General features: G+C 44.4%; 73 protein-coding genes, 2 tRNA genes and 2 pseudogenes (2 of these 77 running past the window's edge). 58 read left to right on the top strand and 19 right to left on the bottom strand.

What is annotated here, in order from left to right:
• The 5 genes from VYM24_RS02005 to VYM24_RS01985 all read left to right on the top strand — a co-directional run.
• A protein-coding gene (locus tag VYM24_RS02005) for a TolC family protein (protein WP_007211956.1) crosses the window boundary here: on the top strand, window positions 1-941 show its 3' portion. The gene continues 388 nt to the left of window position 1, outside the view; only the last 941 of its 1,329 coding nucleotides appear in the window; its start codon lies beyond the left edge, outside the window; it ends in the stop codon at window positions 939-941.
• A gap of 33 nt (window positions 942-974) precedes the next feature.
• A complete protein-coding gene (locus VYM24_RS02000) occupies window positions 975-1,919 on the top strand; it encodes a glycosyltransferase family 2 protein (protein WP_330941334.1) in 945 nt (314 codons plus the stop codon).
• On the top strand, window positions 1,916-3,013 hold the full coding sequence (locus VYM24_RS01995; RefSeq protein ID WP_330941333.1) for a glycosyltransferase family protein: 1,098 nt from the start codon (window positions 1,916-1,918) through the stop codon (window positions 3,011-3,013). The genes VYM24_RS02000 and VYM24_RS01995 overlap by 4 nt, the downstream gene beginning before the upstream one ends.
• Before the next feature lie 290 nt (window positions 3,014-3,303).
• Window positions 3,304-4,863: a glycoside hydrolase family 43 protein gene (locus VYM24_RS01990; RefSeq protein WP_330941332.1), complete on the top strand. Its 1,560-nt coding sequence runs from the start codon at window positions 3,304-3,306 to the stop codon at window positions 4,861-4,863.
• A gap of 37 nt (window positions 4,864-4,900) precedes the next feature.
• Window positions 4,901-7,660 carry an endo-1,4-beta-xylanase gene (locus VYM24_RS01985; protein ID WP_330941331.1) on the top strand — a complete coding sequence of 920 codons (2,760 nt, stop codon included), beginning with the start codon at window positions 4,901-4,903 and terminating at the stop codon, window positions 7,658-7,660.
• Here VYM24_RS01985 and VYM24_RS01980 read toward each other — a convergent pair.
• Together VYM24_RS01980 and VYM24_RS01975 are read right to left on the bottom strand one after the other, a co-directional pair.
• On the bottom strand, window positions 7,657-8,799 hold the full coding sequence (locus VYM24_RS01980) for a DegT/DnrJ/EryC1/StrS family aminotransferase (protein ID WP_330941330.1): 1,143 nt from the start codon (window positions 8,797-8,799) through the stop codon (window positions 7,657-7,659). The genes VYM24_RS01985 and VYM24_RS01980 overlap by 4 nt on opposite strands.
• A complete protein-coding gene (locus VYM24_RS01975; protein WP_330941329.1) occupies window positions 8,796-9,761 on the bottom strand; it encodes a GNAT family N-acetyltransferase in 966 nt (321 codons plus the stop codon). Before VYM24_RS01975 ends, VYM24_RS01980 begins: the two co-directional genes overlap by 4 nt.
• Before the next feature lie 640 nt (window positions 9,762-10,401).
• Here VYM24_RS01975 and VYM24_RS01970 point away from each other — a divergent pair.
• The 4 genes from VYM24_RS01970 to VYM24_RS01955 all read left to right on the top strand — a co-directional run bounded on the left by VYM24_RS01970 (window position 10,402) and on the right by VYM24_RS01955 (window position 18,442).
• Entirely contained in the window at window positions 10,402-11,175 is a 774-nt protein-coding gene (locus tag VYM24_RS01970; protein WP_299095065.1) for a 5'-nucleotidase C-terminal domain-containing protein, read from the top strand.
• 45 nt (window positions 11,176-11,220) lie between these two features.
• The gene (locus VYM24_RS01965) at window positions 11,221-12,141 is read left to right on the top strand and encodes a bifunctional metallophosphatase/5'-nucleotidase (RefSeq protein WP_299095062.1); all 921 of its coding nucleotides are present in this window, start codon (window positions 11,221-11,223) and stop codon (window positions 12,139-12,141) included.
• A gap of 27 nt (window positions 12,142-12,168) precedes the next feature.
• A complete protein-coding gene (locus tag VYM24_RS01960; RefSeq protein ID WP_330941328.1) occupies window positions 12,169-15,171 on the top strand; it encodes a serine hydrolase domain-containing protein in 3,003 nt (1,000 codons plus the stop codon).
• Window positions 15,172-15,301: 130 nt separating this feature from the next.
• Entirely contained in the window at window positions 15,302-18,442 is a 3,141-nt protein-coding gene (locus tag VYM24_RS01955; protein WP_330941327.1) for a serine hydrolase domain-containing protein, read from the top strand.
• A gap of 133 nt (window positions 18,443-18,575) precedes the next feature.
• Here the strand turns inward: VYM24_RS01955 and VYM24_RS01950 are convergent, their stop codons facing one another.
• From VYM24_RS01950 to VYM24_RS01940, 3 genes are all read right to left on the bottom strand, one after another.
• A complete protein-coding gene (locus VYM24_RS01950; RefSeq protein ID WP_044267466.1) occupies window positions 18,576-19,205 on the bottom strand; it encodes a porin family protein in 630 nt (209 codons plus the stop codon).
• Between the two features lie 120 nt (window positions 19,206-19,325).
• Entirely contained in the window at window positions 19,326-19,958 is a 633-nt protein-coding gene (locus tag VYM24_RS01945) for a DUF4136 domain-containing protein (RefSeq protein WP_044267463.1), read from the bottom strand.
• Window positions 19,959-20,239: 281 nt separating this feature from the next.
• Window positions 20,240-21,247 (bottom strand): aldo/keto reductase, encoded by a 1,008-nt coding sequence (locus VYM24_RS01940; RefSeq protein WP_330941326.1) that lies wholly within the window; start codon window positions 21,245-21,247, stop codon window positions 20,240-20,242.
• Between the two features lie 356 nt (window positions 21,248-21,603).
• Between VYM24_RS01940 and VYM24_RS01935 the strand changes: the two genes are divergently transcribed.
• The 16 genes and pseudogenes from VYM24_RS01935 to VYM24_RS01860 all read left to right on the top strand — a co-directional run bounded on the left by VYM24_RS01935 (window position 21,604) and on the right by VYM24_RS01860 (window position 45,781).
• Window positions 21,604-23,904: a glycoside hydrolase family 3 N-terminal domain-containing protein gene (locus tag VYM24_RS01935; RefSeq protein WP_330941325.1), complete on the top strand. Its 2,301-nt coding sequence runs from the start codon at window positions 21,604-21,606 to the stop codon at window positions 23,902-23,904.
• A gap of 167 nt (window positions 23,905-24,071) precedes the next feature.
• Window positions 24,072-24,959, top strand: a complete 888-nt coding sequence (locus VYM24_RS01930) for a helix-turn-helix domain-containing protein (protein ID WP_007211754.1) — start codon at window positions 24,072-24,074, stop codon at window positions 24,957-24,959.
• Window positions 24,960-25,030: 71 nt separating this feature from the next.
• A pseudogene (locus VYM24_RS01925) lies at window positions 25,031-26,305 on the top strand (acetylxylan esterase); the annotation flags it as partial.
• Window positions 26,297-27,559: a glycoside hydrolase 5 family protein gene (locus VYM24_RS01920; RefSeq protein WP_291552798.1), complete on the top strand. Its 1,263-nt coding sequence runs from the start codon at window positions 26,297-26,299 to the stop codon at window positions 27,557-27,559. The pseudogene VYM24_RS01925 and the gene VYM24_RS01920, both read left to right, overlap by 9 nt.
• A 1-nt stretch (window position 27,560) precedes the next feature.
• Window positions 27,561-28,544, top strand: a complete 984-nt coding sequence (locus VYM24_RS01915) for a glycoside hydrolase family 5 protein (RefSeq protein WP_330941324.1) — start codon at window positions 27,561-27,563, stop codon at window positions 28,542-28,544.
• Between the two features lie 163 nt (window positions 28,545-28,707).
• Window positions 28,708-31,911, top strand: a pseudogene (locus VYM24_RS01910) (SusC/RagA family TonB-linked outer membrane protein).
• Between the two features lie 20 nt (window positions 31,912-31,931).
• Window positions 31,932-33,662: a RagB/SusD family nutrient uptake outer membrane protein gene (locus tag VYM24_RS01905; protein ID WP_291552740.1), complete on the top strand. Its 1,731-nt coding sequence runs from the start codon at window positions 31,932-31,934 to the stop codon at window positions 33,660-33,662.
• Window positions 33,663-33,682: 20 nt separating this feature from the next.
• On the top strand, window positions 33,683-35,026 hold the full coding sequence (locus VYM24_RS01900) for a glycan-binding surface protein (RefSeq protein WP_291552738.1): 1,344 nt from the start codon (window positions 33,683-33,685) through the stop codon (window positions 35,024-35,026).
• A gap of 20 nt (window positions 35,027-35,046) precedes the next feature.
• A complete protein-coding gene (locus VYM24_RS01895) occupies window positions 35,047-37,362 on the top strand; it encodes an IPT/TIG domain-containing protein (protein ID WP_330941323.1) in 2,316 nt (771 codons plus the stop codon).
• A 77-nt stretch (window positions 37,363-37,439) separates the two neighbouring features.
• Entirely contained in the window at window positions 37,440-39,146 is a 1,707-nt protein-coding gene (locus VYM24_RS01890) for a glycosyl hydrolase (protein WP_425286649.1), read from the top strand.
• Window positions 39,147-39,245: 99 nt separating this feature from the next.
• Complete coding sequence (locus VYM24_RS01885; protein ID WP_291552729.1) at window positions 39,246-39,698, top strand: hypothetical protein; 453 nt, start codon at window positions 39,246-39,248, stop codon at window positions 39,696-39,698.
• 146 nt (window positions 39,699-39,844) lie between these two features.
• The gene (locus VYM24_RS01880; RefSeq protein ID WP_330941322.1) at window positions 39,845-40,960 is read left to right on the top strand and encodes a glycoside hydrolase family 26 protein; all 1,116 of its coding nucleotides are present in this window, start codon (window positions 39,845-39,847) and stop codon (window positions 40,958-40,960) included.
• A 14-nt stretch (window positions 40,961-40,974) separates the two neighbouring features.
• A complete protein-coding gene (locus VYM24_RS01875) occupies window positions 40,975-42,150 on the top strand; it encodes a glycoside hydrolase family 130 protein (RefSeq protein WP_291552724.1) in 1,176 nt (391 codons plus the stop codon).
• 178 nt (window positions 42,151-42,328) lie between these two features.
• Window positions 42,329-43,714 (top strand): MFS transporter, encoded by a 1,386-nt coding sequence (locus VYM24_RS01870; protein ID WP_291552722.1) that lies wholly within the window; start codon window positions 42,329-42,331, stop codon window positions 43,712-43,714.
• Window positions 43,715-43,761: 47 nt separating this feature from the next.
• Entirely contained in the window at window positions 43,762-44,949 is a 1,188-nt protein-coding gene (locus VYM24_RS01865; protein ID WP_291552719.1) for an AGE family epimerase/isomerase, read from the top strand.
• A gap of 40 nt (window positions 44,950-44,989) precedes the next feature.
• Window positions 44,990-45,781, top strand: a complete 792-nt coding sequence (locus tag VYM24_RS01860; protein WP_291552716.1) for an SGNH/GDSL hydrolase family protein — start codon at window positions 44,990-44,992, stop codon at window positions 45,779-45,781.
• 27 nt (window positions 45,782-45,808) lie between these two features.
• On the opposite strand, the gene VYM24_RS01855 is transcribed toward VYM24_RS01860, so the two are convergent.
• Window positions 45,809-47,146 carry an amino acid kinase family protein gene (locus VYM24_RS01855; protein ID WP_330941321.1) on the bottom strand — a complete coding sequence of 446 codons (1,338 nt, stop codon included), beginning with the start codon at window positions 47,144-47,146 and terminating at the stop codon, window positions 45,809-45,811.
• Window positions 47,147-47,435: 289 nt separating this feature from the next.
• Here VYM24_RS01855 and VYM24_RS01850 point away from each other — a divergent pair, with 289 nt between their 5' ends.
• The 8 genes from VYM24_RS01850 (at window position 47,436) to VYM24_RS01815 (ending at window position 57,356) form a co-directional block, all read left to right on the top strand.
• Window positions 47,436-48,779: a sigma-54-dependent transcriptional regulator gene (locus VYM24_RS01850; RefSeq protein WP_299095017.1), complete on the top strand. Its 1,344-nt coding sequence runs from the start codon at window positions 47,436-47,438 to the stop codon at window positions 48,777-48,779.
• 379 nt (window positions 48,780-49,158) lie between these two features.
• The gene (locus tag VYM24_RS01845; protein WP_081593070.1) at window positions 49,159-49,239 is read left to right on the top strand and encodes a potassium-transporting ATPase subunit F; all 81 of its coding nucleotides are present in this window, start codon (window positions 49,159-49,161) and stop codon (window positions 49,237-49,239) included.
• A 73-nt stretch (window positions 49,240-49,312) separates the two neighbouring features.
• Window positions 49,313-51,019 (top strand): potassium-transporting ATPase subunit KdpA, encoded by a 1,707-nt coding sequence (gene kdpA / locus VYM24_RS01840; protein ID WP_291552707.1) that lies wholly within the window; start codon window positions 49,313-49,315, stop codon window positions 51,017-51,019.
• Between the two features lie 30 nt (window positions 51,020-51,049).
• Window positions 51,050-53,098 carry a potassium-transporting ATPase subunit KdpB gene (gene kdpB, locus VYM24_RS01835; protein WP_330941320.1) on the top strand — a complete coding sequence of 683 codons (2,049 nt, stop codon included), beginning with the start codon at window positions 51,050-51,052 and terminating at the stop codon, window positions 53,096-53,098.
• 20 nt (window positions 53,099-53,118) lie between these two features.
• Entirely contained in the window at window positions 53,119-53,691 is a 573-nt protein-coding gene (locus VYM24_RS01830; RefSeq protein WP_291552702.1) for a K(+)-transporting ATPase subunit C, read from the top strand.
• Window positions 53,692-53,818: 127 nt separating this feature from the next.
• A complete protein-coding gene (locus VYM24_RS01825) occupies window positions 53,819-54,568 on the top strand; it encodes a hypothetical protein (RefSeq protein WP_291553894.1) in 750 nt (249 codons plus the stop codon).
• Between the two features lie 202 nt (window positions 54,569-54,770).
• A complete protein-coding gene (locus VYM24_RS01820) occupies window positions 54,771-55,895 on the top strand; it encodes a sensor protein KdpD (RefSeq protein ID WP_291553891.1) in 1,125 nt (374 codons plus the stop codon).
• A gap of 21 nt (window positions 55,896-55,916) precedes the next feature.
• Entirely contained in the window at window positions 55,917-57,356 is a 1,440-nt protein-coding gene (locus VYM24_RS01815; protein WP_291553888.1) for a sensor histidine kinase, read from the top strand.
• 61 nt (window positions 57,357-57,417) lie between these two features.
• On the opposite strand, the gene VYM24_RS01810 is transcribed toward VYM24_RS01815, so the two are convergent.
• The 5 genes from VYM24_RS01810 to VYM24_RS01790 all read right to left on the bottom strand — a co-directional run bounded on the left by VYM24_RS01810 (window position 57,418) and on the right by VYM24_RS01790 (window position 68,027).
• Window positions 57,418-59,664 (bottom strand): S9 family peptidase, encoded by a 2,247-nt coding sequence (locus VYM24_RS01810; RefSeq protein ID WP_330941319.1) that lies wholly within the window; start codon window positions 59,662-59,664, stop codon window positions 57,418-57,420.
• A gap of 11 nt (window positions 59,665-59,675) precedes the next feature.
• Entirely contained in the window at window positions 59,676-62,081 is a 2,406-nt protein-coding gene (locus VYM24_RS01805) for a glycoside hydrolase family 127 protein (protein WP_330941318.1), read from the bottom strand.
• A 22-nt stretch (window positions 62,082-62,103) separates the two neighbouring features.
• The gene (locus VYM24_RS01800; RefSeq protein WP_330941317.1) at window positions 62,104-64,506 is read right to left on the bottom strand and encodes a family 43 glycosylhydrolase; all 2,403 of its coding nucleotides are present in this window, start codon (window positions 64,504-64,506) and stop codon (window positions 62,104-62,106) included.
• Between the two features lie 261 nt (window positions 64,507-64,767).
• The gene (locus tag VYM24_RS01795) at window positions 64,768-67,500 is read right to left on the bottom strand and encodes a retaining alpha-galactosidase (protein ID WP_330941316.1); all 2,733 of its coding nucleotides are present in this window, start codon (window positions 67,498-67,500) and stop codon (window positions 64,768-64,770) included.
• Window positions 67,501-67,718: 218 nt separating this feature from the next.
• Entirely contained in the window at window positions 67,719-68,027 is a 309-nt protein-coding gene (locus VYM24_RS01790) for a type II toxin-antitoxin system HicB family antitoxin (RefSeq protein ID WP_291553877.1), read from the bottom strand.
• 386 nt (window positions 68,028-68,413) lie between these two features.
• Here VYM24_RS01790 and VYM24_RS01785 point away from each other — a divergent pair, with 386 nt between their 5' ends.
• From VYM24_RS01785 to VYM24_RS01745, 9 genes are all read left to right on the top strand, one after another.
• Complete coding sequence (locus tag VYM24_RS01785) at window positions 68,414-70,849, top strand: glycoside hydrolase family 127 protein (RefSeq protein ID WP_291553874.1); 2,436 nt, start codon at window positions 68,414-68,416, stop codon at window positions 70,847-70,849.
• 67 nt (window positions 70,850-70,916) lie between these two features.
• Window positions 70,917-74,045, top strand: coding sequence for a SusC/RagA family TonB-linked outer membrane protein (locus tag VYM24_RS01780; protein WP_291553871.1), 3,129 nt, complete (start codon window positions 70,917-70,919; stop codon window positions 74,043-74,045).
• Window positions 74,046-74,071: 26 nt separating this feature from the next.
• Window positions 74,072-75,850: a RagB/SusD family nutrient uptake outer membrane protein gene (locus VYM24_RS01775; RefSeq protein WP_291553869.1), complete on the top strand. Its 1,779-nt coding sequence runs from the start codon at window positions 74,072-74,074 to the stop codon at window positions 75,848-75,850.
• 74 nt (window positions 75,851-75,924) lie between these two features.
• The gene (locus tag VYM24_RS01770; protein WP_291553866.1) at window positions 75,925-77,244 is read left to right on the top strand and encodes a DUF6055 domain-containing protein; all 1,320 of its coding nucleotides are present in this window, start codon (window positions 75,925-75,927) and stop codon (window positions 77,242-77,244) included.
• A gap of 46 nt (window positions 77,245-77,290) precedes the next feature.
• Window positions 77,291-78,175: a DMT family transporter gene (locus tag VYM24_RS01765; protein ID WP_291553863.1), complete on the top strand. Its 885-nt coding sequence runs from the start codon at window positions 77,291-77,293 to the stop codon at window positions 78,173-78,175.
• Window positions 78,172-82,158 (top strand): hybrid sensor histidine kinase/response regulator transcription factor, encoded by a 3,987-nt coding sequence (locus VYM24_RS01760; protein ID WP_291553860.1) that lies wholly within the window; start codon window positions 78,172-78,174, stop codon window positions 82,156-82,158. The genes VYM24_RS01765 and VYM24_RS01760 overlap by 4 nt, the downstream gene beginning before the upstream one ends.
• A gap of 46 nt (window positions 82,159-82,204) precedes the next feature.
• Window positions 82,205-85,447, top strand: coding sequence for a S41 family peptidase (locus VYM24_RS01755; RefSeq protein ID WP_291553857.1), 3,243 nt, complete (start codon window positions 82,205-82,207; stop codon window positions 85,445-85,447).
• A gap of 124 nt (window positions 85,448-85,571) precedes the next feature.
• Window positions 85,572-86,390: an MBL fold metallo-hydrolase gene (locus VYM24_RS01750; protein WP_330941315.1), complete on the top strand. Its 819-nt coding sequence runs from the start codon at window positions 85,572-85,574 to the stop codon at window positions 86,388-86,390.
• An 86-nt stretch (window positions 86,391-86,476) separates the two neighbouring features.
• Complete coding sequence (locus VYM24_RS01745; protein WP_330941314.1) at window positions 86,477-87,229, top strand: NigD1/NigD2 family lipoprotein; 753 nt, start codon at window positions 86,477-86,479, stop codon at window positions 87,227-87,229.
• Between the two features lie 947 nt (window positions 87,230-88,176).
• Here VYM24_RS01745 and VYM24_RS01740 read toward each other — a convergent pair.
• A tRNA-Pro gene (locus VYM24_RS01740) sits at window positions 88,177-88,273 on the bottom strand.
• Window positions 88,274-88,406: 133 nt separating this feature from the next.
• On the opposite strand from VYM24_RS01740, the gene VYM24_RS01735 reads away from it, so the two are divergent.
• From VYM24_RS01735 to VYM24_RS01700, 8 genes are all read left to right on the top strand, one after another.
• Window positions 88,407-89,432, top strand: a complete 1,026-nt coding sequence (locus VYM24_RS01735) for a site-specific integrase (protein ID WP_330941313.1) — start codon at window positions 88,407-88,409, stop codon at window positions 89,430-89,432.
• Between the two features lie 67 nt (window positions 89,433-89,499).
• Complete coding sequence (locus VYM24_RS01730) at window positions 89,500-90,498, top strand: hypothetical protein (RefSeq protein WP_330941312.1); 999 nt, start codon at window positions 89,500-89,502, stop codon at window positions 90,496-90,498.
• A 257-nt stretch (window positions 90,499-90,755) separates the two neighbouring features.
• Window positions 90,756-91,733 (top strand): hypothetical protein, encoded by a 978-nt coding sequence (locus VYM24_RS01725; protein WP_330941311.1) that lies wholly within the window; start codon window positions 90,756-90,758, stop codon window positions 91,731-91,733.
• A 127-nt stretch (window positions 91,734-91,860) separates the two neighbouring features.
• Entirely contained in the window at window positions 91,861-93,693 is a 1,833-nt protein-coding gene (locus VYM24_RS01720) for a hypothetical protein (RefSeq protein ID WP_330941310.1), read from the top strand.
• Window positions 93,694-94,089: 396 nt separating this feature from the next.
• Window positions 94,090-94,359 carry a hypothetical protein gene (locus VYM24_RS01715; protein ID WP_330941309.1) on the top strand — a complete coding sequence of 90 codons (270 nt, stop codon included), beginning with the start codon at window positions 94,090-94,092 and terminating at the stop codon, window positions 94,357-94,359.
• Between the two features lie 428 nt (window positions 94,360-94,787).
• A complete protein-coding gene (locus VYM24_RS01710; RefSeq protein WP_330941308.1) occupies window positions 94,788-95,810 on the top strand; it encodes a DUF3871 family protein in 1,023 nt (340 codons plus the stop codon).
• A gap of 280 nt (window positions 95,811-96,090) precedes the next feature.
• Window positions 96,091-96,729, top strand: coding sequence for a recombinase family protein (locus tag VYM24_RS01705; RefSeq protein ID WP_330941307.1), 639 nt, complete (start codon window positions 96,091-96,093; stop codon window positions 96,727-96,729).
• A 605-nt stretch (window positions 96,730-97,334) separates the two neighbouring features.
• The gene (locus VYM24_RS01700; protein ID WP_330941306.1) at window positions 97,335-97,796 is read left to right on the top strand and encodes a lipocalin-like domain-containing protein; all 462 of its coding nucleotides are present in this window, start codon (window positions 97,335-97,337) and stop codon (window positions 97,794-97,796) included.
• Window positions 97,797-98,036: 240 nt separating this feature from the next.
• Here VYM24_RS01700 and VYM24_RS01695 read toward each other — a convergent pair.
• Window positions 98,037-98,110: transfer RNA gene (locus tag VYM24_RS01695), tRNA-Met, on the bottom strand.
• A gap of 256 nt (window positions 98,111-98,366) precedes the next feature.
• Between VYM24_RS01695 and VYM24_RS01690 the strand changes: the two genes are divergently transcribed.
• From VYM24_RS01690 to VYM24_RS01675, 4 genes are all read left to right on the top strand, one after another.
• Window positions 98,367-98,753 (top strand): START-like domain-containing protein, encoded by a 387-nt coding sequence (locus VYM24_RS01690; protein ID WP_217713706.1) that lies wholly within the window; start codon window positions 98,367-98,369, stop codon window positions 98,751-98,753.
• 76 nt (window positions 98,754-98,829) lie between these two features.
• Window positions 98,830-100,728, top strand: coding sequence for an LptF/LptG family permease (locus VYM24_RS01685; RefSeq protein WP_291553850.1), 1,899 nt, complete (start codon window positions 98,830-98,832; stop codon window positions 100,726-100,728).
• A gap of 26 nt (window positions 100,729-100,754) precedes the next feature.
• Window positions 100,755-101,969 carry a bifunctional 3,4-dihydroxy-2-butanone-4-phosphate synthase/GTP cyclohydrolase II gene (locus VYM24_RS01680; RefSeq protein WP_217713704.1) on the top strand — a complete coding sequence of 405 codons (1,215 nt, stop codon included), beginning with the start codon at window positions 100,755-100,757 and terminating at the stop codon, window positions 101,967-101,969.
• Between the two features lie 83 nt (window positions 101,970-102,052).
• Window positions 102,053-103,246, top strand: coding sequence for a pyridoxal phosphate-dependent aminotransferase (locus VYM24_RS01675; protein ID WP_044267353.1), 1,194 nt, complete (start codon window positions 102,053-102,055; stop codon window positions 103,244-103,246).
• Between the two features lie 73 nt (window positions 103,247-103,319).
• Here VYM24_RS01675 and VYM24_RS01670 read toward each other — a convergent pair whose 3' ends face one another.
• Window positions 103,320-103,490 (bottom strand): DUF362 domain-containing protein, encoded by a 171-nt coding sequence (locus tag VYM24_RS01670; protein WP_291553848.1) that lies wholly within the window; start codon window positions 103,488-103,490, stop codon window positions 103,320-103,322.
• 173 nt (window positions 103,491-103,663) lie between these two features.
• On the opposite strand from VYM24_RS01670, the gene porT reads away from it, so the two are divergent.
• Window positions 103,664-104,365: a type IX secretion/gliding motility protein PorT/SprT gene (gene porT / locus VYM24_RS01665; RefSeq protein ID WP_330941305.1), complete on the top strand. Its 702-nt coding sequence runs from the start codon at window positions 103,664-103,666 to the stop codon at window positions 104,363-104,365.
• Window positions 104,366-104,367: 2 nt separating this feature from the next.
• On the opposite strand, the gene VYM24_RS01660 is transcribed toward porT, so the two are convergent.
• From VYM24_RS01660 to VYM24_RS01650, 3 genes are all read right to left on the bottom strand, one after another.
• Window positions 104,368-106,320 (bottom strand): ATP-binding protein, encoded by a 1,953-nt coding sequence (locus tag VYM24_RS01660; RefSeq protein ID WP_330941304.1) that lies wholly within the window; start codon window positions 106,318-106,320, stop codon window positions 104,368-104,370.
• Window positions 106,317-108,194: a tetratricopeptide repeat-containing sensor histidine kinase gene (locus VYM24_RS01655; RefSeq protein ID WP_330941303.1), complete on the bottom strand. Its 1,878-nt coding sequence runs from the start codon at window positions 108,192-108,194 to the stop codon at window positions 106,317-106,319. The genes VYM24_RS01660 and VYM24_RS01655 overlap by 4 nt, the downstream gene beginning before the upstream one ends.
• 100 nt (window positions 108,195-108,294) lie before the next feature.
• A complete protein-coding gene (locus VYM24_RS01650) occupies window positions 108,295-110,142 on the bottom strand; it encodes a DNA polymerase III subunit gamma/tau (RefSeq protein ID WP_291553840.1) in 1,848 nt (615 codons plus the stop codon).
• A 147-nt stretch (window positions 110,143-110,289) separates the two neighbouring features.
• On the opposite strand from VYM24_RS01650, the gene VYM24_RS01645 reads away from it, so the two are divergent.
• Together VYM24_RS01645 and VYM24_RS01640 are read left to right on the top strand one after the other, a co-directional pair.
• The gene (locus tag VYM24_RS01645) at window positions 110,290-110,598 is read left to right on the top strand and encodes an FtsB family cell division protein (RefSeq protein ID WP_007211125.1); all 309 of its coding nucleotides are present in this window, start codon (window positions 110,290-110,292) and stop codon (window positions 110,596-110,598) included.
• A complete protein-coding gene (locus VYM24_RS01640; RefSeq protein WP_291553839.1) occupies window positions 110,595-110,930 on the top strand; it encodes a hypothetical protein in 336 nt (111 codons plus the stop codon). The genes VYM24_RS01645 and VYM24_RS01640 overlap by 4 nt, the downstream gene beginning before the upstream one ends.
• Before the next feature lie 2 nt (window positions 110,931-110,932).
• Here VYM24_RS01640 and VYM24_RS01635 read toward each other — a convergent pair whose 3' ends face one another.
• Both VYM24_RS01635 and VYM24_RS01630 read right to left on the bottom strand, forming a co-directional pair.
• Window positions 110,933-112,969: a patatin-like phospholipase family protein gene (locus VYM24_RS01635; protein WP_330941302.1), complete on the bottom strand. Its 2,037-nt coding sequence runs from the start codon at window positions 112,967-112,969 to the stop codon at window positions 110,933-110,935.
• A gap of 645 nt (window positions 112,970-113,614) precedes the next feature.
• The gene (locus VYM24_RS01630; RefSeq protein ID WP_291555389.1) at window positions 113,615-114,526 is read right to left on the bottom strand and encodes an AraC family transcriptional regulator; all 912 of its coding nucleotides are present in this window, start codon (window positions 114,524-114,526) and stop codon (window positions 113,615-113,617) included.
• A gap of 222 nt (window positions 114,527-114,748) precedes the next feature.
• Here VYM24_RS01630 and VYM24_RS01625 point away from each other — a divergent pair, with 222 nt between their 5' ends.
• Window positions 114,749-115,343 carry the 5' portion of an efflux RND transporter periplasmic adaptor subunit gene (locus VYM24_RS01625; protein WP_060407582.1) on the top strand. 509 nt of this gene lie beyond the right edge of the window, so 595 of the gene's 1,104 nt are visible here — the first part of the coding sequence; the start codon lies at window positions 114,749-114,751; its stop codon lies off the right edge, out of view.

Genomic DNA, 115,343 nt, shown 5'->3' with positions numbered 1-115,343 from the left:
CGGCTATGGCCGACTTGGAGAAGGCGAAAGAAGATATTTCCATTAATATAGCTTCTGCTTATTTACAGGTGCTGTTTAATCAGGAGTTGCATACGGTTGCTCTTGGGCAAGTGAAACTGAGTAAAGAGCAGTTTGCTCGCATTTCCCGCCTTGCAGAGTTGGGCAAAGCGTCTCCTGCGGAAGTTGCTGAGGCCAAGGCCCGTGTGGCTCAGGATGAGATGAGTGCTGTGCAGGCTGATAACAACTACCAACTTGCTCTATTGGATCTTAGTCAGCTCATAGAACTGGAAACTCCGGAAGGATTTACATTATCAGCTCCGGCTGTAACGCTGGATTTGATTCCTCTGACTCCTCCGGATGAGGTTTATCAAACGGCTTTAACGAATAAGGCTTCTGTAAAGGCAGCGCAATATCGTTTGGCGGGTGCCAAGCATAGCATTCGTATTGCCCAGAGTGATTTTTATCCCCAATTGAGTCTTGGTGGTAGTCTTGGAACAAGATATTATTCTACTATTGACCGTAATTTCAGTCAGCAGTTGCGGGATAATTTCAGTAAGTATGTAGGGTTTAGTCTGAGTGTTCCTCTCTTTAATCGCTTCGCTACCCGTAACCGTGTACGTACGGCACGATTACAGCAAGAGAACTACTCCTTGCAATTGGACAACACCAAGAAAGTGCTTTATAAGGAAATTCAGCAAGCCTGGTACACTGCACTGGCTTCCGAAAGCAAGTATACCAGTAGTAGTACGGCAGCCAATGCCAGTATGGAATCTTTCAAGCTGATGAGTGAGAAGTATGATAATGGCAAAGCTAATGCCGTAGAGTATAACGAAGCGAAACAGAATTTGATGAAAGCCCAGTCTGATGAGCTGCAGGCCAAATATGAATATCTGTTCCGTACAAAGATATTGGACTTCTATAAAGGAATACCGATTGAATAACTTTTTTAGTGTCTTTCTCTTGAAAATCCTTCTTTGGCTGCGAGGCTGGGGGAGGATTTTCTGTATATTTGCCACATGACTCCTTTTATCAGTATAATTATTCCTTTTTATGGTACGGCAGACCCGGTATTGCTGCAACGCTGTATTACTTCTATCCGTGAACAGGGGATGGAAGAGGGGAGTTATGAAATCATTGTGGCGGACGATGGGAGTCAGACTACGGGGGGAGCACGTAATAGTGGAATGCAACAAGCGCATGGTGAATATCTTTTTTTTGTAGATGCTGATGATATTTTAGTACCGAATACACTTCTTTCTTGTTTATCTTTGTTGAAACTATACTCTCCTGATATTCTGAGGTTTGGTTTTAAGGAGTTTACTTGTACCTCTTCGTTGGAGAAGCAGAATCCGACCAATCAACTGCCGTCTTATGTAGAATACTCATCCGGTGCCCACTTCATGGCATTAAATAATTTTACGGGAGTTGTTTGGGCGCATTTCTTCCGTCGAAGTTTATTGGAGACGTCTTCTCTTTATTTCAGTAAGACGAGCCTTTTTGAAGATGAAGAGTTTGTTGCCAAAGCTTACTTCTTCGCCCGAAAAATGTTGGTGACTTCTTATAAAGTGTATGGTTATTACTGTTCATCTTCTTCTTTAACGAGAATGATTGCTGAAGATGAATGTCGGAGGAGGGTATTTGATTTTAAAGAAATGCTTTTTCGGTTGAAAGCGTTTAGGCTGGCCTGTCAGTCTGACGCCTCTGTCGAGCGTTTGGAGGCATTGAATAGACGAATCCATTTTCTTGTTATCGACTATATCCGTCAGATGTGGCGGAATAAATGTAGTATAAATGAGATGAACCGGCAATTAGCTATCTTGAAACGAGAGGGATTAGTACCTTTGCCCTATAAAAAGTATTCTTGGAAGTATCGTTTGGTTTGTCCTGTCATTAATGTTTATATTCGTTTTGTTATATGAAGATATTGTTACTTGGAGAGTTTAGCGGGCTGCATTGGAATCTTGCGGAAGGGCTTCGGGCATTGGGGCACGATGTCTGTGTTGCTTCCGATGGTTGTGGTTGGAGGAACTATCCGCGTGATATAGCTCTTGACCGGCCGACGGATAGTTTGCGTGATGGTATCTGTTGCCTTTTCCGTATATTGCGTCATTTGCCGGGTTTTCGGGGATATGATGTTGTGCAGATTATCAGTCCTTATTTTTTGCGTTTACGCAGTGAACGTACTTTGCCTGTTTACCGTTATTTGCAACGGCACAATGGCAAGGTCTTTTTGGGAGCTTTCGGGACCGACTATTATTATATTCGTACTTGTATGGAAACAAGTACTTTTCACTATTCGGATTTTAAGATCGGAGACCGGTATCGTGATACGGCTTTTAATCAGATTACTCTTCAGGATTGGTATTATGGTGGGGCAGCTCGTGCTACTCGGGCTATAGCCGAAACTTGTAATGGCATTATTGCCTGTTTGTGGGAGTATTACGCTTCCTATCAACCTTGCTTCTCAGATAAGACAACTTTCATTCCTTTACCTATCGATTTGCGTGAGGTAACGTCCCGTGTTCGCGGTGTACCGGAGAAACTGAATTTCTTCATCGGCATTCAGTCTGCCCGCAGTAATTTGAAGGGGACTGATGTTATGCTGCCCGTTCTGCAAGAAGTGCGGCGCAAGTATCCTGAGCTTTGCCGCATCACTGAAGTGCATGATGTGCCTTATGCCCGCTATCAACAGTTGATGGATGATGCTGATGTCCAGTTAGATCAGTTGTATTCGTATACTCCTTCCATGAATTCACTATTGGCTATGGCAAAAGGAGTAACGGTAGTGGGAGGCGGTGAGCCGGAGAACTATGAGATATTGAATGAAACAGAACTTCGTCCCATTATCAATGTTCTGCCCGACGAGCAAGATATTTATCAAAAATTGGAAGATATAGTCCTTCATAAAGAGCGTATTCCGGAATTATCGAAGCAAAGCATTGAATATGTAGCCAAGTATCACGATCATGTGAAGGTGGCTCGCCAATATCTGGACTTCTGGGAAAAACATTAATCATTTCTTCTTGTATTTTGCCCTTGCAATAACTAAGTATTGTAAGGGCAAAATTTTATTAGGCAAAGTAATCGTTCTCCTTTGTCAAAGTAACTCATATTATGCCTTCTAAGTACTTATAGATGCCCGATGTAACGTGAGTGAAAGATTATGAAACATACATCGGTAAAGATGTAATATCAGCGAAAGAATGTGTAAAATGATTATAGGTATCTCTTGGACTCGATACTGTATATTTGCTGTCGGTAAATTTTCTCTTTTCAAAAACAATAATAAAAAAGGATATAACTATGCGAAAACATTTTTGTCTTTTTCTGCTGGCATCTATTTTCTACAGTTATGCGACTCTTGCGCAAAACGCTTCTGCTAAAAATCCGGTGATTCATGCCGATGTACCCGATATGTCAATGATCCGGGTGGGAGATACTTATTACATGAGTAGTACTACCATGCACATGGCTCCGGGAGTGCCCATTATGAAATCTAAGGATCTTGTGAACTGGGAGTTGGTGAGTTATTGTTACGATATACTGGCCGATGTGGATGCACTGAACTTGAATAATGGTAAGAATGCTTATGGCAGTGGTACGTGGGCAAGCTGCATTCGTTATCATAATAATATGTTTTATGTGTCGACGTTCTCCAGTACTACCGGGAAGACCTATATATATACTACGAAAGATATAGAGAAAGGTTCTTGGAAAGCTATTTCTTTTAATCCTTCCTATCATGATCATACTGTTTTCTTTGACGATGATGGTCGTATTTATATCATCTGGGGAGGTGGCAAACTGCATATAGCGGAACTGAAATCCGATTTATCCGGGATCAAAGAAGGTACCGAACGTATCTTTATAGAGAATGCCAGTGCTCCGTCAGGAGATAATGTCGGATTACCTGCCGAGGGTTCACAGTTATTTAAAGTAAATGGGAAGTATTATTTATTTAATATTACTTGGCCGAAAGGAGGAATGCGTACAGTGGTTATTCACCGCGCTGATAATATAAATGGCCCTTGGGAAGGTAGAGTAGCTTTGCAGGATAAAGGTGTTGCCCAAGGCGGCTTGATAGATACGCCTGATGGCAGATGGTTTGCTTATCTTTTCCGTGATAATGGTTCTGTAGGCCGTATCCCTTACCTTGTTCCGGTGAAATGGGAAGATGGCTGGCCGGTTCTCGGAATAAATGGAAAGGTTCCGGAAACATTAGATCTGCCGGCAAGTAAGGGCCTGATACCGGGTATTGTTGCCTCGGATGAGTTTACACGGAAGAAGAAAGATGAGGCTTTGCCGCTGGTTTGGCAGTGGAATCACAATCCGGATAATTCTCTCTGGTCAGTTAGTGAACGGAAGGGATATCTGCGACTCAAAACCGGACGGATAGATACTGATTTCCTGTCAGCAAGAAACACGTTGACACAGCGGACGATTGGTCCGGTATGTTCAGGAACTACTTCTATAGATGTGTCTGATATGAAAGAAGGTGATTTTGCAGGGCTTGCACTTCTTCAGAAGAAATATGGATTGGTAGGTGTGAAATATGAAAACGGGGTAAAGAAGATTGTAATGGTAAGTGCGCAGACTGACAAACCGGAAGAGGTGGAAAGTCTGCCACTGAACCAGAATACAGTATTCCTGAAAGCCGAATGTGACTTCACGGATAGGAAAGATATAGCGGATTTCTACTATAGCCTGGATGGCAAGAAGTGGACAAAAATAGGAAGCCGGCTCAAGATGGCTTATACTCTCCCGCATTTTATGGGATACCGTTTCGGACTATTCAATTATGCTACCAAGACTCCCGGAGGGTATGTGGACTTTGATTATTTCCGTATAAGTGACAGTAAATGAGATAGCGAGTAATTATAAATCAAAATTGATATTAGACATGAAAAAGGTGAAATCGACGCTTTCCGTGGGTAAGCGCGTCATTTTGTTGTCACTTTGTATGACAATGTTTTCAGTGGCAGGTTTTAGCCAAGGGGCTAAAGGTAAAAAGGTGAAGGGTGCTCCGGTATTTTTGCAGGCGGTTTATCAGGGGAATGATCAGGTGTACAACGAGAATCCGTTGCAGGCCGGTGAGTTTTATAATCCCATTTTGCAAGGTTGTTACCCCGATCCGTCCATAACCCGCAAAGGGGATGACTATTTCCTGGTGTGTTCATCATTCGCCATGTTCCCCGGTGTGCCTATCTTCCATTCAAAGGATTTAGTGAACTGGACGCAGATAGGCCATGTGCTGGACCGTACTTCACAGCTGAAAGTACATGATACGGGTATCAGTGCCGGTGTGTATGCTCCCGCCATCAAGTATAACCCCAATAATGATACTTTCTATATGATCACCACTCAGTTTGCAGGGGGATTCGGGAATATCGTTGTAAAGTCAAAAGATCCTTTCAAAGGATGGAGTGATCCTATCAAGTTGAATTTTGACGGTATCGACCCCTCTATCTTTTTTGATGATAATGGCAAGGCGTATGTGGTTCATAACGATGGACCGAAGCGTGGTGAAGAACTCTATAACGGACACCGTGTGATTAAAATCTGGGAGTATGATGTGGAAAACGATCAGGTGATTCCCGGTTCGGATCAGGTAATTGTGAATGGTGGTGTGGATTTATCCAAGAAACCTATCTGGATTGAAGCTCCGCATATCTATAAGAAGAACGGACGTTACTATCTGATGTGTGCCGAAGGCGGTACCGGCGACTGGCATAGTGAAGTAATCTTTGTGAGCGACAGCCCGAAAGGACCCTTTATTCCTGCTCCCAATAATCCTATCCTGAGCCAGAGATACTTGAATCAGAAGCGGAAGAATATGGTGGACTGGGCCGGACATGCCGATTTAGTGGAAGGTCCTGACGGCAAATATTATGGTGTATTCCTGGCTATTCGTCCGAATGAGAAGGGCAGAGTGAACATTGGCCGTGAAACGTTTATCCTGCCGGTTGACTGGTCGGGAGAATTCCCTGTCTTTGAAAACGGATTGATCCCGATGGAGCCGAAGTTGAAAACACCTAAAGGAGTGGAGAATAAAACCGGAAAAGACGGTTACTTCCCCAATGGCAATTTTACGTTCACTGAAAACTTCACATCTCCGCAACTGGATTACCGCTGGATTGGTCTGAGAGGTCCTCGTGAAGAGTTCATCTCAGTACTGAAAGACGGAGGATTGCAGATTATTCCTTTCCCGGTGAACATAAAAGAGGTGAAGCCTACTTCAACCCTCTTCTACAGACAGCAACATAATAACTTCTCGTTTACTACCACATTGCAGTATGCTCCGAAGACAGAGAAAGATCTGGCAGGCATCACTTGCGTGCAGAGTGAGAAATTCAATTATGTCTTTGGCTTGACAAAGAAGGATAAAGATTTCTATATGGTGCTGGAGAGAACGGCAAGAGGTAAATCCGGACTTGTTGCAAGTGCAAAAGTAGATGTGAAGAATCCCATTCAACTGCGGGTAAAGGGTGAAGGAGATGGCTATGGCTTTTATTATTCAACGGATGGAACCAACTTCGTACAGCTGGGAAATACCGTGCCCGGTGATATTCTTTCAACGAACGTGGCAGGCGGTTTCACCGGCTGTCTGATAGGTTTGTATGCTACTTCTGCGAACGATATTGTGGTGAACAACCTGAAAGATGCGTATGCTGATTATTTCACTGTGGGCTGTGCCATAAATATGGCAAATCTGAATTCACCTCAACAGGTGGCACTGATAACTTCCAACTTTAACAGTATCACTGCCGAGAACGATATGAAACCTCAGCCTACAGAGCCTGTAGAAGGACAGTGGAACTGGGAGAACGCTGATAAGATAGCCAACTTTGCCCGTGCCAATAAAATAGGGCTTCGCGGTCATTGCCTTGTCTGGCATGCCCAGACTCCGGACTGGATGTTCCATGATGAAAAGGGAAATTTGGTTTCTAAAGAGGTACTGTTTGAGAGAATGAGGAAGCATATTCATACGATTGTAAATAGATATAAGGATGTTGTCTATGCTTGGGACGTAGTGAACGAAGCAATGACGGATGATCCGAAAGCGGAAGTGCCTTATCGTCAGTCTCTTTATTATAAGATTGCAGGGGATGAGTTCATAAAGAAGGCTTTTGAATATGCTCATGAGGCAGATCCCAAAGCATTGCTTTTCTACAATGATTATAATGAGACCAACCCGGCGAAGCGTGACCGCATTTATAATATGGTTAAAAGCATGAAGGCTGAGGGAATACCCATCTCCGGAATCGGAATGCAGGGACATTATAATACCCTTTCTCCTACGGAGGATGAGTTCAGAAAGGCTATCGAGCTTTATTCGCAGGTGGTTGATAATATCCATATCACTGAACTGGACGTTCGTATAAATACGAGAGAGCAGGGAGGACAGTTGAGTGTGAATCAGGATAACAGGACGTTGGAATTGACTCCTGAAGCAGATGCGGCACAGGTAGCCCAGTATGATATGCTGTTCCGGGTGCTGCGCGAATATAAGAATGTGGTTAGCAATGTTACTTTCTGGAATGTATATGATGGTGATTCATGGCTGGATCGCCGTCGTGGTAACCGTCAGCGTAACTATCCGCTTCTGTTTGACGAAAACTTACTGCCGAAATCTTCGTATTATAAAGTGATGAGTTTCTAAATAAAGGTGTTTGCACAGTCAATGATCCGCTCTATATCTTCATTCGTCAGTAATGGAGATATAGGGAGGCTTAACTCCTCATTATGGATGCGTTCCGTAATGGGGAGTTGTTGCATTCCATATTCTTTTTTCAACGCTTCCTGGCGATGGGGAGGGATGGGGTAATGAATTTGAGTACAAATGCCATGACTGTTGAGATAACGTTGCCATTCATCCCTGCGGGGAGAAAAGACGGGGAAGATATGAAAAACATTGGCTTCATTGATATCATTCGTATGGACAGTACTCTGTAATTCCAGACGCTGCCAGTCAATCCCTTCTTTATATAATTGCGCTATTTCCCTTCTACGGGCATTATCCTGATCCAAACGAGGGAGCTTCACGGAAAGGACTGCCGCCTGCAACTCGTCCAGACGGCTGTTTATTCCTTGATACCGATGGACATATTTCTCCGTGGAGCCATAATTGGCAATGGAACGCACTGTGGCGGCAAGTCTTGCATCGTGAGTGGTTATAGCGCCGCCATCCCCTAATGCCCCTAAATTCTTGGCAGGATAAAAACTGAAAGCAGCGGCATCTCCCAGATTACCGGCACGCAGAGGCTGATTTTCTTTCCCCGGTAAACCTTTGTTCCAGACAGCTCCATGTGCTTGTGCAGCGTCTTCTATGACTTTCAGTCCGTAGCGGTTGGCTAACTTACATATCTCTTTCATGTTAGCTAAACGTCCATACAGGTGGACGGGCAGTATGGCACACGTGCGGGGAGTAATCAGTGTTTCGGCATAGTCGGCATCTATATTGCATGTTTCGAAAGAAGGTTCACAAAGCATTGGTTTCAGATCGGCACGAAGAATGGAAAGCAGGGTGGCAATGTATGTATTGGCAGGAACAATAACTTCATCTCCTGCATTCATCACTCCCAATTCCCGGTAAGCCAGAAATATCAAAGTAAGAGCATCCAGACCATTTCCAGTGCCAACACAATACGCTGTGCCGCAATAAGCTGCAAACTCCTCTTCAAAACGGGCTGTAGCTTCCCCGTGCAGATACCATCCGGAATGGGAAACACGCAACAGAGCATCCGACAGTCCGGGTTCGAAGGAGGCATTGATCTTTTGCAGGTCTAAATACTTTATCATAAGCGTAATTCGTAAACGTCATACATAATTGCTCTTGCACCGAAACCTTCTTTTTGGAAGAGTAATCCCTCGTTCAACATTTGTCCGCCGTGTTCGGTAGATATGCCAAAGTCGAAGTATCGCTTCCGCGCATAACGGTCGTATATTAATTGGTGGAAAAGCAGGTCGAGCGCACCGCATTTCTTTCCGCGTGGGGAAGCTGCGATGTATTGCACGTGGGCTACCTCGTCAGTCTCATACACAATGCATCCACCCAACGTTTCGGCTCCGTCGCATACACGGAAGAGGGAGATCTGGCGGGGGAAGTTGCTGTGCAGGCGGGTAATCTCCTCCAGCGAATGTACGGGAGAGACACCGTATCGTTCGTGCAGGTTTTCTTCCAGTATCGGCCAGAAAGAAGCAAAGTCTTCATCTTCTGCAATCGTCAGTGAGGATGCCAGAGCTTTCTTCAGTTGGCGACGGCGGAGAGTACGGAAAGGTAGGCGGTCGTCCAGTGGAATGACGGATGAGATGCTCCGTGCCACAAGGGTTGCACCCAGCCGGGTGAGGGCGTAAAGGTCTTCTTCTGCAGGATAACGGTGATAGATATGTGGGATAGCACGATAGACTATCGACTGTACACGGCATTCCGTATGCAGATAGTCGAGTGCGGCACGGAATACGTTTTCCACTTGTTGCAGGGTGATGGAAGGAGAAAGGAGCATTCCGCCATACGTCAGTCCCTGATGAGAATAGAAACAACTGCCGGAAAGATTACCGGGAAGCAAGGCTGTTAACTTCCGGTTACAGAAGATCAGCAGGGAACAGTCCCGGAAACGGTCGGCATGATAATCCATATAGTCACGCTGCATGAGGAACGTACCGTTTTTGGAACGGCGTACAAAGCGGTCCCAGCGCTCTTTATCTCCTGCCGAATAGCGGATTATATGCCATTCCTGATCAGTTGCCACACTTGTTTCCATGTATCTGCCTGTCTTTTATATTACTTTCGGAATTCAAATATAGGTATATTTTTAAAGTTTCGCATATAGGTTAGCCTGAAAGGCTATATGCAGAACTTACATATATTTAAATAACGTGAGTTTAGGCGGTTTATTATTTATGCGAATCATCAGGAGTTGAATTGGAATCATAACAGTACAGTAAGGAAACTATGCTTCTCAATGTCAGTAGCATAGGGACATGACACTTGGAACTTATTACCTTGAGAACCGGAACTCCCTTTGCTTTGCTGCTCAAGATGCCATCTTGTGTTGTTCAAGATGGTATGTTGTGCTGCATAAGATGGCATCTTGAGCAGTAAAGGTAGTTATGCTTCAGCAGATATGCAAGCTTTTTATGGGGGAAAGGTAATAGTGATGTACGTGCATTTTTATTGGATTGTATCGAAACAGTATTATCTCTGTGATTATAACTGTGCAGAGAGGAGTTAAAAGCTGATACTACGCTTTGTACCTTCCTTGGGGCTATGAGTAGCAGCACTATCATCCCGGAACTTAAAAATGTGCCTGAAAACGAAGAAGTTCATCTTTTTTCTTTCCGTCAGGACGGAATAAGAAAGACAATTCGTTATATTTGTAGCAATTTAAAAACCCGAACAAAATGAAAAGAATAACTTTGAAATTTATTTCCGGAGTGCTTTTGGCGGTTGTATTTCTGCTAAGCTCTTGTAACTCTGTATATAAGGTGACGAGGTCAGGAGGGACAATGGTAGCGATTGATTCTACTTGGGATGTGAACCCGGATGCTGAAGCAGTGGCACTGCTTGCTCCTTATAAGGCAAAAGTTGACAGTATCATGTATCGCGTGGTAGGTACTGCCGAAATGAGTATGGATAAAGGCGCTCCGGAGAGCTTGCTTTCCAATCTGGTAGCGGATGTATTGCGTGATGCTGCCGCACAAGTGCTGGGCAAGTCTGCCGATATGGGGCTGATAAATATGGGTGGTTTGCGGAATGTGCTGACAGAAGGCCCTATCACTACCGAAAATATCTATGAGATATTACCTTTCGAAAATTCCCTTTGTGTATTGACTATGAAGGGAGTCTATCTGAAAGAACTGTTTAATAATATTGCCGTGCGTCATGGCGAAGGTGTCAGTGGAGTACAACTTCTGATTACAAAAGACGGGAAACTGTTGCAGGGTACGGTTGGCGGGCGTCCGATAGAAGACGATCAACTTTATACAATTGCTACAATCGACTATCTGGCTGACGGAAACGACGGGATGACTGCCTTGCCCCAGGCTGAGAAACGGGAATGTCCGGACGGAGCTACTTTGCGCGGCCTGTTCATGGACTATGTGGAACGTCAAACTGCTGCCGGAAAGAAGATCACTTCGCGTCTGGAAGGTAGAGTAACTGTGAAAGATGAGTAATCCTGCTCATCGAGAAAATAAATCATAATTCATAAATCAGAAATCATGAAACGATATATTCTTTTAATGTTGGCAGTCTGCTGCCTTCTTCCGGCATCAGCACAACAACCTACCCGGAAAATCTCCGAGGAACCTCTTTGTCTGCTGGCTCCTGACTCTGCACAGAAAACCAAACAATTGGTGATTCTGCAAACAAGTGATACACATAGCCGTATTGAGCCTATTGCTGTAAATGCTGCTGACCGCTATGCCGGTATGGGCGGAACCGTGCGCCGGGCTACCTTTATTAAAGAGGCACGCAAGGTGAACCCTGATCTGTTGTTATTTGACTGTGGAGATATCTCCCAGGGAACTCCTTACTATAATCTGTTCCAGGGGGAAGTAGAAGTCAAGATGATGAACCTTATGGGCTACGATGCCATGACGATTGGTAATCATGAGTTTGATTTCGGTCTGGAGAATATGGCACGTCTGTTCCGTATGGCAAACTTCCCGGTGGTATGTGCCAACTATGATGTAACAGGTACGGTACTGGAAGGACTGGTGAAACCTTATACTACTTTCAGCCGCAACGGATTGAAGATCGGTGTCTTCGGTCTTGCTCCGAAGATGGAAGGATTGGTGCAGGCAGATAAATGTGAAGGTGTGGTTTATAATGATCCGATAGAAGCGGCACAGAAGACGACAGATCTGCTGAAGAACCAGGAAGGTTGCGATGTCGTTATTTGCTTGTCGCATCTGGGTTATCAGCTTAAAGGTGCTCCTTGCGACGGAGAACTGGCGCAGAAAACAAATAATATTGATGCCATATTGGGCGGGCATACCCATACTTTCATGAAAGAGCCTGCTATTTATTTGAATAAAGACGGTAAGAATGTACCTGTGATGCACACAGGAAGAAGTGGAATTTATGTGGGAATGTTGAAACTGACACTTACAGAAGAAGAATCCCAACCATCATTATAGATAATACCGCCAACGAACTACAAAGAAATGAAAAGAATAATTCTTTTGTTGTTAGCTATCCTTTTATGGGGTGGCACATCCTTGCTTCATGCCCAGGCGGAAGCCCCTTTTCTACCTTCAGCGGCAGATGCACGTTGCAAGCAGTGGGTAGATTCCGTATTTTCCGGTTTGAACCTGCAAGAGAAAGTCGGGCAGTTGATTGTCACCACCTTCCCGGCTAAGGCGGATAAGCAGAAAAAAAAGCAGATACGTGATCTTGTGAAGAAGTATAAGATCGGAGGTCTGCTCTTTGCCGAAGGTACGCCGGAAGAACAGGCAATACTGACGAATATTGCGCAGAAGAACTCCAAAGTTCCCGTTATGATCACTTTTGACGGTGAGTGGGGGCTCTCCATGCGTCTGGAAGGTACACCTTATTTCCCAAAGAATGCGGCTCTGGGCTGCATTGAAGACAATCAGCTGATTTATGAATACGGACGTGAGGTGGCACGGGAATTTCGTGAATTGGGTGTGCACGTCAATTTTGCACCTGATGCGGATGTGAATACCAATCCTTTGAATCCGGTGATTCATGTACGTTCGTTCGGTGAAGATCCGAAGAAAGTAGCGGAAAAGGTGCTGGCTTACAGTCGTGGATTGGAAAGCGGTGGTGTGCTATCCGTAAGCAAACACTTTCCCGGTCATGGAGATACGGACGTGGACTCGCATAAGGGCCTGCCGGTGCTCTACTATAATCGTGAACGTTTGGATAGTGTCGAGCTGTATCCGTTCCGCGAAATGGTGCGTGCCGGATTGGGCGGTGTGATGGTAGGCCATTTGCAGGTGCCGGCTTTGGAACCGGACGCCAAAACGGCATCTTCACTTTCCAGAAATGTAGTAACGGGGTTACTGAAAGATGAGATGGGCTTTCAGGGCTTGGTATTTACGGATGCGCTGGATATGAGAGGTGTTTCGTCTGTGCCCCAGCTTACTACAAAAGCCTTACTTGCCGGAAATGATATGCTACTGGTGCAGTACAACACCGAAAACGCTGTACGGGAAGTGCTGAGTGCTGTGAAGGAAGGTATTCTTTCTGAAAAAGAAGTGGAAGCGAAATGCCGTAAGATACTTACTTATAAATACCTGTTGGGCTTGCGCCAACCGCGCCCGCAGTTGCAAGTTAGCGGAAAGAGCTATCGTATCCATACGGATGAAGCGAAGGCGCTAGTAACCAGATTGCGCCAGGCTGCTGTTACGGTGCTTGGCAATCATTTCGGGATATTGCCTTTGACACCAGTCGGTGGGGCTCCTATTGCTCTTCTGAGTATAGGCGAAGGTAAGGATAGTGTTTTTGTGGATGAGATGAAGAAATTGTCTCCTGTCCCGATGGAGTGTTTCCGTTTGACAAGAGAAACACCGGAAGATGGCCGCCGTGAACTGGCGCGTAAGTTGGCGGACTATCGGCGTATAGTGGTCAGCGTATCGGGAAAAGATGCCGATGTGGTTGCTTATGCCGATTTCCTGGCGGGATTGGACTTGTCCGTGCCGCTGGTATATGCTTTCTTTACGTCTTATCGTGGAATGCAACCGCTAGAGCCTGCTTTGAACCAAGCCAGTGCCGTAGTGTTGGGACATTCTTCCGAAGCGGATATCCAACAGTATGTGGCAGGTGTCATCTTTGCTAAAGTGCCTGCCCAAGGCAAACTTTCCATGAGTATCGGAAGTCTTTATCAGGCCGGTGAGGGAAGTGTGATCACTCCGGGGATGAAGCCGGGAAGCATTATTCCCGAGGATTTTGGGATGAAGTCCAATGAGTTGCATCGCATTGATGCTATCGTTCGGGCGGGATTGGTTGCCGGAGCTTATCCCGGTTGCCAGGTGCTGGTGCTGAAAGACGGTCAGACGGTGTATGATAAATGCTTCGGCATACATTCCGATAAGGATACCACTGCTGTACGTCCTACGGATCTGTTCGACCTGGCTTCCCTGACAAAGACTACCGCGACGCTGCTTGCCGTGACGAAACTTTATGACGGCGGTAAGTTGAAACTGACAGATAAGGCTTCCCAATACTTACCTTTCCTGCGAAGTACGAATAAGAAGAATATTACGATTAAGGACTTGCTTCTTCACGAGTCCGGACTGCCGCCTTATATTCGTTTCTATCTGGAGGCTATCGACCCGAACTCCGTGCATGGACCGTATGCCCAAAGTTGGGTGGATGAATGGCATCGCACTCGGGTAAGCGAACATAGCTATTATTGTTCGGACTTCAAGTTCAAGAAAGGACTGGTGTCGGAGAAGGAATCATCGGTTTACAACTTGCATGTAGCTGATAAGATGTGGCTGAATAAGAGCTTTAAGAATACCATCCTGCAAAAGATTGCCCGTTGCGAAATGGACAGTAAGCGGTATGTATACAGTGATCTCGGCTTTATCCTGCTGCAACAGGTGGTAGAGTCAATAGTCAAGTTGCCGATGGACCTCTATCTGGCTAAGGAGTTCTATGCGCCTATGGGCTTGCAGCGTACCATGTACCTGCCTTTGCAGAAATACTCCAAAGAAGAGATAATGCCTACGGCTGCAAACGACTTCCTGCGTCGTCAGGATTTGTGTGGCTATGTGCATGATGAGGCTGCTGCCTGTATGGGTGGCATATCCGGTAATGCCGGTCTCTTCTCCACCGCCTCCGAAGTGGCTAAAATCTATCAGATGATATTGAACGGTGGCGAATGGAACGGTAAACGCTATCTGAGCGAAGCGACCTGCCGCCTGTTCACTACGGAAACTTCCGCTATCAGCCGCCGGGGATTGGGCTTCGACAAACCTAATCTGAAGGATTTGAAGAACAGTCCTTGTGCTGCCTCTGCTACCGCTACCGTTTATGGGCATACCGGTTTCACGGGGACTTGCGCCTGGGTGGATCCAGAACACGGGACGGTGTATGTCTTCCTCAGTAACCGCCTGTGTCCCAATGTGTGGAATACGAAACTGGGTGAAATGAATATTCGCACGGATATACAGGAGGTGATTTATAAAAGTCTGAAATAGCCGGAACATAGAAATACGGGAGACACGGGAAATACAGCGTTTTTTACTAATTAGTCGAAAAAACTCTGTGTTTTCCGTGTCTTTGTGTTTGAAATACTATAACTTTGGTAGCCTTAATGTATAGATAATAATGAAGAAACTATTCCTATTCCTCTTGATATTATTTAGTTGTTGCGCCCGTTTTGATGCTCAGACACATCGCTTGCCGGCACCGCAATCTCCTGTTGCGCCTGTTGAACCTATCCTGATACGTCCCTTTACCAATGATGCCCGCTGCCGGCAGTGGGTGGACTCAGTGCTCAACAAGATGAGTCTGAAAGAACGTATCGGACAGCTATTCATTTATACCATTGCCCCCCAACAGAATAAAGCGAACCGCGACCTGTTGCGCAAAGTAGTGGACGACTACAAAGTGGGTGGCCTGCTTTTTTCCGGTGGTTTAATGGAAAACCAGGTGGCACTGACTAATGAAGCGCAGAAAATGGCAGATATTCCGTTGATGATTACCTTTGACGGTGAGTGGGGACTTTCCATGCGTTTGCGGGGTACACCGGTGTTTCCGCGAAATATGGTTCTGGGCTGTATACAAAACGACAGCCTGCTCTATGAGTACGGGCGCGAGATGGCCCGGCAGTGCCGTGAGCTTGGCGTGCAAGTCAACTTTGCTCCCGTGGCAGATGTGAATATCAATCCGAAGAATCCCGTTATCAATACCCGCTCTTTTGGAGAAAGTCCGGTAAATGTGGCGGATAAAGTGATAGCTTATGCACGTGGACTGGAAGATGGCGGTGTACTTTCCGTAAGCAAGCATTTTCCCGGTCATGGAGATACGGATGTGGATTCGCATCATTCATTGCCGAAGCTGTCGTTTTCGCGTGCACGTCTGGACAGCGTGGAGCTTTATCCATTCAGAAAGGCGATTCAGGCCGGACTGTCCGGTATGATGGTGGGACATTTGGAAGTGCCGGTGCTTGAGCCGAAACGGGGAGTGCCTTCTTCGCTTTCGCGCAAAGTGGTGCATGATTTGTTGACGCAGGAGATGAAGTTCAAAGGGTTGGTGTTTACGGATGCACTTGCCATGAAGGGAGTATCTGCCAATAACGCGAGTATTTGCTTGCAGGCGTTGCAGGCGGGGCACGACCTGCTGCTTGTTCCCCGGCGGATAAAGGAGGAGGTGGAAGCTATACTGGATGCCGTGAAGAGCGGTGAGTTGACAGAAGCGGAAATCGAAGCGAAGTGCCGGAAAGTACTTACCTATAAATATGCTCTCGGATTGTCGAAGAAACCTTTTGTCCGTCTTTCCGGTTTGGGAAACCGTATCAATACGGCACATACGCGTGATCTGATACGGCGTCTGAATCAGGAGGCGATCACTGTGCTGAGAAATAAAAACAATGTGCTTCCATTGGATGCGGATACCCGTGAAGTGGCGGTGCTCAATGTGGGGGATGCGAAAGAGGTACAGCCGTTCCTGAAAGAACTCTCCGGATATATAAATTCCACCGGGACGGAAGGAAGTCCCACCGTCTTTCAACTGAAGAAAGACTTGCAGCCTGCTGCACGCAAGCTGTTGCGTGATTCATTGTCACAATATAAACGTATTCTTGTCTGCGTCACGGAACATCGCCTGGCACCCTACCAACCCTTCTTTGCCGAGTTTACTCACGATGTGCCGGTGGTTTATCTGCTTTTTATTCCCGGTAAACAGATGTTGCAGATACGCCGGGCAGTGTCGGCTGCGGACGCCGTAGTATTGGCACATTCTTCGATAGATGATGTGCAGTGCCGGACAGCCAAAATACTTTATGGAGATGCAACAGCCGACGGACGCCTTTCGGCAAGTATCAGCAATTTGTTTGCCACAGGTACGGGGCAGGTTATTACTCCGAAGACACCGCTCCACTTTGTGCCCGATGAGTATGGAGTGAACTCTCGTCTGCTGTCCCGTATCGATGAGATTGCGAAAGAAGGGATTAAGGAAGGTGCCTATCCCGGTTGCCAGATCGTGATATTGAAAGATGGAAAGGAAATGTATAATAAGGCATTCGGAATACATACCTGGCCGGGTGCTTCTGCCAATGGACTTTCTGCATCCGTTATTCCGGGTGCTACCTTGCCGGTATCCCCGACGGATGTTTATGATCTTGCTTCGCTGACAAAGACTACGGCAACGTTGCTTGCCGTCATGAAGCTGTACGATAAAGGGCGTCTGAATCTTACTGACCGTGTGTCGGACTATCTGCCTTGGCTTCAGGATACGGATAAAAAGGATATTACTGTCCGGCAATTACTGTTGCATGAGTCCGGATTGCCTTCCACGTTGTTGTTCTATCTGGAAGCTATCGATAAGGAAAGTTATGAAGGAACTCTTTTCAAGGCAAAGCCCGATGCCGCACATTCCGCACAGATTGGTGTACGTACCTGGGCAAACCCGAAGTTCAAGTTCCAGAAGGGGCTGATGTCTAAGGTACGGACGGCAGAGCACACATTGCAGGTCTCTGATAGCTTGTGGCTGAATCGCTCCTTCAAGGAGGCATATCGGCAGAAGATTATAGAAACTCCGTTGCGTGACCGCCGCTATAGGTATAGTTGTGTCGGCTTCATCCTGTTGCAGCAGTTGGTGGAAGCGCGTACGGGAATGTCGATGGATGCTTTTCTGGAGCAGGAGTTCTATGCTCCGATGGGACTGAAACGTACCGGATACCTGCCGCTGCGAGGTGCAGCTACTGCGGGAACGGTTTATGCCGGCATTGTGTCCGGTAGCCATGCTCCTCTGTCGAAAGCCGAAATCATACCTTCTTCCTTTGATCCATTCTTGCGGAAGACTGTTCTTCAAGGCTTTGTACATGATGAGTCGGCAGCCTTCCAGGGTGGTGTATCGGGTAATGCCGGACTATTCTCTAATGCAACGGAAGTAGCGCGAATTTATCAGATGTTGCTGAATGGTGGTGAACTGGATGGCAAGCGTTATCTGAGTCCGGAAACTTGCCGTGTATTTACTACTACGGTTTCGCGCATCAGCCGCCGTGGTCTGGGATTTGATAAGCCCGACCGTCAGAATCCGGCAAAGAGCCCATGCGCTGCCGCTACCCCTTCTACTGTTTATGGTCATACCGGCTTTACGGGTACTTGTGCCTGGGTAGATCCGACGAACGGCCTTGTTTACGTCTTCCTGTGTAATCGCATTTATCCCAATGTATGGAATACGAAACTGATGAAGATGGATATTCGTACACGAATACAGGAGGTGATGTATCAGGCGGTGAAATAGTTACGAGCTACACGAGTTACAAGCTACAAAAGGGAATAGCCCCCCGCTCACGCGGCCGGTTATTCCCTTTTTTCACGTCTTGAAACAATCAATTAATACCAGTCAAACTTATTGTGTTGCAATGCAAATTATGTTAGAATGCAATACCCAGGCGTAGACCGAAGTTGCTCAAACCATCTACACTGTATGTGAACAGGTCACCCTTGTTTGTGCCGTAGCTATAGTAAGCGGCAACGTGCAGACCCGGACCATAAGCCCATGGGTAGATGTTGATACCAATTTCCGGTGATACGTAGAAGCCCCAGGTGCTCTTGTTAGCTTCGTACACATTGAAAGTAGATTTGATTTCGGCATATTGAGGACCTACTTTCACACCAACGTAAGGTTGGAAAGCGCTACCGCGGTCGAAAGTATAGCGTCCGGCAAGGCCGAAAGGCAATTGGAACAATGTGTGCTGTTGGTCAGTATTGATGCTACCGCCTTCGCCTACGGGAAGTGTCTGGCGACCGAAGTATTCATGGTTGCTGTGGTAGGCCAGGAAGGCACCAAGAGCAATATTCGGAGTCACATAGTAACCGCCTTCAAAGCTCATACCCCATCCGCTGGCTTTATCAGCGAAGTGGTTGCTCAAGGGGAAGTTGAATTGCCAATCGATGTTGGCATAACCGTTATCGGTTAGTTGTGCCTTTGCCGGCATGGCGAAGACGAGAGCCAGGGCAGTGATTGCCAGTACTCTCATAGAAAGATATTTTATTGTTTTCATACTTGTTATTGTTTTTAGTTATGAGATACTTCAGGCTGTACCTCTCTACTTAACTATTTACTACTAATATAAATCAGGAGTGAAAGGTTGATAGTTTATTATGGTATCTCCTGTTTCTCATTACTTATTAGTAAGATAGGAAGATTGAGCGTAGGCTTGGTTCACACCTTCAACGGCCAGTTTGGTGTTTACAGCTGTAGAACCGCTAAGCAATCCACTCATATAGCTTGTCCAGAGTATGGGCAATTTTTCCTTTTCGCCTTGAGTGGCTTCCAGGTTGAGGAGCTCGGTGATGAACGAACCGGTGCTATATGTATAAGTCACGGCATACGGGTAGTACCATCCGCCCCAGTTACCCCAGTAAGGTGCATCCCAGTAGCCCGGATAGTTCCACCACCATTCGGGACGTCCGTAATCATTAAAGTAGTAAGTGCTCTTGATGTAGCTGACCTGCAAACCGAGGTTGGCTTCTTCGCGATCGTCTACACGGACATAGCCGCGATTGTTCATATTGGTAGCGTAGGCTTGCAATATTTCCTGGGCGCTCTCATCTTTCCAGTATTCAGCTTCTTTCTTATCACCGATGATAAGGATGCTGTCCGGCATGTAGTACGTTTGGAAAGCTTTGAAATCAGCTTTCGTGTCATAGTTAGTATAAACCAGATACTTGTTGTCCAGCTTATCCGTGTCAGGGTCTTTTTCGCAGGCTGCGAAAGTCAAGACCACCAATAATAGGGGAATTAATTTCTTCATACTTTTATAATGTTTAGGTTAAATATAAAAATCCTGCCCTGGTACCTCAGGCTTTTGGTACATGAACAAGATAAAAAATAAAAGGTTCAGAAGGGGGTATGTTAAAATTGTATTCTTGGTGAAAAAAGTCTTAAGAAAGGGAATGCTTGTTGTACTAAATCCCGCATACATATAGCTAAACTTTAGCTAAAACGTATGCGGGATTTAGTACAACGCTCGTTACTCTTAAAAGGAACCGATTTACCTGTCTGCAGATGATAAAACAAGTCCTTGTTATCAGTTTATTTCAGACTATCTATCTGATTGATCTTTTCTAATTCTTCCGCCGTGAATTTCGTATTTTTGATACTTTGCAGATTGTCATTTAACTGTGCTACAGAGCTTGCTCCGATAATGACTGAAGTAATCATATCATCTTTCAGTAACCATGCCAGGGCCATCTCAGCAAGAGTTTGTCCGCGTTGTGTGGCAATTTCGTTTAGGGCTTTTATCTTCTTCAATGTCTCGTCAGTCAATGCTTCTTTTTTCAGGAAACCGCCTTTGGCGATGCGTGAGTCTTCGGGAATACCTTTCAGATAACGGTTCGTCAGCAGTCCTTGTGCCAACGGTGAGAAGGCGATGAAACCTGTTCCGTTCTCTTTGGCCTGTTGCAGAATACCTTCTTCCTCCGGTTCCCGGTTGAACATATTATATCTTCCTTGATAAAGCAAGCAATGCACATCTCTCTCTTCCAGATAGCGGTAAGCAAATTCGGCAGCTTCTTTCGGATATTTGGAGATACCCACGTATAAGGCTTTGCCTTGTCGGACAATGTCAACAAGAGCTTGCAGTGTTTCTTCCAATGGAGTTACCGGATCATAGCGGTGCGAGTAGAAGATGTCTACATAGTCCAGATTCATCCGTTTCAGACTTTGGTTGAGGCTGTTCATCAGATACTTTCTGGACCCCCATTCACCGTATGGGCCGGGCCACATGTCATGACCGGCTTTGGTTGAAATGAACAGTTCGTCCCGGTAGGGCATGAACGATTTCTTCATAATCATTCCGAAGGTTTCTTCGGCAGAACCGTAGGATGGGCCGTAGTTGTTGGCAAGGTCGAAATGAGTGATACCTTGGGCGAAAGCGTAATGTGCCATCGCCTGGGAATTGGCCAGCGTGTTTACGTCGCCGAAGTTGTGCCATAAGCCTAAGGATATTTCGGGCAGCAGGATGCCGCTTCGTCCGCACCGGCGGTACTTCATACCATTGTCATACCGGTTGCTGTCGGGAGAGTAAATGGGGTTTATCATGTTATTGGGTTTAAGAGATTGTTCGGATACAAAAGTATACATTTCTTCCGGAAAAGACTTGTTTTGTTCATCAAAAGTATGAGGAATACAACTGATACCTCGATTTGAAACAAATTGTACTACATTTGGATAAGAAACTGTTGCCGGAAATTCATGGAGAGCACTATCTTTGCGGTGTAACAGAAAAGAAATGAGGTAAATGATTTTAGCCTATGTATTCAATCTCTTAGACGCAGATGACACGGATGACACGGATTTAAAGGCTGCGCTGTCACATCAATAAATAAAAAATCTGCGTCATCCGTGTCATCCGCGTCTAAAAAATAAATCATCACTTCATTCAAAACCTAATAATAATGAAGAAAATAATCGCAATTATGGCAATCGGAGCTTGTTTGTGTTCCTGCGGCGGAAGCCGGGAGGAAGTGTATAAAGACTCTACCGCACCCGTAAAGGACAGGGTAGAAGATCTCTTGAAAAGAATGACTCTGGAGGAGAAAGTAGGTCAGATGAATCAGTTCGTCGGTGTGGAACATATCAAGGCAAACAGTGCTGTGATGACCGAAGAAGAATTGAAGAATAATACCGCAAATGCTTTCTATCCAGGCTTTACGGAAAAAGATATAGAGAAGTGGACGGAAGAAGGACTGATTGGTTCTTTTCTGCATGTATTGACCATTGAAGAAGCCAACTATCTGCAATCTCTCGCAATGAAGAGCCGCTTGCAGATACCTATTATATTCGGTATCGATGCCATCCATGGCAATGCTAATGCGCCGGATAATACGGTATACCCCACCAACATCAACCTTGCTTGTTCCTTTGATACGCTGATGGCTTATAAGATAGCCCGGCAGACTGCAAAGGAAATGCGTGCGATGAACATGCACTGGACGTTTAATCCGAATGTGGAAGTAGCCCGTGATGCCCGTTGGGGACGTGTTGGCGAAACGTATGGTGAAGATCCTTATCTGGTTACTTTGCTGGGCGTACAGTCCGTGAAAGGTTATCAAGGCGATTTGAATGGCAACGAAGATGTACTGGCTTGTATCAAGCATTTCGTCGGTGGCAGTGAACCCATCAACGGAACGAACGGTTCTCCCACTGATTTGTCAGAGCGTACACTTCGTGAAGTTTTCTTTCCTCCCTTTGAGGCAGGAGTGAAGGTGGGAGCCATGTCTCTGATGACTGCCCACAATGAACTGAACGGTATCCCTTGTCATAGCAATGAGTGGCTGATGCAGGATATTCTGCGTGGTGAATGGAACTTCCCCGGATTCGTAGTCAGCGATTGGATGGATATTGAACATATCCATGACCTCCATGCTACTGCCGAAAATCTGAAGGAAGCTTTTTATCAGTCTATTATGGGAGGTATGGACATGCACATGCATGGTATTCACTGGAATGAGATGGTAGTGGAGTTGGTGAAGGAAGGACGTATCCCCGAATCCCGTATTGACGAATCTGTACGTCGCATACTGGATATCAAATTCCGTCTCGGTCTTTTCGAACAACCTTATGCCGATGAGGCCGAAACCATGAAAGTACGCCTTTGCGATGAGCATCGTGCAACGGCTCTTGAGTCTGCCCGCAATGGCATTGTATTATTGAAGAATGACGGTGTACTCCCTCTGGATGCTTCCAGATATAAGAAGATCATGGTGACCGGTATCAATGCCGACGACCAGAATATCTTGGGTGACTGGAGTGCTCCTGAGAAAGATGAAAACGTAACTACCATCCTGGAAGGTCTGAAGATGATTGCTCCCGATACTCAGTTTGATTTTGTAGACCAAGGTTGGGACCCTCGCAACATGGATCCGAAGAAAGTGGCTGAAGCTGCTGTACGTGCCAAGAGTGCTGATCTCAATATAGTAGTGGCAGGTGAATATATGATGCGCTTCCGTTGGAATGACCGTACAGACGGTGAAGATACCGACCGGTCGGATCTCGACCTGGTAGGTTTGCAGAACGAGTTGATAGAGAAAGTGGCTGCTTCCGGTAAGCCGACTATTCTTATTTTGGTGAACGGACGTCCTCTCGGTGTGCAGTGGGCGGCCGAAAATCTTCCCGCTATCGTAGAAGCATGGGCACCAGGAATGTACGGAGGGCAGGCAGTAGCCGAAATTCTGTATGGTAAGGTGAATCCGTCAGCCAAGTTGGCTATTACGATTCCTCATAGCGTAGGTCAGTTGCAGATGATATATAACCATAAGCCGTCACAATACTTCCATCCTTATGCGGCAGGCAAGCCAAGCACTCCGCTTTATCCGTTTGGTCACGGTCTTTCTTATACTACATATAAATATGATGACCTGAAATTGGCACAGAAAGAAATCACTAAGGATGGCACGGTGGATGTAAGTGTAAAAGTAACGAATACGGGCGACCGTGATGGAGTGGAGATCGTGCAATTGTATATACGTGATAAATTCAGTAGCGTCACCCGTCCGGTGAAGGAACTGAAAGACTTTGCCCGCGTATCGCTGAAAGCCGGTGAAAGTCAGGTCGTGAACTTTAAGATCACACCCGATAAACTGGCTTTCTATGATAAAAAGATGAAGAAGATTGTAGAACCGGGTGAGTTTATTGTGATGGTAGGCGCATCTTCTGATGATAAGGATCTGCTGAAAGACTCTTTCTTTGTGAAATAAAATACAGTTATTACTTTTTTCTTTTTAAGGTTATACCTTTCCGATGGCTAGGTATAACCTTTCTTTCTTTTTATAACAAATCTTACCCCATAATAAAACAAATTCTACCATTCGGGATTAAAAAGAATGGTTATTTTTGTGACATGATACTATTTTAACCAATCAATATGGAAAACTCAAACTACATTATGAGGGAGATTACTCCCTTGTCCGACCGCGATTGTTTTTATATCGCCGACCGTCGCAAGACGGAGTTTACTTATCCTATCCACTGTCATGCCGAATTCGAATTGAACTTTACGGAACATGCAGCCGGTGTCCGCCGGGTAGTGGGAGACTCTGCCGAGGTTATCAGCGACTATGACTTGGTACTGATTACCGGCAAAGAACTGGAGCATGTGTGGGAGCAACACGAATGTACTTCGAAGGAGATACGGGAAATCACGATTCAGTTTTCATCCGACCTGTTTTTCAAGAACTTCATGAACAAGAACCAGTTCGACAGCATCCGGCGTATGCTGGAAAAGGCGCAATGCGGCATTAGTTTCCCCATGCAAGCCATCATGAAAGTGTATAACTGGCTGGATAAACTGGCTTCCGAAGAACAGGGATTCTATGCGGTGATGCATTTTCTGCGCATTCTTTATGAATTGTCTTTGTATGATGATGCAAAGGTGCTGTCCAGCTCTTCCTTTGCTAAGATCGAGACGTTCTCTGACAGTCGCCGGGTGCAGAAGGTGCAGAAATATATTGCCGACCACTATCAGGAAGACATCCGTTTGAATACTCTGGCGGATATGGTGGGTATGACACCGGTTTCGTTCAGCCGTTTCTTCCGGTTGCGTACGGGAAAGACGCTTTCCGACTATATTATAGATATTCGTCTGGGGTTTGCTACACGCCTGTTGGTGGACTCGGCGCATACCATTGCCGAAATCTGCTATGATTGCGGCTTCAATAATCTGTCCAACTTCAACCGAATGTTTAAGCGTAAAAAAGATTGTTCACCGAAGGAGTTCAGGGAAAACTATAGAAAGAAGAAGATTGTGATATGATAATATTGTATCATTCTTCTTCTTCGAAACCACGTACATTTGCAACAACGAACAAATCTTAGTTTTCTACCATGAGAAAAATATCACTTCTTTTTGGATGCCTGTTGTGTATGCTTGCCGCAACGGCGCAGATACGCGGTAATGAAATCCGTGTAATGGTTTCTCCTGATCGTACCGATTGGAATTATCGTTTGAATGACAAATGTACATTTACCGTGCGGGTGCTGAAAGCTCAGAATCTTTTGCAGAATGTGACGGTGGATTATGAGCTGGGGCCGGAGATGTATCCTACTGAAGTCAAGAAAGGCGTATTGTTGAAGAATGGTGAATTGAAGTTGCAGGGGACGATGAAGACATCCGGATTTCTGCGTTGTAAAGTGACGGCACATGTAGGTAACCGTAAATACGAAGGACTGGCGACCGCTGCTTATTCTCCCGAACAACTGCAACCCATTACGGAACTTCCCGGAGACTTTCGTGAATTTTGGGCGAAAGAGCTGGAAGGCGCCCGCCGGACATCGCTTCAACCCTTGATGACTCTGCTTCCCGAGCGATGTACTGCGACAGTCAATGTCTATCATGTCAGCTTTCAAACAGATCGTTGGGGTTCCCGTTTCTACGGTATCCTTTGTGTGCCGAAAAAAGAAGGTAAGTATCCGGCTCTGTTGCGTGTGCCCGGTGCAGGTATCCGTCCGTATGCCGGAGATGTTTATACAGCGGAACAAGGTGCAATCACATTGGAAGTTGGCATCCACGGTATTCCCGTCACTATGGAGCAATCTTTTTATGATAATCTGATGAATGGTGCATTGAATGGTTACTGGACTTTCTGCCGGAATGATTTGAGGAATTTCTATTATCACCGGGTGATTATCGGTGCTTTACGTTCGGTTGATTTCATCTGTGAATTGCCGCAATATAACGGGCAGGCACTTGGTGTAACAGGCTCCAGTCAGGGTGGGGCACTTTCTGTGATGACGGCGGCCCTTGATCCGCGCGTCACTTTCTTTGCTGCCGTTCATCCGGCACTGTGCGACCATGAAGCCTTTATGAAGAAACGTGCTTGTGGCTGGCCGCATTATTTCTATTATTATGGTGCTCCCGATGCTAAAGAACTGGAAGTGGTGCGTTATTATGATACGGCTAACTTTGCCCGTTGTCTTACAGTACCCGGTTGGTTCAGTTGGGGATATAATGATGATGTTTGTCCGCCGACTTCCATGTATGCCGCTTATAATGTGGTGACTTCTCCCAAAGAACTCCATCCATATCTTGAAACTGGTCATTATTGGTATCAGGAACAATGGGACGAATGGCTGGCATGGCTGTGGAAACAGTTGGGAATAGGTGCGCCGGGTGCATGTACTCCTAAACCTGTTGAAAGCTCATTCGTTCATGTGAATGCGAACGGACAGTTCATCCGTAATGGAAACCCCTATTATTATGTAGGTACCAATTTCTGGTACGGTGCCATTCTTGGTTCTGAAGGTGAAGGAGGTGATCGTGAACGCCTGCATAAAGAATTGGATTTTCTGAAAAGTATCGGCATTAATAATTTGCGTGTATTGGTAGGTGCGGACGGTGAAAATGGTGTGAAAACCCGTGTGCAACCTTCTCTGCAAGTAGCTCCCGGTGTGTATAATGATACTATTTTAGCCGGATTGGATTACTTTATGAATGAATTGCGCAAGCGGGACATGACCGCCGTACTCTATTTGAATAACTCCTGGGAGTGGAGTGGTGGTTATTCTGTATATCTGCAATGGTCGGGACACGGTAAGGCTGTAGTGCCTGCAATAGACGGTTGGCCTGCCTATATGGAATATGTGAAACAATTTCATCAATCGGATAGCGCGAAGGTGTTGTTTGCCAATTATGTCAAAGACATCGTCACAAGAACAAATAGGTATAATCAGATAAAATATGTGGATGATCCAACGCTTATGTCTTGGCAGATAGGCAATGAGCCTCGCGCTTTTTCCGATGAAAACAAAGAGCCTTTCGCTAAATGGATGGCAGATGTTGCCGCCCTTATAAAGTCGCTCGACCCCAATCATCTGGTTTCTTCCGGAAGTGAGGGCTCCTGGGGATGCGAGGGGGACATTGCATTATATGAAAGAGTGCATGCAGATCCGAATATTGACTATCTGAATATCCATATTTGGCCTTATAACTGGGGATGGGTAAAAGCTGATAGTTTGAAAGAACTTCTTCCGCGAGCTAAGGAGAATACGAAGAAATATATTAATGATCACATGGTGGTTGCGCAGAAATATAAGAAGCCTGTGGTACTTGAAGAATTTGGCTTCCCTCGTGATGGTTTTCGTTTTTCTAAAAGCACTTCGACAGAAGTTCGTGATGAGTATTATCAATATGTATTTGATTTGATTCGTCAGGACCGGGAGAACGGCGGGCTTTTTGCCGGATGTAATTTTTGGGCATGGGGTGGTTTTGCTGAACAGAATCCCGAACATATCTATTGGGAAAAGGGAGATGATTACACCGGAGATCCGGCTCAGGAAGAGCAGGGGCTGAATTCTGTTTTCGCAACGGATACTACTGTTGAGATTATAAAAACTGAAAATGCAAAATTGAAATAATATGATGAATATTTGGAAAAGTTTGTTGGCTGTTTGTCTGCTGACCGCAATGTTTGGATGTGGAGCGGGTACGTCTGAAAAAGCAAATCAGGAAGGTACTGCAAAGCAGTTGCCCCGTCTGTGTGTGACTGGTACGCAATTGGTGAATGAACAGGGTGATACGGTTGTACTGAAAGGTGTCAGTTATGGGTGGCATCAGTTTTGGCCTCGTTTCTATAATGCTTCTACCGTAGCTTATCTTTCTGGAGATTGGGGTGCGAAGGTGCTTCGAGCTTCTATGGGAGTGGACTTGGATAGTGCCTGCTATGTGTACAAGCCGGAGTTTGGCATTAAGTGTGTCACGACAGTAGTGGATGCGGCTATTGAAAATAATGTTTATGCAATCATTGACTGGCATAGCCATAATCTGCGTCAGGAAGAGGCCAAGGAATTCTTTGCACAAATGGCAACTCGTTATAAGGGTGTCCCTAATGTGATTTATGAAGTGTTTAATGAACCGGTGGAAGATAGTTGGGAACAAGTGAAAGCATACTCTGTCGAAATTATCAAAACCATCCGTGCCATAGAACCGGAGGCTGTTATTCTGGTAGGTTGTCCGCATTGGGATCAGGATATTCACCTAGCGGCAGATGATCCTATTATCGGTTATAATAATATAATGTATACTGTTCACTTTTATGCCAATACTCACGGACAATGGTTGCGTGACCGTACAGACTATGCTTTGAGCAAAGGGCTTCCGGTATTTATATCCGAATGTGCCGGTATGGAGGCCAGTGGCGATGGTGCAGTAAATAAAGAAGAGTGGCAAAACTGGCTTGACTGGATGCAGCGACGTTCCATAAGTTGGGTAGCGTGGTCTGTTTCGGATAAGAATGAGACTTGCTCAATGCTTCTCCCCTCAGCTTTTTCTGACGGCAATTGGGCTGATCAGGATATGAAGGAATGGGGGCAGATAGTACGCAATGAACTACAGACAAAATAGAATCATATAATCAATTCAGGCATTAAAGCAAGGGTATGGGGCTGATACTGTTATTTTGTAAATATAGTATTAGTTCCAGATAAAATTGTACTTGTTTGCGTTACTGATATCATCTACCTTTGTCGTGAAAGATTTGTGACATATTAAATCTAATAATTATAGTATGAAGAACTTTATGTTGTTTCTGATGACGCTCTTCCTGAGCTGTCATGTGATGGCCCAACAGACCACAGTTACCGGTACAATTACTGACGGTACGGATGGTTCTCCTCTGATTGGCGCCAATGTTCTGGTAAAAGGAACCGGTACCGGTTCTATAGCGGACGTAAATGGGAAATTTAGTGTGAGTGTTCCGACCGGTAAAGACGTGCTGGTAATTTCCTGTATTGGATATAAGCAGCAGGAAATTACCTTGAAGCCGGGACAAAAAGTTGTGAATGTGGTAATGAAAGAAGACTCGGAACTTCTGGATGAAGTGGTCGTTGTAGGCTATGGTACAATGAAAAAGAGTGACCTTTCAGGTGCGTCGGTATCTATGGGTGAAGATAAAATTAAAGGCTCGATTATTACGAATCTTGACCAGTCTTTGCAGGGACGTGCAGCCGGTGTGACGGCAGTGCAGACTTCGGGTGCTCCAGGTTCAGCTTCCTCTATTCGTGTACGCGGACAGGCCACAATCAATTCTAATGCCGAACCACTTTATGTGATAGATGGCGTGATTGTGCAAGGTGGAAGTACAAGCGGTTCTTCTTTAGGCTTTGGTGATGCGCTGGACAATGGTACTACGTCCACTATTTCCCCATTGTCAACCATTAACCCCGCTGACATCTTAAGTATGGAGATTCTGAAAGATGCTTCTGCTACAGCTATCTATGGTGCACAAGGTGCGAACGGTGTGGTTCTAATTACTACTAAGAGAGGTAGAGCTGGTGAAGCCAAGTTCTCTTATGATGGTATGATGGCTGTAAGTCGTCAAACCAAACGTTTGGATATGCTCAATCTCCGGGGCTTTGGAGGCTATTATAATGATTTTGTGGCTTCGGGCTTCGGTGGTGTGAAAGAAGATCCTTATTATAGTGATGTTTCTCTGTTGGGAGTAGGTACCAACTGGCAGGATGCCATTTTTTAAACAGCTTTCCAACAGCAACATCAAGTATCAGCACAAGGTGGTACAGAGAAAATCCAGTACTATGTATCGGCCGGTTATATGGATCAGGAAGGTACTATCATCGGTTCTGATTTCAATCGTTTGTCGTTGCGCGTAAATTTAGATGCGCAGTTGAAGAAATGGCTGAAGTTGGGCTTGAGTGCTACGTTTGCTGATTCGAATGATGACATAAAGTTGGCTGATGGTGCCGAAGGTATTGTCGGTTTCGCTCTGACTTCTTTACCTGAGGCTCCTATTTATGACATTGATGGAAACTATGCCTCTTTTGCCCGCGAGAATTACAGCATTCATAACCCTATTGCCAAGGCTATGGAGCACAACAATATGTTGAATCGCAAGAAGCTTTCTGGTAATATTTACGCAGAACTTACACCAGTCAAAAATTTGACATGGCATGCGGAACTGGGTTATGATATTGGTTACAGTAAGGCAGAAGTGTATAACAACGCTATAGATTTGCCTAACTGGAAAGAAGCTAATGAAAGTAGCATTCAGAAAAATAACAATACTTTCTGGCAGTTGAAGAACTACGTGACTTATAATAATACGTTTGCTGAGAAGCATTCTGTAAGTGCAATGGTAGGTCAGGAATGCTGGGAAAGTAAATATGACTATACTAAAGTCGCTAATTCCAATCTGCCTTCCGACGCTGTACATAACCCGATGCTGGGTACCAATACTCCGACCATCGGTGCTGGTTTTGGCAGCAGTTCCATGGCTTCGTTCTTTACCCGCTGGACCTATAGCTATGACAACCGTTACAATGCTACCTATACTTATCGCTACGACGGTTCCTCAAACTTTGGTCCAAACAATCGTTGGGCAGGATTTCACTCTTTCGCTCTGTCCTGGCGCTTTACTAATGAGAAGTTCATGAAGAATATTAAATGGATCAGCAATGGTAAATTCCGTGCCGGTTGGGGACAGACAGGTAATTCCAGTATTAATTCTTATGTGTGGGGTGTGAATATGCAACAGGTGTATACCTCGCTTGGAGCTGGTTACCGTCCGCAGAATATTCCTAATCTGGATGTGAAATGGGAGAAACAAGAACAGATAAATCTGGGACTTGACCTCGGTTTCCTTAATGATAGAATTAATGTAACTCTCGATTGGTATCAAAAGGAATCCAAGGATATGCTGATGGATTTGCAGATGCCTACTTACATGGGTACCTCGGGCAATGATAACTCTAAACTGCGAGCACCGATGGGTAACTACGGACACATCCGTAATACCGGATTAGAGCTGACGCTGAATACTCACCCGTTGGTTGGCGATTTCCAGTGGGACTCGGAATTCCAGATCTCTTGGAATAAGAATAAGTTGATAGCCTTGAACGGTACAGCCAGTTCGGCCATTATGGGTTATGCGCAATGGGGAAGTACATTGGTAAGCCTTTCTGATACAGGCGAAAGCCTCTACTCTTTTTATGGATATGTGACAGATGGTATTTATCAGGATCTTGCCGATTTGCAAACCTCACCCAAACCTGTGAAATATCCGGCAAATGGAGTGTTTGATGGTGCTAATACTGTATATGTGGGTGATATTAAATACAAAGACCTGAATGGTGATGGTGTGATAAACGAGAATGACCGTACCAATATCGGTTCACCCATGCCTAAGTTCACATTCGGGTGGAACAATACGTTCCGCTATAAAGGCTTCGACCTGAGTATTTTTATCAACGGAAGTTATGGCAATAAAGTGATGAATCTTACTAAACGCAATCTGACTACCATGAGTTCTCCTTGGGCCAATCAACATGCTGATGTTTTGAAACGTGCCCAATTGGAACCGATTGATCCTTCCATTGTATATACCGACGGTACGAAGTGGTACAATCATGTGGAGAATGTACGTGTAGCCAATCCGAATGCTTCTTTACCGCGTGCTATTATCGGTGATCCTAACGATAACGACCGTATCAGTGACCGTTATGTGGAAGACGGTTCTTACATTCGTCTGAAGAATATTTCGTTGGGTTATACATTCCCTAAAAAGTGGATGAGCAAGTGCGGTGTAGAGAATCTGCGTGTTTACTGTAACATTCAGAATCTGCTGACCATTACAGGCTATGACGGCTATGACCCCGAGATAGGTGTCAGTACAATGTCGCCGAATGTATATGGTGTGGACTTTGGACGTTATCCTTCACCTACTACTTATTCCTTTGGTTTGAATCTCTCTTTTTAACCGTTTAAATAGAATAACACATGAAAGTATCAAAACTTAAATATATAGCAATGGGAGCGATACTGGGATTATCCTTCGTATCGTGCGAGGATTTCCTTGACAGACCCAATGAGGATAGTTACAACGATGGCAACTATTTCCAGAATGATGCCCAGACCAAAGTAAGTGTCAATACACTTTACAATTCACCGTGGTACGATTTTTTGAGTCGTGGATATTATAAAATTCCTGAGGCTTTGTCGGGTAACTTGCTTTTGGGAGGAAGCCCTTATGCCAATTTTACGGTAAACGGCAGTGACGAAGATATGAAAAGTACATCTAACTCATTGTGGGCTGTCAATGCGCAGGCCAATACCATTTATAACCGATTGAAAACGGCCAATGCTTCTGAAAGTGTGAAGAATACCGCTATGGGCGAATGTCTGGCCTGGAAGGCGATGGCTTATTTTTATCTGGTACGTATTTTCGGTGAAGTGCCAATCGTTCATGATAACAGTTCGGAAATAGCGGCAGGCAACTACAATGAAAAATATAAAGTGAAAGCTGCCGACATTTATGAATATATCATTATGACCTTGGAAAAGGCCATTGAATTACTGCCGGAGGAAAATCAAGCTGGGCGTATAGACCGATGGGCTGCCAAAGGATTGCTGGCCAAAGTTTACCTGACAAAATCCGGAATCAACGCCAACGGAAACGGACAACGGGATGCAGATGACCTGGCTAAGGCTGCCAGTTATGCTAAAGATGTCATCAATAATTCAGGTAAACAGCTGATGGCTAATTATGAGGATATTTTCAAAGGAGAAAATGATTTTTGTGATGAGAGTTTGTTTGGCTGGCGCTGGACTGCTGAACAAAATAATTATACCTGTGGAAACTGTCTGACTTCGGAACTTGCCATGAAGGGCTTTGAAACTTATAATTGTTGGGGTGATTGGACTGCACCTTCTGTTGACTTGCAGGATGCGTTCAGTGTTTCTCCGCTTGATAATCCTACTCAGCGGAACCAGAGTGATGCCCGCCGCAAAGCCACAATGATGATGGCTGGTGATAAGTATAGTTATTGGTGGCAGGACAAGGGAGGATTCAATTATCTGGATTTTCTTTATGATAAGGAATATGCACCCGGTTCTAATGACGGTTTGCAGTCGGGCACCGGTGCCAATATCGCTAAGCATCTTTATGGAAATACAAACGACCATATCAAGACGTTCGGTATCAGTCCGGGACAACAATGCAGCTCGTTGAGTACTCATGTGCTCCGTCTGGCGGATATATATCTGGTTTATGCCGAGGCTGTAATCGGTAACAACAATTCTACTACGGATGCAAGTGCCATTGACGCTTTTTATAAAGTTCGCCAGCGTGCTGTATCTGCTTACGAAAGACCTTCCAGTATCACTCTTGACCAGGTTTTGAAGGAACGTCGTTTAGAAATGGCCTTTGAAGGTGACTATTGGTTCGACCTTGTTCGTATGTCTTATTACGATGTAAATAAAGCAATGGATATCATTAAAGCGCAACGCCGTAACGGTTACTATGGATTACCCGATCTCTATAAAGAATATAAGATGAACAATGTATGGAACGTAGATGAATCTACCATGTACTATGAGACTAATACTCCGAAACCTAATGTGACGGCATCTATTTTCAAACTCCCCCTTCCTGACGAAGATGTGGTGTATAATCCCCATTTGCTGGATGAGGCTCAACACGTGGATGTAAGAACGGAGTTTGTTTATTAATCAGTTAAACAGTAATGAATATGAAAATGAATATATATTTCAAAGGGTTGGTAGTAAGTCTGCTGCTGATTGCGGGAATGTTTACTTCATGTGAGGACCAGCCTGATAAGTTTGAGCTTACCGGTGGTCTGCCCCAGGTGAGTTATATACGTATGCCTTATTTGGCACAGTCGGATTCGCTTATTGTGGAGGCAAGTCTGAAATCTGTTATTTGCCTGGTGGGTGATAACCTTACAAGTATCAAGGAACTCTATTTTAATGATCAAAAGGCACAGTTGAATACCAGTTATATCACATCTCATACTATGATTGTACAGATACCTGACAATATACCTGAAGAAGTGAGTGACAAAATTTATATGGTGACTGCCGCGCAGGATACGGTAGAATATGCTTTCCATGTGATCGTTCCCAAGCCAATGATAGCTTCTATGTCATGTGAATACGCTACTGCCGGAAGTGAAGTGACTCTTTATGGAAATTACTTCATTGATGATCCTAATGTGCCGCTTACTGTAACTCTTCCTGATGGAAAGCAACTTACTACGTTTACAAAGCTCACTAATAGTACTATCACTTTCAGAATGCCCGAATGTGATACAGAGGGTTCTATTCGTGTAGCGTCTATTTATGGTGAAAGCACTTCTACGTTCCACTATCTTGATTCGCGTGGCCTTATGTTCGACTTTGACGGAAAGACTGGTTTGGGTAATCACGGTTGGCACGAAAGAGAAATCAAGACGGATGAAACCTCACTTACGGGCAACTTTGTCCAGTTGGGTGACGGTACATCAAAAATGAGTGTGGACGGTGGTTGGAACGACGGTGTATTTGCATTCGAATATTGGTGTGGTTCGTGGGATAGTCCGCAGAATGTGACATCGGGTGATGGTATTGCATTGCATAATCTGGTAGATTTTACAGATTTTGCTAATATGGCCTTGAAGTTCGAGATGTATATTCCTACGTCTAATCCGTGGAGTGCGGGTGCTATGCAGATTTGTTTTGCAGGTTATGACAAGGTGACGCTGAGTGGTAATCCTATAGAAGGATTTGACGGGGTTGTTGCAGGAGCCAATGCCAAGGTCTTTAATGGAGAAGATGGTTTAGGGGCATATGGTCGTGCGTTGTACCGCCCTTGGATGGATACCGGCTCTTACGATACCGGTGATAAATGGGTAACTGTAACCGTACCTATTTCCAACTTTACTCTCGACCGTTTAGGTGCAGCGGCTGAAAGTGTTCCCAGTTCACCGGGAGATTTTGCCAGTCTGACATTCTTCGTTGTAGGCGGAGGAGTGAATGGAACAGAGTGTACGCCGATTATCAAGCTTGATAATATCCGTGCGGTTCCCAATAAATAACCTTTAAAGATACTATAGATATGAACAAGACATATAAACTTTCGGCACTTTGGATGATGTGCCTCATACTCTTGGGTTGCTTGTCATTTTCGGCCTGCGATGATGGAGATGAAGAAGATACTAATCAATATAAAGGTGGTATCAGCTTGAATGTGTTTGGTCCCAGTCCTGTAGCCCGTGGCGGTGTACTCCGCTTCCTGGGTAGCGGAATGGATAAGATACAATCTGTATCTATTCCCGGATGCGGGGAGATTACTGATATAGAAGTAATCAGTGCGAATGAGATACGTGTAACCGTTCCTCAAACGGCTGAAGTAGGGTATGTTACTCTGAAAACACCTACGGGAGAGATTACTACAAAGACTAAGATTACTTATACCGAGCCTATCGGTGTGGAGACGATTACACCTAATCCGGTGAAACCTGGCGATGTACTCACCATCAAGGGTGAATATCTGAATCTTATTAAAGAAGTAATCTTTTTTGAAGAGTTACCGGTAGGTGAGGCTGATTTCATCGCACACTCACGCCAGGAAATTCAGGTGAAAGTTCCAATGGAAGCAAAGACAGGTGACGTGACTTTGGCTGATGCTTCTTCCGATGATCCCGATGCTTTGCGTAACCTGATCCATGTGAAGGGGCTTGTTATTATTCTGCCTTCTGTGGAAGCCCCGCTTGACCTGACTGCAAAGAAACCGGGTGATGAAATTGTAGTGAAAGGTAAAGACCTTGATTTGGTAAATACGGTGAAGATGCCAAATGGTGAAGAAGTGGAATTTGCATACGATAAATCTGAAGGAGGTGAAGAAACCATCACATTTATATTACCTGAAAATGCAACGGATGGAGCTGTTGTGATGATTCCCGCTTCGGGTGTGGAAGTAGCTATTGCCAACATTGGCATGGCACTGCCTGAAAAGGTAGTAGCAACTCCGGCTGACGGATTGCGCGGCGGTGATGTGATTACATTGACGGGTGTCAATATGGAACTGGTGACTACCATTACTTTCCCGGGTATGGAAGAGGCTGTAGAGCCTGCTTCGAAGAGTGCTACCGAAGTGAAAGTAGCGATGCCTGCTGCTGCCATCAGTGGTGAGTTGCTGCTGAACACGGCAAGTGGTACTTCCGTACCGGTGACTATTGCTACTCTGAAACCGGAATTCATGTCATTTGCCAATGATGCCGTTTCTTTGGGTGGTGATGTAACTATTCAAGGTAAGAATCTTGACTTGGTAGCTAAGGTGGTCTATACCGGTGGTGCCGAAGTGGAAGTAACCCCCGTTTCTACAACAGAACTGACTGTAGAGATGCCTACTATGGGCACGGAATCCGGTGTATTGACATTGGTGATGGCAAATGGAGAGAGTGTTGAAACGGGAAAACTTACTATTAATGCTCCCGAGTTCTGCTACATCCCTGTATTGCCGGGTGAAGAAACGGAGTTGAAAGGTGGCGAGATATTCGAGATTGGGGTCGCAAATGGTGATAAACTGACAGGTGTTCAGGTAAATAGCCAGAATGTTCAGTATATCATCAACGGTGATAAACTCTATATAAGTATTCCGCAGGCAGCTGGTAAAGGGACTAAGGTAACATTGATTTCTTCTAACGGCACGATTGATTATAGCATTGATTTCGTTCCGGCGACTGAGATTACAACCGTCATCTGGACGGGTATTGGTGATGTAGGTTCTTGGGGAGGCATGTCCGACCTGTCCTGGGGTGGCTATGACTGGTCTACGGTGACTGCCGGAACAGACTTAACAGTTCATTTTGCTGAATATGAGACTGCTGATTATTGGAAAATCCGTTTTGGCAATGGGTCTTGGGCTGCATTGCCTGGCAGTGGTGGAGATATTTCACTTGAAGCCGGTGCTAAAAGCTATACGCTTACGTTGACTCAGGAAATGATTGATGAATTGGTTAATAATGGTGGGCTGGTTATGACCGGTTGCAATTACATCATTGGCAAGATTACCTTAACAGAACATATCAGCTTGGAAACTGCTGTGTGGAAAGGTAGCCTTGATATGGCAGCTTGGTCAGTGAATCATGAGATGAAACCTAACACCATGTTTGTAGATGCCGGACTGAAGGCAGGTATGACGTTGAGGCTCTATTTCGATGTGTATGATGCTGACAGTAAAGTGAAATTGTTCGATGGTCATTGGGGTGGTTTGTTTGATGGCGCGGAACTGGTACCCGATGCCAGTGGAGTGATTGCTATTTCTGTAGATGATGACTTGGCTACCAAATTGACGACTCTTATAGACTGGGGATATAGTTTTATTGTGCAAGGTACGGGTTGTACACTTACAAAAGTTACCATTGAATAGAATGCAATTCTTAAAGGGAGGAAAAGATGTCTCTTTCTGATACCCCTCTTCCTCTCTCAAACATAAAAATGTAGTAGATTATGAAAATGAATAAGATATGTGCTGCCCTGTTTGCGGCAGCAACTTTCGGACTTGTAGCCTGCACCGATACCGATGCGAAATATATCATTCCCGAAGTGGAGGCACCAGTACTGGTGTCCACCACTCCGGAGGCGAATGCCGCCAAGGTAAAGAGGGGCGAAATCACCATTGAGGTGAAGTATGACAAGAACGTGTTTTTTGCTACGAAAGATTTGGAAAAGATTTCGTTTACGGGTGGTACACTGATTAGTGCTGACGTGTATGGGTCGAGCAATGTACTGACACTGAATGTAGAAGTACCCGGACGCGAAACCTTATGTACGCTTTCCATTCCCGAGGGCGTGGTGTTAGGCCCGAACAAGGTGCCTGCTCCGGCAGTGTCTCTTCAGTTTACTACCGTTGCTTTGGATAAGACACCGGTAATGGCTACTTCGGCCAAAGCTATGAAGCTCTATGACTATCTGCTTGCCAACTACGAAACCAAATCGCTCTCAGGCATGATGGCCAAAGAGTCGTGGAATACAGACATGTCCGAACGCGTCTATCAATGGACGGGCAAATATCCTGCCATCAATACCTTCGACTATGGTCATCTGGCATGGTCGGTGGCAGGTGCCAACTGGATAAACTATGGCGACATCACTCCCGTAAAGGAATGGGCGGACAAAAATGGTATCGTGTCGTGTATGTGGCACTGGAACGTGCCCAAGGAAGCTCCTGCCGACTACATCACATTATGGAGCGGCGAACAGGATATGCCTGCCGACTGGAGTCAATCTGTGCAACTGAATAATGATGCCGCCAAAGCTATCTTTGCCATTGCCAAAGTGGGTGACGTGGTGCGTGTGGCTGTGAAAGATGTAGAAGAGGGTGCACAAGCTGCCTTTAAGCATGGAAGCACATGGGCAGGAATCACTCCCGAATACGAATACTTCGACATTACGGGTGATTTCACCATGCCCATTACCGAGGACATCCTTACGGTACTGAAGGAAAACGGCTTGATTGTAGGCGGTCACCACTACGTGGCTACTGGCATCTATCTGGAAGGCGAAGGTATCACTGGCGTTCCTGACCTTGGAACCGGATATGCTTTCTATAAAGATGAAACCAACTTTGATGCATCCAATGCCTTGATAGAAGGTACTTGGGAAAATAAATTTTTTGTGCAAGACCTTGCCAGTGTGGCAGGTTATCTGAAACTGCTAAAAGAAGCCGGCATACCTGTACTGTGGCGTCCGCTTCATGAAGCGGCGGGCAAGTGGTTCTGGTGGGGAAAAGACGCTGCTAGCTTCAAGGCCATCTGGATTGCTATGTTCGATTACTTCAAGGCGCAGGGATTGGACAACCTCATCTGGGTATGGACCGCTGAAACCGGTGATGAAGATTGGTACCCGGGCGACCAGTATGTGGATATTATCGGAAGTGATATCTACTCGAAGGATGTGGAAACTTGCGCATCGCGATATGTGGCTATTTCGGCTACATACGGCAACAAGATGATTACGCTGAGTGAGTGTGGTTCGGTAGGTAAAATCTCCGAGCAATGGGCTGCCGGTGCACGCTGGTCTTGGTTTATGCCTTGGTATGATGGTGAGGAAGAAGATGGAACCCCGATAGTACATGCCGATGAAGCCTGGTGGAAGGATGTTATGGGACAGAGTTATGTGATTACTCGTGAAGAAGTGCCTTCTATGGAATAATTTTTCCTTCTTGTTATTTAGAATGAATTGAAATGTGGTAAGCAATAGAGCCTTTTTTCTGTTATCTTACCACATTTTTATTAATACATGAAATTTTATATGAAAATAAAGAACTTGTTACTGCTCATAATTGCGTTAATGCCAATGGAATTAATGGCTCAATCGGACATCGGTCTTAGTGTTTCTTATTTGCCATCCGATACTACGATATTAATTCATATAGCCAACAATGCCGATAAGACGATGCGAATACGAAATGACGATGGTTCCGGTTCCGGTAGTCTTGTACAATTTCATCTTAAAGATAAAGCAGGCAAGGAAATTTCATTGTATGATGCCGCTTTTTTTGAAGGCATAGACTATCAACGCTTTATAGATATTAATCCGCATTCGACTAAAACGTTTAGATACCGTTTGAAATTTTTGTGTCCTTCAAGTCATAGTGCTACAGATATCTATTCAGTTGATGCAAGTTGCTTCATGGACTATTCAATTCCGGAAGAAGAAAGGTTTGAATTTGTTCATAAAGTTTTGCCTGTCAAGACAAAGTAGGGTCGGAAGATTCACTCAATATGAGGCCGGTCTTTAGAATATGAAATTAATATAGCAAAGGGATAAAATCGTATCACTATCTATTCTATTCATCAGCTATCTTTGTGCTGTGAATTTGGATAGTATTTATGGAAAAAAATCACTATATGAAACTTGAATTTATAGCTATTACTTTAGCGGTGAGTACCTTGGTGGCTTGCAACCCTTCAAAGAAAGAAAAGGTGGCGGATGACGGAGCCATTTCTATGCGTACCCCCGAGACCGAGAACCTGCTCGCCCATCTTAAAAAAGTATCATCCCGCGGCTTTATGTTCGGCCATCATGACGACACCAACTATGGCATCGGCTGGGAAGGCGATGAAGGGCGTTCCGATGTAAAGAGCGTCTGTGGAGACTATCCCGCAGTCATCAGTTTCGACCTGGGACATTTGGAACTGGGCGATACGTTGAGCCTGGACAAAGTGCCGTTCAGCAAAATCAGAAGAGAGATATTGAACCAATATAAAAGAGGAGGGCTGTCCTCTCTTAGCTGGCACCTGCGCAATCCGCTGACAGGGGGAGACTCCTGGGATGTGTCAGATACGACGGTGGTGAAGTCCATTCTGCCCGGCGGAGCCAATCATGAGAAGTTTGCAGGCTGGGTAAGTAAAGTATCGGCTTTCATCAACTCCCTGCAAACGGAAGACGGAGTGAAAGTTCCGGTACTCTTCCGCCCGTGGCACGAACATACGGGCAGCTGGTTCTGGTGGGGAGAGAAGCTCTGTACGCCTGAAGAATACAAAGCCCTCTGGCACATGACGGTGGACATCCTCCGCAGCGATGGAGTGGACAATGCCCTGTATGCCTATTCCCCCGGCAGTGAACCGCAAGATACGGCACAATATCTGAAACGCTATCCCGGTGACGACCTGATAGATGTAATCGGTTTCGACACCTATCAGTTCGACCGCCCTTCTTATCTGGCGAATGTGGGCAAGAGTCTGGCTATCGTAGACAGTATAGGTCGGACGCACGATAAAGTGATAGCCATCACCGAGACGGGCTACGAAGGCGTCCCCGATCCGAAATGGTGGACTGAAACCCTGTTGCCGGCCATTGGAGAGTATCCGATAGCCTACGTCCTGGTGTGGCGCAATGCCCGCGAACGTGTCACGCATTTCTATGCCCCCTATCCCGGACAGGCATCAGCTGAAGATTTCGTAACATTCTATAATCATCCCAAGACCCTTTTTGCGACAGACGTAAACTCTTTGTATAAATAAGATAAACAACGAATATGGAAACTTTTAATGATAAGGTATCAAGACTCTTTCAGGAACACGAGGAGTTGATCACGAGAAAGAATGAACCGGTGGAAGGTGGCAACGGCATATTTACACGTTATAAATATCCGGTGGTGACGGCTGCTCACACGCCCGTTTTCTGGCGCTACGACCTGGATGAAAAGTCCAATCCCCACCTGATGGAACGTATTGGCATGAATGCCGCGCTCAACTCCGGCGCCATCAAGTGGAATGGTAAATACTTGCTGTTGCTGCGCATGGAGGGGGCCGACCGCAAATCGTTCTTTGCCGTGGCGGAAAGTCCTAACGGTGTGGATAACTTCCGCTTTTGGGATTATCCCGTCACGATGCCCGAAGATGTGATACCGGCTACCAATGTCTATGATATGCGCCTCACCGCCCATGAAGACGGATGGATTTATGGTATCTTCTGTGCCGAGCGTCATGATGATAATGCCCCCGCGGGCGATTTATCCTCGGCTACGGCTACGGCAGGCATTGCGCGTACCCGGGATTTGAAAACCTGGGAGCGTCTGCCGGACCTGAAGACTAAGAGCCAGCAACGTAATGTGGTGCTTCATCCCGAATTTGTAGATGGCAAATATGCCCTTTACACCCGTCCGCAGGATGGATTTATTGATGCCGGAAGCGGTGGCGGCATAGGCTGGGCCTTGGTAGACGACATGACACATGCGGAGGTGAAAGAGGAAACCATCATCGACCAACGCTACTACCACACCATCAAGGAGGTAAAGAACGGTGAGGGCCCGCATCCGATAAAGACTGAGAAAGGCTGGTTGCACCTGGCTCATGGCGTGCGTGCCTGCGCTGCCGGACTGCGTTATGTGCTCTATATGTATATGACCGCCCTGGACGATCCTACGCGCCTGATAGCCACCCCCGGAGGTTACTTCATGGCTCCTGAGGGAGAAGAACGTATCGGCGACGTAAGCAATGTGCTCTTTACCAATGGCTGGATTGCGGATGAAGACGGCAAGGTATTCATCTATTATGCCTCGTCGGACACGCGGATGCACGTAGCCACTTCTACGGTGGACAAGCTGGTGGATTACTGCATGAATACGCCGGTGGACGGATTGTCCTCTTCGGCTTCGGTGGAGACGCTGAAGAAACTTATTAGTAATAATTTGCAACTCATGCGGAAATAAATATCTTTGTGCCTTTATCAGCCCGTCAGTGAATGGCATTCAGTGACGGACTGAAATAGGTTCAGTGATGGACTGAATTCTATTCAAGTCGTCACTGATTATCCCCCCGCTCAGAAGGGTGTGTGGGCGCGGTGGTAAAGTTTGCGCATCGATGGTTATAAATCTTTAATTTAATAGTATGGCAACACTGAAAGAGAAAATTGGTTATGGCTTTGGTGATATGTCTTCCTCTATGTTCTGGAAGATATTCTCCTATTATCTGCCTATATTCTATTCTAATATATACGGTCTGAGTCTGGCGGATACGGGCGTCCTGTTGTTGGTAACGCGCATTTGGGATGCGGTGTCCGACCCGATGATGGGCATCATTGCCGACCGAACCCATACGCGATGGGGAAAATACCGTCCTTATCTGCTGTGGATTTCTCTTCCGTTTGCCGTCTGCGGTATATTGATGTTTACCACGCCCGACTTCGGGCCTACGGGGAAACTCATCTGGGCATACGTCACTTACATTCTGATGATGACGGTTTATACAGCTATCAATGTGCCATACGGGGCTATGCTGGGAGTGATGACGGATGACTCGGACACGAAGACGGTGTTCTCTTCCTACCGGATGTTCTTTGCATACGGTGGTAGTTTCATAGCCTTGTTTGCCTGGGAGCCGCTTTGCACGTGGTTCAGGGAGATGACCGGTTCGGTGACCGTCAGTTGGCAATATTCCATGATTGTGATTGCTGCGTTGTGCTTCGTCGTGTTCCTGCTATGTTTCAGCATGACGAGGGAGTACGTGAAGAGCGTATCTACGGTTTCTGTCGGTAAGGACTTCAAGTCGTTGCTTGCCAACGGGCCTTGGTGGTTGCTTATCGGAGCGGCATTGGGTTCCAACCTGTTCAATACGGTGCGTGGCGCTACGGCTGCTTATTTCTTCAAAGACTACATAGGCGACAGTATATTCCTGAGCCTGGGTGATTTCACAATCCTGTTTTATGCCGGACTGTTCCTGGGTGTGGGAGAGGTTTCCAATATGATAGGCGTGGTGCTGGCAGTTCCCCTTTCGCGCGGACTGGGCAAGAAATCCACCTATATCGCCACGATGGCGGCACTGGCGGTATTGAGCATTCTGTTCTTCTATCTGCCTTGCACACCGGCGGGCTTCTGGATGATGCTGATTATGCAAATCGTCATATCTATTTGTACGGGTATCGTTTCACCGTTGATATGGAGTATGTATGCCGACGTTTCGGACTATGCCGAACTGAAAGACGGGACGGCTTCGACCGGGCTTATATTCTCATCTTCGTCGATGGCGCAGAAGTTTGGCGGCGCTATGGGCGGGGCGGCTGTGATGTGGATATTGGCATCTTTCGGTTATAATACGGCTGAGGGTGCCGTGCAAACGGAGGAGGCGCTGACCGGTCTGAACCTGCTTATGAGCTGGATACCGGCTGCCGTGGCAGTGCTGGCTATGGTGGTCGTGTACTTCTATCCGTTGACGAAGAAGCGCGTGGAGGAGATTAACGAGAAGCTGAAACCCATACGGGCGAAGGGTATGTCTTGACTTTCATTTCCCAAATGGGTTCAAAATATAAACTAATACGATTTTTTATGGACGTCAAGAATATGCGAAAAGAGATGGAAGAAGAGTTGACAGCCAACATTCTTCCCTTCTGGATGAACCGGATGACGGATGAAGCGAACGGTGGTTTCTATGGCCGCATCACGGGAACCGGAATCCTGATGCCGGAAACAGAAAAGGGTGCTGTATTGAATGCCCGTATTCTCTGGACTTTCTCGGCAGCCTACCGTTTGCTGAAGAAGGAAGAATACTTGTCTGCGGCAACGCGTGCCAAACGCTATGTGATAGATCATTTCTATGACCGCGAGTTCGGCGGCGTCTACTGGTCGCTTGATTACGAAGGCCGCCCGTTAGATACGAAGAAACAAATCTATGCCATAGGCTTTGCCATCTACGGGCTGAGCGAATATCATCGTGCCACGGGTGATGCTGAGGCTTTGGAATATGCCGTCCGCCTGTTCGAGGATATCGAAAAGCATAGCTTCGACCCTGTGAAGAATGGCTATTGTGAGGCTCTTACCCGCCAGTGGGGAGAGATTGCCGATATGCGTCTTAGCGATAAAGACGAGAACGAACGTAAGACCATGAACACCCATTTGCATATCCTGGAGCCTTATACCAATCTGTACCGTGTATGGAAGGACGATCGCCTCAAGAAGCAACTCCGCAATCTGATAGAACTATTCACGGACCGGATTCTTGATCCTGAGACTGGACATCTGGAATTGTTCTTCGATGATAATTGGCGGAGTAAGTATCGCATTGTTTCTTACGGACATGATATAGAAGCTTCCTGGCTGATACATGAAGCCGCTTTGATACTGGATGATAAGACTTTACTGGAAAAGGTAGAACCTTTGGTTGAGTTTATTGCCGCTGCCGCTGATGAAGGACTGACGTCTGACGGTGCCATGATTTATGAGACTTTCCTGGATAGACAGAAAACCGATACCGACCGCCATTGGTGGGTACAGGCAGAGAATGTGGTGGGACATGTTAACCTTTACCAACATTTTGAAGATGAAGTGGCGTTGCGGAAAGCATTCCGTTGCTGGGATTTCATCAAGAAGCATCTGGTAGATTACCGGAATGGCGAGTGGCATTGGAGTGTGCGTGCCGACGGCACGGTGAATACTGAGGATGACAAGGCCGGATTTTGGAAATGCCCGTATCATAACGGACGTATGTGCATGGAGATAATGGAACGTTTTTCATAAGTGGTTTAGAGGTTATTTCATAAGTATTTTAGAAGTTAGAATGGGAAGATTGATTGGATTTTGTGTTGTGTTGTGGATAGGGATTGCTTTACAGGCGCAGTCCCTTTATCCTGATTTCAGTAAGATGAATTTCGGTTGTGATGGGAACAGCATCACGGCGGGTAAACAATGGTCGAAGACGGTGGCCGATCTACTTGGATTTGCCACCCATCATAATGTAGCGGTAGGTTCTGCAACCTGGGCCTGTCATCCCGATACACAGGATTATGGAAGTGCAGGTTTTGCCGGAATATCCAATGGCTGGCAGCCTACTGAAGATAAGCGTGAATTACAAATGCGCCACAACAATGTCTCTAAAGTCCATGTCCAGAAGTTCATAGCCGAGGTAGAGAGCGGGCAATATCCGGCTCCCGATGTCTTTGTCTTCTCTATGGGGACAAATGACAAGAACCTTGGCTCTGCCGAGGAAGCTCTGAAAGGTAAGACTCTTGCGGAAGTGGACGTTACCACTATGGCGGGTGGTGCCCGCTGGGCTATACAGACCATTCTGGAACATTATCCCAAATGTCGTGTTTATGTTTGTACTCCTATTCAAACCGGTGATGTAACCCGCAATGAACGTAACCTAGAGAAGATTGCCATTCTGCGTGACATCTGCCGTGCTCTCTCCGTACAACTGATAGATTGCTACTCCAATAGTGGTATAACCGAGAAATTCGAACAACCTTCGGGCAGGGGACGCTATCTGCGCGATGGCTTACATCCCGATAAAAAAGGGCAGGAGTTGATGGGGCGCTATATTGCGAAAGAAATACGGAATAATTTCTTTTAGGCGCGGATTACGCGCCTAAAAGCTTCCTCAGGACGCTTTCTTAAACCATTCCTTCTTCAGTAACTTCTCATTTAGTAGTCGGAGTACTTCTGCCTTATCCGTTCCTCTGACCACCATAGATACGTCATTTTCATCACTTCCATAGGAAATCATCCGTAGAGGAATATCTTTCAACGCATTGATGATTTGTGCTTCAGTTGCTATATTTGACGACTTCAGGTTGCCCACGACGGAGACGATACTCATCCGGTCTTCCACCCATATCCGGGCGTATTTGTTCAGTTCGCGCAGGATAGAAGGCAGATGCTCTTTATTATCCGTTGCTACGGATAGATTATCATTGGATGAAGTTAGCAGACAAGGCATAGTCTTATATTTTGCAAAAACATCGAATATCTTGCTGATAAACATATAAGGTCGCAATGTATTGTTCGATTCAAATCGGATATAAACAATGGAGTCTTTTGCGGCAACTGCCTTTATTGTCTTGTCATTTTGGAAGTTGCCGGATATATAGGTTCCTTCAGCCAATGGTTTCATTGGATTGAGCAGGTGGATAGGCACATTCCCTTTCCATGCGACGGCTAGACAAAGAGGATTGAGTATCTGTGGATTGAAGTAAATGAGCCTTTCTGCCTCACTGAAACTCAGGTGTTTGACCGTATCGGCATCGCGGATCACCACAGTGTCATTGTTGAGGATAGGAATATCCGTCCATATCAGTATCTCTTCCGCATGCAGGGCACTTCCGATGAGGGCGGCGGTGTAATCGCTGCCACCAGGTTTCAGGTAATCTGTTTCACCGAAGGCGTTCTTGCAGATACTTCCCTGTGTTAGGAACAAACGTGTGTCCGGATATAATTTGCAGGTTTCTTCCAGCTTTCGGGCGATATATTCATCATCCGGTTCTGCATTCATGCCCGTGCGCAAGAAATCGAAAGCACAGATGACGCTGTTTTTTATTCCCAGTTCCTGGAGATAATATCCCATCAAGGTGGATGTCAATAACTCGCCTTGTGCCAAGATCTCTTTCTCATCGGCGGAGCAGAATGGTCCTAAAGTGTATTTCCAAATAGCTTGAAAGCAATCCAATATTTCCCGTATGGCTTTGTGCTTCAGGACGTCGTCCGAAAGTAACTCGTTGACGAAATCGATGAACTGGAATTCCAGTTTGGTTATTTTGTCGTGTGCTTCTTCGGTATTGCGGCTGAAGAAGCAGGCGGCTATTTCATCTAAATGCTTCGTTACATCTCCAGCTGCAGACAATACGACAATCTTCTTTTCCTCGTTGCGAATTAGTTTTGCCACATGTTGCATCCCTTTTACGGATGCGGTGGAATTTCCATTGAATTTGTAAATCTTCATATCTATGTTTTTTTAATTGTTTATCGAAATCTATTTCGGACGATTGTTTCCATTCTTTCCATTTTAGTATGTTTTTCCAAAATGAAAGGGAAAAAAGTCCTGTCGTTTCCAGCTCTTTATGCACTCTATTCCTTTGTATTATTGGAACTAAGCTTATTTGTGCATTTTATAGCTTTCTGTTTCTATACTATAAAAGTTCAAAAGATGTGCCGTGGCATTTCAGGAAAAACTTTATATTTGCACACCCTGTTTTTTTATCATTATCAGTTTAATACTTATCCGAAGAGATATGAGTAAGATTTTAATTGTTGACGACGAGGTACAAATCCGTACTCTGTTGGCACGTATGATAGAGTTAGAAGGATATGAAGTATGTCAGGCTGGTGATTGCAGGACTGCCTTGCGGCAGTTGGAACTCCAGAGTCCCGATGTGGCTTTGTGTGACGTATTCCTGCCTGATGGGAATGGGGTGGATCTGGTTTTATCCATTAAAAAAGTTGCACCTAATGTGGAGGTTATTCTACTGACGGCCCATGGCAATATTCCCGATGGGGTGCAGGCCATCAAGAACGGTGCTTTCGACTATATCACCAAAGGAGATGACAACAACAAGATTATTCCCCTTATCAGCCGTGCGGTAGAGAAGGCTGGGATGAATGTCCGCTTGGAGAAGTTGGAGAAGAAGGTAGGACAAACGTATTCTTTTGAATCTATTCTGGGAGAATCCAAGTCTCTGAAAGAAGCCGTCCTGCTGGCACAAAAGGTAGCGGTAACTGATGTACCTGTGTTATTGACCGGAGAAACGGGAACCGGCAAGGAAGTGTTTGCGCAAGCCATCCATTACAGTAGTAAGCGTGTCCGACAGAATTTTGTTGCGGTGAACTGTTCATCGTTCAGCAAAGAGTTGTTGGAGAGTGAGATGTTCGGGCATAAGGCGGGTTCATTTACCGGGGCATTGAAGGATAAGAAAGGACTGTTTGAAGAGGCGAATAACGGAACCATCTTTCTGGATGAAATCGGTGAGATGGCTTTTGAGTTGCAAGCTAAGTTGCTGCGTATTCTTGAAACAGGAGAATATATTAAGATAGGAGATACGAAGCCGACACGCGTCAATGTGCGTATCATTGCAGCGACCAATCGTAATTTGCCGGAAGAGATAGCCAAGGGGCGTTTCCGTGAAGATTTGTTCTACCGTCTCAGTGTCTTTCAGGTGCATTTGCCTCCGTTGCGTGAGCGTGCCGGAGATATTCGTTTGTTGGCAAAAGCTTTTATAAAGAACTTCTCGGCACAATTGTCCCGTTCGATAAATGAGATTACTCCTGAGTTTCTTACTACGCTGGAGTTGCAACCTTGGAAAGGAAATATCCGTGAACTTCGTAATGTGATTGAACGCAGCATTATTGTCTGTGAGGGAGAGCGGCTGGACATAACAGATCTTCCGCTTGATATTCAGAATGCCCATTATGAACAGTCGGATGAAGAGACACCCGGCAGTTTTGAACTTTCGGCAATGGAAAGACGGCATATCGCCCGTGTGTTGGAGTACACAAAGGGAAACAAGACGGAAGCAGCGCGGTTACTGAAAATCGGATTGACGACACTGTACAGGAAGATTGAGGAGTATAAGATTTGAGTTGTATTTTTAATTTTCCTTTTATATGTATCTGTATTCTATCTGAGTTGTGTTTTGGATAGAGTGCAGGGAAAAAATTATCTTGCCCTATTTTGATAAGCACCCTTTCAAAATGAAAGGGTGCTTCTGCTTTATACTTTTCTGTTTATATCTCTCAGAGTATTGAATATTAGCTTTTTATGACTGTTGTTGCACGTTTGGCACACAATTGGCATACACAGACACAACGAAATAATAGTATCAATTTAAAAAAAAAAAGTAAAAGACATGGGTATAACGATTTCATTTATTTTCTGCCTGTTGAGTGGGTTACTCGCTTTCTGGCTATTCTGGAAATGCGTGGATTGGTTTGAAAAGATTTAAGAAGGAGAGAAAGATTATGTACACAGCATTATTTGTATTAGGCATTGCGGTTTTCGGGTACTTGATGTATGTACTTGTGAAGCCGGAGAAGTTTTAAATGTAGGAGTTAAAGAATAACAGGAGTAAGTAAGACGATAACTTCTTTAGCTCCCTTAAAGCAATTAAAGAAAATGAATACAGAAATTTTAGGTGTAGCCCTGCAAATAGTCCTATTGGTAGTACTGTCTTACCCGTTGGGACGATATATTGCAAAGGTCTATAAAGGAGAAAAGACATGGTCGGACTTCATGAAGCCGATTGAGAGACTTATTTTTAAAGTGTGTGGCATCAACCCTACCGAGGAGATGAACTGGAAACAGTTTCTGAAAGCGCTTCTGATATTAAATGCTTTTTGGTTTGTGTGGGGCATGGTGCTGCTGGTTACTCAACACTGGTTGCCTCTGAATCCCGACGGTAACGGGCCGCAGACACCGGATCAGGCATTCAACACCTGCATCAGCTTCATGGTGAACTGTAACTTGCAGCACTATTCCGGCGAGAGCGGGCTGACTTACTTCACGCAGTTGTTTGTCATCATGCTCTTCCAGTTTATTACGGCTGCAACGGGTATGGCGGCTATGGCAGGTATCATGAAGTCTATTTCCGTGAAGACAACGAAGACAATAGGTAACTTCTGGAACTTCCTTGTATTGAGTAGTACACGTATTTTGTTGCCGCTTTCGCTGATTGTGGGTTTCATCCTTATTATAGAAGGCACCCCGATGGGCTTTGACGGCAAAATGGAGGTGACCACGCTCGAAGGACAGGAACAACTGGTATCGCAGGGGCCTGCGGCTGCCATCGTGCCCATCAAACAACTGGGTACCAATGGCGGCGGTTATTTCGGTGTGAACTCTTCGCATCCGTTGGAGAATCCTACGTATCTGACGAATATGGTGGAATGTTGGTCTATCCTTATCATCCCGATGGCAATGGTTTTCGCACTCGGCTTCTATTCCAACCGTAAGAAACTGGCTTATAGTATATTCGGCGTAATGCTCTTTGCCTATCTGGCGGGTGTCGGCATCAATGTCTATCAGGAGATGAACGGTAATCCGCGTATTGACGAACTGGATATTGCGCAGGATGGCGGAGCGATGGAAGGAAAGGAGGTGAGGCTTGGTGCTGCTGCAACAGCCTTGTGGAGTATTACGACCACCGTCACTTCCAATGGCTCGGTGAATGGTATGCACGACTCTACGATGCCGCTCAGCGGACTGATGGAGATGCTGAATATGCAGATTAATACTTGGTTCGGTGGTGTCGGGGTAGGTTGGATGAACTACTATACGTTCATAGTCATAGCTGTGTTTATCAGCGGATTGATGGTAGGGCGTACACCGGAATTCCTCGGAAAGAAAGTGGAGGCACGGGAAATGAAGATTGCTACGATTGTGGCGCTGTTGCATCCGTTTGTGATTTTGGTAGGTACGGCATTGTCCAGTTACCTGTTTGCCCATCATCCCGACTTTGTAGCGAGTGAGGGCGGATGGTTGAATAATCCGGGCTTCCACGGGCTGAGCGAGCAATTATATGAGTTTACTTCGTGTGCAGCTAATAACGGTTCCGGCTTCGAGGGACTGGGTGATAATACTTACTTCTGGAACTACTCATGTGGTTGGGTATTGATTCTGAGTCGTTTTATCCCGATTGTGGGGCAGGTTGCCATTGCCGGTTTGCTGGCTCAGAAGAAGTTTATCCCTGAGAGTGCCGGTACATTGAAGACAGATACACTGACGTTTGGTGTGATGACGTTCGCAGTTATTTTCATCGTGGCTGCACTGTCATTCTTCCCGGTACATGCGTTGAGTACAATTGCTGAACATTTTAGTTTGTAATTCATAATTAGTAATTAGTAATTTCATAAAATGAAAGATAAGAAATCAGCTTCTTTGTTTCAAAAGGAGCAAGTAATGGAGAGCCTGAAGCAATCATTCGTGAAGCTGAATCCGCGAATGATGATAAAGAATCCGATTATGTTTACGGTGGAGATTGTGACACTGGTCATGCTGGTGGTCTGCATCCTCTCCCTGATAACTCCGGAGTACGGAACATTCGGATATAACTTCCTGGTATTTGTCATCCTGTTCGTCACCCTGTTGTTTGCCAATTTTGCCGAGGCTATTGCCGAAGCACGTGGCAAGGCACAGGCGGACAGCTTGCGTAAGACGCGTGAAGAAACTCCCGCTAAAATGTTGATTGATGGTAAAGTGCGCACTATCAGCAGTTCACGTCTGAAGAAAGGAGATTACTTTATTTGTGAAGCCGGAGATACCATCCCGGCTGACGGTGAGATTGTGGAAGGCTTGGCATCCATTGATGAAAGTGCCATCACAGGTGAGTCCGCCCCGGTGATCCGCGAAGCAGGTGGTGATAAAAGCTCCGTAACAGGTGGTACGAAGGTATTGTCTGATAAAATTAAGGTACTGGTAACCCAGCAACCGGGCGAGAGCTTCCTTGACAAGATGATTGCGCTGGTAGAAGGCGCTACCCGGCAGAAGACACCGAATGAGATTGCGCTGACCATCCTTCTGGCAGGTTTCACATTGGTATTCGTGATTGTCTGCGTGACATTGATCCCATTTGCGGACTATACAAATGTGGATCATCCGGGAACGTATATTTCTATTGCTGCCATCCTCTCTCTGTTTGTCTGCCTGATACCGACTACTATCGGAGGTTTACTTTCCGCTATCGGTATTGCAGGTATGGACCGTGCGCTTCGTGCCAATGTAATCACCAAGTCAGGTAAAGCCGTGGAAACGGCTGGTGATATTGATACCCTGCTGCTGGATAAGACGGGTACCATCACTATCGGCAATCGTAAGGCAACGAAATTCCATGTTGCCCCGGGTGTGGATGAATATGATTTTATTGAGGCCTGCCTGTTGTCTTCCCTTTCTGATGAGACACCGGAAGGTAAGTCCATCATCGAACTGGGACGTGAAACAGGGCGTCGTATGCGCGATCTGGATACCGCCGGAGCCCGTATGATTAAGTTTACTGCCGAAACTAAATGTTCCGGTGTGGATTTGCAGGAAGGTACTCAGATTCGTAAAGGTGCTTTCGATGCTATCCGTAAGATTGTGGAGAGTGCCGGTAATCATTTCCCGAAGGAAGTGGAAGATACAATTGCTGCAATCTCAAGTAATGGCGGTACTCCACTGGTGGTGTGTGTCGACCGGAAGGTGGCCGGCGTTATTGAGTTGCAGGATATCATCAAGCCGGGCATTCAGGAACGTTTCGAGCGATTGCGCAAGATGGGTGTGAAGACAGTAATGGTGACCGGTGATAATCCGCTGACAGCTAAGTATATTGCCGAAAAAGCCGGTGTGGATGACTTCATTGCCGAGGCTAAACCCGAAGATAAGATGGAGTACATCAAGAAAGAACAACAGTCCGGTAAGCTGGTGGCCATGATGGGTGACGGTACGAACGATGCTCCGGCGCTGGCACAGGCAAACGTGGGTGTTGCCATGAACAGCGGTACGCAGGCAGCCAAGGAAGCCGGTAATATGGTGGACCTGGATAACGACCCGACCAAGCTGATTGAAATTGTAGAGATTGGTAAACAACTGTTGATGACGCGCGGTACGCTGACCACCTTCTCAATTGCAAATGATGTGGCTAAATACTTTGCCATTATTCCGGCTCTGTTTATGGTTGCCATACCGCAGTTGGCTCCATTGAATATCATGGGGCTGCATAGTCCGGAGTCGGCTATCCTTTCGGCTATCATCTTCAACGCCATCATCATTCCTATCCTGATTCCGTTGGCACTGCGTGGTGTACAATATAAACCGATTGGTGCCAGTGCATTGCTCCGTCGCAACCTGCTCATATATGGTTTGGGTGGTGTCATTGCTCCGTTCGTCGGTATTAAGTTGATAGATATGATTGTCAGTTTGTTTTTCTAAGTAATTAAAAAAAGAAGAAAATGAAAACTTTATTCAAATCCCTCAAAATAACACTTGCATTTTGCATATTCTTTTCCTTGTTCTACATCCTCATCCTGTGGATATTCGCCCAGGTGGCAGGACCTAACAAGGGTAATGCGGAGGTTGCCGTATTGGACGGCAAGGTAGTGGGGGCTGCCAATGTAGGCCAGATGTTTACTAAGGATATCTACTTTTGGGGACGTCCTTCCAATGCCGGAGACGGCTACGATGCTTCCAGTTCTTCCGGTAGCAACAAGGGACCCACAAACGAAGAATATCTGGCGGAGGTAGAAGCTCGTATCGATACATTCCTGCTTCATCATCCCTATTTGCAACGCAAGGATGTCCCTGCCGAAATGGTGACAGCCAGCGGTTCCGGTCTCGACCCGGATATTACCCCCGCCAGCGCTTACGTGCAGGTGAAACGTGTGGCACAGGCACGCGGCATGGATGAGGCTCAGGTGAGAAGTATTGTGGACAAGACGATACAAAAGCCTTTTCTCGACCTTTTCGGTACGGAAAGAGTAAATGTGTTGAAATTAAATATCGCGCTTGAAGAAGCGGGAAAATGAGTGATTAGAACATAACTTTAGGTTGGTAGAGGAGAGGTGGGCAGGCTCCGTTCATATTTTGCCATGGTGATGTCTGAAAACAGGGTGGATGGAGACGCGCCTCTCTTTTTTTTAAATTAAAAGAATTATGAAATTAAGAGGAAAAAAGATTTTTGCAACAGTGGCTGTTGCAGCCGCAAGTATTTTTTGGATAACAAGTACAAAAGCACAGGAATTTACAGTGCAAGGTGATTTGGTAAGCTCATACATTTGGCGTGGAGTCTATCAGACAGGTGCGAGTTTCCAGCCCACACTGGGTTTCGGTATCGGAGACTTCTCTCTGACCGCATGGGGTTCTACAGACTTCGACGGCAATAAATCTACCGAAGGTCTGGCCAGCAAGGAAATAGACCTGACGGCAGCTTATACCTTCGGTGAATCGGGACTCACGCTGTCTGTGGCAAGTCTTTGGTGGGCAGGACAGGGTGCAGGTAAGTACTTCAACTTCGAGAGCCATAAAACTGCCCATTATTTTGAAGGCGGACTGGCCTATGCCTTGCCTTGTGAGAGACTGCCCTTGTCCATAGCCTGGTACACCATGTTTGCCGGTGCCGACAAGAACGCTGAGGGAGGGCAGAACTATTCATCTTATGTTGAGCTGAACTGTCCGTTCAGTGTGAAATCGGTGGATTTGAACGCAACGCTGGGATTTGTGCCCTATGAAACATATACCGTAGGGTATGGTAATTCCGGTTTTGCAGTTACCAACGTGGCTCTGAAGGCTACTACCGCCATTAAGATAACGGATTCATTCTCATTGCCTATATTTGCACAGGCTATCTGGAATCCTTGTCTGGAAGATACCCATTTGGTCTTTGGTATAACCTTAAGGCCTTAATGTGAATAACAGAGGCATGTTGTCCCTATGGCTTAGTCTATCATCAATACTATTGATAGTATCCATCATCCGCATTGATGGTAGTCATCATCCGTATTGATGATAGTTATCATCCGTATTGATGATACGTGTCATCCGTATTGATAGTATGCCGATCTACTTACTAATCCCGGTTACCCCATAACAACAACCACTCAAAGGTATGGACAGAGAAGAGAACGTGCAACATTTCCTCGACCTGATAAAGAAATCCCGTCGGGGCAAGTTCAAGATTTACATCGGCATGATAGCCGGTGTGGGCAAGTCGTACCGTATGCTTCAGGAGGCTCACGACCTGCTGGATAATGGGGTAGATGTACAAATCGGCTACATCGAAACCCACGGACGTGCCGGAACCGAAGCACAGCTGGCTGGTCTGCCCATCATTCCCCGGCGCCGTATATTTTACAAAGGAAAGGAACTGGAAGAAATGGATTTGGAAGGAATCATCCGCATCCATCCCGAAATAGTCATAGTGGACGAACTGGCGCATACCAACGTAGAAGGCAGCCGCAACGAAAAGCGTTGGCAGGACGTGATGGATCTTTTGGACGAAGGCATCAACGTGATTTCCGCTGTCAACATCCAGCACATCGAGAGCGTGAATGAAGAGGTGCAGGGAATTTCCGGTATCGAGGTTAAGGAACGCATTCCCGACAGTGTCCTGCAAGAAGCGGACGAAGTGGTGAACATCGACTTGACTGCCGAAGAATTAATTGCCCGTCTGAAGGCAGGTAAGATTTATCGTCCGGAGAAAATACAGACAGCACTGAATAATTTCTTTAAAACAGAGAATATCCTTCAGTTGCGTGAGCTGGCCCTGAAGGAAGTAGCCTTGCGCGTGGAGAAGAAGGTGGAGAACGAAGTCGTTGTTTCGAGCGTGGGTGTACGACACGAGAGGTTTCTTGCCTGCATCAGTAGTCATGAGAAGACTCCGCGGCGCATCATCCGTAAGGCGGCACGGCTGGCCACCCGCTACAATACTTCTTTCATCGCTCTATACGTGCAGACGCCCGCTGAGAGTGCCGACCGTATCGATCTGGCACGGCAGCGCTATTTGCTGAATCACTTTAAGTTAGTGACTGAACTGGATGGTGAAGTTCTTCAGATACAGTCCCGTGATGTGCTGGACGCCATTATACAAGCCTGTAAGGAGAAGCAGATAACGACTGTCTGTATGGGTAGTCCCTCTTTCCGTCTTCCCCAATCCTTGTTCATGCTGCTGAAATACAGAAAATTTGTGAGCGAATTGGCGCAAGCAAACATAGATTTGATTATACTTGCATAAAATTTAATTCTTAGGAGCGTTATGAATATTCGTACTAAACTAATACTCAGTGTGGGCATCCTTTCCGGTATGATTATCCTGCTGGTTGCTCTCTCGGTCGTCAATCTTCAGATATTGACGGCTACCGAGCCGGATAGCCCTGCGGCTGTACCCGGTTTGCAACGTGCCTTGCTGTGGATTTCTGTTATAGGAGGTGTTTGTATTCTTGCCAGCATCGTACTGCTTGTCTGGTTGCCCCGTTCCATCAGTAAACCCATTCGGGAACTGACACAGGGCATTCTGGAGATAGCCAATCATAATTATGAGAAACGTCTCGATATGAGTGGACATGAGGAATTCAGCGCAGTGGCCGACGGTTTTAACCGCATGGCCGAACGGTTGACTGAGTATCGCACCAGTACGCTGAATGACATCCTTGCTGCCAAGAAGTTTTTGGAAGCCATCGTGAACAGTATTCATGACCCTATCATCGGCCTGAACCGTGCGCATGAAATACTCTTCATCAATAAGGAAGCCCTGACTGTACTGAATCTGAAGCGGGATGAAGTAATCCGCCGTTCCGCCGAAGAGCTTTCGTTGAAGAATGATCTTCTCCGCCGGTTGGTGCGCGAGCTTGTCACTCCCAGTGAGAAGAAAGAAGCGTTAAAGATTTATGCAGATAACAAAGAGAGTTATTTCCAGGCATCTTATATCACAATTATGAATACAGAGACCGATACGGACGAGCCGCAGAACCTGGGTGATGTCATTTTACTGAAGAATATTACCGAATTTAAGGAACTGGACTCTGCCAAGACAACATTTATCTCCACCATCTCCCATGAGTTGAAAACACCTATTTCTGCCATTCTCATGAGTCTTCAGTTGTTGGAGGATAAGCGTGTGGGTGCCTTGAATGATGAGCAGGAACAGTTGTCGAAGAGTATCAAGGAGAATGCCGACCGCCTGTTGAGCATCACCGGCGAGCTTCTGAACATGACACAGGTGGAAGCTGGCAAGCTCCAGATGATGCCGAAGATTACGAAGCCTATCGAGCTTATAGAGTATGCCATCAAGGCCAATCAGGTGCAGGCTGATAAATTCGGAATTCAGATAGAGGTGGACTATCCTGATGAGAAGATGCCGAAATTGTTTGTGGACAGTGAAAAGATAGCTTGGGTGCTGACGAATCTTCTGAGCAACGCCATCCGTTACTCCAAAGAAAACGGGCGTGTGGTGATTGGTGCCAAGCATGAAGACGGAATCATTGAGATGTACGTGCAGGACTTTGGCAAGGGCATCGACCCGCGCTATCATCAAAGTATTTTCGACCGTTATTTCCGTGTGCCGGGTACGAAGGTGCAAGGCAGTGGTCTGGGCTTGTCCATCTCAAAGGACTTTGTGGAGGCTCATGGCGGAACGTTGACGGTGGAAAGTGAATTGGGAAAGGGAAGTAGGTTCGTGATACGGTTGAAGGGGTAGGGGAGAGTGATAAGGTGATAGAGTGCTTATCACTTTACCACCTTATCACTCCATCGCTCTATCACTTCTTCACCTCGTCCCACTTAGGCGGGTTTTCTCCCATCAAATGGCGTACAAAGAAATCATAGCGTTTATGTTCCCCGAAGTCTTCGCCCATTGTGTGGTGTGCGCCGGGGATGACTACCAGTTCAAAATCCTTGTTCGCTTTAATCAAAGCGTTTACTACTTGCATGGTTGAAGCAGGGTCTACGTTGTCGTCCAGTTCACCGACTACCAGCATCAGGGGGCGGCTCAACAAATGGGCATTCTCCACGTTCGAACCTTCTTTGTACTGGTCGTCTACGGGATATCCGAGCCAGAGCTCGTTCCACCAGATTTTATCCATGCGGTTGTCGTGGCAGCCACAGGCGGAATAAGCGGCTTTGTAGAATTCGGGATGCAGCAGCACGGCAGTGGTGGATTCCTGGCCTCCGGCGGAACAGCCATAGATGCCTACGCGGTCCATATCCATATACGGATACTTCTCTCCGGCAGCTTTAATCCAGGCGATGTGGTCGGGCAGACCGGCATCTTTCAGATTCTTATAACATACATTTTCAAATTCGCGTGAACGGAAAGAAGTTCCCATTCCATCCACCATGACAACGATAAAGCCGAGTTCGGCAAGGGAAGTCATGTACCAGTTGTACGGAATGAAAGTCTTGGGTACATACTGGTCGCCGGGACCTTGGTAAATGTACTCGATAACCGGATACTTCTTGTTCGGGGCGAAATTAGTGGGACGGACAATCAGTCCCCACATATCCGTTTTGCCGTCACGCCCTTTGGCGGTAAACACTTCCGGTGCTTTCCAGCCTTCGGCTATCAGGCGGCTGATGTCGGCAGTTTCCAATGGCATTACTACTTTGCCATCCTTGGCGCTGCGCAGCACGGCTACAGGAGCTTTGTCTACCATAGAGTAAACGTCTACCAGATAATTCATATCTCCCGAGAACCAGGCACGGTGCATTCCTTCTTCCGGAGTAAGGCAAACCAGGCCTTTCCCGTCGAAGCCGATGCGGTAATAGCGGATGAGATAAGGGTCTTCACCGGGTTGTACACCATTTGCGGAGAAGTAAATCTGCTGGTTGTCTTCATCTACACGAAGCACTTCGCGCACATACCATTCGCCTTTGGTGATTTGGTGGACGGGCTGCCCAGTGGTGCGGTCGTACATATACAGATGGTTCCAGTTGTCGCGTTCGCTCATCCAGATGATATGCTTGTTGTCCCTCAGGTCATGGCGGAAATGGCGGGTGTAGTTTACGTATTTATCACTGCTTTCCTCTATCAGTGGACGTACCTTGCCGGTTTCTGCCGAAAGTTCCAATACCCTGTACACCTGATGCCCGCGCTGATTGTATTCGAAGGTTACGGCACGGCTGTCCGGGTTCCATTCGGGGCCGTATATCTCATACTGTTGGGCAAACAAATCAGTGGAAGGGATAATACTGCGTCCTGTCTCCACTTCGTAGATGCAAGGCACCTTAAACGGAAGCTCATCTCCCGGTTTGGCATACTCCTGCTTGTGGAGCTTAGGTTGCAGTTGGTCCGTTGGCGAAGACTCCACGTAATATACATAACGCTTCTCAACCGGACGTATCTTGCAGGAAGCCACCTTCTTGCTGTCCGGTGACCAACGGATATAGGCTGAATAATAATTGCTCAGTGTGCCGTCTATACTCAACTGTTTTTCTTTCCCCGTGGCAACCTCTTTCACGTATACATTATGATTCTTGATGAATGCTGTGTACTTGCCGTCAGGCGAAGGAACAGGATTGGCAGTCTTCTCATCATCCCGTTCCATCCAGTGTTTCTGCTTTTGGGGAGCGGGGAGGCTGCCTTCGTTTGCCAACTGGTTTTTCCGGGTGACATACATCCATCGCTGGTTATTGAAAACAAAGCGGAGTGTGTCCAGACTTTTGTTTACATGCAGTCGCTCCAGATTGATGGCGGAAGATTTCACTTCTTTGCCGGATGCCTTGGTTAGTGCGTCAGCCAGGCGGCTATGGTCGAACAACTCTTTTCTTCCTTTCTTGTCTGCATTCACCGATACATACATACGTCCTTCCGGTGTATTGCGCACATACCAGAACTGATGTGTACCCTCTATCCACGCCGGCGTGACATTGGAGTAGAATACCTTGTTTGCGCTGAACTTCTCTCTCAATGAATAGGCACGGTTATAGTCCTCTACCGTACCTTGGGCAATAGCCATGCCCCCGCAAAGGAGCATGGCTACTGACAAACCTAATCTAACCATTTTCATATACCTAATCTTTACTTAACTTCCCATTCAAATAAGCCTGATGAATATTTATCCGGCTGTCTGATTTCCAGTTTGACGGCTTTTGTCTTTACCGGGTCAAAGTTAACTACATTTCCCGTACCTTTTTCAACTCCGTATTTGTCGGCACCGGTAACGGGTTGCCATTCGCCTTGTGCATCTTTATAATAAATCTTCCAGCTCTTCGGTACGCGGCAACCACCCCAGGGAGCATCGTCAAACCAATATACGGTAGCACTGCTGACGGTTGCTTCTGCCGGGAATTCGTATGAAATCCATTCGGTGCTTCCCTGTTTTGGCCACCAGTGATAGTAAGGCATGGAGCGGTCGTTCTCATCTTTCGGTACCAGGCGGTCGTTGATGGCGGAGATAGATTTTACTTTGTGTGAAGCATCAATCTTGCTTTCCGAAGCCAGCGTGGCAGGCATGGTGGGGCGGGATGCGCTTAATTCCTGCGGTAGCCATACGAGCATGGCTCCCGAACCACGGTGTGCCCATGCATAATAAGGAATCAGGGTCAAATCCACGTCAGTGGTAGTCAGGCGTCCCTGGTCATCGTATCCAAGAATCTGCGCCCCTGTCTTCAGTTGGTTGATGCCATACAGTAAATCGGGCTTTTCCACTACTTCAAACTTCGGGTTGCGGTTCATGAATACACTGAAAATATCGAAGTTGTTATCCGGCCATTCAGCGCAATACACAATCGGGCCGCGTTCCACGGCAATGCGTCCACGGTCGGCTTCCACTTTATTGTTGGCTTTCACGGTGCGTGGTTCCATGTCGAAGTGTATTTCCACTTTGTCACCCTTCTTCCAACGGCGGTCGATGCAGAAGTAGCCGTCTTTCAGTTCGCTTTGTACGGGTTCTCCGTTCACGGCTACCGTATATTTCAGATGCTTGCCGTCGCTGTAGGTGTAAAGGTCGCTCGGAACTACCTGACCCCGTACCCATCCCGGGATGCGTACTTTCATAGTGAACTGTCCGGCATTGTTCTTCTGAATGCCGATGGCGATGTCTCCGTTCCAGGGATATTTCGTTGTTTGTTCGATAGAAACAGCCTTACCGCCTACTTTCAGGTCCGAAGTATTGGACATGAAGAGGTTAACATAGACATCTTTATCCTTCACCGCATAGATATATCCCGGCAATGACGGAATGAAACGGCAGATATTAGAGGGGCAGCAAGCGCAGCCGAACCAAGGCTGGCGTTGATGTTGTCCCATGCTCTCCAACGGATTCGGGTAGAAGAAACCGCCACCGTCCAGTGATACGCCCGAAATCAAACCGTTATATAAGGTACGTTCCAATACATCATAATACTTTGATTCGCCGTGGAGCAAGAACAGACGGTAGTTGACATATACATTGCCGATAGCTGCGCAAGTCTCGCAATAAGCTGACATGTTGGGCAACTCGTAGTTCTTGCCGAAAGCCTCTCCGGCAGCCGTGGCTCCGATACCGCCGGTGATGTAATACTTCTTACCGACGATATTGTCCCAGATGCGGTCGATGGCATGAATGTAGGCGGTATCTCCGGTGAGAGCTGCCACGTCGGCCATACCTGCATACATATAAGCGGCGCGAACGGCATGTCCCACGGCTTCATCCTGCTGGACAACGGGTTTGTGTGCCTGACTGTATTCGTCCGTGCGGCTGGTGTAACCGCGCTGGTCGAGGAAGAATTTAGCCTGGTCGAGGTATTTCTTGTCTCCGGTGACCAGATAAAGTTTGGCAAGTGCCATTTCAGCAATCTGATGTCCGGGAACACGGATTTGCTGCCCTTCGCCTGTACCTATCTCACGACATACGCAATCGGCGTACTTGATGGCGATGTTGAGGAAGTTTTTCTTCCCGGTTGCCTGATAGTGGGCGATGGCGCCTTCCACCATGTGTCCCAGATTATAGAACTCGTGGCTCAGCTCTTCTACTTTTTCCCAGCGCTTGCTTCCCGCCCATTCGTGCGGATGCTTCGGGTTCATGGTGCGGCTGGTGTAGAGGTATCCGTCGGGTTCCTGTGCGGCGGCTACAATCACCAGTACACTGTCGATGTACTTAGCCAGTTTCTTGTCCGGATAAGTCTGCAACAGGTAGCTGGCACCTTCAATGGTTTTATAGACGTCTGTATCATCAAAGGCCAGTCCGCCGACTTTTATCGTATCGCTGGGATGCGCTGCGTTGACGAAGTTCTGATATCTTCCTGTTTCCTCGCATTTGCTGAAAGCAAGAGGAATGGTTACTTCACGGCTTGCGTTGAGGCGCTGCCCCCAAAAGGAGTCGGTTACTTTCACCGAAGTGAAGGGCACAGGGGCAATGGGGTAGCCGTGCGACTGATTTTTCACTTGTGCCTGACCGCCTATTGCAGTGGCAAGCATCAGAGTGCTTACTAAAAGTTTCTTCATGGTTATCATTCTATTTATGGTGTTATTTTTTCATCGGAATATATTCGTCCCAGAGTTTCAGTGAATGCAGGTAACCCGTGAACGACCAGTTGCGTTCTGCATTCCGCCCCAAAGTTACGTATTGTGACGGTTTTATCAGCAATTGAATATCTTTTTCACTGATTAGTTGTCCATTTATATAGACCTGCTCCATCCGGCCGTCAAAGCATATATAGACGTGTTGCCATTTGCCTTCCAGCGTTTTCATATCCTTATAACCGGCGTCTTCGTACCAACCGTAGTGGTTGATGACTCCGCAACGTGGCTCTGTGCCACTTACCAGCATAATCTTCTCCAATTCGTCATGCGAAGTTGTGAAATCGGCCACACATTCGTTTTCTGCGATGGAGTCGTTCAATATCCAGGCTTCCAATGTATAGGGGGCATTGTCCAGCAATGTTGCAGGCAGGGAGAAGCTGGATTGGAATACCTGATGACCATCAAAGCTGAAACTTTTCTTTCCTTTCATTTCCTTGATGATGGAGGGGGCTTTGTGAGCCTCGAAGTATCCTTCTATTCCATGATTGGAAAGATAATGTACGGTGTCTCCTGTGGCGAAGTCATCGGCGGTAATGCTTATTACCAAGCCATGCTTTTGCTGATTGGCAGCCGGTAAGCGGACGATATCCGTAGTGGTGTCATATTCCTGTTCGGCAGGTGCCTGTTTCCAGTTATAGTAGCGCAGATTAGTGATGATTAAGGGTTCGGCTCCGCTTTGAAGCGAAATCACACCGGATGAAAGGGCGGACTCCGCTTCGTAGCTTTGCCACCTACCTAATCTATAAACTAACCCGCTAATTGTATGTTCTTTGGAAGGAGAAATCAACGGATGACGGAATTCCAATGTAGTGCCTGGTTCAAGTATCAAAGCATCACGTCCGCTCATACGTCCGGTGCGGGCTGCGCCTTCTTTGAGAGTGAAAGATCCTCCCAACATCCCTTCGTTGTTTTGCCATTCGCGACCGTTCCAGTCGGCGGCAGTCAGTCCGAGCCATTGCTGCGGGGCGGAGGCTTCGATGCCGGAGAATACTTTGATATTCCAGATGGCACCACCGAAACCATTCTTTTGCCCACCGGTATAGGTGAGGCGGACGTAGCGGGCTTTGGCTTTTCCGAAGTCCACCATCGGGCTGCCTGCCAGATGATTGTTCCGTTTATCGGCAAAGATATTCCAGCGTTTTCCATCAGTGGAAGTTTCAATCAGATATTGATAGAACTGCGTGCCGTATTCAAATTGTGTCCAGATGGTTTGTATCGGTTGGCTACGTCCCAGGTCTATTTCAATCCATTCCTGTCCCATGCCGCGTGGACGCCACAAGGTTCCGTTGTTATCATCTACAGCATATTCGGGACGGAAATTATCGTCATAAAAAGAAGAGGCGCGAACGCTCTTGCCAAAGGCCAGATTGGTTGACTTGACTACGGTGGGAGCCAGTGCGCCTACACCGTCGTGGGTGGGAGTAATCTTCCGGATGCTTCCGTCTTCGGCAAACTCCATGCGGTCGATGCAAAGCTGGCGATGGAAGCCACGGTTGGAGTGTGGATTGTCGTGGCGGTGGTAGACGATATAGTAATCATTGCCTTCCTGGAGGATGCTGTGATGTCCGGGGCCGTGAATGGTGCCGTCAGTATTGGTTTCGAGGATGCAACCGCCATATTTATAAGGACCTAAAGGCTGGTCCGAAGTGGCATATTGCACACGGTAGGTATGGTCGTGGCAGGAACCGGAAGAATACATGAAGTAGTAAGTTCCATTCCGCTTGATGACAAAGGGAGCTTCGAAGAAATCCGTTGCTTCGGTATTGGGGATGAGGCGGGTTTCGGTGAAACTTTTCAAGTCGGGTGCCAGTTTTCCGGCACCACAACCGAAACCTTTGTATATCCCCCAGGTACCCCAGTACATATAGACTGATCCGTCATCATCTACAAATGTTTGTCCATCCAGAGTGATGGCATTTGTTACGAAACGGTCGGGGATGAGGACGGCTTCGCTATCACCCAGAATATTCTTCCACGGACCGCGAGGGGTTTCACTTACGCCGCAATGGATGATGCAGGGCTGGCAATAGAAATAGTAATACTTGCCATTGGTGTGCCGCATCACGTCGGGAGCCCATATCCAGTGGCTGTCGGGCCAGTTCATGGGCATCAGGGTCCAGTTTACGAAGTCTTTGCTTGTCCACACTTGGGCAGGGCCGAAGCCTGCACCACTACCATCGGTTGTGGCGTACATATAATAAGTATCACCAAACTTTTTGATAGTAGGGTCGGCGAAATATCCGGGGATGACGGGATTACCCGCGCCCGGAGTATTGAAATCAGTCTGCGCAAAGGCAGAGACAACTCCTATTAAAAAGGAAGTGATTAAAAGGATGGTTCTATTCATATTGTTACTTAATTGTTTTATAAATGATAATTTAGCGGCGAGGGAATGGGTATGCGGACTACACGGATAATGAGGACGAACGCGGACTTTAATCTTTTAGACGCGGATGACACGGATGACGCGGATTTTTAAAGCTGCGCTATACATACCGGCATATCACACCGAAGGAAAAAAGAATCCGCGTCATCCGTGTCATCCGTGTCTGAAAGATTACTTGCACGCCGAAGGAGAACCTTGCTCCAGCGCTACGCTGGTAAATTATCATTTATGTATTTCATTATTAATCGGTATCTCTATCTCATAAAAATATTCTTTCAACAGCTTGTACATATCCGGATCGTATGCTTTCAGCTTTATGCGACGGTTCATGGAATTGTGCACTCCATTGGCAGGCTCGGCATAGCGATTACAGTTAAAGAAAGACTGTACACATTCGGCAAAATATTCCTCTTTATTGCTTAAGGCATAAGTATTTGCCCATAATCCTTTTTCGCCTGCGCTTTTCCATAAAGCCTCCAGCCGGTCATTGAAATCAGGCTCTACGCCAACTATCCCTACCATGTGTATCAAGTGTGCAAATTCATGAATCAGGATATTCTCGCCCGTATATTTATCCTGAGGCAAACCCAATAGGTTCTCTTCTCCGCAACTGGCGGAGAATTCATCTTCCGGTGCACCTCCGAAACCTCGGGCACGCCAGTTCCAATAAGCGATGCTGTCAGGAGAATTGCAGATATGGGCAAACTCCGGTAAGTCGCAAGTCGCTTCATCTTTTCCTATTACCATCACGTGGCAACCCTTCTTCACCATGTGTGCTTTTACGTCAGGACGTTTGGCCAGCATCAGACTGATAATATCACAGGCTTTCAGCAATGCCTCGTCGCTCACCCGCTCAGATGAAGTGACATATAAACCTTCCGTTTCAATGTATTTCTTGTAGAAAGAAGGAATATTCTTGCCTTCGGGTATTGTCGTCACCGTTCCGCGTACCGGACAGGCTTCGAGCTTCATTGCAAATCCTCCTCCCGAAGCTAAATGCAATTTCATCCGGCTGTTTTTATCTATTGTGAGCGTTTCTGTGCGGTAATCTTCCGCCTGTTTGTTGGCGTTGATGCCGTCAGTGAATAATGTGGCGGTGTAACGGGCATCTGTTGGCAGGAAAGAGAAGTCTATTTCCACATCTCGTTCATCCCAGTTTGTCATTCCGCCGATGTACCAGTTGATGTCTTTCTTACGGACAGTCACAATGTATTCTCCTAATTTGCCTGCGGCGATAAAAGTAGAATCAGTTTCTACAGGAATGGAAGTGATGAAATCTACACATTTCTGTTCATTCAGATAATTTGTCGGTGCATCGCACAGCATGGTGAGGGGGGAATCATGCACGATATAGGCAGCCAGTTGATGGCAACGGGTTCCCATGCTCATTGGCGTATAGTAAACGGCACGCCAGTCTGCTTTTGTGGCATTACGCATAGCTCCCGGGGTGTAGTCTACCGGACCTGCCATCATCCGGATGTAGGGGAAAGTGACATCATAAAGCGGCATGTTATTTTTAATGTCCGTCCATTTCACTTCTTCCATGCCGAAGAGACTTTCGAAGTTGATGATGTTCGGATAAGTACGGTTGATGCCTGTCGGTTTATAGATGCCGTGCAGGTCGAGCGTCAGTTTATGCTTGGCGGTGGCTTCGGCAATGCGGTATACCATTTCAACGGCTGTCTGGTCGTCGCGGTCGAGGAAGTCGACTTTAAAACCTTTGATGCCCATGGCGGAGTACTTCTTGCAAGCAACTTCCAGTTGGCTGTCGAGTACGTTGAATACTGTCCAGAGTATGAGTTCCACTCCCTTCTCCTTTCCGTAAGCAATCAGTTCCGGGAGGTTCAGCTCGGGAATGACGGTCAGCATATCACCGCTTTTGGGGTCGTACCAGCCTTCGTCGAGCACAATAAACTCGATACCGTTGCGGCTGGCGAAATCTATATAATATTTGTAGGTATCCATATTGATGCCTGCCTTGAAGGGGACACCTTTCAGGTTCCAGTCATTCCACCAGTCCCAGGCCACTTTCCCAGTTTTTATCCAGGAAGTGTCGCCTATGCGGTTGGAGGATGCCAGTGCATAAACCAGATTGTTGACGGGCATATCCGTATCTTTTTCCGTCACAGCCAGCACACGCCAGGGATAAGGACGGGCACCTTTGCTGCGGGCTATGAAATCGGTTGTCTCTGTCACATACTCCTGTCTGCGCCAGGGATAGAAATCTGTCTTGGTGGGGTAGGGGGCAAATACTCCTTTCAGGGAGTAAGTTGACGAGGAGACAACCTTCTCCACAAACATACCCGGATAAGCTTCGAGGTCAGACTCCAATATCGTCAGCTTGGCTTTACCACAGTCCACGGTTACGGGCAGGAAAGCCAGTTTCGACTGTGCCTTCGATAGTGGGGTGATGTCGTAGACATTCTGGAAAGCCATTGCCATTGGCTTCTTATCGTTGGTTGTATAAGGAAGATAGGCTGTGTAATCCTGATTGAAGTTAAATTCTGCCACTTCCTCTTTGATGGTTACTTCTGTCTTTTGTGTTGTGTAAAAACGATAAGCCACTCCTTCGTCATAGGCGCGGAAGGTAATGCCGAAATCACCTTTCAGCTTCAAGTTAAGTTCATTGCATGTGGCTATGAACTCCTTGAAGCGATAGAAAGGAGACTCTACATTATCCCTGACCTTTTTCCTTTTAATACCCGTTACCTGAGAATTGTTTCCTATTGTAGTTCCGTCTGCCAGAACTAATCCTATGTTAGAATGAGAGAGAATTGTATCGTTTTCGTGCATCACCTGATAAGACAGTTCGTTTCCGGCAGTAACCTCCACCTTTAACTTTCCATCAGGAGAGAAGAGCGTATATTTCTTTCCGGGAGCTGCCCCGAGTGGATTATTTCCGAAGTATAAAAATAAGGAAATAACGGCTAATTTGAGGGATGTGCAGTTTTTCATAATCGATTAGCTCTTTATTTGGTTCGTGTGCAAAGTAAGTGAAAAAGGAGTGAACGGAATGACTGAATAATATAATGTGATAAAAGAATAGTCCAAGAATCACCCTTTTATGGTATTCTTGGACTATGTTTGGATTATTTTTTTAGTCTTTGGACTATTTTTGCATAGGAGTCGATTAGGTATTACATCTCATAATCAGTTCCTTTAAGAGGGTACTTTTATAACATTGCTGTAATTTGCTTTTCTAATGCTTGCTTGATAAAAGCATTGATTGAGATTCCGGCACGTTGTGCCAGCATTGCCACACGACTATGTATTTCAGGGGTTAGACGAACGTTTAATAATCCTGAGTAACTTTTATGTGGCTGTATTCCTTCCTCTTCGCAATATGCCAGATAATCATTGACCGCTTCATGGAAGGCTTCTGTTAATTCCTGAACGCTTCGTTTATCTTCATTTTTAAAGATAACTCTCGAACCGTTCGATAAGTTTTTCTTTTGTACCCATTCATTTATAAGTTTTTGCAAATGTAACTACAAAATGGTTACAATCCAATGGGGGGTAGGTATAAAGTATACAAAAAATATTCATAATTACTTCAAAATGAATCTATACTCTGTTCCCTTCCTGGAATGTACTTGCTCCGTACCTTCTCCGTACTTTCTCCGTGTAGAGGTACTTCTGAACGAAGAATGTACGGAGCAAGTGCATCCCGGATACGTTTCGGGTATAATATCTATAGCCATGAAAAAATAATCCAAGCCAATACAATAATAATCTAAATATCCTCCAGAGCCTTTATAGCCCGACTATTTTTGCATTCATATGGACTTTCGTTTTATTCAGTTTAAGATAAATCCTTTTCCTTTGCCGTACACTTTTGGTAACGAACTAAAAATACATATATGATATTATGAAGAAACGAATCCAATTCCTTTTCGGTAGCATCGCCCTCCTGGGCATGAGTGCTTGCAGCGAACCCTACGTTCAGCCTGATGCTCCGATTAAAGAAGTTCCTTTTACACAAGTTCATCTGAACGATAACTTCTGGACTCCGCGTATTGAAACCAATCGTACAGTCTCCATACCTTCCGCATTTAAAGAATGTGAGAAGAACGGACGCTTCGATAATTTTGCCATTGCCGGAGGATTAATGAAGGGTGAACACCGTGGTGATTTCTCTTTTGACGATACCGATCCTTATAAGATAATAGAAGGAGCCTCCTACTCGCTGGCTGTGAAGTATGACAAAGCACTGGATGCTTATCTGGATAGTGTCATCTCCCTTATCGCAGCCGCTCAGGAACCGGACGGCTACCTCACTACGTGCGTAACTAATAAATGCTACCGTCTTTCCGGCTGGTGGGGAAAGAATCGTTGGGAAAAGATTAATAGTCATGAACTTTATAATAGCGGTCACTTGTATGAAGCTGCCGTTGCACACTATCGCGCAACAGGTAAACGCTCCTTGCTTGATGTAGCTATCAAAAATGCCGACCTTGTTTGTCAGGTGTTTGGCCCCGATGAAGGGCAAAAGCATGTTCCTTCCGGACATCCCATTGCCGAAATGGCGCTTGCTAAATTATATAAAGTGACAGGTGATGAGAAATATCTGAAAATGGCTAAATACTTCGTGGAGGAGACCGGACGCGGAACAGACGGTCATCGTCTCAGCGAATACAGTCAGGATCATAAACCCATTTTGCTGCAAGATGAGATTGTGGGGCATGCCGTGCGTGCCGGATATCTTTATTCTGGTGTTGCCGATGTGGCTGCCCTAACCCAGGACACAGCTTATTTCAACGCACTGAGTCGTATTTGGGAGAATATGGCAAGCAAGAAGCTTTTTATTACCGGAGGTATCGGTTCCCGTCCGCAGGGTGAAGGTTTCGGACCTAACTATGAACTGAACAATCATACCGCATATTGCGAAACTTGTGCAGCCATCGCCAATGTTTATTGGAATCACCGCATGTTTCTGGCTACGGGAAACGCCAAATATGCCGATGTGTTGGAACGTGCACTTTATAATGGTGTGATTTCGGGTGTTTCCCTTAGCGGTGATAAGTTCTTCTATGATAATCCGCTCGAATCTATGGGGCAGCACGAACGCCAGCATTGGTTTGGTTGTGCTTGCTGTCCGGGTAATGTAACCCGCTTCATGGCTTCCGTACCTTATTATATGTACGCCACCCAGGGCAATGATATTTATGTCAATCTTTATATCCAAAGTAAAGCTGACCTTAATACGGACAGCAATAATATAGCTTTGGAACAGACTACTGAATATCCTTGGGAAGGAACGGTTTCCATCTTAGTTACTCCCGAGAAAGAGCAGGAATTTGCTTTGCGTTTCCGTATTCCGGGTTGGGCGCAGGATGCTCCCGTACCAACGGATCTTTACTCATTTACTGATAAGGCAGGTGCTTACAGCATCTCTGTTAACGGTAAGAAAGTAAATGCTAAACAATATGATGGCTACGCTACTATTTCACGTACCTGGAAAGCGGGTGATGTGGTAGAAATCAGTCTTCCGATGGATGTGCGCCGTATTAAAGCCAATGATAATGTGGAAGATGATCGTGGTAAACTGGCTATCGAACGTGGTCCTATCATGTTTTGTCTGGAAGGCAAAGATCAGGCTGACAGCACTGTTTTCAACAAGTTTATTCCTGATGCCACTCCAATGGAAGCAGCTTATGACGCTAATCTGTTGAACGGTGTTGTAGTGCTGACCGGTAATGCGAAAGAAGTGGGTAAAGATGGTAGTGTGAAAGAGGTTCCTTTTAAAGCCATTCCTTATTCAACCTGGAATAATCGCGGTGCAGACCAAATGGCAGTTTGGATTCCTGAAGCTGCCGAATATGCCCGTCCTATTCCCGAGCCGACAATTGCCAGCAAGGCACGGACTCTGATGATACAGGCTCCTATCCAGAAAGACGCTCCTGAATCAGCCTCAGTAGAAAGCTGGGCATGGGGGGTGAATGACCAATGGGAACCGAAACGTTCATCGGATATTTCTAAGCCTTATCACTATTGGTGGTTGAGAAATGGAACGCTGGAAACGCTGGCTTACCAATTTGATCAACCGTACACCGTTTCGAATGTACAGGTTTATTGGCTGGATTTCGATCATTACGATGGAAACTTCCGCGTGCCGGAAAGCTGGAAACTCTATTATAAAGATGGTAAAACTTGGAAAGAAGTAGAGGCATTGAATGACTATGTGGTGAAGAAGGACTGCTACAATAGTCTTGATTTTAAACCGGTAAAGACGACAGGATTGAAAATTGCCGCTCAGTTGCAGAAAGGTGCTTCGGGTGGGGTGATTGAATGGAAAGTAAACTAATCCGTTTTAAGAAATTATAATAATATAACTTGTAATTGAATATTAACCTTTTAAGTTAAGATGTAATATGAAGACACATGAAAATCGGGCCTTGTTCAGCAAAGCTGTTTTAAAGGCTACAACCTGTCTTTTCCTTGCAGCAGGTGCCAGTGTGAGTCCGGCATTTGCGTTTCCGGAAATGGCAGAGTCTATGGGAATTGAGGTTGTGCAGCAATCTGGCACTATAACAGGTAAAGTAGCCGATTCAAGCGGTGAAGCAATAATTGGCGCCAGTGTAGTAGTGAAAGGTACTACAAATGGAACGATAACCGATATTGATGGAAATTTTACTCTGGATGTTCCCGCAAAAGCGACTCTGGTGATTTCATACATAGGTTACACAACTGTTGAACTTCCGGTAGATGGAAAGCAAACGCTCAGCATTACTTTGAAAGAAGATACAGAGATGCTGGATGAGGTGGTGGTAGTAGGTTACGGTACCCAGAAAAAGGCAACCTTGACTGGTTCCATCTCGCAGGTAGGCGGGGATGAACTGAGAAAGCTAGCTGCCGTAAACCTCACAAATACTCTTGCTGGTAAGACGGCGGGTGTCATTGCCAATACACGTTCCGGTGAGCCGGGTGAAGATAATGCCGATATCCTGATTCGCGGTAAGGGAACTTTGGGAAGTACTGCCCCGCTGATTGTAGTAGATGGTATTGCCGACCGCTCGTTCAGCCGACTAAATCCTGAAGATATCGAATCCATTTCCGTATTGAAGGATGCTTCCGCTGCTATCTATGGTGCACGTGCGGCTAATGGCGTTATCCTAGTCACCACCAAGCGCGGTGCCGAAGGCAAAGTGAAGGTGAATTATAGCGGCAATGTCTCTTTCTCCCAACCTACACGCATTCCCGAAATGCTGAGTTCTTATCAGTATGCCACTTACGTCAATGAATTCGATGCCGCGCAAGGCAATACCTTGACTTATCCGGAAACGGCCATGTCCAAGATTCAGGACGGAAGCGACCCTATCAGCTTCCCCAATACTGACTGGTGGGGAGCAGTGGCTAAGAATTGGGCTACCAATACCCAGCATAGCCTCTCCATTAGTGGTGGTAACGACAAACTGTCATTCTACTCTTCGGCACAATACATGTATCAGGATGCCATTTACAAAAATACTCCACAGGACTACAATCAATATCAGTTCACTACCAATATTGATGCGCAGATTAATAAATCCATCAAGTTCAGTATGGACATCTTGGGGAGGCAGGAAGTGCGTAACCGAGGCATATACTCTACCGAAGACCTTTTCGGGTACTTTCTCACCACCAATCCGATGTCAGCTCCTTACTTCCCGAACGGATTATTAAGGATAGGATATGACGGTATCACTAACAATGCCCTTCTGATGGTGTCCGACACTCCGGGAACCAACAAGACGAATAATCATATCCTGAACCTGAAACCTAGAATCCGCATTGACCTGGATATAATAACTCCGGGATTGTATGCTGAAGGCTACGCTGCGCTGGACTATGCATTCAATGACGGCAAGAGTATGAATACACCTTATGATATCTATTCCTATAGTTCTGCTACCGATGAATATACCAATCATCGCGACGCCACGGGTGCCATCAGCGTAAGTTCTTGGTCTAATAAAAGCAATACTGCAACACTGAATGCCCGTATCGGCTACAACCGCACCTTTAAGGAAGCCCATCGGATAGATGCTTTCGTGTCCTACGAACAGAGTAAATATACGTATAGCGGCTTAAGCGGTTATCGTACCAATTATCTTTCTTCCGCATTGCCTGATTTGGACTTCGGCAGTAAGGTGGATGCAGATAAAGACAATGGTGGAAACTCTAATGAAACAGCACGTCAGAATTGGTTCGGACGTATCAATTATGGTTATAAGGATAAATATCTGGCTGAGTTTACTCTCCGTTATGATGGTTCCATGAACTTCGCGCAAGGACACCGTTGGGGACTTTTCCCATCCATATCTGCAGGATGGGTTATCTCTCAGGAAGATTTTTTTGCCCCATTGCTGGACGCCATCAGCTTCCTAAAGATTAAAGGTTCTTGGGGTATGATGGGTAACGATAACATTACGGCTTATCAATATCTGTCTATGTATTCTTTTAATAGTGGTAAATCGTATGCTTTCGGTACAGACCCCAGCTATGTGCAAGGTATTTATGAAACGCGTACTGCGAATCCGTTGGTGACTTGGGAAAAGGCTAAAACATGGAATATTGGTTTTTCTGCACAATTCCTGCATGGTAAGTTGGGCTTGGACGTTGACTATTTTCAGTCACACCGTAATGATATTTTGATTACCCGCAACGCTTCCGTTCCCACTTACTCCGGACTTTCGCTGCCGGCAGAGAATCTGGGTAAGGTAAAGAATCATGGTATTGAACTTGTTGCCAGTTATCGCGATAAATCAGGTGACTTTGAATGGGGAGCAACCGGTAATCTCACTTATGCCAACAATGAAGTGGTTTATATGGACGAAGCCATCAAAACTCCTGAATGGCAACGCGCTACAGGTCATCCCATTGATGGTATCACCGTATATAAAGCTTTAGGCATCTATCAGACACAAGAACAGATTGACGCCACTCCACATCTTCCGGGAACCAAACCGGGTGACCTGATCTATCAGGATACTAATGGCGATAAGAGTATCACTTGGGATGATGCTGTTCGCATTGACAAATCCACCACTCCGAAATGGATATTCGGTCTAACGTTAAACGGTGCCTGGAAGGGAATCGACGTGAATGTATTCTTTCAAGGTCAGGCAGATGCCGAGCAACTGGTGATGCCTGCAATGAATATGCCGACCGACTTCTACGAAGGTCGTTGGATTGAAACCAATACTGCGGAACAGAATGCAAACGCCAAATGGCCGCGTGCTTTCATGAAGGCGGCTGCGGTAGATAACCGCAACTCACTTTCATCCACCTGGTGGCTGCGCGACGCTTCGTTTGTACGCCTGAAATCAGCGGAGATAGGATATACTTTCCCGAAAATGATGATTAAAAAGCTCGGTCTTGAAAAGTTACGTATCTACGCCAACGGAAACAATCTCTTTACCATTGACAGCATGGGCATCTTCGACCCTGAAATGACTGCCGGCATCAAGGGATATCCTATTCAGCGTACGTTGACTTTCGGAGCAAATGTTACATTCTAATTTATGAACCTTTAATGAAAAACGATATGAGAAGAAATATATTGAAAGGAGTCATTTGGGCTTTGCTGAGCATTAGTACTGTGTCATGCTCAGACTTCTTGGACCTGAATCCACACGATTCAATCAGTGATGCGGCAGTATGGGAAAACATGGACTTGGCAGAAGCATTCCTGAACAATTGCTACACATACATAGAAGGTGAAAATGAGAACGGTGTGCCTTTCTGTAGCTATACGGATGAGTTGTTTCATCGTACTGGTTACGCAACTGAAGTCTATACATTGGGCAATGTTTCATGCGATAATTACAACGTAGGTTTCTCGGACGCCAGAGGTGATACGTGGAATTTCTATTATAGTGCTATTAAGAAAGTTAACCAGTTACTTGAGAATATAGACAAAGTGCCCGTTAATGTAAGTAATGAAAGCCGGAAGACATATATCATCGGGCAGGCTTATTTCTTGCGTGCTTTCTTCTATCATCAACTTTACTCGCTCTACGGACGAGTGCCTTTGATAGACTGCACTTTTGATATTGATTCCGACTGGGCGGAGACTCGTGCCGAGATGGACGATGTGGCGGATTTTATTGTAAAAGATTGTGAACTTGCCATTGAAAAGCTACCTTTACAATACGAAAGTAGTAATGACTTTGGACGTGCTACTCGTGGGGCGGCTATGGCTGTTAAGGCTCGTACATTGCTCTATAAGGCGAGCCCGTTGTTCGGAACACCTTCTACTGAGAAGTGGAAAGAGGCCGCTAAGGCAAGTAAGGATATCATAGACCTGAGTATATACAGTCTGCCGTCTGTAAATAGTAGCGAAGAGTATGCTGCTTTGTTCTACAATACGCAGAATCCGGAAATCATTTTCCAGAAACTATATAACAATAAAGGTACTTACGGAAGTGCTCTGCACTACCTTTTTCAGTCACCTAATGGCCCTTACAATGGGTATAATGGTTGGGGTGTATGGTTACCCACTTATGACATCGTCAATGCTTTCCAAAAGGAAGATGGTAGTGAATACACCGTCGAGGGCTTAGCTTCCTACAATATCTCCTTGCCGAGTATAGATCCGGAAACCAATCAGATTATCTATAAGGATGCAACGATTGAAGCTACAGAAATCCAGCCATGGAAAGGTCGTGAACTGCGTTTTTATGCCAATATTCTGTATGATGGAGCCATGTGGGGATATGGTGACGATAACCATGCTATTGCCATCTACGAACCAGGTGAGGAAGGTGTGCTTCCGGGGGAACAATCTCCCAGTTATACTGATGGAGAATACTGGAATGCTACTCAGACGGGTTACTATATGCGTAAATTTTTAGACCCGAACTATGACCAATATAGTGAAACCATTATGGACACCACTCCCTGGATTTTTTTCCGTTTAGCTGAATTCTATCTGAATTATGCTGAATGTCAGATTGAACTTGGAAATAACGCTGAGGCTTTGAAGTATATCAACTACATTCGAAATCGCGCTCTTCTGCCCGATGCTCCGGGAACGGATATTCGTGCTGAATACGAATATGAGCGCAAGATAGAGTTAATGTTTGAAGGACAGCGTTTCTTCGACCTTCGCCGTTGGAAAAGAATGGAAGAGACTTATGCTAAAGACAACTGGCCTACCGGTTTGAAGATTTATAAATTGAAAGACGGGACATTACTCTATCAGCATAATACGACTCCATTACAACAGCGCAAGTTCATTGCTCCACAGATGTACTGGATGCCTGTTCCACGTTATGAGTTGAATAAGTGCCCGAATCTTGACGGAAAGCCTTACGAGGATTAACAGAAAGTATGAATAATGAATAGTATAAAGGGAGATGGCAGAAGCCATCACCCTTTACTTAATTAAAGAATACAATGAGAAAATATATCTTACTACTGTCGGTCTTTTTACTAATAAGCTGTAGTTCTGAAGCTCAGAATACTCCGGTACCTGTTGGCAAAGCCTTTTATATTCCCAAAGACCTTCAGGGAATGGACTTACAAAATCCTGAAAGTAAATGGAGTTATCACCGTATGGCTTGTACAGAGAACTTTGTCATCTTCTGGGAAAAAGGGTTTGGGAATGATTTATCCAATCCGCCTCAGTTGGAAGGGCACGATATGCAGGTCGATTTACCGAATCTGATGGAAAAGTTGGAGACCTTTTACCGTTTCTTCCGTGATACATTGGAGTTCTCGCGTCCCGGTTCCAAGTGCGACAAGTATCGCATGATGGTGATGCTGAACTATTCCCTGGAAGGCACAGCCTATGGTGGAGATTATGACGGAGAAATTGGTGCTTTATGGATTGCCCCCAACCGTGTGCAAGATAAGAAATTGAACTGCATCGCCCATGAATTGGGACATAGTTTTCAGGCACAGATCAGTTGCGATGGGCAGGGCGAAGCCTGGGGAGGATGCGGTTTCTTTGAAATGACTTCGCAATGGATGCTGTGGCAGGTTAATCCCGAATGGATTACTGATGAAAAATATCATTGGGATGCTTTCATGAAACTGACTCACAAGGCCTATCTCCACATGGAGAATATTTATCATTCACCTTACGTTTTGGAATATTGGGGCATGAAACGGGGACTTCCCATCATAGCCGAACTTTACCGTCAGGGAAAGCGGGGAGAAGACCCGGTTATCACCTACAAACGTTTGGCTGCTTTGAATCAGAAACAATTCTGTGACGAGATGTTTGATACTTATCGCCACTTTATCAATTGGGATTTTCCGCGCGTCTGGAAAGAAACACGCCCGTATGCCAATAAATATACTTCTCAGCTAATAGCTCAGCCGGATGGTTGGTATGGGATAGCACCGGAGAATTGTCCTGAAAATTATGGATTCAATGCTATTCCTTTGGCTATTCCTCAGCCGGGAGAGAAATTGAAAGTGGACTTTTGTGGAGAAGCGGGAAAGGAAGGATATACTGCAATCCATACAGATAAGGCAGGTTGGCGTTATGGTTTTGTTGCTGTAACAGCAGAAGGTAAATCTATTTATGGCGAAATGGGCGATAATAGCGGGAAAAGTATTATTTTTACAGCTCCAAAAAATCAAACTCTGACCCACTTGTGGTTGGTTGTGATGGGAGCGCCGACGGAGCATTGGATGAATCCCGCTCCGGGAGAGAAAGATGCTCAATGGCCATATCGCATCAGGGTTACGGGAAGCAATCCTTTATAAACATACAGATAAATACGATGTCTGCAAAAGAAACATATATGAACCGATGAAAAACAGTACAAGTGCCGTTGTTTATGCCTGCATTGCAGTGCTTAGTTGGTCTACTGTAGCCACTGCCTTTAAGATAGCTTTAACGCATCTAACTCATTTTGAGATGCTACTGATAGCCAGTTGTACTTCATTAGTCATATTTGCCCTTTTGCTGACTTTCCAGAAGAAGTGGAGACTGGTGTCGGAACTTTCCGGTCGCCAATGGGGATATTTTGCATTGTTGGGATTGCTGAACCCTGTCGCTTATTATCTGGTGTTGTTCAAGGCTTATGATCTGCTACCTGCACAAGTAGCGCAGCCCATCAACTATGCATGGCCTATTGTGCTGCTTATTCTGTTGGCCTTGTTTGCCCATCAGCCCATACCCCCGAAGAAATATATTGGCATGTTCATTTCGCTGGGCGGAGTGGTACTTATTTCAGTTGGTACAGGGCAGTCGGGAGGTATGGATATACCTGTGCATGGTTTGCTGTTGGCGGCATTGAGTGCTTTGCTGTGGGCCATGTATTGGATGATAAACAATAAGTTCAAAGATAAAACAGATGGTAGTATCGCTCTGTTTATGAGTTTCCTGTTCGGCACGGTTTATTTGTTGATAGGAGCTGTGAGAGTGGGGGTGCACCTTAATACATTGCCCGGTATCTTGTCGGGTATATATGTCGGCGGGTTTGAAATGGGTATTCCTTTCATCTTTTTCAGCCTTGCCATGCGGAAAACATCCAATCCGGCACTGGTCAACCAGCTTTGTTACTTATCTCCCTTCTTGTCTTTATTCTTCATTGCAATCATATTGGGTGAACAGATTGTGTTTACAACTTACATCGGTCTTGCATTGATTGTAATGGGAATTATGTTCAATCAATATCTGGTGGAGAAATGAAAAAGATTGTCCTTGCTATAATAGCCGGTATTATTCCGTTGGTGCTTCCGGCAGCTTCTACTGATTTTGGGTTCCGCCATTTTTCCGTGGAAGATGGATTATCCTCCAACTCTGTGCGTGCTATTATGCAGGATAAATATGGCTTTATGTGGCTCGGTACGGATGACGGCTTGAACCGTTACGACGGCACCACTATAAAGGTTTATAATCTGAATCCGCAAGGGTCTAATGATTATATCTCTTCTCTTTACGATACTACAGACAATATCTGGGTAGGGACAGAAGACGGGGTTTATATTTTTGATTATGAAACGGAAAGTTTTGAATTATTCAAAGTATTGACAGCCCAAGGTGACAGCATTAAGAGTAATGTGAATCATATTGCAGAAGACAGAGACGGCAACTTGTGGTTCTCGACAGTAGGGCAAGGTATTTTCAAGTATAATATATCCAAGCACTATCTGGAACATTATGAATTTAAAGATGCCAATGGATTAATGGCGAGTGTGCTGATTGATAGTGAAAATCAGATCTGGGCGGTCACTAATTGGGGAAGTCCCACTGTGTCCAAGCTGAATAAGGCGGAGAATAAATTCGAGCCTTTCCCTATCACTTACGAAGCGGGGCAATATGACTCAAATTCTCTGGTCATGCTCGAAGACTCTGAACATGCACTGTGGTTGGGAACCTGGGAATGCGGTTTGCAGAAGATAGACAGATATACAGGTAAGGCAATCACTTATTTGCATCCGTCGGAAGGTAAGTGGGCTACACATATCCACTCTTTGATGGAATATGCTCCCCACCAACTATTGATAGGTTCGGATGACGGACTTTTGCTGTTTAATACCCTTACATGCGAACATCAACTGTTCACGGAAGATGAAACAAACCCTTATTCATTATCCAATCGTTTTGTCTATCCTATCGTAAAAGACCGTGAAGGCGGAATCTGGGTCGGGACTTATTACGGTGGGGTGAATTATCTTTCGCCTAATACCGGGCAGTTTGAATGCTTTGCCCATTCGCGCTTTTACAATTCGGTGAACGGAACCGTTATCGGGCGTTTTTGTGAAGACTCTTCTGGATATATCTGGATAGCCTCTGACGATGGAGGGCTGAGCCGCTTCTCTCCCAAGGATAAACAATTCAATCATTATATGCCCGATGAGCACAGAAACAGTCTTTCTTACCATAATGTGCATGCTCTTTGTATGGATGATGACGATTTATGGATTGGCACCTATACGGGAGGAGTCAACGTGCTGAATACGAAAACAGGCGCGTTCAGGGTATATACCACCAGAGGAGGAGACTTGACCACACTTGACGGCACCAGTTCTTACGCCATCTTCCGTGACCGGGAGAAGCGGATATGGGTGACTTCTATGGCAGGAATAAACTTGTATAACCGTGAAGAAGACAATTTTATCCGCGTCAAAGACTTGGAATCGCTGACCATCGATATCGATCAGGATGCCGACGGTAATATCTGGTTTGCTACGCAGGGGAAGGGTTTGTTTAAGCATAATCCGGATAAAAAGACTTGGAAGAACTACCTGCACAGCAATGCTCCCGGTGCATTGGTTAACGATCAGGTGAATTGCGTGCTGATAGATGGCAACGGGAATATGTGGGTGGGAATGATGAATGGGCTTTGCAAGTATAATGCTGAAGAAGACCGGTTTGAAGCGATACCTCTGGATATTCCCAGCCGTAATATTTGCGGCATTGTTGAAGACCAGCGTGTGCTGTGGCTGACCACGACGAAGGGACTGGTTCGTTATGCTCCCGGCGAGAGTTGTCAGGTTTTTACGCGCAGCGACGGGTTGCAGAGCGAACAATTCCTGCCTAATGCAGCTTTGAAGGCTTCCGACGGGAAGATATATGTCGGTTCGGTAAATGGTTTCAATGCTTTCTACCCTTATCAGATAAAAACGAATAAAGTGCTTCCACCGGTCATTATCGCTGGATTGGAAATCTTCAACAAGGAAATCCGGATAGGAGATAAACAGTTACCAAAGGCTCTGAATCAGATGACGGAACTGGATTTGTCTTATAAAGACCATGTATTCAGCCTTCTTTATGCTTCATTGAGCTATTGCACACCCGAAAAGAACCAGTATGCTTATAAGCTGGAAGGTTTCGATAAAGACTGGAATTATGTAGGTTCGCAGAATAAAGCTACTTATACCAATCTGCCTGCCGGAACATATGTTTTTAAGGTGAAAGCCACGAATAATGATGGGATTTGGAGCGACCAGGAAGCAAATTTAAAGATAACCATTCATCCTCCTTTCTACTGGAGCACGGCTTCCAAAATACTTTATTTCATATTGGTGTGTATAGCGCTGACCTTCTTTATCCGTTTCCTGTTGAAGCGGACGGAGAAGAAGCATACTGCGGAAATCAATCAGTTGAATGTGAGCAAGGAGAAGGAAGTGCATGAAGCTAAGATTAAGTTCTTCACGATGATAGCTCACGAAATCCGCACCCCGGTTTCGCTTATCATTGGGCCTTTGGAGAAAATTATGAAATCGTCCATACCGATGCCGGCAGTGTTGCGGGACGATCTGAATATTATCGACCGCAATAGTCAGCGACTGCTGTTCCTGGTCAATCAACTGCTGGATTTCCGTAAGGTGGAGCAGGAAGGTATAACCATGAAATATGCTTCGCAGAATATTCGCCAGTTGCTACAGGCGGTTTGCGAGCGGTTCAAACCGTTTATCACCCAGCATGGTGCGCATTTGGAAGTGGAATATCCCGATGCTGATTTTACGGCTATGGTGGATAGTGAGGCGATCACCAAACTGATAAGTAACCTGCTGACGAATGCGAGCAAATATACCAAGGATAGAGTTGTACTCTCATGTGTTGTTCAGCCGGAACAACATACGTTTGTGGTGAAAGTAACAGATAATGGAATTGGTATCAGTAAAGAAGACCGGAAGAGAATCTTTAAGCCTTTCTTTCAGGCAATGGATAATAAACCCGGTACGGGTATCGGACTCAGTATTGTGAAGAGCATTGTGGAGTCGCATAACGGTTGCATAGAGGTGGAATCCGAAATCAATAAAGGTTCCTCTTTTATAGTGACATTGCCTATTGAACAAGTCGGGGTGACGGCTCAGGAAGGGGAGGCAGGCGTACTCAATCCGGCAATACCCGAGGATATCTTGTCGGAAACCTTGCCGGTGGTGTCTTCTAAGGACAAACCGTTGATGCTGATTGTGGATGATAACGAAGAGATGCTGAATTTCCTTTCAAGCAGTTTCTCCGCTCAATATTCCATTCTGACGGCAGAAGATGGGGTGGAAGCGTTGGAAAAACTGAAGGAGCATGAGGTCACCTTGATTGTGAGTGACTGGATGATGCCACGCATGAACGGAGTGGAATTCTGCAAGGCTTTACGGGTGGATCAGGCTATCAGCCATATCCCGTTCATATTGCTGACGGCAAAAACTGATACGAACTCTAAGATAGAGGGTATGGACTGCGGTGCGGATGCTTATATTGAGAAACCTTTCTCTGTACAATATCTGGAGGCATGTATCAAGAATCTTCTTGACTTGCGTAATCTGTTACGCCAGAAGTTCTCCAAAATGCCAATGGTTCCTTTGAACAGCATAGCCAGCAACTCGGTGGACAATAAATTCCTGACCCGTATCAATGAGATTATCGAACAAAACTTCTCTGAACCGGAACTGACAATTGACTTCCTGGCTGAACAGCTTGGTATCAGCCGTTCCGGTCTGTTTTCCAAAATAAAGACACTGGCTAATGTCACTCCGAATGAATTGATACAGATAGTGCGGTTGAAGAAGGCGGCAGCCCTGCTTGCGGAAAATAAATACCGTATTAATGAAATATGCTATATGGTAGGATTTAATAGTCCGTCGTATTTTGCAAAGTGTTTCCAGAAACAATTTGGCATAAAGCCGGGGGAGTTTGTTAATAATCCGGGGGGATCGTTGCAATAATTCTTATTCTTTTCTTACTTTTGTAAGTTGACTAAATTCAAATAACATGAATAAGAAATTACTTTTATCCCTATTTGCCCTTGTAGGTGTATCTGTCTGTCTTTCGGCAGCAGATGAAGCGCGTTTATTGCGTTTTCCGGCAACGAACGGGAACGAGATTGTTTTCTCGTATGCAGGCGATTTGTATAGAGTGCCTGTCACAGGAGGAGAGGCGCAGCGCCTGACTTCGCATGTGGGTTACGAAATGTTCCCTCGTTTTTCACCCGATGGCAAAACGATTGCTTTTACCGGTCAGTATGATGGAAATACGGAAGTATATACCATCCCGGCAACCGGTGGAGAACCGCAACGTCTGACGTATACTGCGACAAATTCCCGCGATGACCTGGGTGATCGTATGGGACCTAATAATATTGTGATGACCTGGACACCGGATGGCAAACAGATCATTTATCGTAACCGTATCAGTGACGGTTTTTCCGGTAAGCTTTATTCTGTCAATCAGGAAGGTGGTATGCCTGAAATTATTCCTTTGCCCGAAGGCGGTTTCTGTAGCTATTCTCCCGATGGCAAGCGACTGGCTTACAATCGTACCATGCGTGAATTCCGTACTTGGAAGTATTATAAAGGCGGTATGGCGGATGATGTCTGGATATACGATCCGGCAAAGAAATCAGTGGAGAATATAACGAATAATGTTGCTCAGGATATCTTCCCCATGTGGATAGGCGATGATATATTTTTTCTTTCCGACCGTGACCGCACTATGAATATCTTTGTTTATAATACGAAGACAAAACAGACGTCGAAGGTTACTGACTTTACCGGATATGATGTGAAGTTCCCGAGTGCTTCCGGCAATACCATTGTGTTTGAGAACGGCGGTTATATCTATAAGATGGATGCCGCCACCCGTCAGCCCGAGAAAGTCAATATCAGTCTTGCTTCGGATAATATCTATGCACGCAGCGCCATAAAGAATGGAGCCAAATATCTGACAGCTGCCAGTGCATCTCCCGATGGAGAACGGGTGGTGGTAACTGCCCGCGGAGAGGTCTTTAATCTGCCCTCAACTAAGGGTGTGACGAAAAATATAACCCGCACTCCGGGTGCCCACGAACGTGATGCGCAATGGTCTCCTGATGGAAAATACATTGCTTATATTTCGGATGCTACCGGAGAGACAGAACTTTATCTTCAGGATGCAGTAGAAGGTAATCCGGTGCAGCTGACCAAGAATAATGATACGTATATCCGCTCTTTCGAATGGAGTCCGGACAGTAAAAAGATTGTTTATACCGACCGCCAGAATCGGATCAATCTGCTGGATGTAGCTTCACGACAGGTGACTATGCTATTGCAGGACCCGATGGGGGAACCGCAGGATGTGACTTTTTCACCGGATAGCAAATGGCTGACCTATACCCGTGATGCAGATAATGAAATAACAGTTGTATATGTCTATGATATTGCTGGAAAGAAGGAATATCCGGTGACGGACAAGTGGTATAATTCTTCATCACCGGTATTCAGTACGGATGGTAAGTATCTGATTTTCTCATCTGCCCGCGATTTCAATCCTACATACGGCTGGTTGGAATGGAACCATGTCTATAATAATATGTATGGAGTTTATCTTGCTTTGCTCTCGAAAGATACCCCGTCACCTTTCATACAGAAAGATGCCGGAGTGAAGAGTGACAGTGAGGCCCCGAAGGCTGCTGAAAAGACTGCCGGAAAGAAAGACGCGAAACAGGAAACAGCTTCTGCGTCACTCGTCAAGTTTGATCCGGAAGGTATCACCGACCGTATCGTCAAGCTTCCATTGTCGGCTTCTTATTATACTAATTTCTATTCAAACGGAAAGAAGGTATATTACTGGGGCAATGGCGGAACGAAGTTTTTCGATCTTGAAGGTCAGAAAGAAGAAACGGTTGCCGATGGTGCTATGATGACGGTTATTCCGGGTAGTCAAAAGGCTTTGTTCTATAAGGACAACAAGCTTTATGTAACCGCTATACCGGAAGGAGCGGCTAATCTGAGTACGCCTGTCAATATGGATAATATGTCCATTACGATAGATTACCCCAAGGAATGGGCACAAATCTTCGATGAGGCCTGGCGTGCTTATCGTGATGGTTTTTATCTGGAGAATATGCATGGTGTGGATTGGAAAGCAATCAAACAGAAATATTCTGTTCTGCTGCCTTATGCAAAGACGCGTCTTGACCTGAACTATATCATTGGAGAGATGATTGGTGAGCTTAACTGCGGGCACGCATACGTCAATCCGGGTGAAACGGATAAACCGGCACGTATCAAGACTGGTTTGCTGGGTGCTGAGGTATCGGCAGATAAGAGTGGTTTCTTCCGTTTGGAAAAGATACTTCCCGGTGCTTCCTGGAGTAAGGAACTGCGCTCTCCGCTTACTGAACCGGGTATTGAGGCTAAGGCCGGGGAATACATTGTCGCCATTGACGGTATACCGACGAATACGGTGAAGAATATCTATGCTTTACTGGTAGGAAAGGCTGATGTGCCGACAGAAATCTCGCTGAACAGCAATCCGCAATTGGCAGGTGCAAGAAAGATTGTCATCAGTCCGCTGGAAAATGAATATCCTCTTTATCATTATAACTGGGTACAGAATAACCTGAAGAAGGTGGACAAGGCATCCAATGGACGTATTGGTTATATCTATATTCCTGATATGGGTCCGGAAGGTCTGAACGAGTTCTCCCGTTATTTCTATCCGCAGCTCGACAAGGAAGGTCTGATTATAGACGATCGTGCTAATGGTGGCGGTAATGTATCTCCTATGATTCTGGAACGTTTGTCTCGCGAACCTTACCGCTTGACGATGGGACGTGGTACGAAGCGTGTCGGCACTATACCCGATGCTGTGCAAGTGGGGCCGAAGGTTTGTTTGATTAATAAATATTCCGCTTCTGATGGTGATCTCTTCCCGTGGGGCTTCCGTGCATTGGGGCTTGGTAAACTAATCGGTACCCGTACCTGGGGTGGTATTGTAGGTATCAGCGGACCGTTGCCTTATATGGATGGTACGGATATCCGTGTTCCTTTCTTCACCAGCTATGATGCGAAAACAGGCCAGTGGATTATTGAAAATCATGGTGTCGATCCGGATATCTTGATTGATAACGATCCTGTGAAGGAATGGAACGGTGAAGATGAACAGCTCAATAAAGCTATTGAAGAAGTAATGAAGGAGTTGCAGAACCGTAAACCATTGCCGCCTGTTCCGGCTCCAAGAGATTTCAGTAAGTAATTATATACTTTACTATACTGTTATAAATATGCCATTCTATAAGGAAAGATCAAAGCTCTCCTTATAGAATGGCATATTCTGTTTATCTTTGTGGCTCAGATTTCGTAATTATAGAATTAAGTAGATGAAGAATACTCAGATTATTATGTTAGGTACAGGTAATGCAGGTGTTACCAGATGTTATAATACTTGCTTTGCAATCCGGACAGCTGAAAATGTGCTGCTTGTGGATGCCGGTGGAGGAAATGGAATATTGGCTCAGTTGGAGAAAGCCGGTATCGCCATTGAACGTATTCATGATATGTTTGTGACACATGCTCATACGGATCATATATTGGGTGCGGTATGGGTAATCCGGATGGTAGCACAACGGATGCAAAGTGGGAAATATGCAGGAGTCTTCCGGGTGTATGGACATGATAAAGTATTACAAGTTCTGGATTGGATCTGCCGGATGACGTTGCCTAAGAAAATAGTACAGTATTTGGGAAATGGTATTGAACTTTGTGAGGTTAAGGACGGAGAGATATTTAAAGCAGGAGAGTTAAAACTACAATCTTTTGATATAGGATCGACTAAAGAGAAACAATATGGTTTTCGTACCACATTGCCGAATGGCCAATCGCTGGTTTGTCTTGGAGATGAACCTTATAATGAGAAGAATCGTCCCTATGTGGAAGGGGCTGACTGGTTGTTGTGCGAGGCTTTCTGTCTGTATAAAGACCGTGATATATTCAAACCTTATGAGAAACACCATAGTACGGCACTGGATGCCGGGAAGCTGGCGAAAGAACTGAAAGTGAAGAATCTGTTGTTATATCATACGGAAGATAAGATGCTGAATATGCGTAAAGCGTGTTATACGGAAGAAGCAGCTCAGGAATTTTTCGGTGTGGTACACGTGCCGGATGATTTGGAAATAATAGACATTATTGTTAATTAACAATATGTTATGCAGTCTTTTTTCTAATTTGTTATTTCTCTAATACAAAGAAGTTATTTTGAACATTTAATTAGAGGAAGTACATTATGAAAATTAATTCAGTATTTAGTAAAGCACTTGCCGTGGCAACAGTAATAGCCACTTCTATAGGTTTTCAGTCCTGCCTGGACGACGACGACAATAACGCTTATTACCTGAGGTATCCTAATGCTCTTGTGACAGTGAAGGAAGCTGCTGATGGAGTATTTTTCTTGCAGTTGGATGATAAGACGACCTTATTACCGACCAATGTGAAAACCTCTCCTTTTGGAGACAAAGAGGTCAGAGCATTGATGAATTACAGTGAAGTGGACGAAGCCAGTGGTGAATACACGAAAGTCGTGCATATAAACTGGATAGACAGTATCCTGACAAAGCCTATTGCACCGGATTTGGGAGAAGAAAATGATGAAATATATGGCACAGATCCTGTGGAAATAGTAAATGACTGGGTGACTCTCGCAGAGGATGGCTATCTGACACTTCGTTTCAGGACTGTATGGGGAGGTAACAAAAAGCATTTTGTAAACTTACTGTTGGGGCAGAATCCGGAGAATCCTTATGAAGTGGAATTCCGCCACAATGCGTATGGCGATACGTATGGGGAAACGGGTGATGGTCTGGTTGCCTTTAAGTTGGACGAATTGCCTGATACGGAAGGTAAAACCGTTAAGTTGAAACTGAAATGGAAGTCATTCAGCGGTGATAAATCAGCAGAATTTGATTATTGTACCCGGAAATCCGTTACACCAAGTGAGCCCGCTGCTGCGGCTGTAAGAAGTAATTTAAAGTTGAAATAGTTTCATCAGCTGTTTTATTTATGTTGGAACTTCCATTTCTGACTCGATGTGACAATAGGATAGCCAGATAGGGTGTTTTGTTGCATTATGTCTGCTTTTTCTCATTATTGGTAATAAGGCTTTCGGCCAGAAAGGTGTTTCCAGAAGATTGAAACCTTAGTTTGTCAGAATCAGACCATCTGTTTGCATGCAACAGATGGTCTATCTTATATAATTACATGATCTTTTTCACCCAAACAGACTATCTTTTCTGCGAAAATAAATACTCTTTCATATATTAAGGCTACACCCTTTACTTCACAGGGCTACACCTTATTCATAACAAGGTGACGCCATCACTGAAAAAGGGTGTAGCCCCTCCGAAAGACAGGTGATATTTCTCTATTTTGAAGAGGATAAGCAACGGAGCCCAATAATCATTTTTTTAGAAATCTGTCCAATTTATGATTAATAAGGATGAGGCAGATTGAGTTTTCTTCCGAAAAGACGCTTTATGATATTATTATGCATCATGTAGTATTTACTTAATAGAAAATCCTTGCGTTTTCCTGCATCACAGCAGCATTGATGCGAAAGAAAGAAACGTAAGACGATACTATTGACATTTTGTCATTTTGGACTAGTCGTTCTATCAATCATGCGGTGTAAGGAAACCGGAGTATTCGCTATTTCCCCTTTTGCAGGAAGTTAGGAGTTTGTCGACAAGAAATTGATACTTTGTAGTGCCTTGATAATCAGCGATAAATTTTCCTTGTACAAAAAGGGAATTTATACACATATATTACTTGCTTTTTTACAGACCTCTTACGTATTCCGTTAACGGAATCGGGTACCCCCAACGGGGGGATAATTAGCGTCACCTATAGCGTCACCTGCTACCAATTGAGGCAAAAAAACAAAAAAGACCGCCAAGAGTGGAAGCCTCCTAACAGTCTAAATTTTCTTTGTAGCGGGACCCGGGATTGAACCGGGGACCTCATGATTATGAATCTGCGTCTTCCAAAGGCTCACGCCTTTGAAAGCTACCGACAGAGCTATCCCTTTTAATTGATAATCAGTGATATATATGGATTCATGAAATATTGCGGTTTGATAGAAAAGAGATTTATTATGAGGAAAATGATAAAATAGCGTCACCTATAGCGTCACCTGAAATACTGTTCATAACTTTCTGATTATGAGCGTAAATATTAGTGTGGTATGTTTTAAATCAAAAACTTTATCAAATGGTGAACACCCTTTATTTGTAAAGGTGAGTGAGGGTAAAAAGAGAGCAACTAAGAGTTTAGGATTATCTATTAGAGCCCAGTTTTGGAATTTTGAGAAGAACGAACCTAAAAAGATTTGTCCTAATAGAGAGGCTTTGATAAAGATGATAGAATCTAAAAAGCAACAGTATTTGGAGCAAGTTATTGATTTTAAAAGTGAAGATAAAAACTTTACTCCACAGTCATTAGTTGATAAAATGGAGAATTCCAGTAATACCATAGGTATTCGATTTCGAGAATTACGGGCTTTGTATAATAAGGCAATAGAGGATAATCTTGTGCATGAGAAGAATTATCCTTTTAAACGTTTTAAGGTTGCACGATTTAGCAAAAAAACTTCCAAACGAGCAATAAAGAAAGAAGATATAAAAAGGATAATGAATGTGGATTTACGGTTAATCACCAAATATCATAGTCCATTACTTTATTTGAGTAAAGATTTGTTTTTGTTTAGTTATTTGGGGTGTGGCATTAATTTGATTGACATTGCATATTTGAGATACGAAAACATAATAGAGAATCGTTTACGTTTTAACCGTCATAAAACGGGGCAGCCTATTAATTTTGCTCTGCAAGGACAGTTACGAGAAATTATTCTGAAGTATGCTAAAGAAGGTTGTAGCCCTAAGGATTTTATTTTTCCTATTCTTGATAGAAGAATTCATAAAACACAGCAACAACAAGATGATAGAATAATAAAGGTAACTAAGGGCATTAATAAGAATCTTAAAAAGATTGGTCAATTCCTGAATCTTTCTATTCCTATAACGACCTATGTTGCACGCCATTCTTTTGCGACAGTATTAAAACGCTCTGGAGTGAATATTTCGATTATTAGTGAAGCATTAGGACATACAAATTTGTCAACGACACAATATTATTTAGATAGCTTTGATAATGAACAGATAGATGCCGCCATGCAGAACCTTCTTTAAAAAAAATGCCATTTCATTTTTACAGTGAAGTGGCATTTTTATATCTTTACACACAAAAACAGAAATAATGGAATATCAGATAATACCAATCACCACAATAAAACGAATAGAATCATGGCTGACTGATGAAGCAGGTTTCAGCCGTTCAATGCTGCATAGTGAACTGGACTACATTTCTGATGTGTATCTTCTTGGCAAGAAGTTTCCAACAGAAGTACAAGACCTGTACTTATCCATAAAGAAAGAAGAACAGAACATTCCATATCCCAACAACGGGACAGATAATGACAGGTATGAATTCAGCATGACCGTTGGAAAGAATTTAGTTCTTGAAAGTGGTAATTTTAAGGCTGAATATATTGAAGCATTGTGGAATACATACAATAAAAATGAAGCCCCTGTCTATGAACAGCAAGACCAAGATGTCTTCTACGGAATTCTCCTAATCGTCTGTATATACTATAAGCATATACAAACAAACGGCTATTTTGACTTTGAGGATTACATTGCTGACCCTATGCAAGTAAAGTACAGCTATTCCATTCGTCCAGACATGTTGAATCTGTACAAGATGTTCCATGAGAGGAAGAAAAATAAGAATAACACCATCACAATTGAATACAACAAGCAGAAGATAGAGCTTACAAACGATGATGGCTGGTTTCTCAACATGATAACTCCCTATCTTGATAAATACTTGGGCACACCTTCTTTGGAGGAAGCAGAAAGAGAACTTAATAAGGATTATCCCAGCATTGGCAAAAGGGGTAGAAAGCGGGAAAATGCAATTCTTGATACAGTAACCCTCAGCGTCTATAACCTGTTGCGCCATTCGTCATTCGCAGCCAAAGGTAAAGCTCTGACAGATAATGAAGGGAAGTTCATGCTGGAGCTTCTTATATATCTTGGGTTGATTGATGAAGACAGCAACAAAAACGACATACTGAATCTACGTGCCACAATCAGAAATTTGCAGAAATATGAAGTCCGTCCAAACTGGTGGAAAATCCCCATGTGTAAAATGTCCCCCAATAATCCAGTTGAACATCTGAAATCCTATTGGTAAAACACATAAGATAAAAAAAGGGAATAGCCTTGCATTAATTTGCGAGGCTATTTTTTGTATCTATATATAATTAATAAACAAGGTATTACATCTTTATTTTCCACATAAAGAATTAAACATAAAAAAAGGAAATTCTTTATGTTTTTTTCTTCTTTTCATAGGCTTATCCCTCCATATATCTTTGCGCCGTAATCAAAAACGATAAGGCGCCAAGTTGATGATTACAGAGTAAATAAAAACAATAAAAAAGAAAGAAAATGGAAAAAGAAGAAAAAAAAACTATTGAGAATGCACAAGAAGTAATTAACAATCAAAAAGAAATGAACATGAAAAGATTAAACTTATTATTTATTGAAGGAAATCGCCAGAATATTGATAAAGAAAATGTTAAGGCTTGCTATAACAAAATCAAAAGTCTTGGCTTCATTAAGACAATGCCTATCGAATATATTCCAATGGATGAAGCCATTGAGAAGATTGATGAAAGGAGATTGTTCAAAGTAACAGTTGAGCGTAATACGGGTAAGGGAGAGGCTACTATCAGTAACTTCAAAATTCATTTGGAAGTAGTTGCTTCAGAAGACTATTTTAATTATGACGGAGTATGTGAAGATGGGCAGCATAGAAGTTTGGCTCTTCAATTTTCAGAATTAAGTGAAATAGAGCCCACTTATACAGAAGTACACATTCCAGAAGATATGGATGTGCTTAGTTACATTGCATTACGTAATAATGGCAAGGTCTGGGGCAATGCTGATTTTTATAATTCTGGAATCTCGACTAATGATGAAGAAATGGACTACATTCTTTCATTGTGTAAAGAATATAAGGCTGCCTTTATCTTTGCATTATATACTTTCGGTACGGCGAATCTAACTTCCAGTCAAATAAAAGCGATACAGTTAGGCTATAAAAAGCCATCAGACTTTGGTAAATTACAATTGAACAAATTCACTCGTGAAATTGGTGACAAGATTCTAAAAGCCTTGAAAGATAATGAGTTCCTTTCTGTGGATAGATTTACAGGACGGTTTGCAAACGGATTGAAACAGTATTATAAAGAAGTAAAAGATGAGCAGAAGATTATTGATACTATAAATCTGATTGATAAGGAAACATGGAATAAACATTTTATCCCAAACAATGGGCAGTCTATGGAAGCCAAATCCTACGTTGAAGCATTTAATGTTTTATATGCTGAATACGAGAGAAGAGAAGTTCAAAAAACGGAATAATGTATTTATAAGGTGAGAATATCAGAGTAGGTAGAATTTTGAAAAGCGGCTATATACAAGCAAAAAAAATCAATTTTCTACCTACTCTAAAAACAAGTAAAACATCATTTTATAAAAAGAATTAGTTATGAAGATTATAGAAACTATCATAAAAAAAGGAGAATGGTTATTGGATGCACTAAAACGCATTGGTTATGACATGATACCGACAAATACCATTTTGGACAAGACTTTAACGGGATTAGGTGCTACACACAGCGAGATACATTCAGAGCGCAACTCCATAATCATTGAACCTAATGTTCCTGTAATACTTGGTAAGCTGAATGACAATGAACATTTGGAAGCCGTTTATGAAAAATGCGAGCCTTATAATATCAAGAAGTACTTACAAATGAATGTGCCATATAAGAAGATACTTTGCACTCCTGAAAGTTTCTGCAAAATACGAAAAGCAGCAATAGAGTTGAATATCAACATCTATAAGGACTTCTTTTGTCTGTTTGATGAATGCGAGAAAATAACGCAGGATATTGATTACAGACACAAGATAGCACAGCCTATCTATGACTTCTTCCAATTTGAGGGTAAAGCATTTGTTTCCGCTACACCTCTACCCATGTCGCACAATGAGTTTGAGCGGCAAAGCTTTCAAAAGATAAAGATTATGCCTAATTATGATTATAAGAAAGACTTAGACCTCATAGTCACCAACAGCTATTATAAGAGATTGAGGAAAGTACTTGATGGGATGAAAGACAGCAAGCATATCTGCATATTCTTTAATGTGACAAACGGAATCAACGAAATTATAGAAAATCTTAGTATTACTGATTATAAGATATTCTGTTCGCAAAAGAGTGTGAATAAATTAGCTGAAAGAGGAATCAAGAATGCTTATTCACATATAGATTACCCTTTGGCTAAATATAACTTTTTTACTTGCCGTTTCTATTCCGGCTTAGACATAGTGCTTAGAAAGTATAAAACCGACATTATAATATTGACGGATTTTAGTAGTGCAAATTGGACAATGATAGACCCTTTCACGGAAGCCATACAGATACAAGGCAGATTCAGAAAGACCCAAAAAGATGATGATATGACTTACACTTCTCTAACCCATATCTCAACTATCAATCCAAACATGAAAGTGAGAAGTATAGCGGAATTAAATATAAGAATCAATCAGTTTATAGTAGATTACAATATGCTGAAAGAACGGCATGATAATGAAGCGAACAACATTAGGCAGGAAGCCATATTTGATGACATGAAAGGCTTGAAATATCAAGAATTAATAGATGAGCAGGGAGAAATCAACTCTTTTTCAGTTGATAATCTTTATAACGAGGAACGGGTCAAGTCTTATTATTTGTCTGCAAATACTTTGTATCAAGCCTATAAAGATACTGGATTCTTTAACGTTACTCTGCATGATGTAACAGAATGTGTTGGCGAGGATGATATTAAGAAACTTAATAATACCAAACAAGCCATAGAGAAAAGAAAGATAATTGTGCAACTCTTAGGTAAGATATACAATGATTTTGAACAAGGCAGAATCAATTTTGAGGAAAAGAATAACTTTATCAATCTTTTAATAGGATTAAAGGAAGCGCAATATATAGTCGATGCTTATATGAAAATAGGAAAGACTGGAATAGAGAATGCTAAGTATCAAAAAGGTTTGATTGATAAAGCTGTGAAGCGATACGATAAGGAACAAGCTGAAAAACGTCGATTTTCTCCAGAAGTATTAAAGGATATAAAGGAAGAATTTGAACGGTATGTTTACATTGGGAAGAATGATATTAAAAACAGATTGCAGCAAATATACATTGAACATTCCATTGATTATAAGGTGATACAAAATACTATTAAAGACTACTATTTTCTGAAAGAGAGTAATTCAATAGGAATTGCTTCTTTTAAACTTGAAACTTTCAAATGGGAATAAGAGTACTATATTTTTAAGCAATCATTCATTACCTCCGTTTTTATTAAGGATAAAAAACAAAAAAATAGCCGCAAGCGAGCACAGTCTGAAAGTGCCCACTTACGGCTTTTTGTATTGACATATTATTTCTTTTTTTTGTAAGAGGGTGGCAGCTTTATTTTTGCCAATCGCTCGTATAGTTCTGCATATTTGTTTTTTAAAGAATCTCTGTCTATTTTGATTGTTACCTTGCGATTAACAATGTGTTCTGTTGTTTCATCTGTAAGGGTGGTACTTGTGTCAGGTGCTATTGGGATTCTTGTCTCAATCATGGGATTTTAAATAAAATGTTTTTCTAATGTGGTTAATCTGTATTCTTTGCTTCTGATAGCCTTGTGTCTGTAACCATACACCGATATGGACTTTATTATCCCTTATACCGTTCTGCAAGGCTATTTTACGCAGTTCTTGATAGGTATATACTTCTACGTGGGTCATATAGGAATGAAAATTAATAAGCGGCAGGAAGCGGGGCACACGTCTAAATACCCCACTTTTAACCGCTATTGTACAAAACGAAAAAAGCCCTATAAGTTAGTTGCTTATAGTGTGGCTCATTTTTTATCTGATGGCATGAATTTATCTATGGAAGATTACAAGAGAAAAATTAGTTATCCTCAATATTAGTCATAATTGGAAGATGTGGACTATTTGAAGATATGTCATTTTCGTTTTCTAAAGTACTACAAATTTACAAAGAAAAAATTAGGTAAAAAAGTAAATGGAGTATATTCCTTAAATAATGGTTCTATGGTGATGCCAGTCCTGAAATGGCTGTAACTATCTCCACATATATGATACAGAGCAATAATACACACGATAAAGTACAGGTACTTATATATAAATCCCCCTCTCCCCCATCTTTAAAGGCTAAGGTATATATAGAGCTAATTCTCATAGGTTTATAAACTGAATAGTCACAAGAAAGTGTGCTGAGCTAGTTATAAGCGCAAGAATCCAGTACTTGCTAACACCCCCCTAGAGTACTTGAAGAAAAATGAAATATCTATTTCTTCATTCCATCAATTTATAAACCATTAAAAAATTAATTCATTATGAGAAATTTAGTAATTGGCAATTTGCCACAGAACAGAAGAACATTGAATTTGGGTGAGTATGCAGAAGATGCCACTTTAGTAATGGAAGAACAGTCCACAAGGGAAAAGAGACCGTTATTCATTGAAGCCAATACTATGGAGGCTACTTTGGAACATCTAAAGAGTGACTGTATTATTCCTGTATTCGCAAAGGATAATGAGGCTACATTATCACATGTTTCATTCATTGAAACGGTGCAAGACGCTGCAAGTACATTCTTTCAAGGTGAACAGATTGAACTACCTGATATTCGTGTGTCTCATGTTATTAAAGGCAGAATACCCGAAGCAATCCATAAACCAGCCAATCAATTATTAGAGAGTGACAAGACTATCTATTACGAAAGATGTGCTTTTGTGATTGAAATTCCTACTATTTACGAGACTGTGAACGGCAATAAGTTAACTCTTACCATAGGTGGAGTTAGAGCTTATAACCATACGAACTTATATAGTAAGAAGACAGCAGAACGGTTTAAGGTATTCATAGGCTTTACCTGTAAGGTATGTACCAACTTATGTATATCAACAGACGGTTATCTTACCTGTTTGGAAGTAACCAACACCAATGAGTTATACCGTGCCGTATTGGAAATGTTCCATAGGTATGACCCAGCCAAGCACATACACTTGATGCAGTCTTTTGGTAATACCAGTATGACAGAACATCAATTCTGCCAACTATTAGGCAAAATGCGGCTTTATCAATCATTGCCGCAAGGTTTTCAAAAGTCACTGCCTCGTATGTTACTGACAGATACACAGATAAACAGTGTTGCTAAAGCATATATAAGTGATGATAACTTTGGCAGTTTTGGTAATGAATTATCTATGTGGAAATTCTACAATTTACTCACAGGTGCTAACAAGAACAGCTATATAGATAGTTTCCTTGACAGGTCGCTAAATGCCACAGAAATGGCAATAGGTATAAATGCGGCTTTGCATGGAGACGAAAAATATAGATGGTTTATTGATTGATTGTGATGGAGAATATTCTTAAAAGGAGTATTCTCCTTTTTATTAACCACTTAAAAACAAAGAAGATGTTCTTTATAAAATTTTTAGTTTGGCTGTTCTTTGTAATAGTCACTATGTTTACAGGCTGTGTTCCGCTTTTTGCAATTGTACTTTTACTGCCATTACTAAAAAGGCATGGAAAGTAAGCTGAATAGTTATCAAAAAGAAGTTGTGTTCAAATAAATCTATTTAAGTGGTTTGAACACGCTTCTTTCTGTTATCATTTTAATCAAAGAATAAGATGGAAACAAAAGCGGTAATTTATGCCCGTGTCTCGTCAAATAATGACAGACAGGACACAACAAGACAGATAGAGGATTTAAGGAAGTATGCCGTTGCTCAGAATATAGAAATCGTGAACGTATTCCAAGAACATATAAGTGGTGCAAAGAAGAATGAGGAAAGGCAGGTTCTAACGGACTGTTTGGAATATTGCACCCAACATTCAGTTGATTACTTATTGCTATCTGAACTCTCACGTTTGGGAAGAAGTACTTTGCAGGTGCTTCGCTCTTTAGAAATACTGCATGAGGCAAAGGTATCTGTATATATTCAGAATTTAGGGCTTTACACATTACAGACAGATGGCAAGGTCAACCCTATTGTTTCAATGCTCACAACTTTATTGGCAGAGATGGGAAACATAGAGCGGGCAAACATACAATACCGCTTAAATAGTGGTAGGGCTAACTACATTGCCAAAGGTGGTAAGTTGGGAAGAAGGAAAGGCAGTATTAAAACGGAAGATAGAAAGAAAGAGGAATACAGAGACACCATAGCTTTATTAAAGAAAGGCTATTCAATTAGGAATGTTGCCAAGCTGCAAGGTATTGGAATCTCTACAGTCCAACGGATAAAGAATCAGTTCATCAAATCATAAACTATAGAATTTTAGTTAGGTGGAATTATTCAAAAATTTGCTTTTATATGGGCAGGACTGAATTTTCTACCTACCTAAAGTTATGAAGAATAAATAGCCACCAACTTTTTAATAAACAATAGTTCTTGCCATTATAAACACTTTTCGTAACTTTGCAGCAATTTCAGAGGTCTAATGAGTTAGCACTGAAAGGACTTATTAGTTAACGAAGAGCGTTTTAAATATTATCCTGTTATGAAATCTGGACAATTTCAATCTCCAAGGATAGTAGGCAAGAACGCTCACGCTTATGTGTTGTTATATACTTCTCATGTTTATGGGAAGATTATATAATTTCATAGGGCGTGGGCTATTGTTTATTACTTGGAGATGGGCAGTCCAGAGCCTCATAACGGTAATATTCGATAGTTCCCACGCTTTCTTATTGTATAACAGTCAGTAGGGAACACTGGCTACTAATACATATTTTCAAAAACACAGAAATTCTATCTCTGACGTCGCAGTCAATTTAAACGGTGTGCAGCTTCATGCTGTGTTCCTCACATCCGTATTATTTATTAATGCTATCCCATTGGGAACATGGAAGCACAAATAGATTTATTCAAATGAAAACATTAAGATTTATTGGAATGGCAATTATTGCCGTAATTATGAGTGTGAACTTTATGGCTTGCAGTGACGATGATGAAGATACCCCACCTACATCAGAGAATATTGCAGGACAATGGACTTTAGTTTATGAAGAAGTATGGGAGAAATTCGTCAATCATCCAGAAGAAAATTATGAATGGGCAGGTAAGCCAATGGAAGAATGTTATTTCTTTGGGCATTTGACCTTAAGGGCAGAAGGTACATTTACCGAATATGAGATGGATAATTCTACTCTTGGAACAGGAGAATGGGAATTAAAAAATCAGGCAATTACTCTTATATATGACGGTGATGAAGAATATCCCATAACTTTAAAGGTATTAGAACTCACTTCAAATAAGTTGGTTCTTGAATACTATGATAAACAAGATGATGGAGATGAAGAATATTGTAAGATGACTTATCAACGAAAGTGATTCTTATGCCCTCAGAAGAACAGCATTTGAAGCAATTCATTTGCTGTTTTTTAATTGTTTTCTATACATTAAGAAATAGATTATTCGTATTTTTGTGATGATAACTTAATGTCAAATCAGAACAGGTAATTAGGAAGTCGTTAATTAGCGTCACCTATAGCGTCACCTGCTACCAATTGAGGTAAAAAACAAAAAAGACCGCCAAGAGTGGAAGCCTCTCAACAGTCTAAATCTTCTTTGTAGCGGGACCCGGGATTGAACCGGGGACCTCATGATTATGAATCATGCGCTCTAACCAGCTGAGCTATCCCGCCATCATTTCTTGTTTGCGGGTGCAAAGATATAGCTTTTCTTTAAATCGCCAAAATATTTGTGAAGATTTTCTGCGAAATAATTTATTGAATAGAAACGATACAAAGAAAAATAACCTTTCTATATACCTCTTTTAAGAACAGTATCAGGGAGTTATGTGGTAAAAGGACAAGCCGGATGAATAAATTTGGAGAAATATATTCCGTAATTAGAAAAAAGTCTCTATCTTGCCGCCGCAATAAAAAGCAAATATGAACTATGGAAAGACAAAAGATTCATCGGGAATACCTCTTGAATGCAACTTCTAAAAGCATTCTTTGGTCCGCGATAAGTACCCCCACCGGTTTGGAGGGCTGGTTTGCAGACAGGGTACAGTCGGACGATAAGATTGTCACCTTCTTCTGGGGAAAGACGGAACGTCGTGACGCAGAGATTATCGCTGTGCGGGCTTTCTCTTTTATTCGCTTCCGTTGGCTGGATGATGAATATGAGCGGGAATATTTTGAATTAAAGATGACAAACAATGAACTGACTAACGATTTCGTGCTAGAAGTTACTGATTTCGCTGCGGCGGATGAGGTGAAAGATTTGCGCGAGTTATGGGACTCTCAGGTAGATACTCTGCGGAGAACGTGCGGTTTTTAGTTAACTTTGATATAAAAATTTTCCACACTCCCTTTTTTATGCTAATTTTGTGTCTTCATTGCATGAAACGAGTAAAATGCTGCGCATAAAAAAGTTAGATATATTTATATTGAAGAGCTTCTGTATGCTCTTTATGGGTACTTTTTTCATTTGCCTTTTCATCTTCATGATGCAGTTCCTATGGAAGTACGTTGATGAAATGGTGGGAAAAGGATTAGAAATGAGTGTCCTTGCACAATTTTTCTTTTATTCCGCCCTGACATTGGTGCCGGCTTCATTGCCGTTGGCTATTCTGCTGGCGGCACTTATTACTTTTGGTAATTTTGGTGAACGTTTTGAGCTGTTGGCCATGAAGGCGGCAGGTATCTCACTACTTAAGATTATGCGCCCGTTGATTGTGTTTATCATTTTCATCTGTGGCGTTTCTTTTTATTTCCAAAATGTAATAGGACCGAAGGCGCAGACTAAGCTGTGGACATTGCTGATTTCCATGAAGCAGAAATCTCCGGAATTGGATATACCGGAAGGTGTTTTCTATGACGAGATTGATGGCTATAATCTTTATGTAAAGCATAAGAACCGTAAAACGGGTATGCTTTACGATGTGCTGATTTATAATTTTGAAAAAGGGTTTGAGAATGCTCAGATTATCAAGTCTGATTCTGGAAGGTTGGAAATGACGGCTGATAAGCAGCATTTGTATTTGCATCTTTATAGTGGTGAGCAGTTTGAAAACCTGAAATCACAGAATATGAATCAGAAGAATGTGCCTTATCGTCGGGAAGCGTTTCGGGAGAAGCATGCTATTATTGAGTTCAATTCCGATTTTAATATGGTGGATGCCGGCATCATGAGCAATCAATCCAACAGCAAGGATATGGCGATGCTGCAAGCGGGCATTGACTCCATGAGGGTGCAGAATGACAGTGTGGGACGTGTCTATTTCAAGGAAGCGATGAATGGCACTTACAAGATTTCAGCTGACTTGAAGAAAGCTGATACGCTGAAGATAGAGCAGGCACATTTGGGAGAATACAATGTGGATAGTCTTTTCAATGTGGCTACCTTGTCGCAGAAGCAGAAGATTATCTCTACTGCTGTGAACCGTGCAGAGAGTGCGGGGAGTGATTGGAGTATTAAGAGTTATAGTATGTCGCAGACAGATACCAGCCTTCGTCGTCACATGACGTCCTGGCATGAGAAATTAACACTTTCGGTGGCATGCCTTATCTTCTTTTTTATCGGTGCTCCGCTGGGTGGAATTATCCGTAAAGGCGGTTTAGGTATGCCGGTTGTGGTATCTGTTCTTATTTTTATTATTTATTACATTATTAATAATACGGGCTATAAAATGGCACGTGATGGACAGTGGGTTGTCTGGATGGGTATGTGGACCAGCACGGCTATCTTGGCTCCATTGGGTGCATTCCTTACTTATAAGTCCAATAATGACTCTGTGGTATTGAATGCCGATGCCTATGTAGGGTGGTTTAAGAAGATCGTCGGTATACGCAGTGTGCGCCATCTGTTCCGTAAAGAGGTGATCATACACGATCCTGATTATACTCATTTACCTGCCGACTTGCAGGCGCTGTCCGCTGATTGTCGTGCGTATGCTGAAAGGAAAGCGTTGAAGCGTGCTCCCAACTATTTCAAGTTGTGGATGGCAGATTCAATCGATGAAGAAATTGAAGATATAAATGAGCGTCTTGAGAAATTAGTAGAAGAGATGTCCAATACTAAATCTGTTCATTTGCTGAATGCATTGAATAACTATCCTATTATCCCGGTTCATGCTCACTTGCGTCCTTTCCGTAATTATTGGCTGAATATGGCCTGTGGATTGTTGGTGCCGATAGGATTGTTCTTCTACTTCCGCATCTGGGCATTCCGTATCCGGTTGAATAAGGATATGGAACGGATTATCAAGACTAATGGAGACATTCAAAAGATAATAGAAACTAATCTGAAATAACCTAAATAAATAAAGGAGAATACAGAATGGAAAAAGTGAAATTAGATACAATAGAAGAGGCGATTGAAGACTTCAAGGCCGGTAACTTTGTGATTGTAGTGGATGATGAAGACCGCGAAAACGAGGGCGACTTGATTATCGCTGCGGAGAAAATAACTCCTGAGAAGGTAAACTTTATGCTGAAGCATGCACGTGGCGTGCTTTGTGCACCGGTTACCGTGTCACGCTGTAAAGAATTGGACTTGCCTCACCAGGTCAGTGACAATACTTCCGTATTGGGCACCCCTTTTACGGTGACTATCGATAAGCTGGAAGGTTGTACTACCGGTGTTTCTGCTGCCGACCGTGCCGCTACCATTCAGGCACTTGCTGATCCGGCTTCTACTCCGGCAACCTTCGGACGTCCGGGACACATCAACCCCTTGTATGCTCAGGAAAAAGGTGTATTACGTCGTGCCGGGCATACAGAAGCTACAATTGATATGGCTCGTATGGCAGGTCTTTATCCTGCGGGTGCACTTATGGAAATCATGAATGAAGATGGATCAATGGCTCGTCTGCCCGAATTGCGTAAGATGGCTGACGAATTTAACCTGAAGTTGATTTCTATTCGTGACATGATTGCCTATCGTCTGAAACAAGAATCCATTGTGGAAGAAGGTGTAGAAGTAGATATGCCTACCGAACACGGACATTTCCGATTGATCCCTTTCCGTCAGAAATCTAATGGTCTGGAGCACGTGGCTCTGTTCAGAGGTACGTGGGAGCAAGATGAGCCGATTCTGGTACGTGTGCATTCCTCTTGTGCCACAGGAGATATATTCGGCTCCAAGCGTTGCGACTGCGGCGAACAACTGCATAAGGCTATGGAAATGATTAATAAAGCCGGTAAAGGAGTAGTTGTTTATCTGAACCAGGAAGGGCGTGGTATTGGCTTGATGGAGAAGATGAAAGCGTATAAGTTGCAGGAAGACGGACTAGATACGGTGGATGCCAACATCTGTCTGGGACACCTGGCTGATGAGCGTGATTATGGTGTAGGTGCTCAGATTCTGCGTGAATTGGGTGTACACAAAATGAGACTGATGACAAATAATCCTGTGAAGCGTGTGGGGCTGGAGGCTTATGGATTGGAGATTACAGAGATTGTTCCTATTGAAACGACCCCGAATCAGTACAATGAACGTTACCTGCGTACAAAGAAGGAACGCATGGGACATACGTTACATTTTAATAAGTAATTTGCTGTTTTGTTTTCTAATATCAAAGAAAATAGCTTAATTTGCAGCCAAATTTATGCAACAACCATAAAATAGATAGAAAAATGAATCAATTATCAGATCGTTTGAACAGTTTGTCGCCCTCGGCGACGCTGGCTATGTCGCAAAAGAGCGCCGAGTTGAAGGCACAAGGCGTTGACGTAATTAACCTGAGTGTGGGAGAGCCTGACTTTAATACTCCTGACCACATCAAAGAGGCTGCGAAAAAAGCGATAGACGACAACTTCTCTCGCTATTCTCCTGTTCCGGGATATCCGGCTTTGCGTAATGCAATCGTGGAGAAACTGAAAAAGGAAAACGGTCTGGAATATACAGCCGCACAAATTTCGTGTGCCAATGGTGCTAAACAATCAGTTTGTAATGCAGTATTGGTGTTGGTGAACCCAGGTGATGAAGTGATTGTGCCTGCTCCTTACTGGGTAAGTTATCCGGAAATGGTGAAGTTGGCTGAGGGCACTCCGGTGATTGTTACCGCAGGTATTGAACAGGATTTCAAGATTACTCCTGCACAGTTGGAAGCTGCTATCACTCCGAAGACTAAAGCATTGATTCTTTGTTCACCTTCTAATCCGACCGGTTCAGTTTACTCCCAGGAGGAATTGAAAGGTTTGGCTGACGTGTTGGTAAAACATCCGCAAGTTATTGTTATTGCTGATGAAATTTACGAGCATATCAATTATATTGGCAAGCACCAGAGTATTGCTCAGTTCCCCGAAATGAAAGATCGTACGGTAATCGTAAATGGTGTATCTAAAGCATATGCCATGACTGGTTGGCGTATAGGCTTCATTGCCGGACCGGAATGGCTTGTAAAAGCTTGTAATAAGTTGCAGGGGCAATATACTTCAGGTCCTTGTTCAGTATCTCAGAAAGCAGCTGAAGCTGCTTACACTGGAACACAGGCTCCTGTAGAAGAAATGCGTAAGGCTTTCGAACGTCGTCGTGATTTAATTGTGAAGTTGGCAAAAGAAGTTCCGGGATTTGAAGTAAACGTACCGCAGGGTGCTTTCTATCTGTTCCCGAAATGTGATTCTTTCTTTGGAAAATCTGCTGGTGACCGTAAGATTGAAAATTCGGATGATTTGGCAATGTACTTGTTGGAAGTAGCTCATGTAGCTTGTGTAGGTGGTGCTTCATTCGGTGCGCCTGAATGTATCCGTATGAGTTATGCGACCAGCGATGAGAATATTGTGGAATCTATCCGCCGCATTAAGGAAGCATTGGCTGAACTGAAATAAATGACAGTATATAAAAATGAGAAAGCCCGGTTTCATAATTGAAACCGGGCTTTTCTTTTTTGGGGTGTTGTTATTATTCTGCCGGGTGAATTGCTTCAGACGGACAAACATCAGCACAAGTACCGCACTCAGTGCAAGTTTCAGGGTCGATAGAGTAGATATCGCCTTCAGAGATAGCTCCTACCGGACATTCGTCAATACAAGTACCACAAGCAACACAACTGTCATTAATTACGTAAGCCATTTTCTTTAGATTTTAAATTATTAGTACTAATTAGTTCGGCAAAAATAATGGTTTTCTTGATTAGTTGTTATCAAACCTGTTTAAATTCCCTTAATTTGTACCTTGTCTAAATAATAGTGCGGAGAAAACCGGAGGAAAATGCAATAAAATGTCATTTTGGACGTTTTAAGGATGTGAAGCGCATTTGTCTGATAATCCTTACTTTACTCCTTGCTTTCGGTGCTTCGGCACAGAAACGGAAGGTACAGAACCGCCCGTATATCGATCAGCGGAGGTGGCACTATGGTTTTTTGGCAGGTATCCATGTGCAGGATTATAAATTGGTGAACACCGGATATGTGACGGAAGATGGTCAGAGTTGGTTTGCCGATGTGCCTGAATATTCTCCCGGATTTACGGTCGGAGTACTAGGCGAACTTTATTTGAATCAGTTTCTTTCCTTGCGTCTCGTCCCGACATTACATTTTGGGGATAAGAAAGTAGTATTCCGCGAGCAAGCCAGTGGTGAAGAATATTCGCAGTCGATGAAATCCGCCTATCTTTCTGTACCGGTAGATTTGAAGTTTTCTGCTGAACGTTTTAATAATTACCGTCCTTATTTGATGGCGGGTATTGCTCCTACGTATGATTTCAGTGTGAAGAAGCAGGGTGCTTTGTTGGTAAAGCCTTTCGATTGTTATGTAGAAGTAGGATTGGGATGCGATTTCTATCTGCCTTATTTCAAGTTAATCCCGGAACTGAAGTTCTGTTTCGGACTGGCAAACCTTATTAAGAAAGACCGTAAAGATCTTACGGACCAATCATTGTTGAAATTCACGCAGTCAGTCGACAAAATTACTTCCCGAATGATTGTACTCACTTTTTATTTTGAATAGTTTTATTCTTTGTAGGAGATACTAAAAGTGATGGGATAGCCATCCTCAGCACTTTCACTTACCATAAAGCTACCACCAAAATGTTCAAATAACAATTGATTGATTTTTAGTCGTATGGAAACTTGCTGGGAGGCAAATGCAGGATCAACTAGCGGACTGTTTGTGATACGGAATATCAGTAATTGATTTTCTTCATCTTTGCTCAGCTGCATCTTCACTTCACGATCGGTATCGTTGGGTACAGGATAAATTAGCATACTCAATACAGCTTGGTTGAAGCGGTTGGCGTCCATTCTAAGCATCTGGTGTTCCACGTCACTTTCCAGTTTGGCATGTATATGTCCGTTACTGTCTCTACGGGCCATATATATCAGGTCGTTGCATATTTCCCGCATTTCGCAATCCAGTATCTGAAATTTCATCATTTTAGCTTCCAGTCGTGAGAGATCAAGTACATCGTTCACCAGTTGAATCAAATCAGCAGAATTTGCCTGAATGATTTCAGAATACTCCAGTTTTTCTTTATCATCCAATCCCATATCTGTAGAGAGCAATTGTGAGAAACCTACCACATTATTCAGTGGAATACGGATATTGTAACTCATGTTTGCAAGGAAGCGGCTTTTTACTTCATTCGCTTCCTCAGCTATTTCACTCAGACGGGCTACTTCTTTCTCGTCTTTCTGCAATCTTTTTCTGCTGAAGTACATGTGGATAACGAAAGCAATCAGTGCCAGCAGGGCAATCCCGATAACGATCAATACAAAATAATGTATCTTTTCTTGTTGCTGTTCTCGTTTCAGCACCAGCTTATCCATATTGTACAAGCTCTGTATTTGCTCCATTTGCGCATTAGACAATCCTCGGTATAGAGAGTCCTTATCACGCATTACTTTCTTGTAGATGTTGATAGCAACCTCCGGATGCCCCATATCCACTAGAATATCTGCTTTCATAGCCATATATAGTATGGCATCCGGGAAAGACATCTGAAGTGTCAGGGTAATGGCATTATCCAATGATTCCAAGGCTTTTTCGTATTCTTTTCGGGCACGATAATATTCTGCATAAGCTTGCAGACGGGATACTCTATACGGCAGGAAGGTGTTAGGGGTATCATATTCATCTGCTTTTTGCAGGTGTTCCCAGGCTTTCTTGAGGTTTCCCGTGCGGACATAGTAAAGGGCGTATTGAGTTTCCATTCCCATATATAGGGCTGAGTATGCATTCTTGAGTGCCGGTGTGGCGGTTATTAAGTCTTGTATCGCTACTTTCATCTGTTCCAGCGAAGCATACATTTTTTCATTATTATGCAGGAATGAATAAGCCAGCACAGCCTTCGACAACAGATTTATTTTATCCATAGGTCTGTCTTGCGGACTCATTAGATGGAATGCCTCTTCCAAGGCCTTTGCACCATCTTCGTAACGTAGTGTGGCAATGTAGCTGGTCATGAGGCATAGACAGGCTTCCCGCATACCATTGCTGTCATTCAGTTTTTTAGCTTTATCATACATGATGTTCGCTTCATGGATGGCAAGTTCTATCTGCTGGTTGATTGTATACATTTCAATCTGTAACTTCTTGGCTTTGAAGTAATCATTGTAATAATTATGTTTCTCTGCCAAAACTTCCATTCTGTTCATCCACTGCGTTACACGTTTCAGATCCAGTTTATTGAAAAAGTAGATGATATGCTCATAGGTGGCAAGACTCTGATAACGCAGGTTGTTTTGCTCCGTAGCCTCTTGCAGCAATTTATTCTCATAATAGAGGAATACCGGTGTCTGTTGGTCCAGGCGGGCAATGTCATGCAGTACATCCAGACGCATAGAGTCGTGCGGCGCAGTGACGTAAATGCGCAATAGGCTGTCTTTAACGGCGCTATTTTGGGCATTGGCGGTGAATAAAATTCCAGTGCCTAATGCCAGTGCTATAATCAGACGCTTTATCATGTGCGACCCTCCTTTTTTTGTGTGCCTTTTGTCTGGCGTATGGGGTGTGTAAATAAGAAACGGGAACCTTCGTCATAGTCCGGATCAATCCATATCCTGCCTCCTATGTGCTCTATAATTAGTTGGCAGATAGACAATCCGAGTCCGCTTCCTTGTGCGTTCTCATCCAACTTCTCGAAACGTTGAAATATATGAGCTTGTTTTTCTTTCGGGATACCGCAACCGGTGTCTGTAACGGAGAATAGAGCCATGTCATCCGATTTTTTTTCCAGTTTCAGTGTGATGGCACCTTCTGCTGTGAACTTAGTTGCATTGATCAGCAGGTTTATCAACACTTGCTGTAACCGGGAATCATCTGTTTCTATTTTCAGTTCTTCCAGTGAGGTTACAAACAGCAGTTCCGCTTGTGTTTGTTTCACTTTACCCACTGTGTCAGTAACATTTCTACAGATAGCTACTGCATCATGTTCTCCAATAGAGAACTGCATCTTACCGAATTCCAGGCTCGACAGGTCAATCACATCATTTATCAGCTTTAATAGAAGTTCAGAGTTCTGTTGAATAATCTCAGTACATTGTAGTCGAGTGGCATCATCCAGTCCTTCTTCGGTCAGCAGTGCAGAAAAACCGGATAAAGCATTGAGAGGGGTACGTATCTCATGGCTCATATTCGACAAGAATACACTTTTTGCGCGCGTTGCACTCTCTGCGTTCCATCGGGACTGTTCCAGATTTCTCTTGGATAGTGCCACTTTCTTTTTCTGTTTTCTTTGCCATACGGCTAACATGGAGATGAAAGCCAATAATCCAAGTCCTATGAAGATGGAAGCAAGTACAATTCTGTTTTCCTGTGCTTTATTCCCCAGTTTCAGTTCATCTATCTGATAGGTTGCTTTCAATGCATTTATTTGGCGGATGTAACTTTTCGAAGCGAGGGTGTCAGTAACGGTATATAACTCCTGATATATCCGGCAAGCCTCATCAAAGCGCCCCAGTAATTTATACAAATATATCTTTTCGGCAGAAATGGAGCGATACTCCAGGGAACGTTTGTTGCCGGAAACCAATTCGAGCAGTTTATTGTAAAGGGCAAGTGCTTCGTCTGCTTTTTGCTTGTCATGATCATCTGCTGCCAATGCACGGTAGCAGGCTGCTGTATAATAGTCGATGGAGAACCCATGGACCGGTTCGTGAGTATGGTTTTGGTATATGGAATCTGCCTTTTGCAGATATCGGAGCGCAGTTTGCTGATCTCCCGAGGAAATATAGTAAGTAGCATTTTCTATGAGTATGGGAATGGCGAGCGGATGTTCGGGCTGCTGTTCCAGAAGCTGGTTCAGGGGATTTACATACGTCATGGCCTCTTCCAGTCGGTTCATCTGTTGCAAAAGAGTGGAGATTTTCACCAGGAGCCGATAAGTTTGCGGATTATTCGGGGATAAGTGGTGCAAGGCATCCAGATAGGAACTTAACGCCTTGTCCTGTATGTAAGAGGCAGTATATGCCTGACCGATGGCTTGATTGGCAAGGGCAATACCGAAGTTGGAGTTCATATCTTTGGCACTTTCGTACATATACCGTGCCCGGTCTACTGCCAGACTGAGGTCGCCTCGCATGATGTATGCACTTACTTGCCATAAGAGTAAGGTGAAATAGGATTCTTCTGTCCGGGGAAATTTCAGAGTAGGAGCCAGTTGATTTGTCCAGGAGATAATGCTGTCTATCGGTGTGTTGGCATCGTAAGGAATTTCTCTGCTGATAAGTGATTGCAATGCAGACAAATGTTCATTGTCTGTACGAGTAGCGTATGTTCTCGTCGCAAAGGAAAAGAGCAAAATAGTAGCCACTGTCGATATAATAGCAATCTTTCTCAAAGTAGAAGATATTTTATTAGTTTATTCGCAAATGTAGTGATAAAACTAAAAAAACAAAATTATTTATTGAATAAATAATGCAATCTTTTACTTATGATTATCAATAAAGCTCCAGACCGAACTCATCTTTCAGTTGTAACAGTGCATTGTTCTTTTGAGCCATCAGTTGAAATTTCTCTACACGACTGTAAGCACGTACCTTTTCAGTGGGGGCACTGACACGGACGGTCATGGTGGCCTTACTGTTTTTCAGCCGTTTACGTAAGTAACCTTGTAAGGTAGGAATCAGGTCGGTAAACTCTTTGGCTGCAATGTCATTTTCTACAACAACTTCGAAAGTAGTCGCATCCAGCATGGTCAGGCGGATTACTTGCATACGTTTGGCAAGAGCAGTCTGCTCCTGTGGCAAGCGACCGGCATATTCCTGCCAATAGTAGTTCACGTCCTTCTCGTTGAAGATGAAATCTTCTTCGGGTTGTACATTCTGCTGAACGGTGGAAACAGTACGTTTCTGTTGCTCTTCGTCTGCCCGCGGATGCTTGATGGAAACACCCAGACCGGACATTTTCATGACCGGTATTTTCTTTTCCTCTTTTCCTTGCGCCATCAATACGGCAGTAGGAGTGGGGCGCATGGTCGTCTGCGAGCTAAAAGCTTGCTGAACTTCCGGCGAGAGAGGGGCAGCCTGGGCTGCGGGAGCTTGTTGTACAGGTCGGGGCTGTGCCGGAGCAGCGGTTGTAGCCGGCTGTTGGGGCATAGCATTTGCGGCCTGTGGCTGCTGAGCGGCGGCAGACTGCGAGAATATGGGTTTGATAGATTGTTTAGGGCCACGCCCACCGCCTGCATCGTCCCCCTCGGCGGTAAGCTGGGCTACCTGAATCAGAGTCAGTTCCACCAGCAAGCGCTTATTTTTGCTGGCACGGTAGTTCAGATCACAATCGTTGCAGAGTTTCATAGCCCGGTAAAGGAAGGGCAACGGACACTTCTGTGCCTGAGACTGGTAACGTTCGCGAATGCTGGCACCTACTTCGAGCAATGCCAGTGTGGCGGGGTCTTTGCTTACCAACAGGTCGCGGAAGTGAGAAGACAGTCCTGTTACAAAGTGACTGGCATCGAATCCTTTATTCAGCACATCATTCAGCAGCAGTAAAGCATCGCTGACCTGGTTTGCCAGAAAATGATCTGTTAGCCGGAAATAATATTCGTAGTCTAGTACATTCAAGTTCTCGATTACGCTCTTATAGCTGATGTGTCCGCCGGTAAAGCTGACCACTTGGTCGAAGATAGACAAGGCATCACGCATACCACCGTCAGCTTTCAGGGCAATCACATTCAGTGCTTCCGGTTCGGCGGTAATTCCTTCCTTCGACGCTACGTATGCCAGATGGGCAACGGTGTCTTCCACACCGATACGGTTAAAATCATAGATTTGGCAGCGGGAAAGGATGGTTGGCAAAATCTTATGCTTCTCCGTAGTAGCCAGAATGAAGATGGCGTGGCGAGGCGGTTCTTCCAGCGTTTTCAGGAAAGCATTGAAAGCCGAGGCAGACAACATGTGTACCTCATCGATGATATATACCTTATATTTACCTATCTGGGGCGGAATGCGTACCTGCTCTACCAGCTGGCGGATATCGTCTACGGAGTTGTTGGACGCGGCATCCAGTTCATGAATATTGTATGAACGCTGTTCGTTGAATGCCGTACATGATTCGCATTGGTTACACGCTTCTCCATCAGCCGTGGGAGTCATACAGTTGATGGTCTTGGCGAAAATACGGGCGCAAGTGGTTTTTCCCACGCCGCGCGGACCGCAGAACAGGTAAGCATGTGCCAGTTTGCCGGTGGCAATGGCATTCTTCAGCGTAGTGGTCAGGGCACGTTGTCCCACTACCGACTCAAAGGTGGTAGGGCGGTATTTTCGTGCCGATACGATATAGTTTTCCATGATTTGGGATATTCTTGTCCGTTACAATTTGTGCAAATGTACACAAAAAAAAGGAATTTCTCAGTTATTCCTCTTATCTTTGTGGGCGAAGAATCTCTCCCGGGCTTCTTTAATAATTAATTCTTTCATTCTTTAATTTGTTTATCAATGGATAAATTAGCGACACTTTGGGCCTTTGTCTGCAGGCGTAAATATCTGATTACGCTTGTGGTGTTTGTGGTTATTGTCGGTTTTCTGGACGAGAACAGCATTGTGCGCCGCATGGGCTATGCGAATGAAATCAGCCGTTTGAATAATGAGATAGAGAAATACCGGGCAGAATATGAAGAGAACACAGAGCGGTTGAATGAACTGGCTGTGGACTCCGGTGCCATCGAACGCATAGCGCGTGAGAAGTACCTGATGAAGAAACCGAATGAGGATATTTACGTATTTGAAGAAGACATCGAAAAATGAAATCCCTGATACCTGCTTTGTTTACTGTAGGCGCTTTGATGGTGCTGTTTGGTGCTGCCGTCTATATTACCGGTTGGGAGCCTGCTCCCTATGTTTATACGATTGGTGCCACTATGGTGGCGTTGGCACAGATCAATTCACCTTCCAAGAGCAATAGAGCCACTGTGAAGCGTCTTCGGCGCCAACAAATATTCGGCGCGTTGCTGCTGGTACTTACGGGTGCATTCATGTTCTTTACTCATGGAAACGAATGGATTGTATGTCTGACGGTTGCTGCTGTACTGGAGCTGTACACAGCTATCCGCATTCCACAGGAGGAGGCGAAAGAATAACGTTAAAACGTAAATCCCACTCCAATATAATATCCCAACTTCTTTGATTGATTGGAATAGTTGAGTTCCGCCTCGATAGGCCCTATGATACTATTGTAGCAATACCCTATACTGCCGCCTGCCAATCCATGTGTATTTGTTCCGCCAAATAGATTCTCTATCTTGTTGGCTATCCGCCCGTAACTGCCCCGAACTATGATATATTGATTCTTGTAAGTTCTTGCCCTGACTCCCAACATTCCTGTCAAGATGGCATCCGGACTTATTTCGATGTGATTGATACCTGTAAAAGGAATCTGTTGTTCCATATACCGTCCCGGTACATTACCGCCCACGAAGTTGGATATGGCCAATGACTGCGTATTCTTCCCAACTACCCTTCCATACACCGATGGTATTATGGTGAACACCCGGTTCGGTGAGAAATATCCGCTCCAATGAGTTTGGAATACGGACACGGGACTGTTCGAACCATACGTCACCATGTTATCTGTATAGAGTCTGTACGCTGCTTCCCATTCCATTCCTTGAGTAGAGAATCGCTGATTATTCAGACTATTGTACATGATACTCGCCTGATAACTGAGCAAAGCCTTGTCACTGGATCTCGTAATGGAAACGTCCGGTCCCGAGGGCCAGTCATGGTAATTGAACTTCTCGAAGTGGATTCCCGCCTTAACAAGCATTTTATACCAGCTCTTCGTGAATCCGACCCAAGCCATGTGATGCACGTAGGTCAGGTTCATCAGTCGCTTACCTTCTTCGTAAAGATTAAAATCATTGTATCCTATCTGATATCCTGTATTTATATTCCAGCTTTTTTGTGGTGAGTAAGTATATTCAAGCCTTCCAAAGGTCCGCTTTCCCAACCGGGTAGTGAGGCTTAATTGCGATTTCTTCTGTACTCCGAAATAACCCCTCGCATTCAATAACAATACTGCCAGTTCTTCATTATCAAACCGTCCTCCAATATTTATCGTATTGACTGGCTTTTCATGGGGAGTGATTTGTGCTACGGAAGGTATCGTATCCAGTATAGCCTGTGTTGGTATTTTGAACGGCCCGGGATATTCCGGCCGGTAATTCGCACGGATACCTATTTCTTTTTTCAGTGCAATCAGCTTACCCCAGTCTTTCATGGCGGCTTCTTTACCTCTGCGCATCAGGGTATCCAATGCCTCGTGGTTGAAGCTTGCCGCTGAATAACCGTCTACATCTACCTGAATATGGATATTGCTGTCCTTTACATTTTTCCTGTAACTCTCTTCTCCCACCAGATTCAGAATTTGCCCGAGTACATTCGACATACTTGTCAGCTCATCCGCTTTCATCAACGGATTTTGTACATCGACTCCGATAATAATTTCCGCTCCCATCTGCCGGGCAATGTCTACGGGATAATTATCCGTCAGTCCGCCGTCCACCAATACCATGCCATTGAGATAAACAGGGGCGAATACTCCCGGAATGGACATACTGGCGCGCATGGCAGTTGCCAGAATACCGTTGTGGAAAACGACTTTGCTGCCATTCACGATGTTGTCCGATACACAGGCGAATGGAATAGGCATCCGGTTGAAAGAAATTGAGTCGTGATATCCCACTGTCAGTTCGGAGAGTAGCCGGGAGATATTTCTTCCTTTAATAATTCCGGCATCGGATACATGTGCCGATTTCCCTGCAATTGGTACAGACAACAGATATTGTTCTTCTCTTAGCTTTTCGCTCAGCAGTGTGGTTTCCGGATCAAGGGCATCGGAAAGCAGATATTTCCAGTCTTGTGCATTGACAATGCTGTCCAGTTGTTGCGGGGTGTAGCCTATGGAGTACAGGCCGCCCACGATGGCGCCCATACTGGTGCCCACTACATAGTCTATCGGAATACCGGCTTCCTCTATCACTTTCAGTGCTCCAATGTGCGCTACTCCTTTGGCGCCGCCGCCACTCAATACTATTCCTACTTTCTTACGATTCTGTGCTCCGAGCGTACAGGCAGAAAACAATACTATAATTAATAAGGACAAGGATTTATATTTCATAATCGGGGATTGTTACTAATTGTTCAGATAAGTAACAAATAAAGTGGGCAAATAGATTCAATAAAAGCTGTTTTACTTCATAACGGAAAAAGCTCTTATTCGTTTCTTTTAGGAGTGTTATGAATTAATCCACCACAGAGTCTCACAGAGTTTAATCAAATTGAAATCAAAAGAATAGAACTCCGTGATACTCTGTGTTACTCTGTGGTGAAAACTCATTTCTTTTCGGTTTTGAGGTAAATATTTATTTAGTGAGTCGTATCCAAGTCCGCATCGGGGGATGCTCCCATAATAACAGAGGTACATTCCCATAACGACTGAACCTATTTCCCATAACGACAGAAAGCATTTCCCATAACGACTGAATGAGCGTTCCACTACGACTGAGCAAGGTGGAACACCAACCATTCATCCAGTCAGCGACTTACGTATTCCTTCATGAGGCTGACTTAGCTCTGGTTTTACGCGTTTCTGACGGGTTTTGAATGAAGTGCTGATTTATTTTTTAGACGCGGATGACGCGGATGACGCAGATTTTTTATTTATTGATGTGACAGCGCAGCCTTTAAATCCGTGTCATTTGCGTCTAAGAGATTGAATACATAGGCTAAAATCATTTATCTCATTTCTATACCGAAATGAAAATTATTCCTCTTTTGTGCTCCGATAGCGAATGGGTGATGTCCCCAAGTGTCCTTTAACGTATTTCCCGAAGAAAGATTGATTTGGGAAGTTGAATTCTTCCGCAATCTCTTTGATAGACTTGTCCGAATGCTTCAGTCGGTATTTGATGTGCTCTATCGCAGTCTCATTTATCAAATCCAGAGGAGCCCTCCCGCATGCCTGCTTGATGACTTTCGAAAAGTGTTTGGGCGTATAGCAAAGTGCATCGGCAAAGTAAGTTACTGAGCGGTGCATACCATTGTCTTTCGACAGCAGTTCCATGAACTTCCGTAGAATATGGTCGGCCTGCTTGATGCCCTCTTTCGATAGTTTGGCTTTCTCCGAATCGGCGATTTCTTTGTTGAGGTAACCCATCATTTCGCAAAAGATAGCGGCAAACAGATGCTGCACCACCGCTTTATGATAACAATGGGGTTCATCGTTAATTTTCGCCAGGATTAAGTCTCCATAGTGTTTAAAAATGGTGTTATTACTTTCCCTGTTCACAGATTTCACCGGATTGTTGTGGATATGGATGGCAGTATCCCACGTATCTTTTTCTATTTTGAGGATACGTTGCAGGAATCGGGTGGAGAATCCCGCAAGCCTTATCTTATATTTAGGACTCATCAATGTGTGTCCGATAATGGTGTTGGGAAGGCCAAGCAGTAAGTCGCCCGGCTGTAGCTGGTAAGTCCGGTTATTGACATCCAGTTGTATGCACCCCTCTATACAAACGGCAATAAGGAAACATTCCAGTCTGACAACCTCATTACTATAAGGTATTCCATCCAGACTGTTGACTATAGCAAAGTCATCATCTATATAGTCAAGAATATGCTGACTGTTCTTAAAGTCTTCTATGGTTACGGTCTTAATGTTCTCTTTTTCCATATTATTTCATTTTTCTTTTTGCAAAGTTGGTAAATTATGGGGAAAACAGGATGTCCTATTATCCTTTAATATTGTTCTATATGATGCTTATTGATAATTAGTTAGCTTTAAAAGTGACAAATAATGAAAATGGGACATTCTTGGGGGAAAATTGATCACTATGGCTTTGTTCCTTTCTCCTACATTTGTCCCAGTTTTAATAAAAAGACAATTAGAGTAAGTATGATTACAGTGAACAAAAAATGGTTACGGCTGATAGGGATTGTCGGTTGTACAGTGTGGATGGCATCTTGCAAACAGGCAACGGATGCGGGAGTGAAACCTTCTTATGCAATAATGGAAGTAAAAGCGGCGGATAAAGAGCTTTCCACTTCGTATTCGGCCACTATCCGTGGACGGCAGGACATTGACATCTATCCGCAAGTGTCGGGTACTATCGAAAAACTGTGCGTGACTGAAGGGCAGACGGTGCGCCGTGGACAGTTGCTTTTCGTTATCGATCAGATTCCCTACAGGGCTGCGCTCAAGACTGCCGTTGCTAATGTGGAAGCCGCACGTGCTGCAATGGCGACTGCCGAACTCACCTACAACAGCAATAAAGAGTTGTATGCACAGAAAGTGGTTTCAGAGTTCAGTCTGAAAACGGCTGAGAATACCTATCTCACCGCCAAAGCACAGCTGACGCAGGCCGAAGCCCAGGAAGTGAACGCACGCAACAATCTTTCCTATACTGAGGTGAAAAGCCCCAGTGACGGAGTAGTGGGTGCATTACCCTATCGCGTGGGTGCATTGGTAGGTGCCAACCTGCCGTATCCAT

Origin of the sequence: Bacteroides sp. MSB163 (assembly GCF_036416795.1) — a bacterium.
In the GTDB taxonomy this organism is placed as follows: domain Bacteria; phylum Bacteroidota; class Bacteroidia; order Bacteroidales; family Bacteroidaceae; genus Bacteroides; species Bacteroides maternus.
Note: the sequence above shows the minus strand (reverse complement) of the source record. Positions and strands in the feature narration are given on the sequence as shown.

Excerpts from the sequence above, each read along its gene's own strand:
- VYM24_RS01705 (WP_330941307.1), top strand. The coding sequence starts at position 96,091 with ATGGAAACAAAAGCGGTAATTTATGCCCGTGTCTCGTCAAATAATGAC.
- VYM24_RS01650 (WP_291553840.1), bottom strand. The coding sequence starts at position 110,142 with ATGGAAAACTATATCGTATCGGCACGAAAATACCGCCCTACCACCTTT.
- VYM24_RS01680 (WP_217713704.1), top strand. The coding sequence starts at position 100,755 with ATGGAAAAAGTGAAATTAGATACAATAGAAGAGGCGATTGAAGACTTC.
- VYM24_RS01905 (WP_291552740.1), top strand. The coding sequence starts at position 31,932 with ATGAAAGTATCAAAACTTAAATATATAGCAATGGGAGCGATACTGGGA.
- VYM24_RS01810 (WP_330941319.1), bottom strand. The coding sequence starts at position 59,664 with ATGAAAATGGTTAGATTAGGTTTGTCAGTAGCCATGCTCCTTTGCGGG.
- VYM24_RS01975 (WP_330941329.1), bottom strand. The coding sequence starts at position 9,761 with ATGGAAACAAGTGTGGCAACTGATCAGGAATGGCATATAATCCGCTAT.
- VYM24_RS01895 (WP_330941323.1), top strand. The coding sequence starts at position 35,047 with ATGAACAAGACATATAAACTTTCGGCACTTTGGATGATGTGCCTCATA.
- VYM24_RS01885 (WP_291552729.1), top strand. The coding sequence starts at position 39,246 with ATGAAAATAAAGAACTTGTTACTGCTCATAATTGCGTTAATGCCAATG.
- VYM24_RS01820 (WP_291553891.1), top strand. The coding sequence starts at position 54,771 with ATGGACAGAGAAGAGAACGTGCAACATTTCCTCGACCTGATAAAGAAA.
- kdpB (WP_330941320.1), top strand. The coding sequence starts at position 51,050 with ATGAAAGATAAGAAATCAGCTTCTTTGTTTCAAAAGGAGCAAGTAATG.
- VYM24_RS01700 (WP_330941306.1), top strand. The coding sequence starts at position 97,335 with ATGAAAACATTAAGATTTATTGGAATGGCAATTATTGCCGTAATTATG.
- VYM24_RS01800 (WP_330941317.1), bottom strand. The coding sequence starts at position 64,506 with ATGAATAGAACCATCCTTTTAATCACTTCCTTTTTAATAGGAGTTGTC.
- VYM24_RS01860 (WP_291552716.1), top strand. The coding sequence starts at position 44,990 with ATGGGAAGATTGATTGGATTTTGTGTTGTGTTGTGGATAGGGATTGCT.
- VYM24_RS01795 (WP_330941316.1), bottom strand. The coding sequence starts at position 67,500 with ATGAAAAACTGCACATCCCTCAAATTAGCCGTTATTTCCTTATTTTTA.
- VYM24_RS01630 (WP_291555389.1), bottom strand. The coding sequence starts at position 114,526 with ATGGAAAAAGAGAACATTAAGACCGTAACCATAGAAGACTTTAAGAAC.
- VYM24_RS01735 (WP_330941313.1), top strand. The coding sequence starts at position 88,407 with ATGAGCGTAAATATTAGTGTGGTATGTTTTAAATCAAAAACTTTATCA.
- VYM24_RS01970 (WP_299095065.1), top strand. The coding sequence starts at position 10,402 with ATGAAAAGAATAACTTTGAAATTTATTTCCGGAGTGCTTTTGGCGGTT.
- VYM24_RS01825 (WP_291553894.1), top strand. The coding sequence starts at position 53,819 with ATGAAATTAAGAGGAAAAAAGATTTTTGCAACAGTGGCTGTTGCAGCC.
- VYM24_RS01780 (WP_291553871.1), top strand. The coding sequence starts at position 70,917 with ATGAAGACACATGAAAATCGGGCCTTGTTCAGCAAAGCTGTTTTAAAG.
- VYM24_RS01645 (WP_007211125.1), top strand. The coding sequence starts at position 110,290 with ATGGATAAATTAGCGACACTTTGGGCCTTTGTCTGCAGGCGTAAATAT.
- VYM24_RS01730 (WP_330941312.1), top strand. The coding sequence starts at position 89,500 with ATGGAATATCAGATAATACCAATCACCACAATAAAACGAATAGAATCA.
- VYM24_RS01865 (WP_291552719.1), top strand. The coding sequence starts at position 43,762 with ATGGACGTCAAGAATATGCGAAAAGAGATGGAAGAAGAGTTGACAGCC.
- VYM24_RS01635 (WP_330941302.1), bottom strand. The coding sequence starts at position 112,969 with ATGAAATATAAATCCTTGTCCTTATTAATTATAGTATTGTTTTCTGCC.
- VYM24_RS01930 (WP_007211754.1), top strand. The coding sequence starts at position 24,072 with ATGGAAAACTCAAACTACATTATGAGGGAGATTACTCCCTTGTCCGAC.
- VYM24_RS01990 (WP_330941332.1), top strand. The coding sequence starts at position 3,304 with ATGCGAAAACATTTTTGTCTTTTTCTGCTGGCATCTATTTTCTACAGT.
- VYM24_RS01830 (WP_291552702.1), top strand. The coding sequence starts at position 53,119 with ATGAAAACTTTATTCAAATCCCTCAAAATAACACTTGCATTTTGCATA.
- VYM24_RS01950 (WP_044267466.1), bottom strand. The coding sequence starts at position 19,205 with ATGAAAACAATAAAATATCTTTCTATGAGAGTACTGGCAATCACTGCC.
- VYM24_RS01995 (WP_330941333.1), top strand. The coding sequence starts at position 1,916 with ATGAAGATATTGTTACTTGGAGAGTTTAGCGGGCTGCATTGGAATCTT.
- VYM24_RS01670 (WP_291553848.1), bottom strand. The coding sequence starts at position 103,490 with ATGGCTTACGTAATTAATGACAGTTGTGTTGCTTGTGGTACTTGTATT.
- VYM24_RS01965 (WP_299095062.1), top strand. The coding sequence starts at position 11,221 with ATGAAACGATATATTCTTTTAATGTTGGCAGTCTGCTGCCTTCTTCCG.
- VYM24_RS01720 (WP_330941310.1), top strand. The coding sequence starts at position 91,861 with ATGAAGATTATAGAAACTATCATAAAAAAAGGAGAATGGTTATTGGAT.
- VYM24_RS01855 (WP_330941321.1), bottom strand. The coding sequence starts at position 47,146 with ATGAAGATTTACAAATTCAATGGAAATTCCACCGCATCCGTAAAAGGG.
- VYM24_RS01775 (WP_291553869.1), top strand. The coding sequence starts at position 74,072 with ATGAGAAGAAATATATTGAAAGGAGTCATTTGGGCTTTGCTGAGCATT.
- VYM24_RS01760 (WP_291553860.1), top strand. The coding sequence starts at position 78,172 with ATGAAAAAGATTGTCCTTGCTATAATAGCCGGTATTATTCCGTTGGTG.
- VYM24_RS01640 (WP_291553839.1), top strand. The coding sequence starts at position 110,595 with ATGAAATCCCTGATACCTGCTTTGTTTACTGTAGGCGCTTTGATGGTG.
- VYM24_RS01675 (WP_044267353.1), top strand. The coding sequence starts at position 102,053 with ATGAATCAATTATCAGATCGTTTGAACAGTTTGTCGCCCTCGGCGACG.
- VYM24_RS01960 (WP_330941328.1), top strand. The coding sequence starts at position 12,169 with ATGAAAAGAATAATTCTTTTGTTGTTAGCTATCCTTTTATGGGGTGGC.
- VYM24_RS01805 (WP_330941318.1), bottom strand. The coding sequence starts at position 62,081 with ATGAAGAAACTTTTAGTAAGCACTCTGATGCTTGCCACTGCAATAGGC.
- VYM24_RS01845 (WP_081593070.1), top strand. The coding sequence starts at position 49,159 with ATGTACACAGCATTATTTGTATTAGGCATTGCGGTTTTCGGGTACTTG.
- VYM24_RS01900 (WP_291552738.1), top strand. The coding sequence starts at position 33,683 with ATGAAAATGAATATATATTTCAAAGGGTTGGTAGTAAGTCTGCTGCTG.
- VYM24_RS01715 (WP_330941309.1), top strand. The coding sequence starts at position 94,090 with ATGGACTTTATTATCCCTTATACCGTTCTGCAAGGCTATTTTACGCAG.
- VYM24_RS01690 (WP_217713706.1), top strand. The coding sequence starts at position 98,367 with ATGGAAAGACAAAAGATTCATCGGGAATACCTCTTGAATGCAACTTCT.
- VYM24_RS01710 (WP_330941308.1), top strand. The coding sequence starts at position 94,788 with ATGAGAAATTTAGTAATTGGCAATTTGCCACAGAACAGAAGAACATTG.
- VYM24_RS01935 (WP_330941325.1), top strand. The coding sequence starts at position 21,604 with ATGAAGAAAATAATCGCAATTATGGCAATCGGAGCTTGTTTGTGTTCC.
- VYM24_RS01685 (WP_291553850.1), top strand. The coding sequence starts at position 98,830 with ATGCTGCGCATAAAAAAGTTAGATATATTTATATTGAAGAGCTTCTGT.
- VYM24_RS01850 (WP_299095017.1), top strand. The coding sequence starts at position 47,436 with ATGAGTAAGATTTTAATTGTTGACGACGAGGTACAAATCCGTACTCTG.
- VYM24_RS01955 (WP_330941327.1), top strand. The coding sequence starts at position 15,302 with ATGAAGAAACTATTCCTATTCCTCTTGATATTATTTAGTTGTTGCGCC.
- kdpA (WP_291552707.1), top strand. The coding sequence starts at position 49,313 with ATGAATACAGAAATTTTAGGTGTAGCCCTGCAAATAGTCCTATTGGTA.
- VYM24_RS01815 (WP_291553888.1), top strand. The coding sequence starts at position 55,917 with ATGAATATTCGTACTAAACTAATACTCAGTGTGGGCATCCTTTCCGGT.
- VYM24_RS01770 (WP_291553866.1), top strand. The coding sequence starts at position 75,925 with ATGAGAAAATATATCTTACTACTGTCGGTCTTTTTACTAATAAGCTGT.
- VYM24_RS01660 (WP_330941304.1), bottom strand. The coding sequence starts at position 106,320 with ATGATAAAGCGTCTGATTATAGCACTGGCATTAGGCACTGGAATTTTA.
- VYM24_RS01875 (WP_291552724.1), top strand. The coding sequence starts at position 40,975 with ATGGAAACTTTTAATGATAAGGTATCAAGACTCTTTCAGGAACACGAG.
- VYM24_RS01755 (WP_291553857.1), top strand. The coding sequence starts at position 82,205 with ATGAATAAGAAATTACTTTTATCCCTATTTGCCCTTGTAGGTGTATCT.
- VYM24_RS01985 (WP_330941331.1), top strand. The coding sequence starts at position 4,901 with ATGAAAAAGGTGAAATCGACGCTTTCCGTGGGTAAGCGCGTCATTTTG.
- VYM24_RS01880 (WP_330941322.1), top strand. The coding sequence starts at position 39,845 with ATGAAACTTGAATTTATAGCTATTACTTTAGCGGTGAGTACCTTGGTG.
- VYM24_RS01945 (WP_044267463.1), bottom strand. The coding sequence starts at position 19,958 with ATGAAGAAATTAATTCCCCTATTATTGGTGGTCTTGACTTTCGCAGCC.
- VYM24_RS01765 (WP_291553863.1), top strand. The coding sequence starts at position 77,291 with ATGAAAAACAGTACAAGTGCCGTTGTTTATGCCTGCATTGCAGTGCTT.
- VYM24_RS01725 (WP_330941311.1), top strand. The coding sequence starts at position 90,756 with ATGGAAAAAGAAGAAAAAAAAACTATTGAGAATGCACAAGAAGTAATT.
- VYM24_RS01980 (WP_330941330.1), bottom strand. The coding sequence starts at position 8,799 with ATGATAAAGTATTTAGACCTGCAAAAGATCAATGCCTCCTTCGAACCC.
- VYM24_RS01915 (WP_330941324.1), top strand. The coding sequence starts at position 27,561 with ATGATGAATATTTGGAAAAGTTTGTTGGCTGTTTGTCTGCTGACCGCA.
- VYM24_RS01870 (WP_291552722.1), top strand. The coding sequence starts at position 42,329 with ATGGCAACACTGAAAGAGAAAATTGGTTATGGCTTTGGTGATATGTCT.
- VYM24_RS01940 (WP_330941326.1), bottom strand. The coding sequence starts at position 21,247 with ATGATAAACCCCATTTACTCTCCCGACAGCAACCGGTATGACAATGGT.
- VYM24_RS01750 (WP_330941315.1), top strand. The coding sequence starts at position 85,572 with ATGAAGAATACTCAGATTATTATGTTAGGTACAGGTAATGCAGGTGTT.
- VYM24_RS01785 (WP_291553874.1), top strand. The coding sequence starts at position 68,414 with ATGAAGAAACGAATCCAATTCCTTTTCGGTAGCATCGCCCTCCTGGGC.
- VYM24_RS01745 (WP_330941314.1), top strand. The coding sequence starts at position 86,477 with ATGAAAATTAATTCAGTATTTAGTAAAGCACTTGCCGTGGCAACAGTA.